This is a genomic window from Nocardioides zeae, assembly GCF_030818655.1.
Lineage (GTDB): Bacteria > Actinomycetota > Actinomycetes > Propionibacteriales > Nocardioidaceae > Nocardioides > Nocardioides zeae_A.
In genome coordinates this window covers 511,816-625,812 of sequence record NZ_JAUTAN010000001.1, presented here as the reverse complement: position 1 = coordinate 625,812, position 113,997 = coordinate 511,816, and the positions used below count along the sequence as shown (strand labels likewise).

The window sequence follows — 113,997 nt, the reverse complement described above, 5'->3', positions numbered from 1 at the left end:
CTCGCGGTCGTGGCCGCCCTGCTGGACTGGGTGGTCGACGCCAGCTCGAGCGAGGTCTTCCTCGCCCAGGTCATGGGCAGCTCCGTCCGCACCGCCCGGCGCACCGACGTCAGCGGACCCGGGCTCCTCGTCGTGCAGCTCGACGGCGTGGCCGAGCCCCTGGTGCGCCAGGCCGCGGCGGCGGGGGCGATCCCCTTCCTCAGCAGCCTGCTGCGGTCGGGCAGCCACCGCCTGCGGAGCTGGCACACCGGCGCGCCCTCCACGACACCCGCCGGCCAGGCCGTGCTGCTCCACGGCGTCGACACGGCCATCCCGGCGTTCCGGTGGTTCGACAAGGAGCAGGGACGGATGCTGGTCTGCAGCCGCCCCGCGGACGCGGCCGAGGCGCAGACGGCGCAGCACGGGCCGCGGTCTGCTCGCGGACGACGGCGCCAGCGTCGGCAACCTCTTCTCCGGAGACGCCGCCCTCCCGGCCCTCACGATGGCCCGCGCCCGCCCGCCCGGCTCCGAGCGCGGGGCCGCGGAGTTCGCCGTCACCCGGTCGGGGTTCGTGCGCTCGTTCGTGCTGTTCGTCGGCCAGATGCTGGCCGAGTGGTTCCAGGGTCGACGCCAACGGCGCCGCGGCGTGCTCCCCCGGGTCCACCGCGGGGGCTCCTTCGTCGTGCTGCGCGGCCTCACCACCGTGCTGCTCAAGGACCTCAGCGTCGCCGTCGTCGCCGACCAGATGGCGCGCGGCGCGCCGGTCGTCTACGTCGACCTGCTCGACTACGACGAGCTCGCCCACCACGCGGGGCCGACCCGCCCCGAGGCGATGCGCACCCTCGAGGGCCTCGACCGCGTGCTGCGCTTCCTCCACGACCTCGGCCGCGAGGTGGGGCGTGACTACGAGCTCGTCGTCGTCTCCGACCACGGCCAGACGCAGGGCACCACCTTCCTGCAGCGCACGGGCCGCACCCTCGCCGAGGCGGTCAGCGACCTCACGTCCGGCGCCGTCGACGGCGCCGCCGGGTCGGCCGAGACCGTCGGACCCGCCCACCTGCTCCACTCCACGGGCACCCGCGCGCCCGGGCTGCTGCGCCCGACCCTGAGCCGGATCGTGGCCGACCGGTCCGAGCACGTCGACCCGGCGGCCATCGCGGGCGACACCGCGACCGGCCTCCCCGCGGCCGCCCGGACCAGCGTCCGGGTCGCCGCGTCCGGCAGCCTCGCCCACCTCTACCTGCCCGAGCACCCCGGCCGGCTCGCCCGCGAGGACGTCGAGCGCCTGCTGCCGACCCTGCTCCCGGGCCTCCGGTCCCTCGACGGCGTCGGGCTCGTCCTGACCCGCCGCACGGACGGCGTCCTCGTCGTCGAGGGTGCGACCGGCTGGCGCGCCCTCGGCCCCCACGAGGTGGTCGACGGTGACGGCGAGGACCCGCTCGCGCCGTACGGGTCCCTCGCCGCCGACGACCTGCGCCACCTCGACCGCTGCGACCACGTCGGCGACGTCGTGGTGCTGGGCGCCTACGACCCCGTGCTCGGCGAGGTGACGGCGTTCGAGGAGCTGGTGGGCTCGCACGGCGGCCTCGGCGGGTGGCAGACCGAGGCGCTCCTCGTCCACCCCGACGGTTGGGCCGTGCCCGACCGGCTGCTGCGCGGCATCGACGTGCACCACCTCCTCGTGGACCGGCTCGTGCAGCACGGGCTCCGCGCCGCCGACCCGGTGCCCGCCGCGGAACCCGTCGCATGACCCACCTCGCCGTCACGTGGTGGGGCCACGCGAGCACGACCGTCGAGCTGGGTGGAGCCCGCGTGGCGACCGACCCCCTGCTGGGCCGGCGCCTGCTCCACCTGCGCCGTGCGTCCCCCACCCCGCCGCCGGCCGCTGCCGTCGCCGACCTCGTGCTCGTCTCCCACCTCCACCACGACCACCTGCACGTACCGTCGCTGCGACGCTTCGGTGCGCACGTCCCCGTCGTCGTGCCCCGCGGCGCGCCGCGAGCGGTGCCCGCGCTGCGGCGGCTGTCCTGCATCGAGGCCCTCCCCGGCGACTCGCTCGACGTGGCGGGTGTGCGCGTCGAGGTGCTGCGCGCCGAGCACGACGGCCACCGCGACGTGCGCCGGGGGCGCCTGCCCGGCGGCCACGCGGCCCCGGCGCTGGGCTTCCGCTTCGAGCACGACGGACGGTCGTGCTGGTACCCCGGCGACACCGGGCCGCAGCCCGGCCTCGCGGCCGTGGCCCCGGTCGACCTGGCCCTCGTGCCCATCGGCGGCTGGGGACCGAGCCTCGGCGAGCACCACCTCGACCCCGCCCAGGCAGCGGCAGCCGTCGCTGCCGTGGGAGCGGGGATCGTCGTCCCCGTGCACTACGGGACCTTCTGGCCCGTGGGCCTGCGCCGGCTGCACCCGCGCAGCCACCGCGAGCTGTTCGTGGACCCGCCCGCCCGCTTCCGCGCCGCGGCCCGGGAGGCGGGGCTCGGGGCCGAGGTCGTCGTGCCGGCTCCCGGCGAACGGGTCGAGCGATGACCGACCTGGGGATCGGCGGCCTGCTCGGCCTCTACGCGCTCGTCAGCCTCGGGGCGGTGGTGCCCGTCGTGCCCACCGGGGCCCTGGTGAGCGCGGCGGCCGTGCTCGCGGCCGTGGAGCGACCCTGGGAGATCGTGCTCGTCGTCGCGGTCGGCGCCGCGGGCGCCTACACCGGAGACCTCGTCACCTACGTCGTCCTCCGACGGGCCGGCACTCCGCTGGCCCAGCGGGTCGGCTGGTTGCACGCCGAGGACCCGGACGGAGCGCTCCGCCGCCTGCGCACCCGTCTCGAGCGCAACGAGGTGCGCTCGTTGCTGCTGTCCCGCCTCGTCCCCGGGGGCCGCATCCCGGTGCTGCTGGTCGCCGCCCTGGGCGGGTACCCGACCGCGCGGTTCGCCTCCGCCGACGTCGCGGCCGCCGCCCTGTGGTCGGTGGCGTACGCCGCCATCGGCGTGCTCGGCAACTGGCTCGTGCCCGACCCGACCGTGGCGTTGGCGCTCGTCGTCCTCGTCGTGCTGGCCGTGGGGGTGCTGCCCGGGCTGCTGCGCCGCCGGCGGCAGCGCTCCCCGGCGGCCCGGACGCACGGGTGACCAGCGGCTCGAGCGTGGTGAAGCCCGCCCGGAGTGGGTACCGCAGGAGTAGCGTGCCCCTGCGGCACAGCTGTGCCGCCCCGCACCAGCCGATCCGAGGTCCCGCGGTGAACGAACCCGAACGCCCGCGCCGGCGCTACGTGTCGCCGCTCCGCGCCGCCGCCCTCGAGGCGACCCACGGCCGCATCATCGCCAGTGCACGCGAGCTGTTCGCGACGCTCGGCTACCAGGCCACGACGCTCGCCGCGATCGCGGAGGCGGCCGGGGTCTCCGTGCCGCGCGTGAACCTCTCCGGCTCGAAGGCACACCTGCTCGTCGAGGCCTACCAGCGCACCATCAGCGACCAGGCGGACGTGCGACCGATCACCGACGAGCCCACCATCCAGCGGATCATGGCCCTCCCGACGGAGGAGGCGCTGACGACGTACGTCGCGTGGCTGGCCGACCACCACGCGCAGTCCGTCCGGCTCTGGTTCGCGCTGCGGGACGCCTCGAGCCTCGACCCCGAGGCGGCCGCCCTGTTCGAGACCATCTCCGCCCGCGACGACGACGCGTGCGCCGCGGGAGTGACCTGGGCGGCCGAGCGGGGGCTGCTCACCGGCGACGTACCGGCGGCGGACCGGGCGTGCACGTGGAGCGTCCTGGCGTCCGCGGAGGTCTACCACCGCTACGTCGAGCGCCACGGCTGGACGCCGGAGCAGTACGGCGCGTGGGTGCGCCAGGCGCTCGACCGCCTGGTCTTCGACCTGGCCTGAGGGCCTGCGAGGGTGGACCCCGGCACACCACCCGGGGGAAGGAGCCACCGACGATGACGTCGACCACCCGCACCACCCGCACCGCCAGCACCACCCTGTCGGCACCGACCATCGAGGTCGAGGGCCTGACCAAGGTCTACGGCGGCCTGCCCGCCGTCGACGGCCTCACCTTCACCGTGCGGCCCGGAGCGGTCACCGGCTTCCTCGGCCCCAACGGTGCCGGGAAGACCACCACGATCCGGATGCTGCTCGGGCTCGCCACGCCCACGGCGGGACGGGCCCTCATCGGTGGCCGCAGCTACCGCGACCACCGGCTGCCCGCCACGGTGGTGGGCAGCTCCCTGGAACCGGGCTTCCACCCGGGCCGCAGCGGCATCGACCACCTGCGCTCGTTCGCGGCGCCCAGCGGCGTCGGTCTCGCGCGCTGCCGGGAGCTGATCGCGCTCGTGGGCCTCGAGGGTGCCGAGCACCGGCGGGTCGGCGGCTACTCGATGGGCATGCGGCAACGCCTCGGGCTGGCGACCGCCCTCCTCGGCGACCCGCCCGTCCTCGTCCTCGACGAGCCGGCCAACGGTCTCGACCCCCAGGGCATCGTGTGGCTGCGCCACCTGCTCCGCCGGTTCGCAGCCGAGGGCCGCACCGTCCTCGTCTCGAGCCACGCGCTGCGGGAGGTGCAGCACACCGTGGACGACGTCGTCGTCGTGGCCCGGGGCCGCCTCGTGCACGCGTCCTCGCTGGCCGCCCTGGCCGACCGGGCCGCGGTCGCGACGTACGTCTCCTCCCCCGACGACGCCGCCCTCGGGCGGCTCGCCGCGCAGCACGGGTGGCGGGTGGAGCCGCAGGGGTCCGGGCTGCTGGTGCAGGACGTCGCGGCCGCGCTCGTCGGGGACGCCGCCTTCGCGGCCGGCGTGCCGCTGCACCGGCTCGAGCCGCGGGACGTCGACCTGGAGGACGTCTTCCTCCGCCTGACGTCACCGACCGCGTCTCCGGTGGGAGGCCGCTGATGGTCGCCGCGATCCGCTCGGAGCTCACCAAGCTGACGAGCACCCGGATGTGGTGGGTGCTGGCGCTGGCGATGTGCGGCTACCTCGCCTTCATCGGGGCCGTCATGGCGTTCGCCCTCACCGTCGCGGCGGGCGACGCGACGGGCGCGCTCGCTCCCGTCGAGGGCGAGGCGGCGGCGACGACCGTCTACGGGCTCGTCAACGCCGTCGGCTACGCGTTCCCGCTCCTCGCCGGCAGCCTGCTCGTGACGAGCGAGTTCCGCCACGGCACCATCACCCAGACGTTGCTGGTCGAGCCGCGCCGCACGGTCGTGCTCGTGGCGAAGCTGGCGGTCAGCGTGCCGCTGGGACTCGTCTACGGCGTGGCCGGCGCTGCCGGCATCGTCGGCGCGGCCGCCCCGGTGCTGGCCTGGCGGGGCGACGGCGCCCACCTCGGCAGCGGGGAGGTCTGGCGCGTGATCGCGCTGACGGTCGTCGTGACCGTGCTCTGGACCGTCATCGGCACCGGCTTCGGCGCCGTGCTCACCCAGCAGGTCGCGGCGATCGTCGTCATCCTCGTCTTCACCCAGTTCGTCGAGCCCGTCGCGCGGGTGGCGCTCGGCGCGATCGACGGCCTCGACCGGGTGGCGATGTTCCTGCCCGGTGCTGCGGCCGACGGTCTCATCGGCTCCGCCTTCTTCGCGGAGATGGGCGAGGGCGAGCTCCTGCCCCGGTGGGCCGCGGGCCTCGTGCTGCTGGCGTACGCCGCGGGTCTCGCCCTCGTGGGGCGGCTCACCACCCTGCGACGCGACCTCGGTTGACCACCCCTCGGCCCGCGGAACAGATCCACGGGCGCAGACATTAGATTCGGTGCTCGGACGTCGCCCGTCAGGGCTGCGTCCACCCCCCTGACCCCGACGACGGAAGACTGATGAAGGCGCTGCTGCTCGAAGACATCCACACCTCCTCGCAGGAGGTTTTCGACGATGCCGGGATCGAGGTGCTCCGTCGGCCGGGCTCGCTCGACGAGGACGACCTGATCGCCGCGCTCGACGGCGTGGAGCTGCTCGGGATCCGGTCCAACACCCGGGTCACCGAGCGCGTCCTCGACGCGGTGCCGCACCTGCAGGCCGTCGGCTGCTTCTGCATCGGCACCAACCAGGTTGCGCTGACCGCCGCGGCCGAGCGCGGCCTGCCGGTCTTCAACGCGCCGTACTCCAACTCCCGCAGCGTCGTCGAGCTCGTCATCGCCGAGATCCTCGCGCTGGCCCGGCGGCTGACGGAGAAGACGGAACGCCTCCACAACGGCATCTGGGACAAGTCCGCCAAGGGCAGCCACGAGGTGCGGGGGCGCACGCTCGGCATCATCGGCTACGGCAACATCGGCACCCAGCTGTCGAACGTCGCCGAGGCGCTCGGCATGCGGGTCGTGTTCTACGACATCGCCGACCGCCCCGCGCACGGCAACGCGCGCCGCATGCGCTCGATGGACGAGCTCCTGGCGCTCGCCGACGTCGTGAGCCTCCACGTCGACGGTCGGCCCGGCAACGCCGGTCTCTTCGGGGCCGAGCAGTTCTCGGCGATGAAGCCCCGGGCGCTGTTCATCAACGCCTCGCGCGGCATGGTCGTCGACGACCACGCGCTGCGCGACAACATCCTGTCCGGTCACATCGCGGGCGCGGCCATCGACGTCTTCCCGATCGAGCCGAAGGCGCAGGGGGACACGTTCGAGTCGGTGCTCCGGGGCCTCGACAACGTCATCCTCACGCCCCACGTGGGCGCCTCGACCCTGGAGGCGCAGGAGGAGATCGGCCGCTTCGTCGCGGGCAAGCTCACCGGCTTCGTGCGCCAGGGCAGCACGGCGCTGTCGGTGAACCTGCCCGGGGTCCAGCCGGCGCCGCTGACCGTCGGCACCCGGGTCGGCCTGCTGCACGAGAACGCCCCGGGCGTGCTCGCCCGGCTCAACCAGACGCTCGCGACGACCGGCAACATCACCGCGCAGGCGCTGGCGACCGCCGGGGAGCTGGGGTACGTCGTCACCGACGTCGACTCCACGACGCCCGAGGACACGCTCGACAAGCTGCGGGCCGACGCCAACACGCGCTGGGTGCGCACCTGGGTGCCGAACCAGGTCGTCTGACCCCAGCCCCCTGCCCTCCCGGGACGTCATGCGGAACGGTGGCCCCGGCCCGCGCTCCGCATGACGTCCGCGAGGGAGGGGGCCGGGTCCTCCTGGGACGTCATGCGTCCCGGCGGTCGGGGCCACCGCTCCGCATGACGTCCGCAGAGGTGGGGGCGCGCGCGGCGGGCTGCCCCGTCGGCGGCGGGCGCGATGTCCTAGAGTCGGCCGCGACCCGTCGCCCTTCGGAAGGACGCTCCTCATGACCGTGCCCGGTGCGGCGCCCACCTTCCCCACGGGCCGTGCGGACGTCGAGCTGCGGCTGCCGGCCGACGGAGCGTTCGTGTCGGTGCTGCGCACCACGGCGGCCGGCCTGGCCGCGCGCCTCGACTTCACGATCGACGACATCGAGGACCTGCGGATGGCGGTCGGCGAGGCCACCGCCCTCGTGCTCCCCGAGGCCGACCCGGAGAGCGACCTGCGCTGCGCGTTCCACCTCGGTGACCGTGCGCTGACCGTCGAGGTCAGCGTCACCACGTCGACCGCTCCCGAGCCCAACTACGAGAGCTTCGCCTGGCAGGTCCTCACCACGATCGCCACCTCGGCCGAGGAGGTCACCACGGCGGACTCGTTCACGGTGCGCCTCACGATCGTCTCCGGCACCGACCTCTGAGATGCCTCCCACCCCTCCCGGTCAGCCGGACCAGCCCAGCGAGACCGAACCCGGCCCGGACGCCCCGCAGGAGCCGTCCGCCGAGGACGCGGCGCTCGTCGCCGAGGTCGTCGCCTCGATGACCGAGGCCGACGGCGGCGCCGCCCCGGAGCCCGTCACCGGGCCCGAGCCGGACGCACGGGCCATCGGCATCGAGCAGACCCGGGCACGCAGCGCGGCGCTCTTCGTCGACCTGCGGCACGAGCTGTCGGGCGAGGCCACCCGCCAGGAGGCGCGCGACAACCTCGTGCACCTGCACCTGCCGCTCGTCGAGCACTGCGCCCGCCGGTTCCGCAACCGCGGCGAGCCGTTCGAGGACCTCGTGCAGGTCGGCACCATCGGCCTGCTCAAGTCGATCGACCGCTTCGACACCGAGCGTGGCGTCGAGTTCTCGACCTACGCGACGCCGACCATCATCGGCGAGATCAAGCGCTACTTCCGCGACAAGGGCTGGGCCATCCGCGTGCCCCGCCGGTTGCAGGAGCTGCGGATGCAGATCAGCGCCACGACCGCGGAGCTCACCCAGCGGCTCGGTCGCTCCCCCACCGTCAGCGAGCTGGCCGAGGCGATCGGCTGCAGCAGCGAGGAGATCGTCGAGGGCATCGAGTCCAGCAACGCCTACTCGACGCTCTCGCTCGACGCGACCGACAACAGCGACGACTCCACGATGACGATGCTCGACACCATCGGCGTGGACGACGAGGGCCTCGAGCACGTCGAGATCCGGGAGTCGCTCAAGCCGTTGCTCGACCAGCTGCCGGCGCGCGAGAAGAAGATCCTGCTGCTGCGCTTCTTCAAGAACATGACGCAGTCGCAGATCGCCGCCGAGATCGGTGTCTCGCAGATGCACGTGTCGCGCCTGCTGGCCCGCACCCTCGACCAGCTGCGCACCAACCTGCAGGCCGAGGACTGACCGGCGTCCGGATCCGGTCGGACCCCGCCGGGTCAGACCCGCTGGCTCGGCCCCGCGGCGTCGGGGTCCCCGTCGAGCAGCCACCGGTGGCTGCTGCGCCAGAAGAGCGCGACCAGGGCGAGCACGGCCGAGCCGGCCAGCGCGACGGCGGCGAGGGTCGTCGGCTCGTCCCGCATGTTCCACGCCAGCCCGAGGTGGAGCAGCTGCGCCAGCACGAGGGGCGACCGCGCGGACGAGCGGCACTGCAGCACGAGCCAGCCGGCCCACCCGATGCCCACGCCGTACGCCCCGAGGAACACCGCGACCGCTACCGCGGTGCCGGAGCGCTCGACCGCGCCGTACACCAGCTCGGTGAGCGCGTAGCCGACCACCACGAGCGCCTGCAGGCCGACGACCGCGATGCCCACGCGGAGCGCGGCGGGAACGGGGCCGGGCGAGGGCGCGGCGGTCGGGTCGACGGTGTCGGGGGACGTCACGGCGCCAGGCTACGGCCCCGGCCCGGACACGGAGAAGTCACACCGATGTCACACCTGTGACACACCAGACCCCCGAAAGGGCTTGTGCGGCAGTCCACTTCTTGTCAGTGTTGAGGTCATACGTGTTCGGGCGCCGGTCGGCGCGCTGCCCGACTGCGTCTCCAGCTCCGAGCAGACCCACGGGCCCGCTCATCACTTCCGATTGCAAAGGACCGCCCGATCATGGATTGGCGTCACCGCTCGGCCTGTCTCGACGAGGACCCCGAGCTCTTCTTCCCGATCGGCAACACCGGCCCGGCCATCCTCCAGATCGAGGAGGCCAAGCAGGTCTGCCGCCGCTGCGACGTGCGTGAGCAGTGCCTCGCGTGGGCCCTCGAGGCCGGCCAGGACCACGGGGTCTGGGGCGGTCTCAGCGAGGACGAGCGTCGCGCCCTCAAGCGCCGCACGGCCCGCGCGCGCGTCCGCACCGCCTGACCCACCGCACTCCCGAGCCCTCCGGCGTCGTGCCCCCTCCCGGGGCGACACCGGGGGGCTCACTGGTCCACCGGGACGTCGACGACGAAGCGCGAGCCCGGTCCGTCCTCACGGCGACCGTGCTCCAGCCGGCCCCCGAGCTCGGACTCGACGAGCGTCCGCACGATGGTGAGCCCGAGACCGCTGCCCCCGTCGAGGTCGAACCCCTCCGGAAGCCCGCGGCCGTCGTCCTCGACGACGACCCGCAGCCGGCCGTCCACCCGCCGCGCGTCCGCGACGACCGCTCCCCGACGCCTCGGGGTCGTCCAGCGCCCCGAAGCCGTGCTCGACCGCGTTCTGCAGGAGCTCGGTGACGACCATCGCCAAGGGGGTCGCGACCTCCGACGGGATGGTGCCGAAGGCACCCGTGGCCCGCACCGTGATCCGCTCCCCCGCCGCGCTGACGTCGATGACCATCCGCAGCAGCCGCTCCGCGACCTGGTCGAAGTCGACGTTCTCCTCGACGACCTGGCTCAGCGTCTCGTGCACGATCGCGATCGACCCGACACGGCGCACGGCCTCCCCGAGCGCCGCCCGCGCCGCGGGCTCGTCGATCCGCCGCGCCTGCAGCCGGAGCAGCGCCGCGACGGTCTGCAGGTTGTTCTTCACCCGGTGGTGGATCTCCCGGATGGTGGCGTCCTTGGTGACCAGCTCGCGGTCGCGGCGGCGCAGGTCGGTGACGTCGCGGAGCAGGATCAGCGCGCCGACGTGGTCGCCGTAGGGACGCAGCGGGATCGTGCGCAGGATGATTGCGACCGCGTCCGTCGCGACCTCGGCGTCGCGGTGGGCGCGGCCGCCCAGCACGGCCGACAGCGTCTCCTCGTCGGGCCGCCGCCGCGGGGGCACGAGGGCGCGGGTCAGGTCGGCCAGGTTCACGCCGACGAGGTCGCCGCGGTGACCGAGCCGCCGGAACACCGAGAGGGCGTTGGGGCTGGCGTAGCGCACCCGACCGTCGGCCTCGACCCGGACGAAGCCGTCGCCCACCCGCGGCGAGTCGGCGTTGGCGCTCCGCTGGCCCGCGACCGGGAACTGCCCACCGGCGATCATCCGGGTGAGGTCCGAGGCCGTCTCGAGGTAGGAGAGCTCGAGACGGGAGGGGGTGCGCACCCCGAGGAGGTTGGTGCTGCGGGCGATGACGCCGATGACCCGCCCACCGCGCTGCACCGGGATGCTCTCGACGCGGACCGGCACGTCGTCGCGCCACTCCGGGTCGCCCTCGCGGAGGAGCTTGCGGTGGCGCAGCGCCCCGTCGAGCAGCGGACGCTGCCCGGCCTCGACGAAGTCGCCGACGACGTCGTCCACGAGGGCGGTGGGCCCCGTCGTCGGCCGCATCTGGGCGACGGCCCAGAACCCGCGTCCGTCGCGGTCCGGCAGCCACATGACGAGGTCCGCGAACGACAGGTCGGCGACGATCTGCCAGTCCGCCATCAGCAGCTGGAGCCAGACGAGATCGTCGCCGTCGAGGTCGGTGTGGTCCCGCACCAGGTCGCTCATCCACGCCACGGCACCAGCCTAGGCCGGGCTGACCTGGGTCTTCGCGGAGGGCCGTCCGGAAGGTCGCGCAGGGGCCGACCACCCGAACGTCCGACCGTCCGCGGCTGGCAGGATGGGCCCCATGGTCGGCTCGTACTGGAGGCAGGTGATCGACTCCGGCCTCGGGGTTCCGACCGACCGCCCGCTCGGTGACCTGACGGCGGAGCTCACGCGGATGCTGGGGTCGAGCGACCCCGCCGAGCGGGACCACACGGCGTACCCGATGCTCGCGACCTGGATCGACCGCGGGGTCTACGACGAGCTGCTGGCGGGCCTCGGCGACGGCATCGCGACCGGCCTCCTGGTGGGCCTCGGCGAGGTCGGGACCGACTCGGTCTTCCGCCGCAGCTTCTCCGCGCTCCTGCTGGGCGAGTGCGTGGCCCGCGACAACCGCCGCGCCCTCGTGCGGAGCACGCAGGTGCTCGACTGGGGCGACCGGCTCGTGTCGTGGTACCTCCGCGAGCGCGACGACCGCGGCTTCGTGGAGGGCAAGGGCTGGGCCCACGCCGTCGCGCACGGCGCCGATGCGATCGGCACGCTCGCCGAGTCGCCCCACCTCGCCGCCCCCGAGCTGACGGTCCTGCTGGACGTGCTCGCCGACCGCGTGCTCGCCGAGGGCACCCGCCTCCTGGTCTCCGGAGAGCCGGACCGCATCGCGGAGGCGACGATGCGGGTGCTGCGCCGCAACGTGCTGCCGCTCACCGTCGTCGAGCCGTGGGTGCGGCGCATCGCTGCCCGCGCCACGGCGTACCCGAGCGAGCGGCAGGACCCCTACCTGGTCACCGGCAACCCGGAGGCCTTCCTCCGCGCCCTGCACCTGCAGCTCGCGCTGGCGCCGCAGCCGCCCCAGGTGCGCTCCGACCTGCTGCTGGTGCTCGTCGACGCGCTGCGGCAGACCAACCCGGGGCTCCGCACCCGCGCCTGACCCCACCCCCGGGGAGAGCTCGCGCGGCGCGGGGTCTCCCCCTCGAGGTGACCGGTGAGTAACGTGGGTCACATGACGACGACCGACCCCACGTCCGACGCCTCCGCCGTCGGCTCCACGTCCCCGACCGGTTCCGAGATCGAGGGGCACGCGGGCACGCTCGCGGTCGCGGCGGCTCGCGCGCACGGCGTCGAGACCATGTTCACGCTGTCCGGCGCCCACGTGTTCCCGATGTACGACGGCGCCGTGAAGGCGGACCCGCCGATGCGGCTCGTCGACGTGCGCCACGAGCAGACGGCGGCGTTCGCCGCAGAGGCGACGGGCAAGCTGACGCGGCGACCCGGCCTCGCCGTGCTCACCGCCGGTCCCGGCGTGACCAACGGCATCAGCGCGATCGCGCAGGCGACCTTCGCCGGTTCCCCCATGGTCGTCGTCGGCGGCCGCGCCCCGGCCAACCGCTGGGGCTCCGGCAGCCTGCAGGAGCTCGACCACCCGCCGATCGTCGCTCCGGTGGCGAAGGACGCGCGCACGCTCCACCTCGCCTCCGACGTGCTGGGCGGCATGGACGCCGCGTTCGCCACCGCGGGGGCGTCCCACCGCGGCCCGGTCTTCGTCGACGTGCCGATGGACGAGTTCTTCAACTCGGCGTCGGGCCCGCTCCCGACGGGCGCGCGGCCCGCCCCCGAGCAGCCCGACCCCGACGCGCTCCGCACGATCGGCCGCCTGCTCGCGGAGGCGAGCCGTCCGGTGCTCGTGCTCGGCACGGACGTGTGGGCCGACGGGGCCGAGGAGGCGGCCCTCCGCCTCGTCGAGGAGGCCGGCCTGCCCGCCATCACCAACGGCATGGGTCGGGGCGTCGTCCCCGGCGGCCACCCGCTGCTCGTCACCAAGGCCCGGAGCGCTGCTTTCGGGGGCGCCGACCTGGTCGTCGTCGTGGGCACGCCCCTGGACTTCCGGCTCGGGTACGGCGTGTTCGGCGGCAAGGACGGCGCCACCCCCGCCCGCGTCGTCCACGTCGCCGACTCCGCCGCCCAGGTCTCGGGGCACGCGGAGCTCGCCGCCTCGGCGTACGGCGACCTCACCCTCGCCCTCGACGGCGTCCTCGCCGCGCTCCAGGCCCAGCCCCGCAAGCCCGACCACGCGGCGTGGGTGAGCGACCTGCAGGCGAAGGTCGGCGCCGCGGCGGAGCGCGACGCGCAGCTCCTCGCGGCCGAGGCGGACCCCGTCCACCCGGCCCGCATCTACGGCGAGCTCGTGCCGCGCCTCGCCGACGACGCCGTCGTCATCGGCGACGGTGGCGACTTCGTGTCGTTCGCCGGCAAGTACGTCGAGCCCAAGCGCCCGGGCGGCTGGCTCGACCCCGGACCGTACGGCTGCCTCGGCGCCGGCCTCGGCGCCGCCATCGCCGCACGCATCGCCCGCCCGTCGGCGCAGGTGGTGCTCCTGCTCGGTGACGGTGCCGCGGGCTTCTCACTGATGGACGTCGACACCCTCGTGCGCCACGACCTGCCCGTCGTCATGGTCATGGGCAACAACTCGGCGTGGGGCCTGGAGAAGGGCCCGATGCAGATGCTCTACGGCTACGACGTGGCCGCCGACCTGGCCCCCCGCACGGCCTACCACGAGGTCGTCAAGGCCCTCGGGGGCGCGGGCGAGGTCGTGACCGACCCGCGGCAGATCGGCCCCGCGCTCGACCGGGCCTTCGCTGCGGGCGTGCCCTACCTCGTCAACATCATCACGGACGTCGACGCGGCGTACCCCCGCGCCACGTTCGGGATCTGACCCCGTGCTGGTCCGACGCCTCCGCCCCGAGGACGCGGAGGCCGTCGGCGCACTGACCGTCGCCGCCTACGAGCCCTTCCTCGACGGACCCGAGGACCCCTACGTCGCCCGCCTCCTCGACGTCGCCCGCCGCGACGTCGAGGCGGAGGTGTGGGTCGCCGTCGACGACGGGGGTACGCCGCTGGGCGCGGTGACGTACTGCCCCACCGGTTCGCCGTGGCGCGAGGTCGGTCGCGCGCACGAGGGCGAGTTCCGCATGCTGGCCGTCGCCCCCGACGCCCAGGGCCGGGGCGTCGGCCGGGCGCTGGTCACGACGTGCCTGGAGCGGTCGCGGGCGGCCGGGTTCACCGGGACGGCGCTCTCGTCCCTGCCGGAGCAGACCGGAGGGCACGCGCTGTACCGGTCGGTGGGGTTCGAGCGCGTTCCGGAGCGGGACTGGGCGCCGTACCCGGGCGTCGACCTGTGGGTGTTCGCGCGGGGGTTGTAGGGGCCTTCGGGGGCCGGGGCGGGCGGGGAGCCGGGGCCCGGCTCCGCCGAGCGCCGACGGGGCCTGGAAATGTGCGGATGGGGCGGGTCCGGGTCGATCCGACCGGCCCCATCGGCACAGTTGCGGGGCGCGGTCGGGGTCGACCAGCGCCGCCTGCCGCTCGTAAGGGGCACGGACGACCGGCCGGGCGCCCGCTGGCCCGTCGTTCGTGACCCTTTTCTGGCCCAGCCGGGCAGGGCTACTGCTCGGCGACCTCGAGCCGCACGGTCGCCCCGCGCGGCAGGATCGTGCTGACGGCCGGATCGACGGCGACGAAGCGGCCGGCGGCGGCGGGCAGGCGCCTCACCTCGACGACGTCGACCTCGAGACCCGCGGCCTCGAGGCGCTCGCGGTAGGCATCCGACGAGAAGTCGGCGAAGGCGCCCGGGCCGAACTCGGACGGAACGACGACCTCGTCGGCCTCCAGCAAGAAGACAGCGTCAGCCAGGGCAGCGACGGCGGCCACCGCACCGGCGCGATCTGCGATCGTGGACCGGACGGTGAGTGCCGAACCGGCGCCGTCGGTGACGACGGCCCGACACACCACCGCTCCACCCAGAGCGTCGTCGCACACCGTCGGCTCTCGGCTGAGTGAGACCGGCGGCGACGCAGCGACACCCGCCTCGTCCGCAGATGGACCCGACCCCCACGCCCGACCCAGCTCCACCGCTGTCACGTCGGGAGCTGCAGGCGTGGCCATCGCGCAGAAGACGTACATCGGGTTCACCACCGTGTCCGCCACGGGTTCTCCATTGCACTCGATCGCATCCGTCGGCCACTCCTCCGGCACCGCGAGCCCGAGCCGCCCGTGCCCGACGAGCCGATGGCCCTCGGGCACCCGGCGGTCGAGCGCCGGCTCGCCGACATCAGCCGCAGCGGCGACCGACGTCATCGGCCGGTGCGCCGGCTCGCTCGCGGCGACCATCCCGACCGTCCCGACCACCAGCGCGCCCGCGCCGACGGCGGCCAGGGTCGCGACGACGACCAGTCCTCGACGTACCTGCGGCACTGTTGCCCCTCCGCTCCTCACCCTGGCCACGCGGCGCGGCCCCTGACGCCTTCGGTTCCGTGCCGTTCCTGCGGACGGGAGACGCGGGCACGCACCGTCGGGGTTCCGCCGTCAGGCAGGAGATCACGACCCCACCACAACAGTGAGCGTGCGGACCGCGTAGGTGGTCCCGTCGACCACGACGGTCAGCGGGACCTCGATCCGTCCGGGCCGCTCCGCCACCCAGGCGAGGCGGACGTCGGGCTCGTCCGGCCCGATCGGGCTCGGCCGCAACACCCCGGTGAGTACCTCCGCGTCAAGAGTGCCCAGCGTGGTCGGGCCGAGCAGCTGGGCCATGTAGCCGGTGGCGATCCGGATCCGTTCGCCGACGCGGAGCCGCACGACGGGGTCGACGACGAGGTCGATCCGGCTCGACGCGGTAGGGCCCGGGCCGTGCAGCACCCGGAACTCGACTCGGTCCCCCGGCGACCGGGGCTCGGAGGCGATCCACACCTCGACCGGCGAGCCGGGCTCGAGCACGATGCCGGACTGAAGGGAGGTCCAGAGCGTGCCGCCCGGCCGCACGTGGCGGGACTCGAAGGGCACCGTCTGCACCCTCGGCCGGAGACCGAGGTCACGCAGCGCGGTGGCGATGCGTTCGGAGGCACCGTCGGCACCCTCCCCGGGTACCGACGGCGGGAGCGGCACGTGCGCCAGCCCGTCTCCCAGCTCACCGAAGGTGTCGACCACGGCGGCCACGCGGTCGCGGGCGGCCGACTCCGTGACGGCGCTCGCGTGCACGAGCGCCTGCAGCTGGGACCCGACCTCCGCGAGCGGTCGGGCGCAGTAGACCCCGCCGGTCACCCGACGGCACTGCACCGGCGCGGCCGCGAGCTCCCGCCCCGCGACCGTCAGGCGCTCGCCGGCCAGGTGCACGACCTCCCAGTGGTCGGTCAGCGCGACCCCCGTCGTCCCGTACGTCGCACCGTCTCCGGGCACGGTGCAAAGCACCGGAACGAAGCCGCTGGGGAGCGGCGGCGGCCCCTCGCCCTCGGGCCACTGCAGGAAGCCGGCGTCGATCTGGCCGGCGCCCTCGCACGTCGGCTCCCCGGGCAGCGCGACGGTCCACAGGCCGTTCGTGACGCGCCGCCAGCCCTCGGGCACGGCACCCGACGCGACGACCTCGTCGGCCTGCTGGACCCCGGTGTCGGCACGGTCGGCGCCGCCCTGCCGGTCGCCGTCGTCCGCGGGGCTACAGGCGCCCAAGAACCCGACGAGCAGGAGGGCGACCAGGGTCGCCGCCACCACCAGTCCTCGACGTACTCGACGCACCTGCGGCACCGTCCACTCCCCCCGTCACGATGGAACGGGCGGTGGCGCACCCCCGTGACGCCGCCCGACCGCTGTCGGGTTGAGACGCGCGAGGGGGGCGGTTCGGTTGCACGTTCCGGCGACGATTTCGGACGACGTGCTCAGAGGCGTGCCATGAACCTCTCGGCGTCGACGACGACCCGCGTGATCTCGCCGGTGGCGAGCACCTTGCCGAGCTGGTCGGTGTCGTCGCCCGACGCCGGCACGACCTCGCGGGCCGCGACGCTGAAGCGCACGAGGCGCCCGTCGAGGTAGGACTGGGTCGCGTGGACCTCCACCACCCCGCCGACGGGGGTGGCCCCGCGGTGCTCGAGCTCGACGCGGGTGCCGACGCTGGTCGCCCCCTGCGCCATCCCCGGCTCGAGCGCGGCGACCGTGGCCGCCTCGAGCCACGCGAGGAGCCGGGGCGTGCCGAGGACCGGGAGGCTGCCGGAGCCCACCGCCTCCGCAGTGTCGTCGTCGGTCACCTCGAACCGGAGACGTGCCTCGACGGTCGGGGTCCCTGCTGCGTCGGAAGGAGCCATGTGCCCATCTTGGCCTGCACACGCAATGCCCCGTGGAGGGCCCGAGATGCGACGCACCCCCGGAGCCGAGCGGCTACGGGGGTGGCGTTGAGTGCGACAGGCGCTCAGGCGTTGGGGCGCTTGCCGTGGTTCGCGCCCTTCTTCTTGCGAGCGCGGCGCTTGCGGCCGGTCTTGCCCATGGTGGGTCCTCCTCGAGTGGTGCGGCCCGAAGGTCGGTCTCCCACAGGCCAGCGGGCATCTTCTCAGATCGGGGTGGGCCGCGCCAAAGCGACCTCGGAGCGGCTATTCGCTGATCCGCACCTGCACGGCCCGGATCTGGAGCATCACCCGCTGCCGCAGGGCGTCGGGAGCGGACTCGCGGCACGAGCGCGCGACAACGGCCTTGACGGTGCGCTCGAGGTCGTACTTCCGCAGGCACGGACCGCACTCGTCGAGGTGGGCCTGCACGACGGAGCAGTCCGTCTCGTCGAGCTCGTTGTCGAGGAAGTAGATGATCTGCTCGAGGAAGTCGGCGCAGCTCTCCACCTCGCCCGCCGGGCTGGTGCCGTGGGAGTGGGCGTCGGTGCTCATCGGGCGCCACCCTTCTGCATCGCGGCGCCGACCGTCTCGGGCGAGACGAGGTCGTGGGTGCGCACGTAGTCGGCCAGCATGTCGCGGAGCTGGCGCCGCCCCCGGTGGAGCCGCGACATCACGGTGCCGATGGGGGTGTCCATGATCTCGGCGATCTCCTTGTAGGGGAAGCCCTCCACGTCGGCCAGGTAGACCGCCAGCCGGAACTCCTCGGGGAGGCGCTGCAGCGCGTCCTTCACCTCGCTGTCGGGGAGGTGCTCGAGCGCCTCGTGCTCCGCCGACTTCAGGCCCGACGACGTGTGCGACTCGGCGCGCGCGAGCTGCCAGTCCTCGACGTCCTCCGCCATCGACTGCTGCGGCTGCCGCTGCTTCTTGCGGTAGTTGTTGATGAAGGTGTTCGTGAGGATCCGGTAGAGCCACGCCTTGAGGTTGGTGCCCGGCCGGAACTGGTGGAACGAGGAGTACGCCTTCGCGAAGGTCTCCTGCACCAGGTCCTCGGCGTCGGCGGGGTTGCGCGTCATCCGCATCGCCGCGGAGTAGAGCTGGTCGAGGAACGGGAGCGCGTCGCGCTCGAAGCGCAGCGCTCGCTCGTCGTCCGTCTCGGTGGCACGGTCGACGGTGTCCGTCGGCTCGACGGTCTCGGGGGTGGCGGTGTCGTCGCTCATCGTCCACGAGCGTACTCCGCCGCGCGCGAGCGGTCGCTCGTCGCACACCAGCATGCGCTGCCTCCTCGGGGCGGGGGACCCGGGTCGCCCCGGGGTTCGGTACGACGAGCACAACCCCCGCCGCCGCAGGGCTATTCCGGCGTGGTGCGGCCGAGCGTCAGCCGACCGCCTCGCGCACGATCCACTCCAGCGCGGACTCCACGACGAGCGCCTGCACGTCGTCGAGCGTGAGCGGCGCCCGCTTCGGGACCTTCAACCCGTGGTCCGCGCCGGGCACGACGACGAGGTCGAGGCGGTCCGCCTCCTCGCCGGCGAACGCGGCGGCGAGCTCGTCGGCCCGTCCCATCGCGTCGTTCTCGCCCTGCACCACGAGCGCGGGCACGCCCGCCGCGAGCGCACCCGCGAGCTCCTCGCGGCGCGAGCGCTCCGGCTTCCCCGGCGGGTGCAGCGGGAAGGCGAGCAGCACGACCCCCGCCGCGCCCAGCTCGGCGGCGCACCGGGCCGCCGACCGCGCCCCGGCCGATCGTCCGCCGACCACGAGCGGTACGCCGCGGTCCGCCTCCGGCAGCGCGGCGACCGCGAGGCGCAGCGCCACGTCGAGCGTCGGTGGGGCGGAGGCGACCTTGCGCCCGGCCACCCGCCACGGCTGCTCGAGGCGCACGACCCCGACGCCCTGCGCGGGCAGACGGGCCGCCAGCGCCGCGATGTCGTGCGTGTCCACACCTCCGCCCGCACCGTGCCCGAGCACGAGGCTGGCCACGGGCGCCACCCCGGCGGGCACCGGGTTGCGGTGGAGGCGGGCCGCGCCGTACGGGGTCGGGACCTCGACGACCTCCTCGGCGGGCACGTCGAGCGTGCTCATGCGTCCTCGACCGGGATCGGGCGGACGAGCTCCGGGCCGTCGTTGCGGACGTTGGAGACGAGGGTGGAGACGGGGTACGCCGTGAGGCGGCCCGGGACGGCCGGCTCGAGCAGGTCGAGGAGGGCGTCGGAGGCGCCTGAGGTGGGGTCGAGCCACGTGTCCCAGTCGTCCCGCGCGACGGTGAGCGGCATGCGGTCGTGGATGCGGCCCAGGTCGTCGGTGGCCGAGGTCGTGATGACCGTGCAGCTCCACAGGAAGCGGTCGGGGTCGTCGTCGGCCCGGTCGGGGTCGCGCCAGATCTCGTAGAGCCCGGCCATCGCCAGCACGCTGCCGTCGGCCGGGTGGATGTAGTAGGGCTGCTTGACCGGCTTGCCCCGCGCGGTGGTGCGGTCGGTGACGTACCACTCGTAGTAGCCGTCCGCCGGCACCAGGCAGCGCCGGGCGGCGAAGGCGCGACGGAAGGACGGCTTCTCCGCCACCGTCTCGCGACGGGCGTTGATGAGCCGGGCCCCACCCTTCGCGTCCTTCGCCCACGACGGCACGAGGCCCCAGCGGAGCGCCCGCAACTGGCGGCGGGCGTGGTCGATGCCCTCCGCGGGCTTCGGCGGCCGCTCGAGGACCACGTGGACCGGGTCGGTGGGCGCGACGTTCCAGCTCGGGGGCAGCCGGTCGGCGAGGACCGTCTCGGCCACGTCGAACTCGTCGACGAGGTCGTCGGGCTCACGGCTGGAGGCGTAGCGACCGCACATGACGTCAGCCTAGGCCGATCCGCGCGCCAGGGTGCTGGGCCGCGTTGGCGTGATCGTGTATCAAGAGGGGCATGACCGTGACGCGACTGATCGCCCGTCCGCTGCTCGCCTCCATGTTCGTCGTGGGCGGCATCAATGCGTTCCGCAACGCGGACGCCATCGCCCCGCGGGCGGCGAAGGTGACCGACAAGATCGTGCCGCCGGTGCAGCGCGCCGGTGTGCCGCTGCCCTCGGACGCCGCCACCCTCGTGCGCGCCAACGCCGCCGTCCACCTCCTGGCCGCGGCCGGCCTGGCGACGGGCCGCGCGCCGCGCGTCTCCGCGGTCGTGCTCGCGGCGACGCTGGCGCCGACCACGGTCGCGGGCCACCCGTACTGGGAGGAGTCGGACGCGGGCGCCAAGGGCAACCAGAAGGTGCACTTCTTCAAGAACCTGTCGATCCTCGGCGGCCTCCTGCTCGCCGCGGTCGACACCGACGGCAAGCCCGGCCTGGCCTGGCGCGCACGCCGCGCCGCGAAGGACGCGAAGCGCGAGGCCAAGCACGTGACGGCCACCGCCAAGCGGGAGGCCAAGCTGGCCAAGGCGCAGCTGACCTGAGGACCGATACCCTGCGTCCGTGACGACCACGGCCGCTCCCGCTCCCGCCGACCTCTGGCCCGCGCCCCACGTGGCGGCGCCGGTGGACGTGATCGTCACGCTGCCCGGGAGCAAGTCGCTGACCAACCGCGCCCTGGTGCTGGCCGCCGTGGCGACGGGGCCGTCGGTCGTGCGGCGGGCGCTCCGCTCCCGCGACACGCTGCTCATGGCCTCCGCGCTCAGCGCCCTGGGCTCGGCGGTCGACACCAGCGGCGAGGACTGGACGGTCACGCCCGGCACCTTCGACCGGGACGCGGTCGTGGACTGCGGCCTCGCCGGCACCGTCATGCGCTTCGTCCCGCCGATCGCGGGCCTCGCGCGCGGCGCGGTCGCCTTCGACGGTGACGCCCACATGCGCACGCGGCCCATCGGCGAGGTGCTCACCGCCCTCCGCTCGCTGGGTGCGGACGTGCGCGACGACGGCCGCGGCACCCTCCCGTTCACCATCGCCGGTGCCGGTTCGGTACGGGGCGGCTCCGTCACCATCGACGCCTCGTCGTCGTCCCAGTTCGTCTCGGCGCTGCTGCTCGCCGGCGCCACCTACGACGAGGGCGTCGAGGTGCTCCACCGGGGCGCGCCGATCCCCTCCCTTCCCCACGTCGAGATGACGACCACGGTCCTGCGGGCCCACGGCGTCGAGGTCGACGACAGCGTGCCCGACCGCTGGCGCGTCGCCCCCGGCCCGATCGCGCCGGTGGACCACCTCATCGAGCCCGACCTGTCCAACGCCGGCCCGTTCGTGGCGCTGGCGGCGGCGACCGGCGGCAGCGTCACCGTGCGCGACTGGCCCGAGGTCACCACCCAGGCCGGTGACGCGCTCCGCGAGATCCTCGCCGCCATGGGGTGCACGGTCGAGCGCGTCGCCGACGGCGTCCGCGTCACCGGACCCGAGCGCCTCCAGGGCGTCGACCTCGACCTCCACGACGTCGGCGAGCTCACGCCGGTCGTCGCCGCCCTCTGCGCCCTGGCGGACGGTCCCTCGGTGCTGCGGGGCGTGGCCCACATCCGCCACCACGAGACCGACCGGCTGCGGGCGCTCGCGACGGAGCTCGCCGGTCTCGGCGCCGACGTCACCGAACGGCCCGACGGGCTCGAGCTGCGGCCCGCCGCCCTGCACGGAGGCGTGTTCCACACCTACGCCGACCACCGCATGGCCCACGCCGCCGTCGTCGTCGGCGCCGCCACCCCTGACGTGCTCGTCGAGGACGTGGCGACCACCGCCAAGACCTTCCCCGACTTCGCCGGCGCCTGGACGGGTGTCACCGGCGGCCCCGCGGCGAGCTGAGGCACCGGTGGCGGCACGGGGGTACGGCGAGCACGACCACGAGCACTACGAGCGACCCCGCCGGCGCACCCGCCCCCGCACGAAGGACCGCCCCACCTACGACGACGCCGAGGACGGGCGCGTGGTGCGGGTCGACCGGGGGCGCTACACCGTCCTCGTCGACGACCAGGACGAGCTCGTCACGGCCATGAAGGCGCGACCGCTGGGCCGCAAGGGCGTCGTGGTCGGCGACCACGTGCGGCTCGTCGGCGACACGACGGGCGACGAGGGGTCGCTGGCGCGCATCGTCGAGGTGCGCGAGCGCGCGACCGTGCTGCGGCGCACGGCCGACGACGACGACCCCGTCGAGCGCGTCATCGTCGCCAACGCCGACCAGCTCGTCATCGTCACCGCCCTGGCCAATCCCGAGCCACGTCCGGGACTGCTCGACCGGGCGCTCGTCGCGGCGTACGACGCCGGCATGGCCCCGCTGCTCGTCCTCACGAAGGCGGACCTCGCCGACCCGGAGACGCTGCTCGCGACGTACCGCTCCCTCGGCGTGCCGTGGGTCGTCACGCGCAAGGGCGCCGACATCGACGAGATCCGCGACCGGCTCGCCGGGCGCACCAGCGTGCTGATCGGCCACAGCGGCGTCGGCAAGTCGACCCTCGTCAACCGGCTCGTGCCGGGTGCCGACCGCGAGGTCGGTCGCGTCAACGACGTCACGGGACGCGGGCGCCACACCTCGACGTCGGCCATCATGCTGGCGCTGCCCGAGCACGAGGGCCGTCCCGGCTGGATCGTCGACACCCCCGGCATCCGCTCGTTCGGGCTGGCGCACGTGCGTCCGGAGCACCTCATCGAGGCGTTCCCCGACCTCGACGAGATGACCGAGGACTGCCCCCGCGGCTGCACCCACGGCGCCGGCGAGCCGGAGTGCGGGCTCGACGCGGCCATCGCCGCCGGGGAGGCCGACGTGGACCGCGTGACCTCGTTCCGCCGCGTGCTCGCCGCCCGCGAGAGCGCGGAGGTCTGGGACTAGGTCTCGGAGACCGGTGTCGTGACCGGGCGACGGTGCGATGCCCTAGCCTGAGCGCCATGGCCATCGCTGACGGTGCCGACCACACCGACGACCTGCGGCTCGCGCACCTCCTGGCCGACGACGCGGACTCCATCAGCCTCGACCGCTTCAAGGCGGTCGACCTGCACGTCATGAGCAAGCCCGACCTCACGCCCGTGACCGACGCCGACCAGGCGGTCGAGTCGACGATCCGCGCCAAGCTCGGTCGGGTGCGCTCGCGCGACGCGATCCTCGGCGAGGAGGAGGGCGTCACGCCCGGCCAGGGCACCGGCGGTCGCCGCTGGATCATCGACCCCATCGACGGCACGAAGAACTTCGTCCGCGGTGTGCCCGTCTGGGCCACCCTCATCGGGCTCGAGGTCGACGGCGAGATCGTCGCCGGCGTGGTCTCCGCCCCGGCGCTGCAGCGCCGCTGGTGGGCGGCCAAGGGCCAGGGCGCCTGGACGGGCCGCTCCCTGCTCAAGGCGACCCGGTGTGCGACGTCGGCGGTGCGGGACCTGGGCGATGCGTCGCTCTCCTACAGCTCGCTCTCGGGCTGGGACGAGCGTGGCCGGCTCGACGACTTCCTCGCCCTGACGCGGCGGGTGTGGCGCACGCGGGCGTACGGCGACTTCTGGTCCTACATGCTCGTCGCCGAGGGCGCCGTCGACGTCGCGGCCGAGCCGGAGCTCGAGGTCTACGACATGGCGGCGCTCGACGTCATCGTGCGCGAGGCCGGCGGCTCCTTCACGGGCCTCGACGGCGCGGACGGACCGTGGAGCGGCAACGCGATCGCCTCGAACGGCCACCTGCACGAGCCGGTGCTCGGCTTCCTCGGTACGGCGGGGGGCGACGACCCCGACGACCCCCCGTTCCTCGGCGGCGTGGTGCGCCAGCTGCGCCCCTGACCCTTCCGGAGTGACAGGCGTCACAGGTAGCGTGAGCCGCCAGCGACGCGACCCGGAGGTGGCCATGAGGATCCAGGACGTCATGCGGGGCGAGCCCGTGGTCACGATCGGACCCGATGCGACCGTCGGCGACCTGGTCCTGCTGCTCGAGCGTCACAACATCGGTGCCGTCGTGGTGAGCAGCGACGGCACGACGCTGGAGGGGATCGTCAGCGAGCGCGACGTCGTGCGGCGGCTGGCCTCAGACGGCCCGGCCGAGCTGCTGGGCGCGTCGGTGCGGGACGTGATGACGACGTCGGTGCGCACCTGCGGGGCGACCGAGGAGGTCGCCCACCTCATGCAGGAGATGACGACCTACCGCATCCGCCACCTGCCCGTGGTCGAGGACCGGACCCGCATCGTCGGGATCGTCAGCATCGGTGACGTCGTGAAGGCCCGCATCGACGAGCTGGCCTTCGAGCGGGACCAGCTCGACGCCTACGTGCACCAGGGCTGAGGCCGGTCGGGGGGCGGGCTCTAGGCTGGGCAGCATGGACAAGCCCGAGATCGACTTCTTCGACCCTGAGCCCCCGGCCGACCTGGTCATCACCGACGTCACCGTCGGCGACGGCGAGGAGGCCAAGGCGGGCCAGACCGTCTCCGTGCACTACGTGGGTGTGGCCCACTCGACCGGCGAGGAGTTCGACGCGTCGTACAACCGCGGCGCGCCCCTGCAGTTCCGCCTCGGCATCGGCCAGGTCATCTCCGGCTGGGACACCGGCGTGCAGGGCATGAAGGTCGGCGGCCGCCGTCAGCTCGTCATCCCGCCGCACCTGGGGTACGGCGACCGTGGCGCCGGCGGCGTCATCAAGCCCGGCGAGACGCTGATCTTCGTCGTCGACCTGCTGGGCGTCTCCTGACCCCGGTCCCTGGTTGGTGAGGGTCCCCCTCGCGAACGTCATGCGCCCCGCAGGCTCGAGCCTGCGGGGCGCATGACGTTGCGGGGGGCGCTACCAGGGAAGGCCGTCGTCGAAGCCCTCCGCGTCGACTGCACGGGCGCTCTGACCGTCGAGCGTCACGACGTCGCCGACGACCAGCTGGCGACCGCGCCGCGTGTCAACCTCGCCGTTGACGAGCACCCGGCCCTCAGCGATGACGGGCTTCGCCTGCGCGCCGGACTCCACCAGGTTCGCCAGCTTGAGGAACTGTCCGAGACGGATGGAGCCGTCGCGGACGGGGACGTCGAAGGGGTCGCTCACGCGTCCATCATCGCACCGCGGCTCAGGGCAGCAGCACGTCGACGGCGTGGATGAGCACGCCCACGAGGCCGCCCACGACGGTGCCGTTGATGCGGATGAACTGCAGGTCGCGCCCCACGTGGAGCTCGATGCGCTGCGCCGCCTCGTCGCCGTCCCACCGCTCGATCGTGGTGGTGATGACGCCGGTCAGCTCCGTGCCGTAACGGTCCACCACGAAGGCGACGGCGTCGGACAGCATCTGGTCGAGCCGACGGCGGAGCGCGGCGTCCGTCGTGAGGCGGCGCCCGAACTTCACGAGCTCGTGCTCGAGCCGGACGCGCAGCATGCTGGCCTCCTCCTCGAGCCCCGCCACGAGCGCACGCTGGAGGGCCTTCCACAGCGAGACGGCGGTGGCGAGCACCTGCGGGTGGTCGAGCACGCGGAGCTTCAGCCGCTCGGCGCGCTCGGCGGTGTCGCGGTCGTGGACGAGGTCGCGGGCGAGGTCGTGGAGCATGGAGTCGAAGGCCTGCCGGGCACGGTGCTGCGGATCGGCCTGGATGTCCTCGACCCACTTGATCGCCTCGGCGTGCACGCGCTGGGTGACGGCGTCGTTGAGCTTGGTCGGCGTCCACCACGGGGCGCGCTCGCCGAGCACCTCCGTGAACGTCTCCTCGTTGTTGCGCAGCCACCGCAACAGCTCGCCCAGGCCGAGGTCGACCACGCCGTGGTGGAGATTGTCGTCGACCATCTCGCCGAGCAGTGCCGCGGCGAGCGGCGCAATGGGCTCCTCGCGGAACCGCGGCAGCAGCACGGCCTCCGCCAGCTCGCTGACGTGCTCGTCCCGCACCTTCGCCAGCCCGATCACTGCGACGTCCGCCACCTCGTCGACCACGCGCCGTGCGTGCGCCGGGTCGACGAGCCACTCCCCCACCCGGCGGCTCGCCTCGGCCGCGTCGACACGCTCGCGCACGACGCCCTCGGCGAGGAAGTTCTCCTGCACGAACTCCTGCAGGCCCCGGCCGAGCTCGTTCTTCCGACGCGGGATGAGAGCCGTGTGCGGGATGGGCAGGTGCAGGGGGTGGCGGAAGAGGGCGGTCACCGCGAACCAGTCGGCGATCGCGCCCACCATCGACGCCTCCGCGCCGGCGTTGACGAAGCCGAGGAACCCATCCTGGCCGCGCGTCGCGACGTAGACGATGGCAGCGACCACCAGGAGCCCCGTGGCCACGGTGCGCATCTTGTTGAGGTCGCGGCGCCGCACCAGGTCGGCCTCCGCCGACCCGGGGACAGTGAACGCGCTCGAGCTCATCGTCAGCCTGCTCCTCGTCTCCGGTCCCGCGGCTCGGTCACTCTAGGGCGTGGCGCCAACAGCGTGGCGGCGGGCGTGGGGTGGGCGCGGGGGCGGGCGGGTTGACGGTCGTGAGACCTCGATGGTGTGGGTGCCGGTGGGCTCACCCGGGGTGCGAACTGGGACGTTGGTGTGAACTCGCCTCGGGCGGACCTGCCCTCCGCGCACAGTTCGCGTGGCCGGGGTCGAGGTCGTCCGGCTCACGGGTGCGTCAGCCTCGTTCGTCGGTCGGGCGGGTGCGGCCGCGGAGCTCGTGCCAAAGGGTCACGGACGACGGGCCGGGGGGCGGTTCCGGTGTCGTTGGTGACCCTTTGTCGACGGGTGTCGTGGCGGGTGTCGTGCCGGGTGTCGTGCCGGGTGTCATCCGGTGAGGACGGGGGTGGCTTCGCGGACCTGGAGGTCGAGGGTGGGGCTGGGCATGTCGACGGTGCCCTGGACGCGTTGCCAGTCGCGTCCGTCGACGCGGAAGTCGGCGGACCAGGTGGTGGTGAGGGTGGTGGGGTAGGTGCCGGTGCGGGTGTAGACGTGGGTGATGTCGAGGTCGGGGTAGGGCGCGCCGGGGGTGGTGGTGGTCGTGGTGGTGCCGTCGCCGAAGTCCCAGGTGTAGGTGGTGGGGGTGATGTCGAGCTCGACGGTGTAACCGAGGACGGTGACGGTGGTGGTGAAGGGTTGGGTGGTGGTGAAGAAGTTGGTCTCGAGGTTGACCAGGGTGGTGCCGTCGGGGGGTTGGATGTGCAGGACGGTCTGGGGCAGGGGTACCTCGCGGAACGCTTGGTAGACCGCGGCGTTGATGACGGCGGTGGGGTCCTGGCCGGGGGTCGGGGGTGCAGTTGCTGGGGCGTCCGGTGCCGGTGGCGAGGTAGGGGTTTTGCAGGTAGGTGTCGAGGGTGGTCTCGTCGCAGGCGACGCGTCCGGCGCAGATGTTGCCGAGGCCCAGGCCGATGACGGCGGTGGGCAGGCAGATCGAGTTGTCGACGTAGGCCTGACGCGCGGCCTGGATCTGCGCCTCGGTCGGTTGCCGACTTGCGACTTCGCGGTCCGAGGCGTCGTAGACCTCGGTCGTCTCCTCCTCGGATGCTCCGACCCGCACAGCGGACTCCGCGGCAGAAGTTGCGACATCCTCCTGGTCGCGGACCGTCACAAGATCGTCTGCGACCGGCAGCGCGTTCACTGGGGGGCCGACCACCATGGCACCTATGACGAGCACTGACGCCTCCACCATCCTGGTCTTCACGACGCTCATCGCTCGCGTACGTCGAGCCAGGAGATGACCCACGACCTGCTCTCAGACGATACGGCGCCAAAGGTGAGGTCGGCGCCGACTCGTGAGGCGGAACCATCGGTGCTGATGCCGCCGACGACAACCACGTCTGTCGACGCTGTGTCCTCTTCACGCGGCTCGAATGTCTCGGTCTGCAAGAGGATCCACCGGCCAGCCTCCTGCTGGCCGAAAGTCGACTCGATGTCGCTCAGCACGGCGTCACACGTCGAACAGTCCGGAGCCAGGTCTCGCGCCGGCCCCGTGTCCCCCGTCGCGAGCGCGTAGTTCACCAGCTCCACCCAGTGCTCCACGAACGCCACGGCGGCCGCGTCACCCTCGCCCCGCGCCTCCTCCGGCATCACCGGAACGGCCGGCGCCGAGGTCGCCGCTGACGAGGACGTCGCCGCAGCTGACTCCGACGACGCCGACGACGAGGGCCACGGCCCCGCCTCCTCCGTCTCGCCCCCGCCACCGGTGCACGCTGCGAGCAGCGACGTACCGACGACGAGTCCGACCAACCTGCCTCCACGGCACTGCATGCGACCCTCCGACGAGCCCGCGTCGACGCGCCCGATCGCGTCGACAACCACGGCAAATCTAGGACAGCCCGGACCTACCCGACCACCCCCGCGGGGCGATCCTGTGGACAAGCGGGACGGGTTCGGTCGGAGCCCAGCGCGCTGTCACCGCCGAGCCCTAGGGTGTCGCCTGTCCGCACCGGGCGGACGCTCGTCCTGGGGAGGATCCCTATGCGTTATCTCGCGCGGCCCGTCGGAGTGGCCGCTGTCGCCGTCATGCTGGGAGCGACGCTGCTCCCCGGTGGCGCTGCCCGCGCCGAGGTCCCTTCCTCGGCCGCGGTCGTCGCCCTCGACGAGCCGACCGACCCGCCGGCGCCGCTCGCGCTGCCCGCCGATCCCGACGACATCACGACCGCGCAGGCGGAGCAGGCCCTCGAGCGGGCCGAGATCCTCATCGCGGGCGAGGCGCCTGCAACCACGACCGAGGGTACCGCCGAGTCCCCGACCCTCGCGCTGCGCGACCTGATGATCGCCAAGCCCAAGCTCCGGGGCGCCGACCGCGAGGCCGCCGACCGCCTGTTGGCGCGACCGACTGACGGGGCGAACGATCCAGGGGAGGACGGCTACCCAGCCGGCTCGACCGTCAAGTCGGGGTGCACAGGTGGCATCTGCGTGCACTACGTCGACAAGGCGCAGAACGAGCGGATCGGCGCTACCGCCGAGTGGGCCTCGCAGACGGCGCAGGTGGCGAAGAACGCCTACGACTACCTCGTGAACAGCCGCGGGTACCGCGCCGCTCCCTCCGACGGCACGCGTGGGGGCAACGCAAAGCTCGACATCTATCTCACGGACCTCGGCAGCCAGAAGGTGTTCGGGTACTGCGCTCCTGAACAATTTGTACCGGGATCGAACTATCGCGCCACGTCCTACTGCGTGCTCGACAACGACTACGCCGAGTTCAAGCCGACGGCCCCGCTGAACTACCTTCGTGTCACCGCAATCCACGAGATCTTCCACGCCATCCAGTTCGGCTACGACGTGTTCGAAGACTCGTGGCTCTACGAGGCCACGGCCACCTGGATGGAGGAGGTCTGGGCCTCCGACGTGAACGACAACCGGCGGTACCTCAGCGACGGCCAGCTGGGCCGACCCCTGGTCGCGCTCGACGAGTTCGAGGACGACACCGCAAACTCCTACGGCAACTGGATCTTCTTCGAGTACCTGGAGGAGCGCTTCGGCGCCAACATCGCCCGCAGCGTCTGGGAGCGGGCGTCGGCCACCAGCAGCCCGGGCCAGCACTCGCTCTACGCGCTCCGCACCGTCCTCAACGGCCTGCGCGACGCCTCGGGCGCCCGCACCGAGTTCGGGCGGGAGCTCGCGGGCTTCGCGGCCGCCAACCAGCTGCCCGCGGCGTTCTACGACGAGGGCTCGGCCTACACGGCGGCGCCGGTCAACGCGGGCTACGCGGTCTCGAAGAGCACGACGCCCGTCTCCCGCCGCTTCAGCGTGCCGCAGCAGACGACGTACACGGTGCGGTTCCAGCCGAGCTTCTCGGCGCCGAGCCAGCGCTACCGCCTGCGCCTGCGCTTCTCGACGCCGGCCGCGGCGACGAACCCGGGCGCGTTCGTCGTGGTGCAGTACACGAACGGCACCGTCAAGCGCGGTGCGATCAGCCTGAAGTCGGGCACGACGACGCAGTACCTGGCGTTCCAGCCCGGCCAGGTGCGCAACGTCTACGTCTCGTTCGCCAACGCCTCGTCACGCCTCGACTGCAACCTGGACACGGCGCGGGCCTGCGGCGGCGAGCCGCTCGACGACGACGTGCGCTACACCCTCGACGCGGTGGCCCAGCGCTACTGACGTCGGCCGGCTCGACCGACGACGCCGCGTGCCCCCGGTCGGGGACACGCGGCGTCGTCGTCGGGGCGTCAGACCTGCGGGTCGTCCTCGATGGTGTGCATGGCCGCCTCCTCGGCGCTGGCGCCCGCACCGTCGATGCCGCCGTCCTCGGCGAAGCGGTCGTCCTCGCGCAGGTTGCCCGCCCCGTCGTCGCTTGCCACGAGACGACCGGTGCGCTCGGCGCCCACCTCGCCACCCACGGGGCCGTCGACCACGTCGGCGTCGAGCTCCTCCTGGAGGCCGTCCCAGACGTCGGGCTCCTCCTGGGCGACGCGCTCGTCGATGGTCTCGCCCTCGAGCTCGCCGGCGGCGGTGACGTCCTTCTGGTTCGACCCGCGCAGGCGCTCGGGCGGCGAGATGCCCTCGTCGAGGATGTCGTCGACACCGCGGTCGTCGAGCGTGTCCTGGGGCTGCAGCTGGTCCTCACTCATGGGGTGACCGTAGGCACGCGACACAACCTCACGTGTCGGCCGCCGCCCACAGCAGCAGTGCACCCAGCACCGCACCACCCGCGGTGACCAGCAGGAAGACCACCACCCAGAACCCGCCGGGCAACGGCGTCAGCCGTCCCAGCATGTCGGCGTCGGAGTGCGGCGCGCGACCCTGGCGGCGTTGCTGCTGCAGCTCGATGACGGGTCGCGGTGCACTCAGCAGCAGGAACCACGTGGCGACGTACGCCGACGCGACCTGCACCGGCCCGCTCGCCCACCAGGTGACGGCGAAGACCGCGAGCCCCGCGACGAGCACCGCCCACAGCCCGAAGAAGTTGCGGATCTGCAGGAGCAACAGCGCGAGCAGCAGGAGCGCCGTCCACAGCCCCGCCACGGCGTACCCGCGCGACACGACCACCGCGGCCACCAGCCCGAGCAGGGTGGGAGCGACGTACCCGCCGAAGGCGGTGACGATCATCCCCGGCCCCCGGGGCCGACCGCGCGAGACCGTGAGGCCGGAGGTGTCCGAGTGCAACCGGATCCCCGCCAGCCGTCGGCCGCTCAGCAGCGCGGCGACGCCGTGCCCGCCCTCGTGCACGATCGTGACGAGGTGCCGGGCGCGGCGCCAGAGCGGGCGGTAGGCGACGAGCACCACGGCGAGCCCGGCCGTGAGCGCGACGGCGCGGGGGTCGAGCGCCGGCTGACGCGTGACGACGTCACCCAGGACGCGGTCGAGGAGATCGGGCACGCCCCCAGCATGGCCCAGCCCGCGAGACGGGCGCCGCCCCGGGCACGGCAGCAGTCGTGTCCCCATCGTGACCACCCGGCCGCTGCCGACCGTCGGTGGGCGTGGCTAACGTGCGGAGCGTGACTTTCTCGGACCACGCTCAGGACGCCCACGCCTCCACCGCATCCACCGCCCCCACCGCACCCCCCGCACCGTCCCCGGCCGGCTCGCCGTTCGCGGACCTCGCCGACTACGTCGCGCTCCCCCGCGTCGAGTCGCTGACGCGGTCGGTCGACGGCTCCCGCGTCGTGCTGACGGTGGCGACGCTCGACGCGGATCGCACGGGCTACGAGCGCGCGCTCTGGGAGGTCGACGCCGCCGGCGGCGGGACGCCGCGGCGGCTCACCCGGAGCACGGCCGGGGAGTCCGGCGCGGCCTTCACCGCGGCCGGCACGCTCCTGTTCACCTCCTCCCGCACCGGCGGCGGGGGTCCGGAGCGGGACGGCAGACCGGTCACGCAGCTCTGGGTGATCGACCCGGCCGGCGGCGAGGCCCGGCCCGTCACCGCCCTCGCGGGCGGCGTCGGCGCCATCGCCGCGACGGCCCGCGAGGCCGAGACGGTCGTCCTCGCGGCCGACCTCCTGCCGTCGGCGACCACGTTCGAGGACGACGCCCGGCTGCGGGAAGAGCGCGCGAAGCGGAAGGTCGCGGCGATCCTCCACGAGCACTACCCCGTCCGGGTCTGGGACCACGACCTCGGCCCCGACGAGCCGCACCTGCTCGCGCTCGACCTCGCGGCCCTCGCGCCGGAGACCGTGACCCCCGCCGCCGCCGACGGGAGCACGCAGGACGCCGGGGACGCGCCCGCGCCGTACCCGGCGCACCTCCCCCGCCCCGCCGACCTGACGCCCCACCCGGGCCGCAGCGCCGACACCGGCGGCACGGCGCTCACGCCCGACGGCCGCACCCTCCTCGCCGCGCTCCGGCGCCGCCAGGGTCGGGGCGACCGCTTCGCGCTCGTGGCGATCGACGTCGCCACGGGTGCCCACACGACGCTGGTGGACGAGCTGTCGACCTACATCGAGGGCCCGGTCGTCAGCAACGACGGCGCCTGGGTGGCCTACGTGCGGGCGTCCTTCTCGACGCCGGCCGGTCCCGCCGACCAGCACCTGTGGATCTCGCGCACCGACGGCAGCGAGGCGCGCGAGCTGGCGGTCGGCTGGGATCGGTGGCCCACCGAGATCGCCTTCGCCCCCGACGACCGCTCGCTGGTGGTCGTCGCCGACGACGACGGTCGCGGCCGGATCTTCCGCGTGCCGCTCGAAGACGGACCCGTCACGGCGCTCACCACCGACGACCACGCCTACACGCAGGCCCACGTCGGTCCCGACGGATCCGTCGTCGCCCTGCGGTCGAGCTGGCAGGTCGCACCCCACCCCGTGCGCGTCGAGGTCGACGGCACGGTGACCGAGCTCGCCACCCCCGCGCCCCCGCCGGCCCCGGTCGGCACCATGGCCGACGTGGAGACCGTCGCCGAGGACGGCTCCCGGGTGCGCGGCTGGCTCCTCACCCCGCCCGGCGCCTCCGCGGACGCGCCGGCGCCGCTGCTCCTGTGGATCCACGGCGGTCCGCTGAACAGCTGGAACGCGTGGAGCTGGCGGTGGTGCGCCCAGCTGCTGGTGGCGCGCGGCTACGCGGTGCTCCTCCCCGACCCGGCGCTCTCCACGGGCTACGGCCTCGACTTCATCGCGCGCGGCTGGAACGCCTGGGGCGGCGCGCCCTACACGGACCTCATGGACATCACTGACGCCGTCGTCGCGCGGCCGGAGATCGACGAGGGGCGCACGGCGGCGATGGGCGGCTCGTTCGGGGGCTACATGGCGAACTGGGTGGCCGGCCACACCGACCGCTTCCGCGCGATCGTCACCCACGCCAGCCTCTGGGCGCTCGACCAGTTCCGCGGCACGACCGACGGCGCCTACTACTGGGACGAGATCTTCGACGAGGCCGGCCTCGTCGCGAACTCACCCCACCAGTTCGTCGACCGCATCTCGACCCCGCTGCTCGTCATCCACGGCGACCGCGACTACCGGGTGCCGATCGGCGAGGGCAACCGGCTCTGGGCCGAGCTCGCCCAGCACCACGCCGACGAGCACGGCGTCATGCCGCACCGCTACCTCTACTTCCCCGACGAGAACCACTGGGTGCTCAAGCCGCAGCACGCGACGGTCTGGTACGAGACGGTCATCGCCTTCCTGGCCCAGCACGTGCTCGGCGAGGGGTGGGAGCGCCCCGCCCACCTCGGCTGAGGCCGCACCCGCGAGGCCTCAGCCGGCGGCGCGGGCGGCGAGGTCGGCGACGTACGCCGCGTAGACCGCCCGCAGCCGCTCCCCCGGCCACCCGGCCGGGCGGAGCGGGGGCGGCAGGAGCGGGTCGGTGCCGATGTGGCGCACCAGGGCCGCGGCCCCGGCCAGGCGGTGGGCGGGCGTCGGCGCCTCGGCGACGTACGCCGCGAGCTCGTCCCCCTGCGCCGCCCACGCCGCGAGGTCCCACAGCCGCGCGACGAGCCGCTCGGGGTCGTCGGGCCGGCTGGTCAGGGTCTCCAGCAGGTCGGGCTCGGCGACCGGGCCCGGGCGCGTGAGGTTGGCCGGACGCATCCAGACGCCCTCCCGCAGCTCGGCGAGCCGCAACCCCTGGAGCTCGTCGCGCAGGGCGGACCGGGCCGGCCCGGGCCGACCCCCGCCCACGACGACCGCCGTCTCCCAGGCGCCGTCCCAGGCGCGCTCGCTGTCGACGACCGCCTCGTCCTGGCGCAGTCGCCGGGCGACGTGGCGTTCACCGAGCAGGTAGGCGCCGTCGTCGCGCACGAGGTCCCCGGCGGCGACGGCCCGGGTCAGGGCGACCCGCATCGTGGCCGCCGGGACCCCGACGTGCTCGCCGGTGGCGACGAGCTGCGCGGCGGTCAGGCGGGCGGGGTGCGCGCCGAGGAGCACGCTCACCGCCACCGAGCGAGCGCTGAGGAGGGGGAGGTCGACCACGGACGCCATCGTGCTGCATTACGTCTCTCGACACAATCGTCGCCGAATGCGTAACATCAAGAGCAGTCGCCGACCCCAGGAGCAGCCATGACCACGACGCACGAGGTGCTCAACCAGGCACCGCCCCTCGAGGGCCACGACACCGCCCACGACCCCGCCCTCCTCGCGGGCATCGAGCGCGAGGGCGCCGGCTGGGCCCTCGACGAGATCCACGAGCTCGGCCGCCTCGCCGGCACCGCCGAGGCCCGGGAGTGGGGCCGCCTCGCCGAGCGCGTCCCGCCGCGGCTCCACACGCACGACCGCTACGGCCATCGGGTCGACGAGGTGGAGTACGTGCCGGCGTACCACCGCCTCATGGAGACGGCCGTGACCCACGGGCTCCACGCGGCCCCGTGGTCGGACGACCGACCGGGCGCCCACGTGGCCCGCGCCGCCAAGTTCATGGTCTGGTCGGTCGACGCGGGCCACGGCTGCCCCGTGTCGATGACCTACGCCGCGGTGCCCGCGCTGCGGCACGCGCCCGCGCTCGCCGCACGGCTCGAGCCGCTGCTGACGAGCCGGGAGTACGACCCCGGCCTCCGCGACCCCGCGACCAAGCGCGGGCTCATCGCGGGCATGTCGATGACCGAGAAGCAGGGCGGCTCCGACGTGCGCGCGAACACGACGACGGCGACCCCGCGTCCCGACGGCACCTACGAGGTCGTCGGCCACAAGTGGTTCACCTCGGCCCCGATGTCCGACCTCTTCCTCACCCTGGCGCAGGCGCCCGGCGGCCTCTCCTGCTTCGCGCTCCCCCGCGTGCTCCCCGGCGGTGAGCGCAACCCGATCCGCTTCATGCGCCTCAAGGACAAGCTGGGCAACAAGTCGAACGCGTCGAGCGAGATCGAGTACGACCACGCCACCGGGTGGCTCGTCGGCGAGGAGGGCGCGGGCGTCCGCACCATCGTCGAGATGGTCAACATGACCCGGCTCGACTGCGTCATCGGCTCGGCGAGCGGCATGCGCACCGCCCTGGTGCTCGCGACCCACCACGCCCGGCACCGGCGCGCCTTCGGCAAGGCGCTCCTCGACCAGCCGCTCATGCGGAACGTCCTCGCCGACCTGACCATCGAGTCGGAGGCCGCGACCACGGCGATGCTGCGTCTCGCGGGGGCGAACGACCGCGCCGTACGGGGCGACGAGGGCGAGTCCGCCCTGCGGCGGCTGGCGCTGGCGGTGACGAAGTACGCCGTGTGCAAGCGCGCGCCGATGGCGGCGGGCGAGGCGCTGGAGTGCCTGGGCGGCAACGGGTACGTCGAGGACTTCGACCTCGCGCGCATCTACCGCGAGCTGCCGCTGCTCTCGATCTGGGAGGGCTCGGGCAACGTCGCGGCGCTCGACGCGCTGCGCGCCATGGCGCGGGAGCCGCACACGGTCGACGCGTTCTTCGCCGAGGCGGAGCTGGCGGTGGGGGCCGACCGGCGGTACGACGAGGCCCTGGCCCGCCTGAAGAAGGAGCTGACCTCGTTCGACGACATCGAGCTGCGGGCCCGCCGCATCGTGGAGCAGCTCGCGCTCGTGTTCCAGGGCGGCCAGCTGGTGCGGCACGCCCCGACCGCGGTCGCCGACGCGTTCTGCGCGACCCGCCTGGCCGGCGACTGGGGCCACGCCTTCGGCACCCTGCCCGCGGGGCTCGACCTCGACCCGATCCTGGAGCGCGCCGCCTCGGGGCTGTGAGTGGGCGGCCCTCGCCACCCTCCGGTCCTGAGGGGCTGCCCCGCGTCCCACCGAGGTGGGAGGATCGGCCCGTGACCTCGACCGGCGCAGCCCCGACGGACACCGCCACCGACTGGCCGCCCCACGGCACCGAGCGTCGTCCGTGGCGCTCGTCGTCGGGGCGCGGTCCGCGCGCCGACCGTGCCGTGCGGGCGATCGACGTGCGGCTGCCCCCGCGGATCGCGGAGGTGACCTACGAGCCGTCCCGCGCGCTGCGCACCCACCTGGCCCAGGCCGGGGACGGGCTCGTCCGGCTCGACCAGGTGCACGGCCGCAGCCTCGGCGCGCTCAACCAGCTGCTGCTGCGCACCGAGTCGATCGCATCGAGCAAGATCGAGAACATCGAGGCGAGCCTGTCCGACTACGGCCGGGCGCTGGCCGGCCAGCGCGCCAACGCCTCCGCCGTGTCGATGGCGGCGGCCACCGAGGCGCTCGCCGGGATCATCACCACGACGGGGGCGACCGGCGAGCTGACGCTCGCGGCGATCCTGCGGGGCCACCACGACCTCTTCCGCCAGCACCCCGACCTCGGACCCGGCGCCGGCCAGGTGCGCACCCGGCAGAACTGGATCGGCGGGTCCGACTACTCGCCCCGCAACGCCCTCTTCGTGCCGCCTCCCCCCGAGACGGTCGAGCCCTACCTCCAGGACCTCGTGGCCTTCGCCAACCGTGAGGACGTGCTGCCGCTGGCCCAGGCGGCGATCGTGCACGCGCAGTTCGAGTCCATCCACCCCTTCGTCGACGGCAACGGTCGCATCGGCCGCACGCTCATCCACGCCGTGCTGCGCCGCCGCGAGGTCACCCGCCGCCTGACCGTGCCGATCGCGTCGGGCCTGACGGCCCACCGCGAGCGCTACTTCGACGCGCTGGGCGACTACCGCACCGGCAACGCGGCCACCATCATCGGGCTGCTCGCCTCCGCGACCATGTGGGCCACCCACGAGGCGCGCCGCACGGTCACCAACCTGCAGCTGGTGCACGACGACTGGGCGGAGGCCCTCGGGCACCCCGAGCCCGGCACGCCCGACTCCGCCGCGCTGCGGGTCCTCATGGCCGAACCGATCATCACCACCCCCGCCCTCGGCGACCGCCTCGGCCTCGACGCCGCGGCGACCGAGGCGCTGCTCGACCGGCTGCGCCGCGGGGACGTGGTCGCACCCCTGACACCGAAGCGCGCCGACCGCGTCTGGGGTGCGCACCTCGTGCTCGACGAGGTGCGTGACCTCAGCTCGCGCATCGAGGCGCTGAGCCGCCGGGACGCCGGCGACCCGGGCAACGAGGGCGGGCCCGTGTGGGCGCGGCCCTGGCTCGGGCACTGACGACACGGGCGGGGTGACCGGCCCGCTGGCAGGATCGGGGCGAGCCCACCGGCAGGAGGAGACCCCATGGCCCGCACCATCGCCACGTCCGACCGCGTCGAGCGCGACGAGCTGCTCGACTTCGTGCGTCCCCGGCACCGCATGGTGCTGCTGACGGAGCGCTACGACGGTACGCCGCAGGCGTCACCCGTCACGGGCGGCCTCGGTGACGACGGCTCGATCCTCATCGCCACCTATCCCGAGCGCGCGAAGACGACGAACGTCCGTCGGCGCGCCCGCGCCAGCGTGGTCGTGCTCTCCGACGACTGGGACGGCCCCTGGGTGCAGGTCGACGGCGACGCCGAGGTGCTGGACGTGCCGGAGGCCCTCGACGCGTTCGTGGAGTACTTCCGCAACATCGCGGGCGAGCACCCCGACTGGGACGAGTACCGCCAGGCCATGCTCGACCAGGGCAAGTCCCTCATCCGGATCACACCGACCCGCTGGGGTCCCGTGGCCACGGGCGGGTTCCCGGCGCGCTTGGCCTGAGCCGGCCCGGCCGCGCGGCGCCCCCTCAGCCGTCGGCGGCCTCGAGCTGCGCGACGACGGCCGGCCACGTGTGGTGCCGTGCGGCGCTGCCCGCGACCAGGCCGAGGTGGCTGAAGCCGCTCACCTCGACGTACCGCATCGTCGCCGCCGACGGGAACGACCGCGTGCCGGCCTCGACCGCCGCGGCCGACGCGACGGCGTCGGTGGTGGAGCCGACGAGCGTCACCGGGGCGACCAGGCGGTCGAGCTCGACGACGACGCCGCGACCGAGGTGGACCGTGCCGGTCGCGAGCTCGCGCCGCACGATCAGCCGGGTGTGCATCTGGTGGTAGAGGCGCCCCGGGTAGCCCGGCATCGCCGCCATGAACTGGTCGATCGCCTCGCTGCGCGCCAGGGTCTCGGTGTCGGCGAGGTTCGACAGCAGGAACCAGGGCTTCTTGAGCTCCCGCGTGGGCGCGAGCCCGCGGTAGACCAGCTGCACCAGGGGCGCCGGCACGCCGCCGAGCAACGCCGTCGGGGCGGTCATCACCCGCGAGCCGAGCCGCTCGTCGAGCCACCGCAGCGGACGGGCCGACGCGTTGAGGCCGTAGTCGATCGGGGTGCCCAGCGCGGTGATCGACGCGATCGGCAGCTCGGGCTGGGCCGCCCCGGCCAGCAACGAGATCGTGCCGCCGAGCGACCAGCCCACGAGGTGCACCGGTCCCCCGCCGTGGAGGGCCGACACGCGCCATACGGCGTCGGGGACGATGCGGCACGCGAAGTCCTCGAACCCGAGCTGGCGGTCTGCGAACGTGACGTCGCCGTAGTCGACGACGTACGTGGGCCGCGCCGCGCGGTCCTGCTCCCCGTCCCCCTCCGCCAGGTACGTCGCCAGGCTCTGCCCCGGTCGGAGGTCCCAGCACGTCGCGGGCACGGCCAGCGGCGGCACGAGGAGCACGGGCCGCCCCGTCGTCGGGGTCGACGAGGTGAAGCGGCGCAGCTGCGCGTGGGGCGCGTCGTGGACGACCTCGGACGGGTGCGGTCGGGGCCGCTCGACCCCGGGGCCGAGCCACGACACGGCCCAGGCGTTGCAGGCCGCGGAGCGTACGACGCGGGAACGGGCGAGGAGGGCGTGGCCGTCGAGCATGCCGAGGATTATGACCCGCGGGTAACAAGTGGGGGCGGGAGTGTGACGCAGACGGCTGCCTCTCCCCCGGACGTCATGCGGTTCGGTCGCCGGGGCCACCGCGGCGCATGACGTCCGGCGCCTTGGGGCGTGCGGGGGCGGTGGCGGGCCCGCCGGGCCGAGAAATGTGCGGCTGGGGCCAATCCGCCACGATCAGCAGTGGCGCAGCCGCACTGTTCCCCGGCAAAGCGGGCCGGGGCGCACCGGTCACGACGAATTGTCGCGTCCCGGGTCGGATGAAGGCTCTGGCATGTCCCGCGTTCACGAGGTCCGGCCGCATCAACTCCGGGACCACCCGGGCGCACTCGTCCAGCGCGTCGCCCTCAAGCGAGAACGGGGGCGAAGGCGGTTAGCACGTCTCGCACCATCGGAGATGGCCCGCTGGCGAAGGACTCAATGGCCCCGGATCCTCCCCCGCGCGCGACGCAGCAGAAGAAGGTTGCCGACGATAAAGGCGGCCAGGTACACGGCCAAGGCGATCCAGAAGAACCAGCCCCGGGCGGCGATGGTCACGACGAGGACGAAGGCGAAAGTCAGAGCGGCGTTGTACCCGCCCAGCACGAAGCTCGCCCGCTCGGCCTCAGTGCCGTCGACTGCCATGCCAGCAACCTAGCGGTTGAGCAGCGGGACGTCGGCTGCTGGGTGGTGCCGGCGTCCCGGGCGGTCGACCATCGTGATGAGCATCCGAACGTCGGGGAGATGCTGACAACTCGGTTGAACATCGCCCGACGACCGTCTCGCTCTCGCGTCGATGTCGACACCCGATGCGGGGCGGACATCTGCAACAGCGCCTCGGCCTTGTCCCGGGCGATGCGGTGATAGTGGTCCACCGCCACCTTGGGGCACCCCGCACACGTTCCGCAAGACGATGGCGACGGTGATCAAGTCGGACGCACCCATCTTCGGACCGTCTGCATCGTGACGGCACTGACTGGCGCAGCGGTCGACGCGCTCCGGATCAACCGTGCCGCTTGTCGCCGCGGATCGCGTACGCACCCGCACCATTCCGCGGGGTCTCCGCGGGGGCTAGGTGCGGCCGGGAAAGACGAACGGCCCCCGATCCGTAGATCGAGGGCCGTTCCTTTGTAGCGGGGGCAGGATTTGAACCTGCGACCTCTGGGTTATGAGCCCAGCGAGCTACCGAGCTGCTCCACCCCGCGTCGGTGAACAGAACATTACGCGGATCGCCCCCAGACGCCAAATCGGGGCCGGGTGAACCAGGTCACCCGGCCCCGATCGAGGCGTTTCCGCAGATCAGCGACCTACTCGGTCGACTCCACCGGCGGCTCGTCGGTGGGCTCGTCCGTAACGTCGCCGGCACCCGGAAGGTCCTGCGCGAGCTGGAGTGCACGCTCGACCTTCGTCCGACCGGACTCGATCAGCTCCTGGTAGCCGGCGAGGTCCCCACCGGACAGGGCCTCGTCGGCCGCGGCGAAGTCCGCGTCGGCGTCCGCCAGCAAGGAGGCGACCTGATCCTCGAGCGGCTCGGTGCTCGGCGTCCCGCCAGTGTCGGGGTCCTCGCCACCCTGGCCCTCGTCGTCGGGGTCCTCGATGACCTCCTCGCTCGGCGGGTCGACACCGAGGACGCTCGACAGTGCCTCACCCAGCGTCGCACCCACGCCCACCGTGTCTCCTCCGAAGGAGACGCTGACGAACCGCAGGATCGGGTACGCGGCGTCACCGGAGGTGCGCAGGGAGTAGATGGGCTGGACGTACAGGAGGCTGTTGCCGACGGGCAGCGTCAGCAGGTTGCCGTAGACGACCTCGGTGTTGTTCTGGTTGTTGAGCGGGAGGACCGCTTGCGAGACGCCCTCGTCGGACTGGATCTGGTTGGAGATCTGTCCCGGACCGTCGACCTGGCTGGTCGAGCTGAGCCGCCGTACCCGGAACGTGCCGTAGCTGTCCGCCGACGCATCACCGTCGACGGACACGAACGCCGCGAGGTTCTGCCGGTTGTTGGGCGTGAAGACGCTGGTGATCGAGAAGGTGTCCGGCACCAGCGGGTCGTCCGACGGGACGGACAGCCGGTAGGGCGGCTGCAGGGACGACTGGTCGTTGGGGTCGACCGGAACGGCCCAACGGTCGCTGCCCTCGTAGAACTCGTTGGCGGTGTCGACGTGGTACGACGCCAGCTGGTAGCGCTGCACCTTGAACATGTCCTCGGGGTACCGCATGTGGTTGAGCAGGCCCTCGGAGATGTCGTCCTTGTCCTTGACCGTGCCGGGGAAGGCGCTCATCCACGCCTTGAGGATCGGGTCCTCCTCGTCCCACGCGTAGAGGGTGACCGTGCCGTCGTAGGCATCAACGGTCGCCTTCACCGCGTTGCGGATGTAGTTGATCTCGTCGGTCGGCACCGTCTGGAACGGGTTGTTGTCGGCGAGCGAGTCGTCGGTCATCTCGTCGAAGGACTCGCTGTTGGACAGCGGGAACTGGTCCGTCGTCGTGTAGCCGTCGATGATCCAGACGACCCGGCCGTCGACGACGGCCGGCAGCGCGTCGTTGTCGACGGTCAGCCACGGCGCCGCCTTCTCGACGCGGCGCTGCGGCTCGCGGTCGTAGAGGATCCTCGAGTTCTCGTTGACACGGCCGGAGAGCACGATGTTCGGCTCGCCGAACTTCACGGCGTAGAGCAGCTTGTTGAAGAGCCCACCGACCGGGACACCGTCGGCGCCGTCGTACGTGGTCGTCGTCTGGCCGCCCTCGCCCTGCGGGACGTCGAACTCCACGCTGTTCGCGTCCTCGTTGGCCTTGCCGACGATCGAGTACGACGGGCTGTTCTCACCGAAGTAGATCCGGCCCTCGTAGCCGTCCTCGTCGAGGTTGCTGAGGTCGCCCGACGGGGGCAGACCTTCCTCGGCCCAGGCCGGATCGCCGGCGACGATCTGCTCGTTGTCGGCGCGCTTCTGGTTGCCGTACGCCGCGATGACGCCGTAACCGTGGGTGTAGACCGTGTGGAGGTTGGCCCAGTTCTGGCTGCCGTCCGGGATGCCCTGCTGGTTGAGCTCGCGGACACCGAGCACGACGTCCCGCTCGATGCCGTCGATGTCGTAGGTGTCGACGTCGAGCACCTCCGGCACGGTGTAGTAGCCGCGGACCTGCTGCAGCTGGTTGAACGTTCGCGGGACGACCGCCGGGTCGACGAGGCGGACGCCGCCCGAGGCGGCCACGGTGTCGGCCAGTGCCGACCGGGTCGACTCGTCGGTGTTGCTCAGGTCCGTCTGCGCGGTGAACTCGCTGATCTCCACGTCCGCGATCCCGAACGCGTCCTTCGTCGCCGCGAGGTGCTTCTCGATGTAGGGCGCCTCCTTGTCGGCCTGCGTCGGCAGCACCTGGAAGCGCTCCATGATCGCCGGCCAGATCATGCCGAGGAGGATGGAGGAGAGCACGAGCAGGCCGAGGCCCACCGTCGGCAGCATCCACGTGCGCCGCCAGACGTTGAGGAAGAACAGCACGGCGCAGATCACGGCGATGCCCATGAGGATGTTCTTCGCCGGGAGCACCGCGTTCTCGTCGGTGTAGCCCATGCCGTCGATGTAGCCGCCGGTCGCCGACAGCAGGTCGTAGCGGTCGAGGAAGTAGTCGACGCCCTTCACCAGCACGAGCAGGCCGACGAGGATCGAGAGCTGGATCTGCGCGGGGCTCGAGAGCTTGTCGCGCGCCGCCTGCAGCCGGACCCCGCCGTACAGGTAGTGCACGACGACCGCACCCATGATCGCGACGACGAGGGCGGCCATGGTGAAGTCCACGAGGAAGTGGAGCCACGGGAGCTGGAAGACGTAGAACCCGAGGTCCTTGCCGAAGAACGGGTCGTCGCTGCCGAAGTCCTGCGCGTTGCGCCAGAGCTGGTAGTCACGCCACTGCCCCGACGCCGAGGTGCCGGCGAACACGCCCATGAGGGCGCCGATGATGGCGAGCAGCCACCGGCGGACCGGCGTCACGGCCTCGCGGTAGCGGTCGAGGCTGGTCTGCTCCCCCGACGGCGGCCGGAACGTCGGCCGGAACCGGTAGGCCAGGTACATGTTGAGCGAGACGATCCCGGCCATCAGCACGCCGAAGAGCGAGAACAGGCCGATCCTCGTCCACACGAGCGTCGAGAAGACGGACGAGTAGCCGATCGAGTCGTACCAGAGCCGCTCGGTCCAGAAGGTCGAGAAGCCGGCGAGGAGCACCAGCAGCGCGACGATGACGACGGCCGTGATGAGGAGGGCCCGGGAGCGCCCCGACGGGGCGGGCCGACCACCGGACCCGCGTCCTGGTCGTCGGGGTCCCGGGTCGAACAGCTCGCTCACGTGTCTTGCTCCTCGTCGTCGAAGGTGGAGTCGTCGAAGGTGGTGGACAACAGCTGGACGAGGCCCGGCACCAGGTCGGTGCCTCCGACCACGGAGTGCTCGTCGTCGTGCGACCGCATGCGGAGGGCGCAGTACGCCGCGCCGGCGCGCGTGACGCCGACGACCATGCGGACCTCCTGGCGGAGCGGGTGGGACCGCGCGAACTCCGCCGCCGCGGTCGGGTCGGCGGGGATCTCGGGGTCGACCTCCGGCGGCAGCACGAGCCGCTCGAGGGTGGCGGCGCACCCGGCGACCTGCGGCGGCCAGGCGATCTCGGCGACGGCCGACTCGAACGACACGTCGCCCGGCAGCTCGTCCTGCTCGACCGGCGTCAGCGACCCGGCGGCGTCGTCCTCGTCGAGGCCCATGGCGGCGGCGAGCCCGGGCGCCTGCGCGGCGAGCAGAGCCGTGTCGACGAGCGCGTAGAGCCGGGCAGGCTGGCCCCAGCCCTCGCTCGCCGCGTGGGTCTCGAGCTCGAGCACGGCGGCCGCGAGCGCGGGGTCGGTGTCGAGACCGGCGTCGAGGTCGGCGCTCCGCTCGCTGCCCACCACGGCGTCGAACGCCCGGGGGTCCACCGGGTCGGTCGGGTCGAAGCTGGTCATCCCACCACGTCCTCGCAGGTCAGCACATCGGCGTCGGGGTCCTGGGCGAGCGCCTCGACGGTGGAGACCGCCCGGTCGAAGGTGTCGATCGCGACGATGCGCATCGAGCCCCGGGCGGCCTGGAGCGCCTCGCCGCAGTTGGCGGAGGGCACGAGGAACACGTCGGCGCCCGCGTCCCGGGCGCCGGGGATCTTCTGCTGGATGCCACCGATCTGGCCGACCTCGCCCGCGGACGAGATGGTGCCGGTGCCCGCCACGTGCAGGCCCCCCGTCAGGTTCCCGGGCGTCAGGTAGTCGTAGACCGCCAGCGCGAACATCGTGCCGGCGCTCGAACCGCCGATCCCGGGCGGCGGCGTCAGCGTCACCGGGAACGGGAACACGAAGCCCTGGATCGGCGTGATGCCGATGCGGGCCACCGTCTCCCCCGAGACCTCGTCCTTGTCCGCGACCGACGCGATCTGCACCTCGCGCTCGGTGCCGTCCCGCTCGACGGTGACGTCGAACTGCGCGCCCACGCCGGCACGCCGGACGATCTCACCGAGCTGCGCAGGATCGGTCAGCTCCTCGCCGTCGACGGAGCGGAGGGTGTCACCGGGCTGCAGCACCCCGGCGGCCGGGAACCCGTCCTCGACCGCGCCCACCTGCACCGTGGAGGTCACGTCGATGTCGAGCGCCTCCAGCGCAACCGCGACTGAGACGTCCACCGAGCCCGTCATCTGCAGCGCCGCCTGCTGCGCCGAGGTCTCGTTGTCCTCGTCGTCGCTGTAGACCGTGTCGTAGGGACGCACCGACGCATCCGGGTCCCGCCACGCGAGGAGCGCCTCGGCGAGGGTGAGGTCGGTCTCCGGCCGCGTGATGCTCGCCGTCGTCATCCGCAGCTCACCGGCGGTGGGCGGGTAGACCTCGTGGTCCTCGATCGTGATGCTCGCGCCGTCCTCGTCACCGATCAGGTCGGCGGTCTGGCCCGGGTAGTAGGTCACGAACGGAGCGGGCAGGAAGAACGCCGCCGCCCAGAGCGCGACCACCAGCGGCACGGCGACGATGCCCGCCAGGGTCCGCTGGTTCATGCACCTAGCCTCTCAAATGGCCGCAAGGTGCGGACGGCCGGTCCGATCAGTCCGCACCCGGACGGCGGACGGCGACCCCGGTGCTGCGGTCGCGGCGCGACGGCGGCACGGCGTAGCCCGCGCGGGGCGGCTGCTCGAGGGCGCTCCCGATGCGGCGTACCTGCTCGAGGCGGTCGGGAGCCGTGCGCTCCCGCCCCAGCCACGAGACCCACACCATGGCGACGACGGTCACCACCGCCGGGGGCACGAGCCAGAGCAGGATCTCCACGCCGGGAGCGTACGCCGCGGCGCGGCCCCGTCCGGGGATCCGCGCCGTGCCGCCGGGAGGGTCGGCCCGACCGTCAGGGCGTGCCCACCCAGGAGTCCGAGCCGTCGGCGTACTTCTGGTGCTTCCAGATCGGCACCCGCGCCTTGAGGCGGTCGATGAGCGCGCGGGTGGCGTCGAACGCGGTCCCCCGGTGCGCCGCCGCGGTGCCGAGCACGACGGCGAGGTCCCCGACCGCCAGCGCACCTGTGCGGTGGACCACGGCGAGCGCCTTCACGTCGAACTCGGCGGCGACCTCGGCGCACACCTCGTGGAGGGCCGCGAGAGCCCCGGGGTGCGCCGTGTAGTCCAGCGCGCCGACCTCCTGGCCACCGTCGTGGTCGCGCACGCGGCCGATGAAGAGGTCGACCCCACCGGCGGCGGGGTGGTCGAGGGCGGCGAGCACCTCGTCGACCGACAACGCCGCGTCCCGCACGGCGACGAGGCGGACGACGTCGCCGGGGTCGCCGGGGTCGCCTGGGCCGCCCGGCTCGCCCGGCTCGCCGGGGTCGCCCGGGGACGCGTTGGTCGCGGCAGGAGTGGTCACCGACCCGATGCTAGCGATCCGGGCCGGAGCGGGGATCGGCTGTGCGGCGACGAGTACCGTGGGACCCATGAACGACAAGCCCGGAAACCCTCACGGCGACCAGCCCGGCGACGACCAGAACCCCTTCCGCGGCACCCCGTTCGAGCAGATCTTCTCCGCCGGCGGGCTGGGCGGGCTCCTCGGCGGCGCGGGCGGTGCCGGCGGCATCCCCGACCTGTCGGCGATCATGCAGCAGATGCAGGCCTTCATGCAGCCGCACGACGGGCCGCTGAACTGGAACCTCGCCACCGACATCGCCCGCAAGCAGGTGGCCGCGTCGCCGGACCCGTCGACGACCACGGCCCAGCAGGCCGCCGTCGACGACGCCGTCCGCCTCGCCGACCTGTGGCTCGACGCCACCACCGACTTCTCCAGCGGGGTCACCTCGACCGCCGCGTGGAGCCGCGCCGAGTGGGTCGTCGGCACGACCGACGTCTGGAAGGTGCTGGTCGAGCCGATGGCGGCACAGGCCGTCGGCTCCATCGGCGACGCGCTCCCCGAGCAGGCCAAGGCCATGGGCGGTCCTCTCATCGAGATGATGGGGCGTGCGACCGGCGCGATGCTGGCGTCGCAGATCGGACAGGGCATCGGCGCCCTGGCCGGCGAGGTGCTGAGCGCCTCCGACATCGGCCTCCCCCTCGGCCCGACGGGCAAGGCCGCCCTCGTGCCGGCCAACATCGCCGCGTTCGCCGAGGGCCTCGACGTGCCCGCCGGCGACGTGCTTCTCTACCTCGCGCTGCGCGAGGCCGCCCACCAGCGGCTCTTCGCCCACGTGCCGTGGCTGCGCGACCACCTGGTCGGCGCGGTGGCCGACTACGCGCGGGGCATCGACATCGACATGGGTGCCATCCAGGAGCGCCTGCAGGGCCAGCTCGGCAACATCGACCCCTCCAACCTGGCCGACCTCCAGCAGGCCATGGAGGGCGGGTTGTTCGAGATCGAGGCCTCGCCCGCGCAGAAGGCGGCGCTCGAGCGGCTCGAGGTGACCCTCGCCCTCGTCGAGGGCTGGGTCGACGAGGTCGTCGGCCAGGCGACCACCGATCGCATGCCGTCGGCGACGAAGCTCGCCGAGGCCGTCCGCCGCCGCCGTGCCAGCGGCGGCCCGGCGGAGCAGACCTTCGCGACCCTCGTCGGCCTCGAGCTGCGCCCGCGTCGCCTCCGGGACGCCTCCACCCTCTGGGGCTCGCTCCGGCAGCGCCAGGGTGCCGAGGGGCGCGACGGCGTCTGGATGCACCCGCACCTGCTCCCCACCGCCGCCGACCTCGACGACCCGCTGGGCTTCCGCGAGGACGCGCTCACCACCGACGAGCTCGGCACGAGCAACGACGAGGACTTCGACGCCGCACTCCGCGACCTGCTCGACGGCGGCACGAAGGGCGACGGCGCCCCCGACTCCCCCGACGACGAGGCGTGAGCCTCCACGCCGACGCGCGCGCCGCTCTCGCGGGCTGGCACGCGCCCGACGCGGAGCAGGAGCGGCTGCGCCGCCGGTACGTCGCGCACCTCGACGCCCACGCCGAGGGGGTGCTGCGGCGCAGCGTGCCCGACCACCTCACGGCGAGCGCCGTGGTGCTGGACGCCGCGGGTGAGCACGTGCTGCTGACGCTGCACGCCAAGGCCGGCCTGTGGTTCCAGCTGGGCGGACACTGCGAGGAGACCGACGCGACGCTCGCCGGCGCGGCGTACCGCGAGGCGGTGGAGGAGTCCGGCATCGCCGCCGGCCGCCTCCGCATCGATGTGTCGCCCGTGCAGCTGTCGCCCCACCCGGTGCCGTTCTGCCGGCCCGCCGGCCTCGGCGAGGACGAGGTCGTGCACCACCTCGACGTGCGCTACCTCGTCGTGGCCGACGCACGGGTCGATCCCGCGGTCAGCGAGGAGTCCCTCGACGTGCGCTGGTGGCCGGTCGACGCGCTGCCCGAGCCCGAGCCCGCGCTGGTCGAGGCCGTCGCGCTGGCCCGGGCCCGCCTGCGGGCCCGCCCGGCTCAGTCGACGGCCGACGCGGACCCGTCGGGATCGTCGTCGGGGTCGTCGTCGGGGTCGTCGTCGGGGTCGTCCGGCTCCTCCGGCGGCTCCACGTTGTTCGCCGCCGACCAGCCGAGCAGGTAGCCCCGCGCCCGCTCGGACTGCGGGTAGTGGGCCACCCAGGCCCAGAAGTCGGCGTCGTGCCCGGGCACGAGCAGGTGGGCGAGCTCGTGCACCAGCACGTAGTCGACCACCCACGCAGGCATGCCCCGCAGGCGCGTGGAGAGCCGGATGGTGCCGTCGCCGGGCGTGCAGGAGCCCCAGCGCGAGTTCTGGTTGTCGACCCACCGCACCGAGGTGGGCCGGGCGAGACCCCCCAGGTAGCGGTCGCTCAGCCGCATGGCCCGCGCCATGAGGGCGTCCTCCGTGGGGCGTCGACGCTCGTCGGCCCGGTCGAGCCGCCCGACCATCTCCACGACCCAGCGGTCGACCTCGCGGGCCGAGAGCGACGCGGGGACGAGCACGATGACGCGGCCGTCCTGCCGGTAGGCCGAGACGGTGCGCCGGCGGCGGCGCGAGCGCCGTACCTCCACCTCCGGGGCAGGACCCTTCGCGGCAGCCGTCTCCTCGGCCCCGCCGTCCCGCGCCCCGCGCTCCATGGGCCGACGCTAGCGCCTCAGCGGGGCCGCGCCCAGGAGATCAGCCGATCGCGCGACCACGTGTTGACGATGCGGTCGGGCTCGATCCCCGCGGCCTCGGCCCGCTCGCACCCGTGGACCTGCAGGTCGAGCTGTCCGGGGGCGTGCGCGTCGGAGTCGATCGAGAACAGGCAGCCGAGGTCGCGCGCGAGCTCGAGCAGCGCCGTCGGGGGGTCGCGCCGCTCGGGACGGGCGTTGATCTCGACCGCCACGTCGTTCTCGGCGCAGGCCGCGAAGACCTCCTCGGCGTCGAAGGTCGACGGGGGCCGCGTGCCCCGCCCTCCGCTGACGAGCCGCCCGGTGCAGTGGCCGAGCACGTTCACGAAGGGGTTGCGCACCGCGGCGACCATGCGGCGCGTCATCGGCCGGCTGTCCATCCGCAGCTTCGAGTGCACGCTCGCCACCCGCAGGTCGAGCTGCTCGAGCAGCTCGTCGCTCTGGTCGAGCCCGCCGTCGTCGAGGATGTCGACCTCGATCCCCTTGAGCAGGCGGAACCCGTCGGGGGACTCCGACGTGGCCCCGCCGAGGTGGTCGTTGACGGCATCGACGACCTCGAGCTGCCGGGCGAGGCGGGACGCGCTGAGCCCCCGGGCCACCTTGAGGCGCGGCGAGTGGTCGGTGAGCACCAGGTAGTCGTGGCCCAGCTCCATCGCGGTCATCGCCATCTCCTCGATCGGCGACCCGCCGTCCGACCAGTCGGAGTGGGAGTGCAGGTCCCCCCGCAGCGCCGCGCGCAGGGCGTGCCCGCCCGACGTCTGCGGGCCGCCCAGACGGCGCTCCAGGTCGCCGAGGCGCCGCGGGACCTGCCCGTGGGCTGCCTCCGTGACCACGGTCGCGGTGCTGGCCCCGATCCCCGGGAGCTCCGTGAGGGTGCCGTCGGCCACCCGACGGTCGAGCTCGTCGTCGCCCAGCTGGAGCACGGCGGCCGCGGCAGCGCGGTAGGCCTTCACCTTGTAGGTGTCCTCCCGGGCCCGCTCCAGGAGGAAGGCGATGCGGCGCAGCGCAGCGACCGGACCGGCGTCGTACGCCTCCGTCATGCTCGTCCCTCCCCAGCTCGTCCACCGATCCTGACGGATCTCCACACACCGTTCCACACGTCGTCCACAGGTTCATCCACAGCGGTGGAGAAGACCGTGGGCTCTCCCGTGGACGCGACGTTGACCCGGGCCCCCGCACCCCCTAGCGTTGCGGTCGACGAGGCCCCCGGGCGCTCGTGCCACAGGCAAGGGGAAGGCCGGTGGCGCGGGCACCGGGGGTCTCGCTCGTCCCGGGACGTCACCGGTCCCGGAACACCGGCGCCCGCCGCTCGCGCGCTGCGGAGAGACCTTCCTGCAGGTCCTCCGTCGCGAGCGTGACCGGCTGCGCCAGCGCCTCCCACTGCAGGGCCGCCTCGATGTCGCGGTGACCGGCCCGCAGCGCCAGCGTCGCGAGCCGGCTCGGCTGCGGCGCCGTGGCCGCGATGCCGTGGGCCGCCGCGCGCACCTCGTCGAGGAACACCTCCGGCTCGACCACCCGGGACGCCAGCCCGAGCGCGACCGCCTCCTCGTCGCGCACGAGGCGACCCGTCAGCACCAGGTCGCGCGCGTGGGCCGGACCGACGACGTCGGGCAGCAGGTAGGTCGTCGCCATGCCCGGATGCATCCCGAGGCCGACGAACGGCACGCCCAGCCGGGCGCCGCGCGCGGCGTACCGGATGTCGCAGGCCAGCGCGACGGCCAGTCCGGCGCCGATCGCGGGGCCGTTCAGCGCCGCGATGGTCGGCACCTCGAGCCGGCGCACGGAGAGCCACGTGCGGTAGAACGGCAGCATCCGCGCCCGCAGCCGGTCGACCGTCGCGTCGGGCTCGGAGGCCAGCCAGGACAGGTCGCCGCCCGAGCAGAACGCGGACCCCTCACCGCGGACCACGACGACCCGGACGGACCGGTCCCCCACCAGCGAGTCGACCGCCGTGCCCCACGAGGCCGTCATCTCGCCCGACATCGCGTTGCGCTGCTCGGGGTTGTCGAGGACCAGCTCGACCACCCCGTCGTCGTGACGCTCGATGCGGAGGTGGGGCAGCCGTTCGGTGGCGAGGTTCGTCATGGACGCAGGCTAGCGACGGCCACCGACGACCCCGGCTCACGCCACACCGGCGGGCCCGGACCTGTGGACGAGCGCCGACGCGGGCCCCCGGATCGTGCCAGGGTGCCGCGCATGGACCCCTCGCGACCGATGCTGCTGCGGCCCGGCGCGCACGTCGCGCGCCGCACCGACGGGCACCTGCACGTGGGGTTCCCCGGCGCGTCCGCGACGACGGTGCCGGACGCGGACGACGTACGGCGCCTGCTCACCGCCCGGCGCAGCGGGACCGACCCGGAGGAGGTGCTCGGGCCGGTGGCGTCCTGGTCGTCACGGGTCCGGCTGGCCGACGAGCGGCTGCGACGGCGGGACCTCGTGGTCGACGCGACCAGCGCGCTGGCGGCCGCCCGGGCGGCCGACCGCGTCGTCGCCGACGGGGCCGCCGGTGTGGCTGCCCTCCTCGCGACCGATCCGGGCGGGGGCGCGGCCCGCGCCGCGGCACGGCGCGGGCACGGTGTCGCGGTGCGTGGAGCGGCGCACGCAGGTCCGCTCGTCGACCTCCTGCGGCGGGCGATGCTGACGTGCACGACGGAGGAGGCGGACGCGGTCGCGACGGCGGACGGCATCCCGACCGTGGTGGCCACGGTCGGCGAGCCCGACCGCGCCGCGTCCGACACGCTCGTGCGGGAGGGGCGCGACCACCTCTGGCTCGCCGTCCTGCCCGACCGGGTGCGGGTCGGGCCGTTCGTGGCGGTGGGCGCGACCGCCTGCCTCCGCTGCCTCGACGCGGCGCACCGGGAGGAGGACCCCCAGCACCCCGTGGTGCTCGCCCAGTCGACGGGGTCGCCGCCGGGCGTGCTGCCGCCGCCGGTGGACCCGGTCGGCCTCGCGCTCGGGGCGGCGGTCGCGGCCCGGGACGTCGTGCGGTACGTCGACGGCGGTGTCCCGCTCACCTGGTCCACCACGGTCGAGGTGTTCCCCGGCGACGCCGACGCGGTGCGGGCGTGGCCGCGGCACCCGTGGTGCGGCTGCTCCTGGCAGGACGGGACGGGCCCGCCGGGCTGATGCCCGACGGGTCCGTCGTGGGATTCGAGCTCCGGCGCGCGGCCCCCTCGGTCCGGGGCCGACGCGTCAGAGCGAGCGCGCGAGCTTCAGGCGCACCTGCTGCGCGGCGGCCTCGGCCCGACGGCTGAGACGGCGCGCGGCGAGCAGGCGCTGCACCTGGTGGCGCTGCTCCGCCTCGCGGAGCAGCTCGGCTGACTGTGCGCGGGCCAATTCTTCGTTGAGAAGTTGCATCTCGGCGTTCCTGTTCTGGCTGGTGGTGACGGAAGTGGGGGTCGGGGTGGTCACGCGGTCACTGCTCCGAAGGCGGTGGCCACGGCGCGGGGCCGATCGATCAGCGGTCGGATGAGCTCCATCGGGTCCTCCTGGGACATCGGGTCGTGTCGTGCGGTCGGTGGTGCGGGGTGCTGCTGGACGGGTCGTGCTGGCGGGCTCACGCGGCCACCGGGTTCTTCCGGGGCCGTCCTCGGGGCCTCTTGCGGGGGATCACCACCCCCTGGGCGAAGAGCTCTCCTCCCCAGACGCCCCACGGCTCGCGGCGCTCGAGGGCGCCGTCGAGGCAGAGCGCGCGCACCGGGCAGTCCTGGCACAGCGTCTTGGCAGCCTCGACGTCGGTCGGGGACTCGGCGAACCAGAGCTCGGCGTCGCCGTTGCGGCACGGCAGCAAGCGCGGGTCCACCTGGTCCGCCGCGTCGTGGAGCGCGGTCAGCGCCACGTCCGGGTGCGGCATCAGCTCGTGGACGGTCATGTCGTCACCTCCTTCGTCGACCTTCGTGGGTGGGCGGGAAACAGAAAGGCCACGGTTCCCTGTGGGGGACCGTGGCCTGGAGGCGCCGACTGAGATGTCTCAGACCGGTGGTCTCCAGGCGTGGGTCCGCGTGGCGCGGGCGTCGAACGCCTCGAACGCCGCGGGCGCGTCGAACGCCTCGGGCGCGCCGAAGGCACGGGCCTCCGCGCCCATCGGCTTCGCCGCAGCCGCGATCGTCGCGATGCCGCGGTCGCCCGCACGCAGACGCACGTCACCCGCGGACGCGACGACGGCGCCGAGGGAACCCGGGGCGCGGTGGCCTCCGAGGACGCGCGCAACGTCGTTCGACTGCTGCCACGTGGTGCTGGTGTAGATCTCCATGGGTGCCACCTCCTCGGGTTGCGTCTCGTGCGCGGGCCGTGCCAGGGCCGGGATGCGCGGTGCGATCAGGACTGCGGGCGACGTTACCCCGCCGCTTCTGTCATGGGCAATTCATTTTCTGACTCATTTCACGATCATTCGTCCACCAGCCCGGGAGGGGTCTCCCCCGCGACCACGGCGAGGACGTCCTCGCCGTACTTCTCGAGCTTGGAACGCCCCACCCCGTTGACCTTGAGGAGCGCCTCGGGGGTGCGCGGCAGGTATTCCGCCACGAGCTGCAGGGACGCGTCGGTGAACAGCACGTAGGCCGGCACGCTCTCCGCCGCAGCGCGCTGCCGGCGCCAGTCGCGCAGCCGCTCGAAGATCTCCTCGTCGTAGGACGACGGGCAGTCGCTGCACCGCCCGATCTTCTTCTCGGCGGCGGTGTCGAGCGGCTTGCCGCACTCGCGGCAGTGGACCGCCTTGCGGGACGCCTTCTTGCTCCGCGCCCCGCCGGCGGGACCAGCCTGCTCGTCGAACGCGCTCGGGGCGATGGGGCGGAGGAACCGCGACGGCTTGCGGGACCCACGCCCGCCCGGCTGTCGGGCGCTCGCCCAGGAGATCAGCAGCTCGCGGCGGGCGCGCGTGATGCCCACGTAGAGCAGGCGGCGCTCCTCCTCGATGGCGGCCGGACCCTCGGCGTACGTGATCGGGAGCGCGCCGTCGTGGATGCCGCAGAGGAGCACGACGTCCCACTCGAGACCCTTCGCCGCGTGGAGGGTCGCCAGCGTGACCCCGTCGGCCACGGGCGCGTGCTGCTCCGCGGCGCGGCGCTCGAGGTCCTCGACGAACGCGGCGAGCGTGGTGGACGCGTCGGCGGCCCGGACCGACTCCGCGAGGTCGACGAGGGCCTGGAGCGACTCCCAGCGGTCGCGGGTCTGGCCGCGGGCCTCCGGCGGCGTCGGCGCCCACCCCATGCTGGCGAGGGCGCCACGGACGCCCTCGACGAGGCCGTCCTCCGCGCCCGAGCGCGCGGTGCCGCGCAGGAGGGTGACCGCCTGGCGGACCTCGGGACGGTCGAAGAAGCGCGCGGCGCCGCGGATGACGTAGGGCACCTGGCGGGCCGCGAGGGCCTCCTCGAAGACCTCCGACTGGGCGTTGATGCGGAAGAGGATCGCGATCTCCCCCAGCGGGGTGCCCGCGTCGCGCAGGCGCACCACCTCGGCTGCGGCGGCCTCCGCCTCCGCGACCTCGTCGGGGAGGAGACGCGTGCTGATCTCGGGCCCGGCCTCCCGCTGCGCGCGCAGCCGCACCCCGGCGCTCGACGTGCCCGACAGCAGGCTGTTGGCCGCGCCCACGATCTGGGGCGTCGAGCGGTAGTTGCGCACCAGCTCGACGGACGTCACGTCCTTGCGAGTGCGGTGGAAGTCGCGCAGGTAGGACGCGTCGGCGCCCGCGAAGCTGTAGATCGTCTGCGCGGGGTCGCCGACCACGCACACCTCGTCGCGGCCCCCGAGCCACAGCTCGAGCAGCGCGTGCTGCAGCGGCGAGACGTCCTGGAACTCGTCGACGACGAACCACCGGTACTGCCGGCGCACCTGCGCCGCGACCCGCTCGTCCTCCGCCAGCAGCCCGGCCGTCCAGAGCAGCACGTCCTCCATGTCCATGCGGCCCTGGGCGCGCTTGGTCTCCTCGTAGGACTCCAGCAGCCGGGCGACCGACGCGGCGTCGAGCCCGTTGACCGACCGGCCGCGCGCCGGGGCGATGCGCTCGTAGGTCTCCGGCGAGACGTTGCTGACCTTGGCCCACTCCACCTCGCCGGCGAGGTCGCGGAGCAGGGCCGCGTCGGTGCCGATCCGCAGCCGCCGCGCGGCCGGCCCGATGATGCCGAGCTTCGACTGCACCAGCTCCGGCAGCTCGGTGCCGTGGACGCGGGGCCAGAAGTACCGCAGCTGCCGCAGCGCCGCCGAGTGGAACGTGCGCGCCTGCACGCCCGGGGCGCCGAGGTCGCGCAGCCGCGTGCGCATCTCCCCCGCCGCGCGCGTCGTGAAGGTCACGGCGAGCACCTCGGTCGGCGCGTAGACCCCCGTCGCCACGCCGTACGCGATCCGGTGGGTGATCGCGCGGGTCTTGCCCGTGCCCGCGCCGGCCAGCACCCGCACGGGCCCGCGCAACGCCTCGGCGACCGCCCGCTGCTCCGGGTCGAGCGCGGCGAGCAGCGCGTCGGGCGACGGCGTGGCAGGCATGCGGGGTGGTCCTCCGGAGGTGACGGGATCGGGGCGTCGCCGACCTTAGACGCCGACGCCGACAGTCCTGCGTGCGCGGTGCCCGCTCCTCCTGCTCAGAGGTAGTCGCCGACCGGGACGGCCACCCGCCAGCGTCCCTCCCGCACCGCGGTGAGCAGGCTCGCCGTCGTCAGCTGCTCCCCGTCGCGCAGGGCGGCGCGCCGCACGACCTCCCGCAGGTCGGCCCCGGACACGTCGGCGGGCAGCGCATCGACGACCGCCGCGGCGTCGATGCGCTCCGCGCCGGGCACCTTCGCGACGTACCGGCGGAGGATCTGCGTGGCCGCGGCGCGGTCGGGGTAGCCGATCTCGACGAGCGCGTCGAAGCGGGCCGACCGGATGGCCGCGACGTCGAGGGAGCGGGGGTCGTTGGTGGTGGCGACCGTCAGGACGTCGTCCAGCTGCAGCGTGCCGTCGAGGACGGAGAGCAGGTCCGCCAGGGTGCCGGGGTTCCGGCTCGAGCCCCGGTGACCGGCGTAGAGGTCCAGGTCCTCGAGGACCACGAGCAGCGGGCCGAGGCGGCGCGACTCCGCGTAGACCTCCTCGAGCGCGTCGTCGGCGCTCCGCGCGTCGACGACGACGGTGGTGAACGCCCCCGTCAGCTCGTGGGCCACCTGGCGGGTGAGCGCGCTCTTGCCGGTGCCGGGCGGGCCGGCCAGCAGGATGCCGCGCCGGGAGGCGAGACCGAGGGCGCGCATCGTGGCGCGCCGCGTCGTGACGGCGGCGATGTTGAGGTCCACCTCGCGCCAGACCGCGTCGTCGAGCACGAGGTCCTCGCGCGAGGAGGCGGGCAGCGGCAGCACCTCGAAGGTCAGGCCCTCCGTCGTCACCACCGGTCGCAGCAGCCGGCCGCGGAACACCGACTCCTCGCCGTCCGCCCGCGTCCGCAGGTCGTCGACCACCCGGGCAGCGGCCTCGCGCCCACCCGCCGGGGCGTGGACGGTCAGCTGGCGCCGGTACCCGCCGTACAGCTCCCCCTCGAAGAGCCGCACCACGACCGGTACGTCGACGAGCGTGCCCGCCCGGAAGTGGACGCCCACGTTGTCGGGCACGGACAGCTCGCTGCCGTCGAGCCGGAGGCGGCGCCAGGCCGGGTCCTGCGTGTCGTCGCCGGGTCCGAGGTCGTGGGGGTGCGCGTCCATGGTCGTGCCCAGCACCGCGGCGACCGAGGGGGTGGCGAGGAAGGAGAGGTCGACGGTCACCGCGACCGGGTCGGGTCCGAGGTGCTGCTCGACGAAGGAGCGCGGGGTGGGCCGGTGCTCCGCCTCCCCGAGGAGGCGCCCGAGGAAGGCGACGGTCTCCCGCACGTGGGCGGGCTCGCCGTCGAGGAGGTCGGCGAGGGGGTGCGAGGGGCGGGGATCGGGCGGTTCGGAGTGCACCGGGCGAGGCTAGGGCGTCGTCACCGGCCGGGCACCGGGTTTTCCGCCGGGCACCGGCTCGCCTCCCCCGCCGGACGTCATGCGCTCCGGTCGCCCGGGCAGCCCCTGCGCATGACGTCCGCGACGGGGGACGGCGCCCGGATCCGACGTGGGTCGGAAATGTGCGGACGGGGCGTCGTCCGCTGCCCCGGACCTGCCTCAGCCGCACCATTGCTCAGCACCCCGGCCGGACGGTCCACCCGGACCTGCGGCGCGGCGTACGCCGTGTGCGGGGTGCCCGCCGGACGTCATGCGCTCCGGTCGGCCGGGCAGCCCCTTCGCATGACGTCCGCGACGGGGGCGGACGGTGATCGCGTCCTCAGGGCCCGTGCGGGATGATCGGCGTGGCGCCGGTTGTTGACGCCTGCACGACCATCCACCACCGACCGAGGGGCAAGTTTCATGAGCGCGACCTTCACGATGTACAGCACGCCGTGGTGCGGCTACTGCCACCGCCTGCGCGGGCAGCTCGACCGCGAGGGCATCACCTACGACGTGGTCGACATCGAGCAGCAGCCCGACGCCGCCCAGCTCGTCGAGAAGGTCAACAACGGCAACCAGACCGTGCCGACGCTCGTCTACTCCGACGGCTCCGCCCAGACCAACCCGAGCCTGGCCCAGGTCAAGGAGAAGCTCGCCGCCCTCGCCGGCTGAGCCCGCACGACCCCGGCTCCAGCGGAGCCCGACCGCCCCTCGTCACCAGCTGGTGGCGAGGGGCGCGCCGTACCAGCCCTGGATGAGCGCGTGGGAGATCGACACCGGGCCCGGCAGCAGCAGCGACCCGTCGGCGAGCCCGCGCGCGATGTCGTCGCGGGTGAACCACGCCGCGTGCGCGATCTCGGCACCGTCGACGTCGATCGCCGTCGTGGTCGCCCGTGCCCGGAAGCCGATCATGAGGCTCGCCGGCAGCGGCCAGGGCTGGTTGCCGACGTAGGACACCGCGCCGACCCCGACGCCCGTCTCCTCGTGCACCTCGCGCCGCACCGCGTCCTCGAACGTCTCGCCCGGCTCGACGAAGCCGGCCAGCGTGGAGTACCGGCCCGCGGGCCAGGCCTGGGCGTGCCCCAGCAGGCAGCGCTCGTCGGGGCTCCCCGGCTCCCCGTCGGTGACCAGCATGATCACGGCCGGGTCGGTGCGCGGGAAGTGCTGCCGACCGCAGCCCTTCTTCGACGAGCAGACCAGCACGTGGCCGGCGTGCGAAGCCGTGAGCGGGCCTCCGCAGCGCACGCAGAAACGGGTCGCCCAGTGCCACTCCGCCATGCCCATCGCGTGGAGCAGCAGGGGGCCGCGATCCGAGCCCAGCACCGCCTCCAGCACCTCGCGCGTGCCCTGCCACTGCTCCGCGGGATGCGGGGCGCGGGCCGGGTCGACCACGGCGGCGAAGTACGTCGCACCGTCGTGCTCCCCGACGAGGAGGCGCAGCGCGCCGTCCTCCTGCGCGACGGCCGGGAGCTCGGCGACCGGCAGCCACGCCGGCACGCCGTCCCGCACCAGCATGCGGTTGCCGGCGATGGCGAGGACGCGCGTCGTCGGGTCGGCCCAGGCCCGCGCCAACCAGTCGGCGTCGGTGCGCTCGAGGCCGTGCCGGTCGTGGGCGAAGGAGGAGAGGGCAACGTGCGGGAGCGGACGGGAGTCGTCGACGCGGTCATTCACCCCGCGAGCCTACGGCTGGCGGCCCGGGCGCTCACAGGTCGGTGACCAGTCGCTCGAGCGCGGCCCGGTCGGGCAGCGAGCGCGGCTCGACGAGCCGCCCCGTGCGCACCCAGCAGAACGCGGCCCGCACCCGTTCCGGGGGCAGCCCGTGGAGCTCCGCCCAGGCCAGGCGGTAGACCGCCAGCTGCATCGGGTCGGCGCGACCCGACCGCCCGGTCTTCCAGTCGACCACGAGGAAGTCGGTGTCGGAGCCCGCCGGCTCGGCGTAGACCGCGTCGATCCGGCCGCGCACCACCTGCCCGGCGAGCACCAGCGCGAAGGGCGCCTCCGTCGCGAAGGGCGGGCGGTCGGCGAACGGCCCCGCCTCGAAGGCGGCGACCACCTCGGCGAGGTCGTCGTCGCCGTCGATGTCGGCGTCGCCCTGGCCCCAGACCTCCTCCTCCGCGAAGAGGTCCTGCTGGCCGAAGCGCGCCTCGACCCAGCCGTGGAAGCGCGTGCCGAACCGCGCCGTCGGCGACGGGGGCCGCGGCATCGGCCGGGCCAGCTCCCCCGCCATGACCTCCGGGTCGTCGCGGAGCCGGGCGAGCGAGGTCGCCGACAGGCTTGAGGGCACGGGCACCTCGAGCACCGGCTGGCTGTCGCGACGGGCCTCGGCGAGGAGACGGTCGATCTCGTCGTCCCACTCGGCGACCTCGGCGATGCCGACGAGGTCGAGGTCCGCGTCGTCCTCGGGCCCGGCCTCGCCCTCGGCGAGGCGACGCTGCTCCGCCCGGACCAGCGCGGCGGTCGCGATGCGCCGCTCGGCCTCGGTGGTGTGCTCGGTGACCGGCCACGGCACGGGCGGGCGCTCGGCCTTGAGCGGGTTCGGCGTGCCCTTCTCCGGCCGCTCCACCCAGCGCTCCGGCGCGCGGCCCGCGTCCTCCAGGACCGCCACGAGGGGCTGGAGGTAGGGCGACGGCCCCACCGGGGACGCCCGGGTCTCCGTCCAGAGGTAGGCCGACGCGACCAGCTCGTGGCGGGCGCGGGTGAACGCGACGTATCCCAGCCGCAGCTCCTCCATCGCCTCGTGCGCCCGTGCGGCCTCGCGCAGCGCCTCGAGGTCCGCCTTCTCGTGGCCGGCGAGCTGCGGCACGTCCCGCGCGTCGCCCCGCAGCGGGGACGGCAGCACCGCCGGTCCGGTGATCCACTGGGTGCGCGTCTGCTTGGTGGGGAACTTGTCCTCCCCGACGCCGACGAGGAACACGACGTCCCACTCCAGGCCCTTGGCCCGGTGGACGGTCAGGAGCTTCACCGAGTCCGCCTCGGTGGGGGTCGCCACGTCGAGGCCCGTGCCCATCTCGTCCTCCGCCGTGAGGTAGGCCAGCAGTGCACCCAGGCTCACGTCGCCGTCGATCGCCTGGAAGTCGGCCACCGCTCGCACGAAGATGTCGAGGTTGTCCCGCCGCGCCGCCGCGGACGGCGACGTCGCGCTCGCCAGCTCGACGTCGATCCCGCAGGTGTCGATGATCCGCCGCACGAGGTCGAGCAGCGGCTCCCCCACGTGGGTGCGCAGCATCCGCAGCTCACCGGCCAGCAGGCCGATGCGGGTGCGTGCCGCCGCCGAGTAGGGGTAGTCCGGCGCCTCCCCCGGGGACTCCAGGGCGTCGCACAGCGACGACAGCTCGGTCGGGTCGGCACCCTCGACCGCGGCGGCCAGCGAGTCGGCGACCGCCGCGCGCGGCCCCGTGTCGTCGCCCGCCGCCAGGTCGTGGGCCCGTCGCCCGAGGATCGCGAGGTCCCGGGGACCGATCGCCCAGCGCGGCCCCATCAGCAGCGTGAGGGCCGCCGCGTTGGCGGTGAGGTCGTGGAGCAGCGTCAGCGTCGCGACCACCTCGGCCACCTCGGGCAGCCGCAGCAGGCCCGCCAGCCCGACGATCTCGACGGGCACCTCCCGCGCCGTGAGGGCGTCGAACACGTCGGCGGCGTGCTTGTTGTCGCGGGTCAGCACGCCGATCTCCGCCCAGGCCGTGCCCCGCCCGTGGACGGCGAGCACCTCGTCGGCGAGCCAGGCGAGCTCGTCGTCGTACGTGTCGTGGACCGCCACCCGCACCGTGCCGTCCGCCGCCCCGGGGGGCGGCTGCAGGGGCCGCACCCCGGCGTACGCCGCGTAGAGCGGCCCGGCGAGGAGGTTGGCCGACGCGAGGATCCGCCGGTCGGACCGGCGGTTGACCGTCAGCGTGTAGGTCGGTACGTCGGTGCGCCCGTCGGCCGCCGGGAAGTCGGCACCGAAGCCCAGGATGTTGGAGACCGAGGCCCCCCGCCAGCCGTAGATCGCCTGGTTGGGGTCGCCGACCGCGGTCACCGCGTGGCCGCGGCCGTCCGCCGCCGTCGGCCCCGAGAAGAGCCGGCTCAGCAGGAGGGCCTGGGCCACGGAGGTGTCCTGGTACTCGTCCAGCAGCACGACGGCGAACTTCTCCCGCTCGACCCGCCCCACGTCGGCGTGCTCGTCGGCGAGGCGCGCGGTCAGGGCGATCTGGTCGGAGAAGTCCATGAGCCCGAGGCGGGCCTTCAGCTCCTGGTACTCCTCCACGAGGTCGAGCAGCTCCTCGCGCCGACGGATCGCGTGGAGCACGTCCTCGATCGGCTTCTTCGCGCGCGACGTCTCCAGGCTCGCCTGGAACCGGGGCACCTCGCGCGAGTGGAAGGCCCGCACGTCGGCGACCGTCACGAGGTGCTCCGACAGCGCGCCCTCCAGGGCCACGATGTTGCCGACCACGGTCGCGGGGTGGTCGCTCAGCAGCTCGACGGGACGCCGGTGACGCAGCACGACCCGCTCGGCCAGCTGGTAGCGCGAGGCGTCCGCCATGACCCGGGTGTCGGGCTCGTGGCCGATCCGCAGCCCGTGCTCGGTCAGCAGCGCGGCCGCGTAGGCGTTGTAGGTCGCGACGGTCGGCTCGAGCACCTCGACCTCGTCGTCGTCCCCCCGGCCGTCACGGGCGGACGCACCGCGCGCGGCGTCGGAGCCCGCGCCGTACCCCGCCACCTCGAGCGCCTCCCGGACCCGCACCGACAGCTCGCGCGCCGCCTTGGTGGTGAAGGTGAGGCCCAGCACCTGCTCGGGACGGACCTGGCCGGTCGCCACGAGGTAGACCACCCGCGCGGCCATGAGGGTCGTCTTGCCCGAGCCCGCGCCGGCGACGACGACGGCCGGCTCCAGCGGGGCGCTGACCGCCTCCCACTGCTCGTCGCTGACCGGGAAGGCGGCCTTCATGACCCGCTGGAGCGCCCCCGGGTCGGGGATGGCGACCGGCTCGCGGGCGGTCACGAGAGCACCGTCCCCGCGCCACGCGCCGGGCAGACGGCGACGAACGCGCAGGTGTCGCAGTGGCCCCCGGGACGTGCCCCGAACTGCTCCGAGCGGAGGACCGTCGCCGCGTGCACCAGCTGGGCCTCGACCAGGCGCACCCCGTGCTCGTCGGGCTCCTGGGGCGGCTGGGCCTGCACCTTGACGCTCCCCCGGGCCTCCTTGCGGAGCTGCACGAGCTCGGCACCTCCCGCCCGCAGGGGCCGGTGCTCGGGCGGCACGAGGGCGTCGGCGGCCCCGGAGTCCACCGCCAGCTGGTAGAGCCCCAGCTGGGGGTGCTCGGCGACCTCGGCGCCGGTCGGCGGGTACTTCCCCGTCTTCAGGTCGACCACGACCACCCGGTGCTGGTCGTCGAGCTCGAGCCGGTCGGCGAAGCCGTGGACGACGATCCGCTCGCCGCCCAGCACCACCTCCGCCCGGAGGGCCTGCTCGACCCCGATGACCGCACGGGCGTCCGGTCGCGTGTGCCAGCGCAGGAAGCGGAGCAGCGCGGCCCGCGCCTCGGTGCGCTCCCGGGCGCCCGACCACGGCGTGCGGAACGAGAGCTGCGGCCACACCTCGTCGACGTGGGCCATGAGCTCGTCGACGCGCTCCGGGGACGCCGGCAGCTCGCCGCGCGCCACCTTCTCGGCGAGGGCGTGCAGCACGAGGCCGAAGCCCTGGGAGGCGCTGCTGACCTGGCTCCCGCCCGCCTCACGTTCCAGGAACCACCGCAGTGGGCACGTCAGCACCGATCCGAGCGTGCTGGCCGAGATGCGGAGCGGTTCGTCCGCGGGCCGCACGGGCTGCTCCGCGTGGGTCAGGCCGCGGGTGCCCCACCAGGTGCCGGGGTCGGCGCCCCGGACCAGCGGGCGGCCCTGCTCGTCCTGCACGGCCGCGAGCCGGGCGAGCCGGCGGGCGGCCGCCCGCCGGACGACCTCCGGTCGGTCGGGGTCCGCCGCGGTGCGGCGCAGGTGGGCCACCATTCCGGCCATCGAGAGCGGGCGGCCGGGACGGCCCGACCGGTGCTGCACCGGGACGCCGGTCTCGGCGAGGAACCGCGACGGCTGCTCGCCGTCGTCGTCGCCCGAGCGCACGGCCGTGACGACGAGCCGCTCCTTCGCACGCGTGCACGCCACGTAGAACAGCCGCCGCTCCTCCATGAGCGCCTCCCGGGCCCCCGGGGGCGGCAGGAGGCCGTCCTCCCGGCGGCCGATGCGGTCCGGCCCCAGCAGCGAGGCGCGGCGCCGCAGGTCGGGCCACCCCTCCTCCTGCACGTGGGCCACCACGACCACGCGCCACTCGAGCCCCTTGGAGCGGTGGGCGGTGAGCAGCCGCACGGCCTCGCCGCGCACGCCCCGGTCGGCGAGGGAGTCGCCGGGGATCTCCTGCGCCGACAGGGTGGCCACGAAGCCCGCGACCCCGCTGTGGCCGCGCTGCTCCTCCAGCTTCGCCGCGGCGTCGAACAGGGCGCACAGCGCGTCGAGGTCGCGGTGGGCCCGGCGGGCCGCCGGGCCGCCCCGGAGCGCGGCGCGACGCAGCCGCTCGGGCCACGACGTGCCGTCCCACAGCTCCCAGAGCACCTCCTCCGCCGTGCCCCCGTCGTCGAGCCGCGCGCGGGCGCGGCGCAGCAGGGCGCCGAGCACCGCGGCCTTCGCCGCGCCGGGCACGTCCGGGTCGGTGAGCGCGCCGTCGGCCAGCACCGCCTCGCGGAGCAGCTCCGCCGAGGAGCGCGGGGCACCTCCGGTCACCGCCGTCCGACGCTTCTCCACGGCGCGGACGTGGCGGGCCAGGCCGCGCACCTCGACCGCGTCGAGACCCGCGAGCGGCGACATGAGCAGCTGCTCCACCGTCGCGCCGTCGACGTGCCCGGCCTCGCCCGCCGGCGTCCCGAGGTGCACGACCGCGTCCACCGCGGCCAGCAGCGCCGCCACCGCGGGCTCGCGCACGAGGGGCAGCTCGTCGGCCGCCACCTCGACCGGCACCCCGGCCGCCGCCAGGGAGCGCCGCAACCCCGGCAGGGTGGCGCGCCCCGAGCGGGCCAGCACGGCCATCTCGCTCCACGGCACCCCGTCCTCGAGGTGCGCGCGCCGGAGGAGGTCGGCGACGTGCTCCGCCTCCGCGCGCTCGGTGTCGAAGGTGAGCACGTCGACCTGCCCGCGCGGCACCCCCGTGGCGGCCACGGGCGCGGCGAAGGCCCGCCGCGCGGCCGGGTCGATGCTGCCGGTGAGGCTGAGCCGGGAGGCGACGGCGCTCGCCGCGCGCAGGACCCGGGGGCCGAACCGACGGGTCGTGGACAGCACGGCCACGGGCGCCGGCGACCCGTCGGCCTGCGGGAAGGCGCGCGGGAAGTCGAGGATGCCGCGCACGTCGGCACCGCGGAACGCGTAGATCGACTGGTGGGGGTCGCCCACCGCCACCAGGTCGCGCCCGTCACCGGCGAGCGCGCGCAGCAGGTCGACCTGGCCGGGGTCGGTGTCCTGGTACTCGTCCACGAACACGCACGAGAAGCGCGCCCGCAGCTCGTCGCGGTGCATCTCGGCCTCGATGACAGCGCGGCGCACGAGGTCGGCGTAGTCGATCGCCCCGTGGGCGTCGAGGACGTTCAGGTACTCCTCCAGGAAGTGGCCCGCCGCGGAGAGCTCGCCGAGCCCGTTCGCCGCGCCGAGGGCGACGAGGTCGTCGGGCTCCAGGCCCTTCTCCCGCGCCCGCGCCAGCACGGCCTGCACCTCGCGCGCGAAGCCGCGCGTGCCGACCGCCCGCCGCAGCCCGTCGGGCCACCGGACGGCCTCGGGGGCGTCGTTGAGCAGCTCGGCCAGCACCACGTCCTGCTCCGGCGCGGACAGCAGGCGCAACGGCGCGGCGTACAGCTCCGGCGGCGCGTAGCGCCGCACCAGACCGTAGGCGAACGAGTGCACCGTCGAGCAGATGGCCGCCCCCGTCGTGCGCCCCAACCGCGCCGTCACGCGGTCGCGCAGCTGCTCGGCCGCCTTGCGCGAGAACGTCAGCGCGAGCACCTCGGACGGGTCGACGCCCCGGTTCTCGACGCGGTCGACGATCGCCTCGACGAGGGTCGTGGTCTTGCCCGTGCCCGGACCCGCCAGCACGAGGAGGGGGCCGCCCGGGTGGTCGACGACGCGCTGCTGGTGCTCGTCGAGCCGCGGCACCGTGACGGACGCGTCGACGCGCACCAGCCGCCGCGGGGCCTCCGCCCCGACCCGTCTCACTGCGTTCCCCACGTCCGCCACGTCCGGCATCCCAGCACGGGGCACCGACAGTCCTGGATCCGGGGCGCGTCAGGTGCCGCAGAAGGTGCGGTACCCCTCCAGACCGTCCGGCGAGGGCTCCGCGAACCGCTCCAGCCCCGGCCGCTCGTCGTACGGCGCGGCGAGCGCCTCCAGCAACCGCTCCGTCGGCGCGAGGTCACCGTCCTGCGCCGCGGCGAGCGCCTCCTCGACGAGGTGGTTCCGCGGGACGTAGACAGGGTTGGCCCGGTCCATCGCGGCGGGGTCGGGGCCCAGGGCGCGCCAGCGCTCCAGCCAGGCGTCCAGCTCGGGCAGGTCGAGCACCATCCCCCGGATCCGCTCCGGGTTGCCGCGCGCGGCCTCCGCCAGCGCCCGGAACGACGACGTCCAGTCGACGCGCCCCGACGCGAGGATGCCCTGCCACCCCTCGGCCAGCGCCAGCGTCTCCTCGTCGGTCGGCCCGCCCGCCGCCGGCTCCCGCCAGCCCGAGCTTCGCCCGCATGCCGGAGGCCCAGGCCGCGACGTACTCCCCCGGAAACGTCCCGAGGAGCTCCGTCGCCCGGGCGATCGCCCGCTCCTGGTCGTCGTCGAGGAGGGGCAGCAGCGCCTCGGCGAACCGGGCGAGGTTCCACTGCGCCACGGCCGGCTGGTTGCCCAGGGCGTAGCGACCGCCCGTGTCGATCGAGCTGAACACCGCCCCGGGGTCGTAGGCGTCGACGAAGGCGCAGGGTCCGTAGTCGATCGTCTCCCCCGAGATCGTCATGTTGTCGGTGTTCATGACGCCGTGCACGAAGCCGAGCAGCACCCACTGCGCGACCAGCCGCGCCTGGGCGGCGACGACCGCGCCGTACAGGCCCGCGTAGGGCTCGGGCGTGCCCGCCAGGTGGGGCTGGTGGCGGGCGATCGCGTGGTCGGCCAGGCGCCGCAGCAACGCGGGGTCGTCGCTGGTCCGCGCGTACTGGAAGCTGCCCACCCGGAGGTGGCTGGCCGCCACGCGCGCCAGCAGCCCGCCCGGCTCGACGGCGTCGCGCTGGACCGGACGGCCGGTCGCGACGACCGCCAGCGACCGGGTGGTCGGCACGCCGAGCGCGTGCATCCCCTCGCTCACCAGGTGCTCCCGCAGCATCGGCCCGAGGACGGCGAAACCGTCGCCGCCGCGCGAGAACGGTGTGCGTCCCGACCCCTTGAGGTGGAGGTCGCGCACCTCGCCGTCGGGCGTGGTCAGCTCGCCGAGCAGCAGGGCGCGGCCGTCGCCCAGCCGCGGCGAGAAGCCGCCGAACTGGTGGCCGGCGTAGCCCTGCGCGACCGGCCGCGCCCCCGCCGGCACGGCCGCGCCCACGAGGAGCCGCACGCCGTCCGGGGAGCGCAGCTCGTCGGGGTCGAGGCCCAGCTCGCGGGCGAGGGCGACGTTGAGCACGACGAGCCGCGGCTCCGGGGCCTCCGCGGCCCGCCAGGGCAGCGCGAGCTCCGGCACCGCGGTGGCGAAGTCGTGGTCGAGGGTGAGGTGCACCGCGCCGTCCGGCAGGACCGGCGTGGCGGGCACGGTCGGGGTCTCCGTCACCTGCTCGAGCGTACGCCGCGGCCGACCCTCGTCGGCCGCGGCGCCACCCGTCCGGGTGCGGGACCGCCGGGCGCTGCGGAGGTGCTCAGCCGATCGGCGCCGTGCCCGACTCGTTGGCGACGACGTCGCGCGCTAGGGACTCCCACCTCGCGTAGGCGTCCGGGTAGGCCGAGCGCTGGACCGCCTGCGCCGCCTGCGTGACGGACATCGACTGCCAGCCGGCGATGTCGAGCAGACCCGGGTTCGGCGTGTGCGACGCGACGCCGTAGAAGGCCTTCGAGGCCAGCACCGGGTCCTGCACCTGTGCCTCCGAGCCCCACCCCTGCGAGGGACGCTGCTGGAACAGGCCGAGCGAGTCGCGGTCGCCGTAGGCGACGTTGACCAACGTCGACTCCTGCATCGCCGTCGCGAGCGCGACGACCCAGCCGTACTCCGGCACCCCGGCACCCTTGCCGACCCCGATGATCGTGCGCGCGTTGGCCTTCTGCTCCTCGCTCAGCGAGGCGTAGGTGTCGCCCGGGGGCTGCGTCGACCCGGACCCGAACAGCGCCGACCAGCTCTGCGGCCCGGCGATGCCGTCCGACGCGAGCCCGCGCGACGACTGGAACGAGCGGAGCGCGGCGTCGGTCGCCGGGCCGAACGCACCGTCGGTGGTGAGGCCGGCCCCCCGTGCGTTGAGCAGCACCTGGAGCGCCTGCACGGCGGGCCCGGAATCGCCCTGGCGCACCGTGACGACGAGCGCTCCCAGCGTCGCCGGACCGGCCACGCCGTCGGCGGCGAGACCGTTCGCGGACTGGAAGTCGGTGACGGCGGCGGCGGTGCCCGAGCCGTACTGCCCGTCCGCCGCGGTCGCGCGACCGTGGTGGGTGAGCAGGTGCTGGACGGCCGTCACGTCGGGGCCGCTGGACCCGACGGAGAGGGTGGGGTACGCCGCGTGCGCGGCCGGCGAGGCGCCCGGCAGCACGAGCAGTGCGAGCGCCAGGAGCGGCGTGAGGAGGGCTCCGAGGAGCAGGCGGACAGGACGTGGTCGAGTTTCCCGAGATCGAACCATGCGTCCCAGTCGAGCACGGGCCGCCGCTGCTGTGAACCCGGAAGTTGCCGGTCTCACGCTCGGCCGTAGCGACCGCGCCGGTGCACGAGCAGCGCGTCCGCGTCCTCCTCGGGCCCCTCGGCCAGCTCGACGGCCTCGACCACGCAGGTCACGAGGCGGGACCAGCCGACGTCGACGGCGCTCTCGAGCCGCACCTCGACCCAGCCGGCGGCGTCCGCGAGCCGCGGCCCGGCGGGGCCGTCGGCGAAGTCGCCGTGGCGGAACACGCCGCCGGGCGCCGGGGCGACCCCGGCGAACATCTCCGCCAGGTCGCGGTGCCGCCAGCGCAGCAGCTGCACGACGCCCCGCTGCGTCTCCTCGAGCGCGAGGGTCAGGTCGGCGTCGGGGTCGAGCAGCCCGAGCACGCGGCCGGGCTCGCCGTTGACGACCATGAGGGAGGTGACCGTCAGACCCGCCCGGTCCTCGCCACCGCCCGCGGTCCACAGCGTCACGACCCCGCCCAGGCGTCCCCGCAGGGCCCGGAACGGGTCGCGGTGGGGGTCGGCGAAGGGATGCGTGCTGTGGATGGTCACGGGGCGGCTTCCTCGGGGGCGCGGGGGACGGTCAGCTCCCACTCGGTGCCGAACGCGCCCGTCGCGAGCTCGGCGGTGCCGCCCAGGTCGGTCAGGCGGCCACGGATCGATCCGGTCACGCCGAGCCGGCCGGCGTCGGCGGCCTCCTCGAGGCGCCCCGGCGGGATGCCCGGCCCCTCGTCGCGCACGGTGACGACGACCCGGTCCTCGAGGTCCTCCAGCAGCACCCAGGCCGGCGCGTCGTCGCCGACGTGCGCCGCGACGTTGTCGAGGCACGCCCCGGCGGCGGCCACGAGCTCGGCGACCTGCGCGGCCGGCAGCCGCACGGGCACGCCGGGGGTCACGACGGACACCCGCGGCCGGGTGCGCCGCCCCAGCTCCTCGACGGCGCTCGCGAGGTCGACGTCGCCCGTCGCGGTCGCCGGCGCGAGGGTGTCCTGCTGGCGGATGAGGGCCCGCAGCGCACCCTCCTGCTCCCCGGCCAGGCGGGCCAGCTCGACGCCCGCGGGTCCGAGCTCCGCCCCGCGTCGCTGGGTCAGGGCGAGCACCTGCAGCACGCCGTCGTGGACGGCGCGCGCGAGTCGGGCGCGCTCCCCCGCGGCCGCGGCCTCCCGCTCGGCGCGGTCCCGCTCGGCGGCCATCCGCTGCAGCGACTCGCAGAGGTAGCCGACGACCGGAGCGCCGACCCCGATGAGGAACAGGTGGCCGTAGTTGGTCTGCGTGAGCTCCTGGCGCATCGACACGTCGGTCACGATGAGGACGACGGCGGCGACCGCGCCGCCGCGCCAGCGCCAGTGCACCGCCCAGGCGAGCAGCGCACCCATGATCCAGAACCCGGGGATGCTCGCCCGGAAGCCGTCACCCTTGATGGGGACGGTCAGCAGCATCAGCGCGACCGCGACGGCCAGGTCGAGCAGGAGCAGCAGGGCGCGGCGGCGCCGGGGGGCCGCGTACCCCCACAGGGCCACGCCGGTCCACCCGACCATCGCGATGACGCAGAGCCAGAGCGCCCACGGCACCTGGGCGTTGTCGCGCCGCACCACGTTGAGTGCGACCGCGTTGACGAGCAGCACGACGCGCAGCAGCGCGAGCGCGCGGAACATGCGGTTCTCCACCGCCACGGCGGCGGCGTCCCGCCAGCCCGGCGGGAGGATGCGCAACGCCACGTCAGGAGGCCTTGCGGTCGCCTTCCCGCGGGGCCTCGTCGTCACCGGCGCGGGCGGCCTTCTTGGCGTCGGCCTTGGCGCGCGAGGCGTAGACGTCGACGTACTCCTGCTCGGAGAGCCGCATGATCGCGTACATGATCTCGTCGGTCACCGAACGCAGGATGTAGCGGTCGCCCGCCATGCCCTCGTAGCGCGAGAAGTCGAGCGGCTCGCCGAACCGCACCGTGGGCCGCGCCAGCCGGCCGAACTTCTTGCCGGGGGGCGCCACGGTGTCGGTGCCGATGACGGCGACCGGTACGACGGGGACCCCGGTCTCCAGGGCGAGTCGCGCCACGCCGGTCTTGCCGCGGTAGAGCCGACCGTCGTGGGAGCGGGTGCCCTCCGGGAAGATGCCGAAGAGCTCGCCGCGGCCGAGCACCCCCTTCGCCGAGATGAGCGCGCCCTCGGCGGCGTTGGCACCCGACCGGTCGATGGGGATCTGGCCGGAGCCGGAGAAGAACGTGCGCTGGAGCCGTCCCTTCACGCCGGTGCCCGTGAAGTACTCCGCCTTCGCGACGTAGCTGACGCGACGGCTGAGCACGAGCGGCATGAAGAGCCAGTCGGCGTAGGACAGGTGGTTGCTGGCGAGGATCGCGGCGCCCTCGGCGGGCACGTTGTCGAGCCCCTCGGCCCGCGGGCGGAACACGACCCGCAGCAACGGGCCCAGGGCGATGAACTTGAGGAACCAGTAGAACACCGCGCCACCTCTCTGTCGGCCGGCCCGAGCGGGCCCGTCGGGCCTCGGCGGGCCCCGTCCTGCGAACGCACCCTAGACCCTGCGGGTGCTGCGGCAGAATGCCCGTCATGACCGTTCACCCGCTGGCCCACCCCTACTCGGCCGAGGGTCGCCCCGAGGAGACCGGCGGGCGCCGCATCGGTGTCCTGCTGAGCCACGGCTTCACGGGCTCGCCCGCGTCGATGCGCCCGTGGGGCGAGGCGCTGGCGGAGGCGGGCTACGCGGTCGAGGTGCCGCGCCTGCCGGGTCACGGCACGTCGTGGCAGGAGATGAACACGACGACGTGGGCGGACTGGTCGGGGCACCTCGACCGGGTGCTCACCGACCTCGCGGCCCGCTGCGACGCCGTCGTGGTCGGGGGCCTCTCGATGGGCGGCGGCCTCGCGCTCTCCCTGGCCGCCCGTCACCCCGAGCTGGTGCGCGGCGTCCTGCTGGTGAACCCGGCGGTGACGAGCACCAACAAGCAGCTGCTCGCCGCGCCGCTGCTGCAGCGCCTGGTGGCCTCCGTCCCCGCCATCGGCAACGACATCAAGAAGCCCGGGGTCGACGAGCACGCCTACCCCCGCACGCCGCTGCGGGCGCTGGTCTCGATGACCCGGGGCTGGGCGCAGGTGCGCGAGCAGCTAGCGGCGGTCCGGGCGCCGGTGCTGCTCTTCCGCTCCGCGGAGGACCACGTCGTGGACCCGTCGTCCGCCACGCTCGTCCGCGACCGGGTGCCCGACGTGATGGAGCGGATCCTGACCGACAGCTACCACGTCGCCACCCTGGACAACGACGCCGACCGGATCATCGAGGAGTCGCTCGACTTCATCTCCCGGGTCACGGCCTGACCCGCCGGACGAGGCCGACCTAGACTCGTCGGCGTGAACCGCGGCGCCGACGACGAGGCCTGGCGCGCGATCGTCGAGAACTACGGCGACCGCGCCGAGCTCGACGACACCTGGGACACCGCGGACGCCGCGGGTCCCCCGGAATCCCCGGAGTCACCCGAGGACGCCGGGACGCCGGGGGGCGACGAGCCCGACGCGGCCCGGTCGCGACGCCCGGAGCCGGAGGAGCGCTACGTGCCCCCGCCCCCGCCGCCGCTGCCCCGCCCGGCGCCGCCCCGCCTCGCGGCGTGGACGGGCGTGCTGGGCATGCCGGTGCTGGTGCTCGTGCTCATCGTGCTCCAGATCGCCGTGCCCCCGTGGGCGACGACCGGGATGGTGCTGTGGTTCCTCAGCGGGTTCGCCTACCTGGTGGCGTCGATGCCGGCCCAGCGACCCGACGACGGCGACGACGGCGCGCGGGTCTGAGCCCGTCCGCCGGCACGATCAGCCGGGTCAGCTCGTCGGCGTGCGGCCGGTGACCTCGGTGGTCCACCGCTCGTCGCTGAGGGCCGTGCCGCGGGCGGGGCGCAGCCGCAGCTCGTAGGAGTGTCCCGGGGCGAACCCCTCGAGCAGCTGCTCCTCCGCGCCCCACCCCGAGGTGGCCAACGGCGTCCAGCGGCCCCCGGTGGTGAGGTCGCGACCCTCGATGTGGACCTCGGTGATGCCGCGCGGCAGCGACCAGGCGAGCCGCAGGCTCGTGGGGCTCCGGTCGACGACGCGCGCGCCCTCGACCGACCGGTCCGGTCCCGGCGCGGGGAGGTCGTGCACGGTGGGCGGCTTCTCGGCGTACCCCAGCTCCGACAACGCCGCGACCACCTCGTGGGCGATCGCGATCTCGCCGACGGCGTTGGGGTGGATCCCGTCCCAGGTGTCGTCGTCCGCGTCGTACCCCTCCGGCACCCGGGCGAGCGCCACCCGCGACCGCTCCGTGGTCAGCTCGGCGGCGAGCGCCCGGATCTGCTCGTTGATGGCGGGCACGCCCGCCAGCCAGGTGGTGGTCTGCTCGGCGAGCACGAGGTCGGCGTACGGCGCGACCGAGCGCACGTCGTCCACGATGGCGCGCAGCCCCGCGGCGACGACGTCCGGGTCGTGGCCCTGGAGGGCGTCGTTGACGCCGAGGGAGACGACCACCAGGTCGGGCCGGGTCGCCGCGGTGAGACCCACCACGTCGTACTCGGGGTCCGTGGCGGTCATGCCGGCGACGCCGGCGTGGTCGCGGTCGAAGTCGGGATCCGCGTAGTCCTCGAGCCGCTCCTTGGTGACCGGGTCGACCGTGTCCGTGCGGTAGCCCACGAAGTCGGGCACGACGCCCTGGGCGACCAGCGTCTCGTAGGCGCGGTAGCGCCACGTGTGGTCGCCCGTCATGCCCTGCGTGATGGAGTCGCCGACGAGCAGGATCCGCGGCTGGCGGGCCACCGCGTCGCCGCGGGTCGTGCCGGCGGCGCCGGAGGCGTCGGTGCGGGGGGTCTCGCCGGTGCGGTGCAGCGCCGCGTCGATCGCGCCGGCGGCGCCGTCCTCGGCGGAGGCGTGGGCGATCCCGACCGCGGCCACCAGGGCGGCGACCGACGCGACGACGAGGACGCGGAACCCGCGCTCGTGCCACATCGCCATGCTCGCTCCGTCCCCGTCCGGCTCGTGTCGCGCCCGCCGATCGGCTCCGGTCGACGCCGGTCCACGCCGGGCGGGCGCCGGTGGAGTCTAACGAGCGGCCGGAGAGCCTCCGAATCGCGCAGCGGCGAGCGCGGCCGCGCCGACGATCGCCGCCTCCGGCCCCAGCGCGGCCGGCCGCAGCGGGGGTACGACGCGGTGCGGCGCCCCCACGAGCGAGCGCCCGAGGGCGGCGCGCGCCGGGTCGAGCAGCAGGTCGCCGACCGCGCTCACCCCGCCGCCGACGACGACGATCTCGGGGTCGAGCGCGGCGACCAGGTTGGCGATGCCGACCCCCAGCCAGTCCCCGACGTGGCCGAACGCCTGCAGGGCGACGAGGTCGCCCGCCGCGGCGGCGTCGGTGACCATCGGACCCGTCAGCCGGTCGGGGACACCGCCGCACCAGTCGTCGAGCACCGTCGGCTCCCGCCCCACGCGGGCGCGGGCGAAGGCGACGAGGGCGTTGCCCGAGGCGTACTGCTCCCAGCAGCCCCGGCCGCCGCACTCGCAGGCCACGCCGTCGGGCACGACCTGCTGGTGGCCGAACTCGCCCGCCATGCCGTTGCGGCCGCGGAGCAGGCGGGGCTCGCCACCGCCCGACCCGGCGCCCGAACCGGCGCTGGATCCGGTCTCGGGGCCGAGCACGACGGCGCCGCCGATCCCCGTCCCGACGGTGACCGTGAGGGACAGGGAGGCGCCGCGGGCCGCGCCGTACCGGTGCTCGGCCCAGCCGGCGGCGTTCGCGTCGTTGTCGAGCAGCACGGGAGCACCGAGAGTGGCCTCGAGCCGGCGCCGTACGGCCTCACCGCGCCACGGCAGGTGCGGGGCGAACATGACCCGCTCCCCCGCCCCGTCGACGAAGCCCGCGGCGGCCAGTCCCACGGCCGCCACCGGGCGACCGTCGACGACCTCCTCGACCGCCTCCGCCACGGTGCTCTCCAGGAGCAGCACCGAGCTGGTGCGGCCGGGGGTGCGGCGCACGGCGACGTCCTGCACGGCCCCCGCGGCGTCGACGACCCCGGCCAGGATCTTCGTGCCCCCGACGTCGACCCCGACGTGGACGGGACCGGGCTCGCTCACGGTGCGGTCACCGCCGGGCCAGGTCGGCGGCGCCGATCATCCCGGCGTCGTTGCCCAGCTCCGCGAGGCGGATCTCCGGCGCGGGCCGGTGCCCCCGGCCGCTGAGGGTGCGGAGGAAGGTCTCGCGCAGGCTGCCCATGAGCAGGTCACCCGCCGCGGAGACGCCGCCGCCGACCACCACGACGCCCGGGTCCAGCACGGCGACGAGGGACGAGATGCCCTCGCCCAGCCACCGGCCGAGGTCGGAGAGCTGCTCGACGCAGAACGGGTCGCCCGCGGCGGCCAGCTCGGTGATCATCGGGCCGGTGATCGCGTCGACGTCGCCACCGGCGCGGTCGACCAGCGCGCGGGCGAGCAGGGAGCCCCGGGCCTCCTCGCGGGCGCAGCGGACGAGGGCGGACCCGCTCGCGTACTGCTCCCAGCAGCCGTGGTTGCCGCAGCCGCACAGGCGGCCGCCGTGCACGACGCGGAGGTGACCGATCTCGGCCGCGATGCCGAAGGCGCCACGGCGGAGCGCACCGTCGGCGACGATCCCGCCGCCCACGCCCGTCCCGACGGTGACGAGCAGCAGGTCCGAGGCGTGGTGACGGCCGGCACCGAACGCGAACTCGCCCCACGCCGCCGCGTTGGCGTCGTTCTCGATGACGACGGGCAGACGCAGGCGCGTGGACAGCTCGGCGCCGAGGGGCTCGTCGCGCCACGCCAGGTTGGGGGCGAACAGCACGGTCGAGCGTCCGGCGTCGATGAAGCCCGCCGCCCCGACCCCGACCCGGTCGACGGGGTGGTGACGGGACAGCTCGCGCACGAGCCCCACCACCGTGTCGGCGATGGCGGCGCTGCTCGTGGCCGGCGACTCCGCGCGCAGCCGCGCCAGGACGTTGCCGTCGTCGTCGACGACGCCGCCGGCGATCTTGGTGCCGCCGATGTCGATGCCGCACGCCAGGCTCATGAGGGGCCTCCCTGCGGGAACCCGAAGGGCTCCCCGTCGTCGAGGTCGTCGAGGTCGATCCGCTCCACCCCGTCCGCGCGCTGCGACGGGGAGGTCCGCTCCCCGCGCGGCGGGGTGCTGGCGGCGGCGAGCAGCCCGGCGGCGGCCTGCATCAGCGACGCGGCCGCCGAGGCGAGGTGGTCGCGCACCTCCGGCGCGCACTCGCGGAGCAGGTGGACACCGCGGCAGATCGGGCAGTAGGTGCACTCGGGCGCACCCGTCGCGAGGTGCTCGTCGACCGCCGACGCCGCACCGGCGGCACCCGCGGCCGCGGCCGACGCCGCACCGGCGGCCGCGTCGGCGACGCCGTGCCCCAGGTCGCCGCCGTGCTCCCTCGCCCAGTCGGCGAGCGCGCCGATCAGCTTGGCGGCCTCCTCGCCCACCGAGCCGACCTGCTCCTGCTCGCCCGTGCCGTCCGCACTGCTCACGTGACTCTCTCTCCCGACCGTTCTCCCGATCGCTCTCCCGGCTGCTGGGCCGGCCGCTCCTCGAAGCGGACGCGCAACCGGCCGTCCTCCACGCGGGCGCCCGCGATCCGCATCCGCGCCAGGCCCGCCGGCAGCGTCAGGAGGCGACGATACGACCCGACGGTCACGACGAGCTCGTCGCCGTTGCGGGCGAGGGCGACGTCCTTCCGCGCGACCAGCGGCAGCGCGAGGCCGATCTCCGCACGGCCCTCGGCGAGCTCGACCGTGTAGGGCCCGGAGCCGCTCGGCGGCGCGACGGGGTCGTCCGCGCCGTACACCTCCGCCGCGAGGCCGGCGAGCTCCTCGGGGCCGACGGGCTCGGCGGTGCGGTACTCCGAGCGCCACAGCGGCAGTCCCTCGAACGACGCCGCGGCCTCGGCGAGCACCTCGCGCTGCGCCGCGACCCATCCGGCGCGCCAGGGATCGGCGCCGTCGCCGGGGAAGACGCGGTTGGCCACGACGCCGTCGACGCGGTAGCCGAAGAGCGAGAGCATCGTGTAGGCCCGCCGGGCCTCCGCGAGCACGACCCGCTCGGGGGTGAGCACCACCCGCACCGAGGCGGTCGGCCCGGTCAGCAGGTCCCGCACGTCCCGCAGGTCGGCGTGCAGCCGCTCGACGGCGTCGAGCACGGAGTCCCCGGGCATGGGTACGCCGGCGGCGCGGCCCAGCACGGGCTTGAACGCCCGCAGGAGGGTGCGCTGGGTCGGGAAGATGCGCTGCATGTACCACCCGAGGGCCTCCGGCAGCGCGAGCAGGCGGAGCGTCTCGGCGGTGGGGGCGCAGTCGACGACGAGCAGGTCCCAGCGACCCGACCGGGCCTGGTGGTGCAGCTCGAGCAGGGCGAGCACCTCCTCGGCGCCGGGCAGCACGGTGAGCTCCTCGGCGGCCACGCGGTCGACGCCGACCACGTCGAGCACCGAGAGCAGGTAGCGCTGGACCTCGGCCCACGACTGCTCGAAGCGGAGCTGGGCGTCGACCTGCTGCACCCACAGCCCGTCGGCCACCGCCGTCGGCTCCGCCGCGACGGGCACGCCGTAGGCGTCCGCGAGGGAGTGGGCCGCGTCGGTGGAGAGCACGAGGGTGCGCAGGCCGCGCTGCGCGGCGAGTGCGGCGGTGCCCGCCGCCAGGGTCGACTTGCCCACGCCCCCCTTGCCCGTGAGGAGGAGGACGCGAGGGTCAGGCAAGACCCTCGACGCGCTTCTTGAGGCCCTTCAGCGCCGTGTCGATGAGGATCTTCTCGCCCCGCCGGCGCAGCATCCCGATGAGCGGGATGGTGACCTCGAGCGCGAGGCGGTAGGTGACCTCGGTGGAACCGGTGCCGAGGTCGCGCAGCGTGTAGGCACCGTCGAGGGCGCGCAGGATCCCGCCCTGGTCCAGCACCCAGGTGACCTCGGTGTCGCCGTGCCACGTGTAGGCCAGCGTGTACTCGTCCTTGATGGGGGCCACGTCGAGGACGAACCGCACCTTGCGGGGACGCTCCCCCGCCGCGCCGGGCTCGACGACCTCGACGCTCTTCATGCCGGTGGCCCACTGCGGGTAGGCCGGGAAGTCCGCGATGACGGCCATGACCTCGGCGGGAGGGGCGTCGATCACGATCGTGGACGACGTCTGCTCTGCCACTGCGACCTCCGCGCGCTCGGGGACTGCCCCTGGGTGTCTCGACCGGGCCGGCCGACGCTCGGCGAGCGTACCGGATCGACCTCCGCCCGCCCGCGGGCCGGTAACGTGCGGCTCGTGCGCGAGTACTCCACCCCGTTGACCATCGAGATCCCCAGCACGGGCAACCTGACGGACGACGTCGTCCGCAACGCCGCCGAGGCGCCGGACGCCCCCGTGCTCAGCCGCCCCGACGGGCGCGGGGGGTGGGTCGACACGACCGCCAGCGGCTTCCTCGCCGAGGTGCGGGCCGTCGCGAAGGGGCTCGTGGCCGCCGGGGTCGCCCCCGGCGACCGGGTGGCCCTCCTGTCGAAGACCCGCTACGAGTGGACGCTCCTCGACTACGCGATCTGGTTCGCGGGCGCCGTCGGCGTGCCCGTCTACGAGACCTCGTCGGCCGACCAGATCTCCTGGATCCTCACGGACTCCGGCGCCGTCGCCGTGCTCGCGGAGACCGCGGAGCACCTCGAGCGCGTCGCCGCCGCCCGGTCGGGGGCGACCGCGCTCCAGCACGTCTGGGGCATCGACGACGGGGCCGTCGCCACGCTCGAGGCGCTGGGGGCCGACGTCCCCGACGCCGAGCTGGAGGCCCGCCGCACGGCGGCGACCCCCGGCGACCTGGCCACGCTGATCTACACGTCCGGCACGACCGGGCGCCCCAAGGGCTGCGAGCTCACCCACGGCAACTTCATGTTCGAGCTGGGCGTGGCGGTCGACGAGCTGGACGAGCTCTTCGCCGAGGGCGCCTCCACCCTGCTGTTCCTCCCGCTGGCCCACGTCTTCGCCCGCATCATCCAGGTCGGCGCCGTGAAGCGGCGGGCGCGGATGGGCCACTCCGCCGACATCAAGAACCTCGTGCGGGACTTCGGGGTCTTCAAGCCGACCTTCATCCTCGCGGTGCCGCGGGTGTTCGAGAAGGTCTACAACACCGCCTCGCAGAACGCCGCCGCGGACGGGAAGGGCCGCATCTTCGACCGTGCGGTGGACGTCGCCATCGCCTACTCGCGCGGCCTCGACAACGGCCGCCCCTCGCTCGCGGTGCGGCTCCAGCACGCCGTCTTCGACAAGCTGGTCTACGCGAAGCTGCGCACCGCGCTCGGCGGCCGCTGCGGGTACGCCGTCTCCGGGGGCGCGCCGCTCGGGGACCGCCTGGGCCACTTCTACCGCGGGATCGGGCTCGTCGTGCTGGAGGGCTACGGCCTCACGGAGACCACGGGAGCCGTCACCGTGAACCTGTCCGACGCGGTCAAGATCGGCACCGTCGGCCGGCCCCTGCCCGGCACGGGCGTGCGCGTCGCCGACGACGGCGAGCTGCACTTCCGCGGCGGCCAGGTGTTCCGCGGCTACTGGGGCAACCCCGACGCGACCGCCGAGGCGCTGGACGCCGACGGCTGGTTCCGCACGGGCGACGTCGGCGAGGTCGACGACGAGGGCTTCGTGCGCATCACGGGCCGCAAGAAGGAGATCATCGTGACCGCAGGCGGCAAGAACGTCGCCCCCGCCGTGCTCGAGGACCGCCTGCGCGCCCACCACCTCGTCTCGCAGTGCATGGTCGTCGGCGACGGCCAGCCCTTCATCGGCGCCCTCGTCACCATCGACCCCGAGTCCTTCCCGGCCTGGGCCGCCGCCCACGGCAAGACCGGCACGGTCGCGGACCTCGTCGACGACCCCGACCTCGTGGCCGCCATCGAGTCCGCCGTCGACGACGCCAACCAGGCGGTGTCGAAGGCGGAGTCGATCCGCAAGTTCACGATCCTGCCCGTGGACTGGACCGAGGAGGCCGGTCAGCTGACCCCCAGCCTCAAGCTGAAGCGGAACGTGGTCATGCGCGAGTTCCGCGCGGAGGTCGACGCCCTGTACGGCGCCTGACCGCGCCCGCCGACCTCAAGGCCACCGCAAGATTGGCCGGAGGCTGCCGCAATGGCCTCAGAGTCGCCCCAGGTCAGCGAACTGGTCTAGACCAATAGGTGCACTTAGGGCGAATCGTCGAGATTGCGCCGCTCCCGGTCCGCGGATCGTGCAGGGTGCTGCATCGGGAGGGACGGTCGACGCTGCCTGGCTGCGCTGGGTACCGGAGGCGCGTCGTTCCCCGAAGGACGTCCCGCCTGAAAGGTGCAGCAGCGATGGATCGACGCAGGGTCCTCCTCATCGTGGCGGCCGTGGTCGCCGCCCTCGGCCTCGTGCTCGTCTTCGTGTGGGCCCGCGGCGCGGACGCCCGTGCGGACGCCCGCTACGACACCGTGGAGGTCTACAAGGCCGCCGAGCCGATCCAGCTCGGCGAGACCTTCGACGACGCGCTCAACACCGGCAAGATCGTCCGGGCCAACGTGCCCGAGGGCCAGCTCCTCGAGGGCTACGTCACCGTGGATACGGCCGGCCAGCTCGAGGGGCAGCTCGCGGCGATGGACATCGCGCCCGGCGAGCAGGTCACCACGGCGAAGTTCGCCGAGGAGGTGCGCACCGGCGTGGTGCTGCCGGTGCCCGAGGGGCGCGTCGCCCAGGCCGTCGAGCTCGACGACGCCGGCCGCGTCGCCGGCTTCGCCAACCCGGGCGACGACGTGGCGTTGCTCGCGGTGCTCGAGACCGGCGCGGGCATCGTGCTCATCCCCGACACCCAGGTGCTCGGCGTGGGCAGCTCCGGCGGCCTCGACGAGACCGACACCGGGGAGGGCACCGCCGAGGGCTCGACCGACCAGGTGGAGAACACGATCGTCACGCTCGCGCTCACCCCGGACGAGGCGCTCGACCTGACCAGCGCGATCGGCCAGGACGCCGTCATGTCCCTCGTGCTGCGCGGCGACGGCGTCGAGCTGACGCGCGGCCAGACCGTGTCGCTCGGCAGCATCACCACGCCCTGAGCGCCACCTCCCCATCCCCCCGACCCCAGCGAGGAGACCATGCCCGTCGTCGTCGACCCCGACAGCTCGGTCCTCGGTGACCTCCTGACCGCCCTGCCCCCGGGCGGCCACGGGATGGACACCACCGAGAAGCTCGCCGCCTGGCTGGACAACCGCCCCGACGAGTACGTCGCGGTCCTCGGCCCCGGCGTCGACTTCGCGGTCGCGCTCGAGGTGTGCGAGACCCTCCGCTTCACCCGGCCGACCGTGAGCGTCGTCGTCGTGCGCGACCATGTCGACACCGACGTGCTGACGAAGGCGATGCACGCCGGTGTCCGCGACGTCGTGCCGACGCGGGACCTCGCGGCGGTCAGCGGCGCCGTCGAGCGCGCCTACCAGCTGTGGATCGCCCTGCGTGGACCCGGCGGCGCCGCCCGCCAGGGCCGGATCGTCGCCTGCTTCTCCCCCAAGGGCGGGGTCGGCAAGACGACGGCCGCCGTGAACCTGGCCCTGGCGCTCGCCGACCGCGGTGCGCGCCAGGTCTGCCTGGTCGACCTCGACCTGGCGTTCGGCGACGTGGCCATCACGCTGCAGCTCTTCCCGTCGCACTCCATCGAGCACGCGATCGGCAGCGAGGACGTGCTCGACTTCCACCTGCTCGAGCCGATCCTCACGCGCCACGAGGACTCCCTCATGGTGCTCGCCGCGCCGAGCACGCCCGACGCGCGGGACCGGATCACGCCCACGCTCGTGGCCCGGACGCTCCGGGTGCTGGCCGAGAACTTCGACTTCGTCGTCATCGACACGGCGCCGGCCTTCGACGAGCTGACCCTGACGGCGCTCGACGAGGTCGACGAGTGCGTGATGGTCGCGACCCTCGACGTACCCACCCTGAAGAACGTCAAGGTCGCCCTCGAGACGATGGACGCGCTCGGGATCGCCCAGGGCCACCGCCACCTGCTCCTCAACCGCGCCGACGACGAGGTCGGGATCGGGGCGGAGAAGGTCGAGGCGATCCTCGGCCTGCGGATCGCCGCGCAGGTGGCGACGTCGGTGGAGATCGCCGCGGCGACCAACGCCGGCCGCCCCATCGTCGCCGCGAAGCCCGACCACGCCTCGAGCGCGGAGTTCCAGCAGCTCGCCACCCGGTTGTCCGGGACCCCGGCGGCACCCACCCCGGTGTCGACGATGAAAGCAACGACCCCGCAGAACCCGCGCGAGGAGCGTGGGGGCTTCTTCCGTCGCCGGAGGTGACCTTGATGAGCACGCTCGCCGAACGACTCGCCGCTGCCGCCGCCCGCCGCCAGGCGGAGGAGACCGCTGCCGCTCCGGTGCCCCCGCCGGCGCCGGAGCCCACCCCGGAGCCCGAGCCCGCGCCCGAGCCCGCGCCCGAGCCCGCGCCCGAGCCGGCGCCCGCGGCGGCTTCTGGCCCCGCACCGGAGCCCGCACCGCCGGCACCCGAGGCCATCCTCGATGCGACGATCGCCCGCTCGGTCGGCACGCTGGGCGCGACGCCCGAGCCGGCGGCCCCGTCGCTCGCGAAGCCCGTGCCGTCCGCGGGCCGGGCCGGCGAGACCGTCGGGCGGCACCGCCCCCTGCCCCCCAAGGCGGAGGTCGCGTCGACGTCGGGTCCCCGCAAGGTGCTCGCGGCCCAGCAGGCCGACCGGATCGAGGAGATCAAGGCCAGCGTCCACGGCCAGCTCCTGCAGCAGCTCGGTCCCCAGCTCTACGACGCGAAGATGGACCAGGCCGACCTGGAGGGTCGCGTCAAGGTGGTGCTCCAGGAGGTCCTGTCCGCGCAGGAGCGGCCGCTCAGCAGCGCCGACCGCCTGCGGGTGACCCAGGAGATCAGCGACGAGATCCTGGGCTACGGGCCCATCGAGGCCTACCTGCGCGACCCCGAGGTCTCGGAGGTCATGGTCAACGGTCCCCACCAGGTGTGGGTCGAGCGCGGCGGTCGGCTCGAGTCGGTCGACACCGTGTTCACCGACGAGGCGCACCTGCGCCGCATCATCGACAAGATCGTGTCCCGCATCGGCCGTCGCGTCGACGAGTCGAGCCCGATGGTCGACGCCCGCCTGCCCGACGGCAGCCGCGTCAACGCGGTCGTGCCGCCGCTGGCGATCGACGGCTCGGCGCTGACGATCCGGAAGTTCGCCGCCGACCCGTTCACCGTCGACGACCTGATCTCGTTCGGCTCGTTGACGCCCCGCACCGCGGACTTCCTCGAGGCCTGCGTGCGCGGCCGTCTCAACATCATCGTCTCGGGCTCCACCGGCGCCGGGAAGACGACGACCCTCAACGTGCTCTCGTCGTTCATCCCGTCCGACGAGCGCATCGTGACGATCGAGGACGCCGCCGAGCTCCAGCTCAAGCAGGACCACGTGGTGCGGCTCGAGTCGCGGCCGCCCAACATCGAGGGCAAGGGCGAGGTGCACATCCGCGACCTCGTCAAGAACAGCCTCCGCATGCGCCCCGACCGCATCATCGTCGGCGAGGTGCGCGACGCCTCGGCGCTCGACATGCTGCAGGCGATGAGCACGGGCCACGACGGCTCGATCGCGACGGCCCACTCGAACGGTCCGCGCGACACGCTCTCGCGCATCGAGACGATGGTGCTCATGGCGGGCATGGACCTGCCGATCCGCGCCATCCGCGAGCAGATGGCGTCGGCGATCGACCTGATCGTCCACCAGACCCGCTTCAAGGACGGCTCGCGCCACATCACGCACATCACCGAGGTGGAGCGGATGGAGGGCGAGGTCGTGACGCTGCAGGACGTCTTCGTCTACGACCACGGCGCGGGCTTCGACGCGGCCGGGCGCTCCCTGGGCCGCCTGCGCTCGACGGGCCTGCGCCCCAAGTTCCTGGAGAAGATGGCCTACCACAACGTCACCGTCGACCCGATGGTGTTCGCGCTGGACCGGCCGTGATGCGTCGCCGGACCGGGACTCCCCGAGCCGCACGGGCGGGTGCGCTGCTGGGCGCGCTCCTCCTGGGCGGGTACGCCGCGGCCCCCGCCCTCGCTGCCGAGCCGGGCGAGGTGTCGATCGACCTCATGGAGCCGGGCGAGTCGTCGTTGCGGGTGCTCGTGTCCCTCCCGGACGGGGTGCAGGCCGACCTCGACGACGTGCGGGTCACGCTCGACGGGCAGGACGCGCCGACGACGGCCGCGGTCGCGGGGAACCAGGTGCGCCGTACCGCCGTCCTCGCCATCGACACCAGCCTCTCCATGCAGGAGGACGACCGGATCGGCGCGGCGGAGACCGCCGCCCTCGCGTTCCTGGCGGCCGTCCCGGACGACGTCTTCGTCGGCGTCGTCACCTTCGACGACGACGCGCAGACGGTGCTCGAGCCGACCCAGGACCGCGCCGCCGCCGAGGCCGCCGTCAGCGACCTCGAGATGAACGCCGACACGGCGCTGTACGGCGGGGTCCAGGCCGCGGTGACGCTCACCGGCTCCGAGGGGGCGCGGCAGGTGCTGCTCCTCTCCGACGGCGAGGACAGCGTGGGCGGTGACCTGGCCGCGACCGTGCAGGTGCTGCAGGACGCAGGGGTGCGGCTCGACGCGGTCGCCCTCGACGAGGACTCCCCCGCCACCGCGCTCGGCCAGCTCGCGGCGGCGGGCAGCGGCGAGGTGGTCGCCGCCGATCCCGAGAGCCTCACCGCCGTGTTCTCGGAGCAGGCGCAGGCGATCGCGGCCCAGCTGGTGCTCGACGTCGAGGTGCCCGCCGGGGTCGACGGCGCCACGGCGCCCATCGCCGTCACGATCGGGTCCGCCGCCGGCCCGCTCGCGGCCTCGGCCGAGGCACCCCTGGGCGACCTCGGCAGCGCCACGACCGCGGACTCCGCGCCGCTCGTGGCCGCCCCCAGCACGGAGACCCTCGCGATCCCCGCCTGGGGCCTCTACGTCGGCGTCGCCGTCTGTGCCCTCGGGCTCGTCGCGGTGCTCGTGCTGGCGGTGCCCCGCCGGCCGGCGGCGCTGACCCCCGCCGAGCGCGTCACGACGTACGCCGAGACCGTGTCCGCGCGGCCGTCACGCCCCGCGCAGACGAAGGGCGCGGAGGACCCCTTCGCCACCACGAAGGCGGCCGCGACCAACGTCCTCAAGCGCAACCAGGGCCTCGAGGCCCGCATCGCGGCCCGCCTCGAGGGCGCCGGCAGCGCGCTGAAGCCGGCCGAGTGGCTGCTCGTGCACCTCGGCGTCTTCTTCGTGGTGGGGCTGCTCGGGCTGCTGCTCGGCGGCGGGAACGTGCTCATCGAGCTGCTGTTCCTCGTGCTGGGTGCGGTCGGTCCTTGGTTCTATCTCGGGCGGCAGCGGTCTAAGCGCCGAAAGGCCTTCAACGCGGCGCTGCCGGACACGCTGCAGCTGCTGTCCAGCTCGCTGGCCGCAGGCCTCTCCCTCGCCCAGGGGTGCGACACCGTCTCGCGGGAGGGCCGCGACCCCGTGGCGGGCGAGTTCAAGCGCGTGCTCGTCGAGACGCGGCTGGGCGTGGACCTCGACGTGGCGCTCGCCGACGTCGCCGAGCGCTACGAGAGCAAGGACTTCGGCTGGGTCGTCATGGCGATCCGCATCCAGCGCGAGGTCGGCGGCAACCTGGCCGAGCTGCTCGACACCGTCGCGGCGACGATGCGGGAGCGGGAGTACCTCCGGCGCCAGGTCGACTCGCTCGCGGCCGAGGGCAAGCTCTCCGCGTGGATCATCGGCGGCCTGCCCCCCGCCTTCGTGCTCTACCTCGTGCTGACCCAGCGGGACTACGTGATGCCCATGTTCACCGACCCCCGCGGGTGGGTGATGCTCGGCCTCGCCGGGGTGCTGCTGGGTACTGGCGTGTTCTGGATGAGCCGGCTCGTCAAGGTGGAGGTGTGACGCCGTGGTCGTGATCGCCGTGTTCGGGGCGCTGCTGCTCGTCGGCGCGTTCGTCATCGCGTGGATGGCGCTCAGCCGCACCGAGGCCACGGGCGGTCTCAACCGGTCGTTGGCCTACCTCGAGGCGCTGGGCAACGCGCCGGAGGAGCTCCGCCAGGACGCCGACCGGTCGTTCGAGGAGCGGGTCGTCACCCCGTTGCTCAACCGGTTCTCGCGGCTCGGGCGGCGCCTCACCGGCGGGGACTCGGCGCAGCGCTGGCAGCGCAAGCTCGAGCAGGCCGGCAGCCCGGCCGGGTGGACCGTCGACCGCGTCGCCTCCGCGAAGGTGGTGGGCGGCATCGTCGGTTTCATCGCGGCCCTCCTTCTCGTTCTGTTGGCCACGCCCGGGCTCCCCATCTTGGTGCTGCTCCTCGGTGGACTGACGGCCGCGGGCTTCTTCGCCCCCAACATGTGGCTCTACCAGCGCGCCTACGACCGCGCCGAGTCCACACGACGTGACCTGGCCGATGCCATCGACCTGCTCACCATCAGCGTCGAGTCGGGCCTCGGGTTCGACGCGGCCGTGCAGCAGGTGGCCCGCAACACGACCGGGCCGGTCGCCGAGGAGTTCTCCCGGGTGCTGCGGGAGATGCAGCTCGGCTTCAGTCGGGCCGAGGCGCTGCGCGGCATGGCGAACCGCAGCAAGGTGGACGACCTGCAGTCCTTCGTCGGCGCCCTCGTGCAGGCGGACTCCTTCGGCGTGCCCATCGGCCAGGTGCTGCGCACCCAGTCCAAGGAGATGCGGGTCAAGCGGCGTCAGCACGCCGAGAAGCGGGCGCAGCAGGTGCCCGTGAAGATCACGGTGCCGCTGATCCTGCTCATCCTCCCGTGCCTCTTCATCGCGGTGATGGGCCCGGCGGTGATCGGCATCATGGACTCTGGCTTCGGGGGCTGACGCCCTGAGGCTCCAAGTGGTCCGACCCTTCGAGATCGGGGCAGTCGCCCGGATCCTGGGCCTGTGCGCCGTCGCCGGCCCCGCCCTGTGGCTGCGCGACACGAGAAGCCTGGCCGTCGTGCTGCTTTTCGCCATCGTCTGGCTGGTGGCGACATCGTTGTCGGCGCTCCGGTGGGTGCCGAAACTCGCTCTCGCTGTCGCCGAGGCGGTCGCGGTGGCCGCAATCTGCGGTTACGCGGTCGTCGAGGCGGATGCGGTCCCTGTCCTCGCGCTCGCCATCCCCCCGTTCCTCGGCGGGCTCAGCCTCGGCATACGCGGGGCAGCCGGGCTCATCCTCGTCGAGATCGCGGTGCTGGGCCTTGTCCTGGTCCAGCTCGAAACCCGGCCTCCGGTGGACGCATCGGGACAGCTTCTCGCCACCCTCGCCTTCGGGCTGGGCGTTGGCCTCGTTGGCGCTTACCTGCGGTTCAACCAGAGTCGTCAGGCCGAGCTGACTCCCTACCGTGACGCGATCGACTTGTTGCAGCAGCTCCTGGCCCTGACGGACGTGCTCGACGCCGGCCTCGACCCCCAGTCGATCGGGGCGCGCCTGCTCAGCACCCTCCAGGACGACATCCCCGCCATCCGTGCCTCCCTGTGGCTGCGGGACGAGCGCGGCCTGACCCCGGTGCCGACCGGCTCCCTGCTCGAGAGCGCCGGGCACGGGACGCAGACCGGCACCGACGTCCCGGACACGCTGGTCGCGGCACTGGACGACGGGAGGCCGGTGCTGAGCGGCGGCGACTTCGCCCTGCCGCTGGCCTCGATCGGCGGGCGCTTGCTGCTGATCGAGGGCGAGCTCTCGCCCTCACCGGCCGGGGGCCGGCGGGGGCTGGTGCAACGCCTCGAGGCGGCGAGCGCCCGCCTGGTCGGCCTGACCACCCAGCTCGACACGGCACTGGTCTTCGCCGAGGTGAACGCGGCCGCCACCCGCAACGAGCGTCACCGCCTGGCCCGCGAGATGCACGACGGCGTCGCCCAGGACATCGCGTCGATGGGCTACCTCGTCGACGCGATGGCGGACGGCCCGCTGCCCGACGACCTGCGCCCCCAGGTCGAGCTGCTGCGCGGCACCATCTCGCGCGTCGTCGGGGAGGTGCGGGCCTCGGTCACCGCCCTGCGCATGGACGTGGACGCCAACCAGAGCCTGGGCGAGGCCATCTCGGGGCTCGCGCGTCGTCTCAGCGACTCGTCGGGGCTGTCCATCCGCTGCACGGTGGACGAGCGCGCCATCCGGCTGCGGCCCGACGTCGAGGCGGAGCTGCTGCGCATCGCGCAGGAGGCGATGACCAACGCCGTCAAGCACGCGGGCGCGAGCGAGATCGACGTCGAGTGCCTCGTCGACGCGCCCCGGGCCCGGATCGTCGTGCGCGACAACGGCACCGGTCTGGGACCGGCCCGCGAGGACTCGCACGGGATGACCATCATGCGCGAGCGGGCCCAGCTCGTCGGCGCATCGCTCTCGGTGGACAGCTCGGCGATGGGCACCGTGGTATACGTCGCCCTGGGCGCCCGGCGTCCCGGCAACCGACCCCAACCCCACGGAGGACGACGGTGACGGACGACCCCACCACCATCCTGCTGGTCGACGACCACGAGCTGATCCGGGCGGGTCTCGCCGCCGCCTTCACCCGCGACCCGGGCATGCGGGTGCTCGGGCAGGCGGAGAACGTCGCGGGCGCTGTCGCGGCCTACGACGGGCTGCAGCCGGACGTGGTCGTCACCGACCTGCACCTGCCGGACGGCACCGGGCTCGACATCGTCCGGCGGCTGCGGGCGCAGTCCGAGACGGTGGGGCTCGTCATCCTCACCATGCACTCCGGCGACGACCAGATCTTCGCCGCCATGGAGGCGGGCGCCTCCGGCTTCGTCGGCAAGGACGCGCCGGCCGCCGAGGTCGTGCGCACCGCCGCGCACGCCGCCCGGTCGCCCCGCACCTTCATCTGCGCCGGGCTCGCCCAGGCGATGGTGCGGCGCATGTCGGGGGAGTCCACCCGGCTGTCGGAGCGCGAGCACGAGATCCTCCTCCACCTCGCCGACGGACTCGGCACCCAGCAGATCGCGCAGCGGCTGCACATCAGCGAGTCGACGACGAAGTCCCACATCGCCCGCATCTACCAGAAGCTGGGCGCCACCAACCGGGCGCAGGCCGTCGTCACCGCCATGCGGGTCGGGCTGCTCTCGAGCGTGCAGCGCCGCGCCGACTGAGCATCTCTCGGCGCGCCCCGAACGGGTGGGGGATCTTCGGGTCCCGGTCCCACCGAGCGTCCTAGTCCGAAAGGACTACCCGAGTGCGGACGATCACACGATGTGCGCGGGGGTCGAGCTGGCGGAGGATCAGGGCATCGCCCGGGGGAACCCGGACCGACCTCCCCGAGAAACCCGAACGGCGACTCGTTCAACCCCGAAAGGTGATCACCATGATCCAGTTCCTCGCCATCCTGCTGGGCGCGCAGAAGGCCAAGGCCGACCAGCGCGGCGCCTCCGCCGTGGAGTACGGCCTGCTCGTCGCGGCGCTCGCGGCCCTCATCATCGGCGCCGTCTTCCTCTTCTACCAGGACCTGGCCGGCATCTTCTCCGACACCAGCAGCAAGCTCGGTACCGACGGCACCGGTGGCACCGGCACCGACGGCTGATCCTCGGAGTCTGCGCTGACCCAGCGCCGACGATCGACCCCGCTCCCTCCGGAGCGGGGTCGATCTGCATTTCGGGCAGACTCCTACTCCCCCGCCACCCGCCGCGCGGTGGCGACGCGCTCGAGCATGGTCGGGTGGCTGCCGAACCACAGCTGCCCCCACGCGTTCGGCGTCGGATCCGCGACGGACCGCACCGCCAGCTCGCGCTGCAACCCGATGAACGCGTCGGGATCGTCGGTCGTCCGCAGCGCGACGACGTCGGCGCGGCGCTCGATCTGCCGGCTGATCCCGTTCTCGATCGGTGACGCCAGGAACGAGCCGACCGCGAAGAGCGCCAGCACCAGGGGCACGACGGCCGGGTCGGCCAGCCCGCCGACACCGGGCCGCCTCCGCAGCGGTCCCGCACCGACGACCACGGCGAGCAGCCCGACCCCGACGAGGGCGCCCGCGGCGCCGAGGGCGGTGCCCACCGCCACGTCGTGGTTCTTCGCGTGTCCCAGCTCGTGGGCGACCACCGAGAGCAGCTCGTCCTGGTCGAGGCCGCCGACCGCCGTGTCGTAGAGGACGACCCGGTGCGTGCTGCCGAAGCCCGAGACGTAGGCGTTGAGCGCGGTGGTGCGTCGCGAGGCGTCGGCGACGAGCACGTCGTCGACGGACACGCCCTCCGCGTCCGCGACGGCCAGGATCTCGGTGCGCAGCTGCCCGTCCGGCAGGGACGTGAAGTCGTTGAAGAGGGGTTCGACGACGACCGGGTAGACGAAGGAACCGAGGACGACCAGCGCCGCCGCGATCCCGCCCGCGATCGCCGGCCACCACGTGCGCCACCGGCGGGCGCACCCGATCACCACGAGCAGCGCGATCGCCGTCCCGACCACGCCCACGACGAGGTCGAGCAGGAGGTCGGCGAACCAGTCGCTCCAGCCCTGGGTCGACAGCCCCTCGCTCACCCGGCGCCGCCACAGGGCGAGCGCGAACGGGAGCGTGACGAACCGCCCGATGGCGAGCACCGCGAGGGCCCCGAGGGGCACCTGCACCCACCAGGGGCCGGGGACGCGGCGTACGAGGGCAGCGCCCCGCGCGCCGAGACCCAGCCAGAGCGCGACCGCCAACGAGACCGCCAGCGAGCTCCAGCTGACCCAGCGCGCGTAGGTCCCGAAGGCCTCGCCCCGCGCGATCTCCTGCGCGGTGAGCACCGAGGAGGCGGGGGCGGGGTCGGGCACGCCGCCCGGCACGGGGTGCCACGGCACGAGGACGGCCGCGAGCGCCACGAGGACGAGCGCCCCACCGCCGGCGACCAGCAACCCGACACGGCGAGACCCCCGCTCCGGGTGCGGAGCGGGGGTCTCGTGGTCCTGCGTGTCGTGCGGCACGACCGGCACGGTAGCGGTCGTGGCTGAGAGGAGCCTCAGCCCGGGCGGACGGCGCCCGAGTAGGGCATCGATCCGACGGAGGCGATGGCGACACCCGACCGGGGGTTGGCCGCGTGCACGATCTGGCCGTTGCCGATGTAGATGCCGACGTGGCTAATGGGGCTGTAGTAGAACACCAGGTCGCCGGGCTGCAGCTCGCTGCGCGACACCTTGCGGCCGGAGCTGAACTGCGCCTTCGACGAGTGCGGCAGCGAGACGCCGGCCTGCGCCCACGCCATCGAGGTGAGGCCGGAGCAGTCGAAGGAGTCCGGGCCGGAGGCGCCGTAGACGTAGCTGTCGCCGACCTGGGCCAGCGCGTACTGCACCGCGGCACCCGCACGGCCGGAGACGGGGACGTCGGCCGCGATCTCGGCGGCCTGGGAGGTGTCGGCGGTGCCCTCGTCGGCGAAGAGCGTCGCAGCCTCCTCGGCCGCCTCCTCCTCGAGCTCGGCGAGCAGCGCCTCGGCCTCGTCGACCTTCTGGTCGATGGTGGCGCTCTCCTCGGCGGCCTGCTCCTCCACCGCGGCGATCTGCGCGACCCGCTCCTCGGTGGCCGACCGGCGCACCTCGAGGGCCTGCAGCTCGGTCGAGTAGGCGTCGACGAGGCGGCCCTGGATGTTGCTGTAGGTCGACGCCGTCGAGAGCTGCGCGAGGAAGGCGGCCGTGTCGTCCGAGAGCGCGGCCTCGGCCACGGGCGAGATGCTGCTGCCCTGCGACTGGGCCACGACGGAGTCCGCCACCTGGGAGCGCACGGAGTCGAAGCCGTCGCTCTGCGCGGCCTCGTCCTGCTGCAGCAGCTCGAGCTCCGACTGCAGGCGCTCGAGCTCCAGCTCAGCGTCGTTGCGGCGCTCGGCCGCCTGCTCCGACTCGTGGTAGAGTTGCTCGATCTGAGCCTTCACGTCCTCGATGTCCGGCTCCGCCGCCGCGGGGGCGCTCGGGAGCAGGGACACACCGATCACTGCGGCCGCGGCCAGTCCAGCACCGATCCGCTTTCGTCCGTCCAGCACGAGCCGGCGTTCTCCTCACACGTGTCGTACGCCTACCGGGTGAGCTGACGGGTTCGGGCACGACATTGCCCTACGCACGCTCCTCGCGGACCGATCGGTCCGCACCTCACGTGCGATTCACCCCAGGGGAATTGGTTCCCCGGCTCCGGACCACCCGCCGGCACTGCTGCGACGGCACGCGCTCCGAACTCGGCGCGACCTCCGCGCGAACCGGTCGGTCCACTTCCACGGAGGCCTCGCCCGAGGGTAGTCGCGCGGCTCCACGGCGGCAAACCTCCGGTCCGGGTGTCGGCCGGAGACGCACGCCACGTCCGCGCGTCTCAGGCCGTGCCTGCCTCCGGCCCGCGGACGGGCTGGACGAGACGCAGCGGCGGCACGAGACCGCCGGCCGCGAGCACGTCGAGCGCCCGCCTGCTCCTCGTTGTCGAACCCCTGCTCGGGGGGCGGGCCGAGGAGGGCCGTCACCACGCAGTCGTGGCAGTGCAGCCCCCGCACGAGACAGCTGTCACAGTCGATCGTCGTCATGGCCCGGGACGGTGCCAGCCGGCACCGACAGTTCTGCATCGACGGGCCCGGCGGTCGCCACGGCACCGCCCGCGGCCACCCGCTCCGGACGCCACGCGACCGCCGCCAGCACCACGTCGGCCACGGTGTGCACGAGGCGCGCGAGCAGCGCGATCGCGGTGGCGACCGGGAGCCCCGTGACCGGCGAGAGCACCGCCACGAAGGTGGCCTCCCGCGCCCCGAGACCGGCCGGGGCGACGACGACGAGCACACCGGCGACGTACCCCAGCGCGAACGCCCCGGCGAGCGCCCCCAGGATCGCCGGCGAGCGGTCCTCGACGAGCAGCAGCAGCGCCGCCGCGTAGCAGGACCACGCGACCGCCATCAGCCCCACCACCGCGAGCGGCTCGCGCCACCCCACCACGAGGTCGGTCCCGGCGGCCCGCCGCAGCAGGCGACGGGTCACGGCCGGCACGAAGCCGCCGATGCAGGCGAGGGCGGCGAGCCCGCCGAGCCACCGCGGTCCCGGCGCCGGCGCCACGCCCGCCGCGACCAGCGCGCCCCCGAGCATCCCCGCCGTCAGCAGGTGGATGCCCGTGAACATGAGAGCCGTCGTGACCGTCACGCGCACCGGGACGGCGTGCCGCGCGGCCAGCCGGGCCTGCACGCCGATCGCCCAGACGGCGCCGGGCACGTACTTGCCGAGCTGGCTCACGAAGAACACCGAGCGTGCCTCCCGGCGCGGCACGTCGTGCCCGAAGGCGGCCAGCGTCCGCCGCCACACGACCGACGTCGCGAGCAGGCCGGCACCGGTGAGGAGGACCGCCGCCGCGAGGGCGACGGGATGCACCCGGCGCACGGCCCGGGCCACCTCGTCCCACCGCCCGTCGAGGCTCCAGGCCATGCACCCCACCACGACGACGAGGAAGACCGCCCGCACCCCCCAGGTGCGCACCTGCCCCCGGCTCACGGGCTCGACTCGAGCAGCGCGGTGCGCGTCGGGTAGGGCAGCGTGGGCGTGCGTCCCCGCGTCCACGTCACGCGGGCCCGGCCCCCGAGCCGACGCTCGACCCGGGCGATGGCGTCGCGGTAGCGGGCCCGGTCGACGTTGTCGACCACCACGAGCCCGCCCGGCGCGACCCGCCCCACGGCCCGCTCGAGGCAGGCCTCCCGCGCGCGGCCGTCGACGACCACGAGGTCGAAGTCGCCGGGCACCCGGTCCACCTCGGCCACGTAGTCCGCGAAGTCGAGGTCGGCGAACCCCGCCTTGGCGGAGGGCACGACCTCCCGGGTGAGCCGCGTGCGCGCGTCCTGGGGCGGTACGACGCGGAGCTCGGCGTTCGCCGGCAGCACCGGCCGCATGGACGCCGCCCAGTCGACGTCGTGCTCGATGGAGACGACCTCGGCGCAGCGGGCCGCCAGCCAGACCGTCGACGCCCCCGAGCCCCACTCGAGCGCCCGAGATGCCGGTCGCTCGCGCAGGAACGCCTCGACCCGGTCGGCCGCGTCGAAGGTCCACCACGGCACGTCGTGCCGCACGAGCTCGTCGAGGTCGTAGATCGACAGCCAGGACCGCACCCACAGGCCGGTGCGCGAGCGCGCCGCCCACCGGTCGAGCAGCCGCAGCAGCCCGGTCGTCCGCAGCACGCCCCGCAGCGCCCGCAGGAGCCGCACGTAGAGACCCTTCACCTCATCCGTTCCCTTCTCCAGCCCGGGACCCCGCCGCGTCGGCGAGCTCCAGGGTCAGCAGGCGCGGCGCGTCACCCGCGACGCGTTCCAGCGCGATGACGACGCGACCCCCGCCGTACGCGGCCAGCACGTCGGCGGGCACCGCGGCGGTCAGCCGCGTCCCGCTCCCCCGCAGCGCGACCTCGGTGCCGTTCACGCGCACCCGGACGGCGTCCGGTCCGACCGGGGCGACCAGCCCGACGCGTAGCTCCGCGCCCGCGGCCCACGACCCCGCCGTGGTGAACCCGACCTCGCCGCGGTCGCCGGTCAGCCGGATGCCCGCGGCCGTGGCGTGCGCGGTCCACCCGCCCAGCTCCAGCTCGCCCCCGTCGCCGCCCGGGCCGAAGGTGAGCACGCCCCCGTCGTGCGCGGGGAGCACCAGCTCGCACCGGGCGAGGCGGCTCATGACGTCGCGGGCGGGCAGGCCGAGGAGCGTGCCGATCCCCGGCAGGGGGCCGGGCCGGTCGACGCGGGCCACCTCGACGCAGTTGGTTCCGGGGCGGCGCGGGCCCGCCGTGATCGCCCAGAACTCGGTCGGCCCGAGCGGTGCCGCGGCGACGGGATCCGTGCCCCGCACGTCGGCCCAGGCCGACAGCGGCCCGATGAGGTCGCGTGCGCAGTCCTCGTCACCGTCGAGGGAACGGCGCAGCGAGCGGCGCTCGCCGTCGAGCGCCGGGGAGCAGGTCACCCAGCCCGCCGGCACCGACGGCGCCAGCTCGCGGGCGCTCGTGCGCCAGTAGTCGGTGTCCGCCGCCTCGGCGACGGCGTAGGACGGCAGGGTCGCGAACGCGTAGCCGTAGGGGTGCAGCCGCACCTGGTCGAGCGTCGGCCCGAGGAGACCCAGCGCGACGACACCGAGCAGGGGGACGGGCGCGACGCCCACCGACCGCGCGCGCCACCGGACCACGACACCGGCGATCGCCGCGACGGCGAGCGTCGCCAGCAGAGCCATCGCCGGCACCATGAAGAGCAGCTGCCGCAGCCCGTTGTAGAGGTTCGACTCGCGCACCACCGCCAGGAGCGGCAGCGTCCACGCCTGGACCCCGACGAGCAGCCAGGCGGTGGCCGCCGTGCCGACGGACGGCACCCGCACCTCGCCGACCACGCGGCGCAGGGCGAGGACCGAGCCGACGAGCACGAGCCCGAGGAGCACGAGCGGCACCTCGCCCACCAGCAGGGCCGGCACGTAGAACCACTGGCCGCTTCGCTCGTCGAAGCGCGACGACGACAGCGCCGACTCCCGCAGGGTCGTCAGCGGCGTCGCGAAGACCGCCGGGTAGATCGCCAGCAGCACCAGCCACGCCACGACAGGCACGAGTCCGACGAGCGGTCCCGCCGCGCGCACGGCGGGCGTCCCGGCCCGCAGCCGCGGGTGGAGCAGCGCCGCCGCGACCACGTGGCTGGCCACCAGCGTCGGCCAGATGCCCGGACGCGTGCCCATCGCCAGCACCCAGCCGAGGAGCACGACGAGGGCCGCCCCCGCGACGTACGCCGCGGAGCGCGGCCCGCCCGGCCGCCGGGTCAGCAGCACCACGAGGCCGGCGGTCACCAGGGTGCAGCCCGTCGCGACGGGCACGTCCTTGACGTTGAACATGGTGTGGCCGGTCCACATCGGGATCGCCCCCAGCACGGCGGCCGCGACGACCGCCCAGCCCCACGACCGCAGCAGCACGCGGGCGGGTGGCGGCCACGGCGAGCGTGCCGACGAGCCCGATGGTGACGACGACGAGGTGGCGCACGGCGTAGGCGTCGCCGGTGGCCACGACCTCCCGCGGACCCTCGAGGCCCGCGAGCACGACCGCGGCGTGCATGAGGAGGGCCGTCACCGGCGCGTAGACGTAGGCCTGGTCCTCCCACGCACCCGGCCGGTCGCCGTCGAGGTCGCCCTCGAGCAGGTACCAGCCGTGCTCGAGGAAGCTCCGCATCCGACCCACGTGGTAGGTCTCGTCCCACGACACCCCGGTCGTCCACGCGCCGTGGACCGCCAGGGCCACCGTCGTGAGCAGCACGGCCGCCGCCACGGCGAGCAGCGGCCGCGGCACCTGCGGAGGGGGTCCGCTCACGCGTCGGTACGCCGCACGTCCGCCACCAGGCGGCCGGCGTCGTAGGTCGGTCGCACGTCCCGGCCCGGTCGCGCCTGCTGCCGCGCGTGCACCACGAGCTCGGCGAGCAGGCCGAACAGCAGCAGCTGGAGGCCGACGAGCACGAGCAGCACGCCCGCGAGCAGCAGCGGACGGTCGCCGATGGTCGCGCCGGTCACGACCTTGAGGACCGTGAGGTAGGCGAGCACCAGGCCGCCGAGGACGAAGCAGGCGGAGCCGATGCCGCCGAAGAGGTGGGAGGGCCGGTTCTCGTAGGACAGCAGGAACCGCACCGTCACGAGGTCGGCGAAGCCGCGCCAGAACCGCGCGAGGCCGTACTTGCTCGACCCCGACATGCGCGGGTGGTGCTCGACGGGCACCTCGGCCACGCGGTGGCCCAGGTCGTGGGCGACGACCGTGAGGTAGCGGTGCATCTCGCCGTAGAGCATCGGCACGACGTCCGCCGCCACCTCGGCGCGCATCATCTTGAACCCCGAGTTGAAGTCGTTGCCGGGCGCGCCCGAGAGCAGGGCCGTCGTGCGGTTGTAGACCCGCGAGGTCGTGCGCTTCACGAACCGGTCGCGGCGCGTGAGGCGCGCCCCGGTCACCAGGTCGGCCCCCTCGGCGAGGGCGGCCGCCAGGGCCGGCAGCTCCGCGGGGTCGTCCTGGCCGTCGGCGTCCATCATCACGACGACGTCGGCCCCGCCCTCGAGCGCGCGCTCGAAGCCGATCCGGAGGGCGGCGGCCTTGCCCCGGTTGTGCCGCAGCATCTCGAGCTCGACGGAGGGGTGGGCCGCGGCGAGCGTCCGCATCACCTCCGCGGTGTCGTCCGTCGAGCCGTCGTTGACGAGCAGCACGCGGGCGTCCGGGTGGAGCGCGACGGCGTGCTCGACCACGCGCGGCACCAGCACGCGGAGGTTGTCCGCCTCGTTGAGGGCGGGGATGACGACCCAGGGCAGCACGGGGACTCCTCGGTGACGCTCGGCGACGCACGGCGGCGCGACCGGGGACACGAGACGGCCGCTCGAGCCGTTGTCGCCGGTCGAGGAGAACGCCAGCCCAACCCGAGCCGACTCCTGCGTGCCGGGTGGCCTGCTAGCGGGTGAGCAGTCCGGCCAGCGCCACGGCGTCCATGACGGTGGCCCCCGCGCGCCGTACGTCGCGGGCGAGCGCCTGGTCGCTCGTCACGACCACGACCATCCGGCCCGTGGGCTCGAGGTTGACGAGGTCGCGGATGACGTCGTCGGCGATGACGTGCTCGGGGCTGAACGCCACGCGCACGCCCCGCGGTGCCGTGATGACGGGCCGCGTCGGGGAGGAGGCGGCGTCGAAGACGACGGTGGTCTCGGCGCCCGAGCGCGCCACGACGGGGGCGATCCCGTTGACGAGGCGCAGCCGCTGCACCTCGAGCGACGAACCGCCCCACGTCTGCTTCGTGACGTTGTAGCCGTCGACGATGAGCCGGGCGCGGGGCATGGCGATCAGCTGCTCCAGCAGCGCCGGGCTGCCGGTGCCCAGCGCGCCGGCTGCGGAGGTCGTGCGGGTCCCGGTCGCCACGAGCGAGGCCTCGTGCCGCTCCCCCGGCGTCGCGGTCTCCGGGGCGGCGGGCAGCCCGAGCTCGCGCTGCAGGCCCTGCGCCGAGGCGACGAGGGTGTCGAGGAGCAGCCGCGTCCGCATCGTCGCGTCCTCCCGCTCGGCGCGCGCGCCGCCGCGACGGGTGGCGACCTGGGCCTGCAGCTCCTCGACCTGGCGGCGGAGCCGACGCACCTCGCCCTCGGCGGCGGAGGCGGCAGCGGTCGCCCGCTCCTGGGCCTGGCGCTGCTCCTCGAGCGCCCGCTCGCGGGCCTCGTCGGCACCCCGCCCGGCGGCACGCGCCTCGCCCACCTTCCGCCGCAGGGAGGTGTTCTCGGCACGCAGCGCGTCGTGCTGCTCCCGCGCCTCGACCCGCTGGCGGGCGAGCTCGTCCTCGAGGACCGCGACCCGCCGCTCGAGGGCCCGCCGCGCCTCGGCGTCCTCCGCGGCAACCGCCGCGTCGCGCACCTCGTCGAGGCGCGCCAGGGCCGCGTCGTACGCCGCCTCCCAGCCCGGGGGGCGCACCAGCCACAGGAGCGCGGCGACGTCGACGGGGTCGTGCAGGGGGAGGTCGCGGACCTCGCGCTCCTGCTCGTCGTCCCCCGTGGCCGGGCCCAGCAGCTCCGTCGCGAGCCCACCCAGGTCGGAACGCGCCACGACCTGCGTCGCGACCCGGTCGCGGAGGTCGTCGTCGCCCAGCGCGGCGGCGATCTGCCCTCCCCCGAGCCGGGCACGGCGCTGGGGCGCGAACGTGGCGACCTTGCGCAGCGGGGGCGGCAGCACCCCGACGTCGGGCAGCACCTGGGCGCTCAGCTGCACCACCCGGGCCCGCAGGGGCTCGGGCAGCGCGGCGGGGTCGGTGCTCGTGGTGGTCACAGTTCCTCCAGCCTAGTGGCGCGGAGCAGGACTGTCGGTGCCGTTGCCTAGCGTCCCGCGGCATGAGGCACCAGCACTCCCGCCCCACCACGCCGCGGCCCGCGCCGGGCCCCGGGCCGAGGCCCGCTCCCGGGCCGGGTCCGCGTCCCACGGGACGACCCCGCGGCGAGGCCTCGCGCTGGGAGGAGCAGCGCGGGTTCGACGAGATGGGGCGCCTGCTGCGCGACGTCACCTTCTGCGTCGTCGACCTCGAGACGACCGGCGGCTCACCGGCGGCGGGCTCGAAGATCACGGAGGTCGGGGCCGTGAAGGTCCGCGGCGGCGAGATCCTCGGCGAGTTCCAGACGCTGGTGAACCCCCACGAGGAGATCCCGGCCTTCATCACCGTGCTGACCGGCATCACGACGGCGATGGTCGTCGACGCCCCGACGATCGACACGGTGCTGCCCTCGTTCCTCGAGTTCGCGCAGGGGTGCGTGCTCGTCGCCCACAACGCGCCCTTCGACGTGGGGTTCCTCCAGCACTTCGCGCGTGAGCAGCAGCGGCCGTGGCCGGCGTTCGAGGTGCTCGACACCGCCCGCCTCGCCCGTCGTGTGGTGACGCGCGACGAGACGCCGAACTGCAAGCTGGGCTCGCTCGCGCAGCTCTTCGGCGCCACGACGACCCCCGACCACCGGGCCCTGCACGATGCGCGGGCGACCGTGGACGTGCTGCACGGCCTCATCGGTCGCCTCGGTGGTCTGGGGGTCCACACGCTCGAGGAGCTGCAGGCCTTCAGCTCGAAGGTGACGACCGCGCAGCGGCGCAAGCGACACCTGGCGGAGGGCCTCCCCCACGCGCCGGGGGTCTACCTCTTCGTCGATGCGTCCGACCGGGTGCTCTACGTGGGCACGTCGAAGGACCTGCGCACACGGGTGCGGTCCTACTTCACGGCCTCCGAGACCCGGTCGAGGATGGGCGAGATGATCCAGGTCGCCGAACGGGTGCGCACCATCGAGTGCGCGACCCCGCTGGAGGCGCGGGTCCGTGAGCTGCGGCTCATCGCGGAGCACAAGCCGCGCTACAACCGCCGGTCGCGGTTCCCCGAGAAGACCCACTTCGTCAAGCTCACGGACGAGCCCTGGCCGCGCCTCTCGCTCGTGACCCGGGTGCTCGACGACGGGGCGACCTACCTGGGTCCCTTCGGCTCGCGTCGCGGCGCCGAGGCCACCGTGGTCGCGCTCCACGACACCTATCCCCTGCGCCAGTGCGCCGGCCGGATGGCCCGCACCCCGAACGGCACGCCCTGCGTCCTCGCCGAGATGGGCCGGTGCCTGTCGCCGTGCGACGGGAGCGTGACCTGGGAGGACTACGACGCGGTCGTCGGCGCCACCCGCGCCGCCCTCGTCGCCGACCCCACGGAGGTGGTCGAGCGGCTGGGCGCCCGCATGACGACGTTCGCGGAGCAGGAGCGCTTCGAGGAGGCCGGTCTCCACCGCGACCGGCTCGTGGCGCTCGTCCGCGCCGCCGCCCGCACCCAGCGCCTGGTCGCGCTCACCCGGCTGCCCGAGCTCGTGGCCGTGCACCGGGGCGACGACGCCCGCTGGGCCGTCCACGTCGTCCGCCACGGGCGGCTGGCGGCGGCGGGCGTGATCCCGCCGGGCCACGACGCGCAGGCGTACGTCGCCACCCTCCGGGCCGGCGCCGAGACCGTGCGCCCCGCGCCCGGCCCGGTGCCGGCGGCGAGCGCGGAGGAGACCGAGGCCGTCCTGACCTGGCTCGAGCAACCGGGCGTGCGGCTCGTCGACGTGGACGGCGCCTGGACCTGCCCCGTCGGCGGTGCAGCCCGCCACCTCTGGATCGGTGAGGCGCAGCACCAGGCCCGCACGGCCGCGGCCCCCTTCGACGACCGCCGCCCCCTCAGCACCCACCACCGCCCCGTCCGCTGACCGCGACGTACCCCCGGTCGCCCGCCGGCCCGCCGCTCCCCCGCAGCAGCCCGACCCGCCGGTCGTGGTGCCAGACCTGCGGAAAGCGGTGGCCTCGCACCACGACCCGGGGTGGCCGGTGCAGGCGGTGGCTCCACCCCACCCTCGGGACTGTGCGCTCGGTGCGGCCCGGGGCGTGGCGGCGGCGTACCAAGGTCCCAGTTCCAGCGCCAGGGGCGCCCGCAGCAGCCCGACCCGCCGGTCGTGGTGCCAGACCTTCAGAAAGCGGTGGCCTCGCACCACGACCGGGGTGGGTAGGCCGCGGCGCGCGCCCCGCGACCGTCGCCCCCCACGGCGCCACGGCCTAGGCTTCGACCGTGATCACCGCCATCGTGTTCGTCAACGCCGAGGTCGACCGCATCCCGGAGGTCGCCCAGTCGATCGCCGCGCTCGACGGGGTCAGCGAGGTCTACTCGGTCACCGGCCAGATCGACCTCATCGCCCTCGTGCGGGTGCGCCAGCACGACGACATCGCCTCCGTCGTCGCCGACCGGCTCAACAAGGTGGAGGGCGTCCTGGCGACCGAGACCCACATCGCCTTCCGCACCTACTCGCGGCACGACCTCGAGTCCGCGTTCTCGCTCGGCCTCGACTGACACCTCACCTGAAGTGATGTACCTCACGTCACGCTTCGGTTAAGGGAGCCGGTCGCCGATCGGGGCCTTCGTACGATCGCGACTGTGACCCCGAGCATCGACCCCTGGCCGGCCCTCCTGGTGCTGCTGGTGGTCGTGGCGGCGGTCGTCGGGCTGTGGGTCGGCCGGTCCCGTCGCTCGGCGACCGCGGCGACGCCGACGGCCACGGCCCGGGTCCGCAGCTTCACGGTGCTCGCGGTGGGCTCGGACGACGCCTACCTCAACCACGTGCTCCGCACGCACGACGTCGACATCCACGAGCACCAGCCCGACTTCGTGTGGTACCCCACCCGCACCGACCTGCAGGCCTACCTCGTGCAGGAGGGCGACCAGACCGTGGGCGTCGTGGTGCTGCGCACGAGCGGCGACGTCGCGCACGTCGAGCTGGACTGGGTCACGCCCGGGTTCCGCGACTGCGCCGCGGGCGAGTACGTCTGGCTGCGCAGCGACATCCTCCGCAACCGCGGCATCCGCCGGGTGATCACCCCGGCGAACATGAAGGACCCCTACTACGCGCGGCTCGGCTTCCGCCGCCTCGGGGAGTCCTACGCCCTCGACCTGCCGGGGACCCTCGCGCCACCGGCCACGCCGACGCCGCCGGCCGCCGAGCCCGCCGCCTGAGCGGACCCCAGGCCGACCCCAGGCCGGCCTCAGGCCGCCGAGGCCTCCACCCACTTGGCCAGGGTCGCCTCCGCAGCACCGGAGTCGATGGCGTCCGCCGCCCGCCGTACGCCGCGGGCCAGCTGCTCCGCGACGGGCAGGGCGGCCGCGGCCGGGTCGTCGAGCCCGTGGACGGCGAGAGCCGCACCGGCGTTGAGGAGCACCGCGTCACGCACGGGCCCACGGTCGCCGGCCAGCAGACGACGCACGACGGCGGCGTTGTAGGACACGTCCCCGCCCCTCAGGTCCTCCGTGGTGGCGCGGGCGAACCCGAGGTCGGCGGGCTCGACCCGCTCCTCGCGGACCTCTCCCCCGTGCACGACCCAGAGGGAGGACGTCGTGGTGGTGGTCAGCTCGTCGAGACCGTCGTCGCCGCGGAACACCCAGGCGTCCACGCCGCGCCGGGCGAAGACGCCGGCCATGACGGGCGCCATCGCGGGGTCGGCACACCCGATCGCCTGCGCACCCGGCCGGGCCGGGTTGGTGAGGGGGCCCAGGAAGTTGAAGGTCGTGCCGATGCCGAGCTCGCGCCGCGCGACGGCGGCGTGACGCATCGCGGGGTGGAAGGCCGCCGCGAAGCAGAAGGTGATGCCGACCTCCTCGGCCAGCTCGCCGACCCGGCTCGCCGGCAGGTCCAGGCGCACGCCGAGGGCCTCGAGCACGTCGGCGCTGCCCGACTTGGACGACGCGGAGCGGTTGCCGTGCTTGACGACCCGCGCACCGGCACCGGCGGCGACGATCGCGGACATCGACGAGATGTTGACCGACATCGAGCGGTCACCCCCGGTGCCGACGACGTCGAGGAGCCGCCCGGGGACGGACAGCGGCGTACCGGCCGCGATCATCGCGTCCGCGAGGCCCGAGACCTCGTCGATGGACTCGCCCTTCGCGCGCAGGGCGACGGCGAAGCCCGCCACCTGCGCCGGCGTGGCCTCGCCGGCGAGGACCTCGCTCATCGCCCAGCCCGCCTGGGCGGGCGACAGGTCGTGACGAGCGACGAGGGCGGACAGCACCTCGGGCCACGACGAGGAGACCGACGACACCGGCGCGCTCACCGTGCCGACACCGCGAGGCGGGCGCGCAGCAGCGACACGACCGTCTCCGCGAGCAGCACGGGGTCGACGGGGTGCGGCACGGCGGCCTCGGCGCGCGACCACGTGGCGAGCCACGCGTCCTGCGGACGTCCGGTGAGGACGAGCACGGGCGGGCAGCCGTAGACCTCGTCCTTCAGCTGCTTGGCGATGCCCATGCCACCGGCGGGCACGGCCTCGCCGTCGAGGACCGCCAGGGCGATGCCACCGCCGGCCACCTGCTCCCGCACGACCGGCTCGGTCGCCACCTCGACGTACCGCACCTCCGGGAGGTCGGGGTGGGGCCGGCGGCCGAGCGCCAGCACCACCTGCTCCCGCGTGCGGACGTCGTCGCTGTAGACGAGGATCGTCAGCGGCTCCTCGGAGGTCGTCGCGGCGGCGGGCCGGTGCTCAGGGATCGCGCTCACCCGCGCGATGCTACCCGTCCCTGTGGGGAGCCTGATTTCACCGTAAATTCCGCGCCGCTACGCGGTCTACGACACTGCGTCGGACTTTGTGGGGGGCCAGTGGTCACAACCCACCCGTCCTCGGGCCATAATGGCGCTCGTGGCGACAGCAACTGCAGCGATCCCGGCCTCCCGTCTGCGCGGGCAGCACGGCCGCCCCGACATGGTCAGCGTGGGAACGATCATCTGGCTCTCCAGCGAGCTGATGTTCTTCGCGGCGCTGTTCGCGGCCTATTTCACGATCCGTGCGGCGGAGGTGGACCTCTGGGCCACCGACACGCAGCACCTCAACGTCCCGTTCGCGCTCGCGAACACGACGATCCTCGTGCTCTCCTCGGTCACCTGCCAGATGGGTGTCTTCGCCATCGAGCGACCGGCCGCCAAGGGCGGCCCGCGCGTCGCCCGCATCGGCAAGCTCCACCAGGTCGGCCTGTGGGGCATGCGCGAGTGGTTCATCCTCACCTACGCCATGGGCGCCGTCTTCATGGCCGGCCAGGCGCTGGAGTACACGGAGCTCGTGCACGCCGGCCTCACGATGCAGAGCTCGGCCTACGGCTCGATGTTCTACCTGACGACCGGCTTCCACGGCCTCCACGTCACGGGTGGACTCATCGCGTTCCTGCTGGTCCTGGGGCGCACCTACATCGCGCGGCGGTTCACGCACGAGCAGGCCGTGTCCGCCATCGTGGTGTCCTACTACTGGCACTTCGTCGACGTCGTGTGGATCGGTCTGTTCGCGACCATCTACCTGATCATGTGACCCCCGGGTCGCCCCTCTTGCCCCCGACCTACCGCACGAGCACTTTCGTCCGGACCTGAACAAGGGACATCACGTTGCGTTTCCTGAACCGATCTGCGGGCCGGCTCTCCCGCCACCGCCGCGGCCGCTTCGCCGGCCTCGCGGTCCTCCTGGTCGCCCTGCTCGTGACGGGTGGTGCCTACGCCGCCCTCGCGCCCGCCGGCCAGGCGGAGCAGTCGCAAGACAACGCCGAGCTCGTCGAGCAGGGCCGCGAGCTCTTCCTCGTCGGCTGCTCGACGTGCCACGGCCAGAACGGCGAGGGCGTCCTCGACGTCAACGGCAACCAGCTCGGCCCCTCGCTGCAGGGCGTCGGCGGCGCGGCCGTGGACTTCCAGGTCGGCACCGGCCGCATGCCGATGGTGCAGCCGGGTCAGCAGAACCCCCGGAAGAACGTCGCCTACAGCGACGACGAGACCGCGGCCCTCGCCGCGTTCGTGCAGTCGCTCGCGCCCGGCCCGGACGTGCCGGACGAGTCGGACTACGACCCGAGCTACATCTACGACCTCCCCGAGGACGAGCGCGACGCCGCGATCAACCGTGGTCAGCAGATCTTCCTCACGAACTGCACCGCGTGCCACAACTTCAACGGCCGCGGCGGCGCCATGCCCCGCGGTGGCTACGCGCCCTCGCTGCGCGGCGTGAGCGACAAGCACATCTACGAGGCCATGCTGACCGGCCCGTCGCAGATGGACGTGTTCTCGGACGGCAACATCCCGCCGGAGAACAAGCGCGAGGTCATCGCCTTCCTGGAGACGCTGCAGGAGCAGCCCCAGCAGGGTGGCTTCAGCCTCGGCGGCCTCGGCCCCGTGGGTGAGGGCCTCTACGTCTTCGTCGTCGGCATCGGCGGCCTCGTCGGATTCGCCGTGTGGATCGCGGCGCACACGACCCGCACCAAGAAGGGCAAGGAAACGGCGTGAGCGACCAGAGCAACCTCCCCGCCGCCGGCGACGGAGCGGGACACTCGCGGGTCCCGGAGCCCCTGGAGGACCAGGACGTCGCGCCCGGTCTCCCGGCCCACGTCTGGCGTCCGACGGACGTCGACCCCAAGGCGGAGAAGCGCGCCGAGCGCCAGGTCGCCGGACTCTTCGTCTTCTCGATGATCTGCGCCGTCCTCTTCGTGGTGGCCTACTTCAGCTTCGAGATCGGTCGCGAGATCGACACGTTCCTCGGCTTCGGCGCGTCGAACCTGTTCCTCGGCCTCACGCTCGGGCTCGGCATGCTGGCCATCGGTGTCGGCGTCATCCAGTGGGCCCGCAAGCTCATGACCGACGTCGAGATCGCCGAGCTCCGCCACCCGGCCGCGTCGAGCGAGGAGGACCGGGAGACGACCCTCAAGGCCCTCACCGCGGGCCTCGACGAGTCCGGCATCGGCCGCCGCCCGCTCATCCGCAACACGCTCCTCGGCGCGCTCGCCTTCGCGGGCGTCCCGCTGATCGTGGCGCTGCGCGACCTCGGCCCCCGCAACATGAGCGCGAGCCGCCTCGAGAAGACCTTCTGGATGGAGGGCATGTACATCGTCCGCGATGTGCTGGGCACGCGGATCAACCGTGCCGACCTCGAGATCGGCGACCTGCTCAACGGCGAGCCCGAGGGTCTCGTCCCCAACTCCGAGGGTCACCTCCCGGCGCCGATCGGCCCGGACGGCGAGGAGCTCCGTCCCGCCCTCGACCACGAGCAGCTGCTCATCGAGAAGGTCAAGTCCGCCGTCATCGTCCTCCGCATGTCGCCCGGCGACATCGTCCGCAACCCGGACCGTGAGAACTGGGACGTCGACGGGATCGTCTGCTACTCCAAGATCTGCACGCACGTCGGTTGCCCCATCGCGCTGAACGAGCAGCAGACCCACCACCTGCTGTGCCCCTGCCACCAGTCCACCTTCGACCTCGCCGACTCCGGCAAGGTCGTCTTCGGGCCGGCGGGGCACCCCCTCCCGCAGATGCACCTCGCTGCTGACGACGAGGGTTACCTCTACGCGATGGGCGACTTCGACGAGCCCGTCGGTCCGAGCTACTGGGAGCGTGGCTGACCATGAGCACGACGTCCAAGGTTGCCGACACCAACGGAGGCACCGCTGCCCGCAGCGGCAAGCCGTCGAAGGTGGGCGCAGCCGCCAACTGGGCCGACGAGCGTCTCGGCCTGGCCGGCCTGGCCAAGAAGAACCTGCGCAAGGTCTTCCCCGACCACTGGTCCTTCATGCTGGGCGAGATCGCCCTGTGGAGCTTCGTGGTCCTCCTCATCACGGGCATCTTCCTGACGTTCTGGTTCAACCCGAGCATGACCGAGATCGAGTACCAGGGCTCCTACGCCCCGCTGCGCGGCTCGTACATCTCGGAGGCCTTCAACTCCTCGCTGCACATCTCGTTCGACGTGCGCGGCGGCCTGCTGCTCCGCCAGATGCACCACTGGGCGGCGCACCTGTTCATCGGCTCGATGCTCATCCACATGATGCGCGTCTTCCTGACGGGCGCCTACCGCAAGCCCCGCGAGATCAACTGGGTCATCGGCGTCCTGCTGCTGACGCTCGGCACGCTCGAGGGCTTCACCGGCTACTCGCTCCCCGACGACCTGCTCTCCGGCACCGGCGTCCGCGCGGCCGACGGCTTCGTGAAGTCGATCCCCGTGGTCGGCACCTACGGCTCGTTCCTGCTCTTCGGTGACGAGTTCCCGGGCCACTCGATCATCCCGCGGCTCTACATCATCCACGTGCTGCTGATCCCCGGCCTGATCCTCGGCCTGATCGCCGCCCACATGCTGCTGCTCGTCTACCACAAGCACACGCAGTGGCCCGGCCCCGGCCGCACGGAGCAGAACGTCGTCGGTTTCCCGATGCTGCCGGTGTACGCCGCGAAGGCGGGTGGCTTCTTCTTCATCGTCTTCGGCGCGACCGCGCTGATGGGCGGCCTGATGACGATCAACCCGATCTGGATGTACGGGCCCTACGACCCGACGAAGGTGACCGCAGGATCCCAGCCCGACTGGTACATGGGCTGGCCCGACGGCCTCCTCCGCATCATCCCGGGCTGGACCGAGGTCAGCTTCTGGGGCGTCACGCTCGCGCTGCCGGTGTTCCTCACCGTCATCATGGTGCCGACGCTGATCATCATCTTCCTGATCCTGTACCCGTTCATCGACAACTGGATCTCGGGCGACAAGCGGGAGCACCACCTGCTCCAGCGTCCGCGCGACACCCCTGCCCGCACCGGCCTCATGGCGGCGCTCGTGACGTTCTACGTCCTGGCGCTGTTCGCCGGCGGCAACGACATCATCGCGATCAGGTTGGACCTCTCGATCAACCAGATCACCTACTTCCTGCGTGCCGCGATCTTCCTCGGGCCGATCCTGGCCTTCTGGATCACGAAGCGCTGGTGCATCTCGCTCCAGCGTCACGCGAAGGAGCAGGCGCTGCACGGCTACGAGACGGGCATCATCGAGCGGTCGCCGGACGGCGCCTACTCGGAGCGGCACCTGCCGCTGCCCGACGCCAAGCAGGCGCTGATCGTCGAGCGCGAGCGCGACCAGCTCCTGGAGCTGGAGCCCGCTGTCGACAAGAACGGTGTGGAGCGTCCCCACAACCGCAAGGAGCGGCTGCGCCTGGCCCTCAACCGGTTCTGGTTCGCCGACAACCTGCAGCCCCCCACGGCTGCGGAGCTCGAGGCGGCGCACCACCACCACGACGGGCACGACGGCCACGAGCTCGAGGCCGGCTCGCACGACGACGACCGCGACGCGCTGGTCAAGGGACACTGAGGGCGGCCGGCCTCCGGGCCGGCTGACCTCCACCCCATGGTGACGTCCACCTCCGCACGGGCGCCCGGATCCGACGAGGATCCGGGCGCCCGTCGGCGTTCCCCGGCGGCGCTGCTCGACAGCCTCCCGTGGTGGTTCCCGCCGCTCGCGCTCGTGCTCCTGACGCGCCTGGCCGACGCCTGGATGCTGGTGCGGCTCGGGGCCGACCAGGTCGCCCTCGACGTGGGTCAGGGCTTCTACCTCGTGGAACCCGTGCCCGCCGACCCCGGCTACTTCGACCTCGTCACCAACTGGGACGGGCAGTGGTACCGCACCATCGCGGAGCAGGGCTACCCCACCGAGCTCCCCCGGTACGACGGCGAGGTCCAGCAGAACCCCTGGGCGTTCTTCCCCGCGCTACCCGCTCTCGCCCGCCTGGTCATGACGCTCACCGGCGCCTCGTTCGGGCTCGCGGCCTCCACCGTGAGCCTCGTGGCGTCGACGGTGGCCCTCGTGCTGCTGTACCGGCTGCTCGCCCGCCACGGTGGCCGCTACGTGGCCCTCGTGACCACGACGGCGATCAGCGCCGCACCCGCCGGGGCGATCCTCCAGACGTCGTACACGGAGGGTCTGAGCCTCCTCCTCATCGTGCTGGTCCTCGACGCGCTCTCCCGGCGGAGGTACGGCGCGGTCGCCGCCTGGGTCGTGCTCCTCGCGCTCACGCGACCGGTGGTCCTCGCCCTGGTGCCGGTGCTGCTCGTCCACGCCTGGTGGCGCTGGCGCGCGGAGGGTCCCCTCCCCCACCGCGAGCTCCTCCGCCTCGGCGGTCTCGTGGTGCTGACGGGCCTGTCGTTCGGGCTCTGGCCGCTCGTGGCCGCCGTGGTCACGGGAGAGCCGAACGCGTACCTCCTCACCCAGGGCGCCTGGGTGCTGACCGAGGAGCGCAGCTGGCAGACCTGGCTGGGGCAGCTCCTCGGCGTCACGGGGGCCACGCTCGCGGCGGACGTCGCCGTCGTCGTGCTCCTCGTGCTCGCGATCGTCCTGCAGCCGGCGGCGCGGGCCTGGACGCCCGAGCTGCGCGCCTGGGCCGTCTCCTACGGCGCGTTTCTCCTCGTGACGGCCCGGCCCACGCCGAGCATCACGCGCTACGCGCTCCTGCTGCTCGTCGTCTGGTGGCCGTTCCCGACGCTCGGCCGCCGCTGGCCCCGAGCCGGCCAGGCGGTCGTGCTCGGCGGGGTGCTCGTGGTGGGGCTCCTGCTCCAGCACGCGTGGCTGGAGTCGTCGTTCCTGCTGACGATGCGTCGTACGGCCTATCCCTGACGGGCTGGTCCGCAGCGCCGCGCGGGCCTAGAGGGCGGAACCCTCGGCGTACGCCTCCGGGGTGGCGTTCCAGTCGCCCCACCCGTTCTCGAGGGTCATCTGCCGGTCCGTCCCGGTGACCTCGACGACGTCGCCGCGGCGGGAGTTCTCGAAGACCCAGCGCGCGTCGTCCGTCGCCATGCCCACGCAGCCGTGGCTGACGTTGGCGACGCCCTGCGAGCCGGCGGACCACGGGGCGGCGTGCAGGAACTCGCCGGAGGTGGTGACGCGCAGCGCGTACTGCACGTCCTCGATGTTGTAGTAGTCCGGGTCCCCCGGTTCGATGCCCGTGGTCGCGGCGTCCATGGTCTTCTCGCGGAACTTCTCCATGATGACCTTGATGCCCGACCGGGTCTCGAAACCCGGCTTGCCCGCGCTGATGGGCATGGTGCGTGCCGTCGCTCCGTCGACCACCGAGGTCAGCGTGTGCGTCGTGGCGTCCACGCGGTGGATCACCGAGCGTCCGATCGTGAACGCGACCGTCCGGCTCTCCTGACCGTAGATCCCGCCGCCGGCGGGCAGGCTCTTCACGTCGACGTCGACGGTCACGGCCGTGCCGGGCTGCCAGTACTCCCGGGGCCGCCACCGCACCTCGTGGTCGTCGAACCAGTGCCAGGACCCCTCCTGCGCCGGTTCGCTGGTGACCCGCATGTGCTGCTCGTACGTCGCGTGGTCGGTCACCGCCAGGTCGAAGCGCACGACGACGGGCATGCCGACCCCGACCTCCTCGTCGGCCAGGGGGGCGATCGAGGGGTAGGTCAGCTCGTCGAGGGAGAGGTCGACCGTGGTGAAGGAGCGCTCGGTGGAGGTGTCGCCGCCGTCCCCGGTCGCCTGCACGGTCAGCGTGTACGACGCGCCCGGGTCGAGGAGGCTGCCGGCGGCCCAGCTGATGCCGCCCTCGCGCATCTCGCCCGCGACCTCGGCGCCGTCGGCCGTCGTGAGCGCGACGCCGGACAGGGTGCCGTTCTGCGCCTCGACCTGCACCTGGGTGTCGACGGCGACCGGCTCGTCACCCTCCGGCAGGTTGGTGACGATCGCGACCGGGTCGGCCGCGTCCCCGCCGGCTCCGCCGCTGGCCCCGGAGCCCGAGTCGCCCGAGCCGCCCCCGTCACCGCTGCACGCCGCGACGGCACCGCCGAGCGCGGCCGCCACGCCGCCGGCGCCGACGATGCGCACCAACCCGCGGCGGGTGAACCGCCAGCTGCTCGTGCCGGTCGACAGGTCGTCCGAGGCCATGCGTTGCGTCCTTCCCGAGTGCCCCTGGGTGCCGCTGGGTCCCCTCCGGAACCGCGAAAGCGCCCGTCGGAACGAGTCCGACGAGCGCTTCCAGCGTAACCCCGCCACCTGTGCGGGACCTGATCAGTGGGCGTGCACCCCGCGGTAGTACTCGAACACCCAGCCGGACAGCGCCAGGATGCCGAAGGCGCAGCCGATCATGAAGAGCCACCAGCCGAAGATGACACCGAGCACCAGCACGCCGAACACGATCGCGTTCCAGAGCGGCCACCACGAGTACGGCGGGAAGAACCCGAGCTCACCCGCGCCGTCGGCGATCTCACCGTCCTTGCGGTCCTCGGGACGCTCGTCGAGCTTGCGGGCCTGGAAGCCCAGGTACCACGTCACCATCGCCGCGAGCAGCGTCGTCATGACGAGCGCCGAGGTGCCCGTCCAGTCGCCGCCCTCGTCGCTGGCGTCCGTGACGAACCAGTACGCCGGCGTGACCAGCACGAGGAAGACGGTCGTGATCAGGAAGATCCAGACCTCGGAGCGGAGCGCCTTCACTTGTCCTTGCCCTTCGTGTCGTCGGCGTGGTCGACGTCGGCGCCGCGCGAGCGCAGGTGCTCCTCGCGACCCTCCATGTCGGGGGCGTCGGCCACGCGGCCGTCGCGCTCCGCCGAGTTCTGTGCCAGCTCCAGGGCGGCGATCTCCGGGTGGTGGAGGTCGAACGCCGGCGACTCCGAGCGGATGCGCGGGATCGAGTGGAAGTTGTGCCGCGGCGGCGGCGAGGAGGTGGCCCACTCCAGCGAGCGGCCCCAGCCCCACGGGTCGTCGACCTCGACCTTCGGACCCTTCGCCGAGACGTAGACGTTGTAGAAGAACGGCAGCATCGAGGCGGACAGGATGAAGGCGCCGACCGTCGAGATCTGGTTGAGCAGGGTGAAGCCGTCACCCTCGAGGTAGTCCGCGTAACGACGCGGCATGCCCTCGACGCCCAGCCAGTGCTGCACGAGGAACGTCGTGTGGAAGCCGACGAACAGCAGCCAGAAGTGCACCTTGCCGAGACGCTCGTCGAGCATCTTGCCGGTCATCTTCGGCCACCAGAAGTAGAAGCCGGCGAACATCGCGAACACCACGGTGCCGAACACCACGTAGTGGAAGTGCGCCACCACGAAGTAGGAGTCGGAGACGTGGAAGTCGAGCGGCGGGCTGGCCAGCAGGACGCCCGTCAGACCACCGAAGAGGAAGGTCGTGAGGAAGCCGATCGACCACAGCATGGGGTTGTCGAACGAGATCGACCCGCCCCACATCGTGCCGATCCAGTTGAAGAACTTCACACCTGTCGGCACGGCGATGAGGAACGTCATGCCGGAGAAGAAGGGCAGGTTCACCGCACCCGTCACGAACATGTGGTGGGCCCACACGGCGACGGAGAGGATCGCGATGCCGAGCGTGGCGCCGACGAGGCCGACGTAGCCGAAGATCGGCTTGCGGCTGAACACCGGGAGGATCTCCGTCACGATGCCGAAGAACGGCAGCGCGATGATGTAGACCTCCGGGTGGCCGAAGAACCAGAACAGGTGCTGCCACAGGATCGGCCCGCCGTGGGACGCGTCGAACACGTGGGTGCCGATCGACCTGTCGGCCTCGAGCATCAGCAGCGCGCCGGCCAGGATCGGGAACGCGATGAGCACGAGCAGGCTCGTGATGAGCGTGTTCCACACGAACAGCGGCATCCGGAACATCGTCATGCCGGGCGCGCGCATGCAGATGATCGTGGTGATGAAGTTGACCGCGCCGAGGATCGTGCCGAGACCGGCCATGTAGAGACCCATGATCCACAGGTCGCCACCGACACCGGGGCTGCGCACCTCGTTGGAGAGCGGGGTGTAGGCGAACCAGCCGAAGCTGGCCGCGCCCTCACGGGTGAAGAAGCCGCTCGCGGCGATGATGCCGCCGAACAGGAACAACCAGTAGCTGAACATGTTGAGACGCGGGAACGCCACGTCCGGCGCACCGATCTGCAGCGGCATGATCACGTTCGAGAACCCGAAGAACAGCGGGGTCGCGAACAGCAGCAGCATGATCGTGCCGTGCATCGTGAACATCTGGTTGTAGACCTCGTCGTTCACGACCTGCTGGCCGGGGAACGCGAGCTCGGACCGGATGACGAGCGCCATGATGCCGCCGATGCAGAACCAGGCGAACGACGTGACGAGGTACATCTTGCCGATGAGCTTGTGGTCGGTCGTCGTGAGGAGCTTGACGACCATCTCGCCGAGCGGCTTGCGTCCGGGGACGAGCGTCTCGGACGGCTCCGACGGCTGGCTCGCCGCCGGGGCAGGAACAGTGGCGGTCACTCGGAGCCTCCGTTGTCGTCGTTGTGCAGGCCGCGCGTCGTGCGGGCGTCCTCGCCGCCGACCAGCGGGCCGTTCGCGGAGACGTCGCCGTTCTCCGCCAGCTCCTCGACGTACGCGTCGTACTCCTCCGGGGAGACGACCTCGACGTTGAACAGCATGCGGGAGTGGTAGACGCCGCAGAGCTCGGTGCACTTGCCGGCGAACGTGCCCTCCTCGGTGGGCGTCACCTGGAAGTGGTTGAGCCGCCCGGGGACGACGTCCATCTTCATGAGGAAGCCGGGGATCCAGAAGCCGTGGATCACGTCGGGCGAGTGCAGGTTGAACCGGACGGTCTCGCCGAGGGGCAGCACGAGGGTCGGGATCTGCGAGGCGGTGCCGACGTTGTAGGCGTACTCCGAGCTCTCGACCTCCTCGCGGTCGCCGCCGCCGACGCCGTCGGTGGGGTAGTTGAAGGTCCACGACCACTGCTGGCCGACGATCTCCAGCGTCAGGTCGGGCTCGGAGTCGTCCAGCACGGTGTTCTGCACCTGCACCGTGTGGAAGAAGAAGACGATCACCATCATGACCGGGGCGATCGTGTAGAAGATCTCCAGCGGCAGGTTGTAGCGCGTCTGCACCGGGACCTCGTCCGCGCTGCGGCGGCGGTAGCGCACGACGACCCAGAAGATCAGGCCCCACACGAGGATGCCGGTGGCCAGGGCGGCGACCCACGACCAGATCCAGAGGTCGGCGATGTGAGGCGCCTCCTCCGTGGCCTGACCAGGCAGGCCGAAGTGCTTCAGCTGGTACTGCGTCTCCTCCGAGCAACCGCTCAGGAGGATCAGGGCAGCGCCCAGGGAGGCGGCCAGCGCGACGCGTCGGGGCGCGCTCGCGGCGCTACGCCGAACGGCACCGGCGCCGGACCGGGAGAGTTGCAGACCCACGAACGAGCCTCTCTTTCGAGATGATCACACGACGGACGTGACTTTATCTGAATCCTGCCCTCAGGTCGCGCACAGGGTCGCCTCATCTACTACGCGATGTCGTCGATCCCGCGCCCTGCCTGAGGATACGGTCCTCAGGTGATTCCAGGACCCCCCGCCGCGTCCGTCCCACCGCCGTGGACCGACCTCGACAGCGCGTCGGCGCGGCCCCTCCACCCGGCCGCTCGGGAGGCGCTCCTCCTGGCCCACGAGCACGGCTACGCCGACCCCCGTCGGCTGCACCACGCGGGCCGTCGGGCGCGCCAGCTGCTCGACAACGCCCGGGAGGTCGTGGCCGGCTGCCTCGGCGCCCGGACCGACGAGATCACCTTCACGGGGTCCGGCACCGAGGCGGTGCACCGCGGCCTGCTCGGACTGGCCCGGGGCCGCCGCCGGGCCGGCGGCGTCGTCGCCCACACCGCCGTCGAGCACTCCGCCGTGCTGCACGCGGCGGACTTCTCGGCCGCCGAGCACGGCACCACGACCCGCGTCGTCGACGTCGACCCGCGCGGCCGCGTGGACCTCGACGCCCTGGCCGCGGCCCTGGATCCCCGCGACGTCGCCCTGCTGGCGATGCAGAGCGCCAACCACGAGGTCGGCACCCGCCAGCCGCTCGCCGACGTCGCGCGGCTCGCCGCGGCGTACGGCGACGTCCCCCTGCTCGTCGACGCCTGCGCGTCCGTCGGCTGGGAGCCGCTGCCGAGCCCGTGGGCGGTCGCCGCGGCGTCGGCCCACAAGTGGGGCGGTCCGCCGGGCGTGGGGGTGCTGGCCGTCCGGAAGGGCGCCCGCTGGCGCGACCCCTCCCCCGCCGACGACCGCGGCGACCGGCGCGCCCTCGGCTTCGAGGACGTGCCCGGCGCCTTCGCCGCCGCCGCCGCCCTCCAGGCCGTGCTCGGCGAGGCCGAGGAGGCCGGACGGCGGGTGGCCGCCCTCGTCGACCGGCTCCGCGCCGAGGTGCCGCGCCTCGTCCCGGACGTCGACGTGGTCGGCGACCCCGTCGAGCGGCTGCCGCACCTGCTGACGTTCTCCTGCCTGTACGTCGAGGGCGAGGCCCTCGTGACGGCTCTCGACCGCGCCGGGTTCGGGATCGGGAGCGGGTCGGCCTGCACCGCCAGCACCCACGAGCCGTCCCACGTGCTCGCCGCGATGGGCGCGCTGACGCACGGGAACGTGCGCCTCTCGCTGCACCCGGGCACGAGCGCGGACGACGTGGACCGCTTCCTCGGCGTGCTGCCCGGGGTCGTCGCCCGGCTGCGCGCGGAGGTCGGGCTGTGAGCGCCGCGCCCTTCGGAGCAGCGCCCGGCGTGGCCGTCGAGGAGGAGCTGGACTGCCGGGGGCTCCCCTGCCCGGCGCCCGTGCTGGCCCTCGCGAAGGCGGCCCGCGCGCGGGGCGACCGGGCCGCCGGCACGGTCCTCGCGGTGGTCGCCGAGGACCCCGCGGCCCGCATCGACGTGCCGGCGTGGTGCCGGATGCGCCGCCACGACTACCTGGGGGCGGACACCGCCGCCGACGGGGTGGCGCGCCACGTGGTGCGCCTCGGCGACGCCGTCTGATCCCTCGTCAGGACGGCGTCAGTCGCGGAAGGTCCGCAGGTGCTGCGCGACGTCGGCGACGGCG

At 73.9% G+C, this 113,997-nt stretch carries 109 protein-coding genes, 1 tRNA gene, 2 pseudogenes and 1 riboswitch (1 of these 113 only partly in view); of the genes and pseudogenes, 49 read left to right on the top strand and 63 right to left on the bottom strand.

The window, feature by feature from the left end; all coding sequences use genetic code 11:
- The first annotated feature begins 481 nt into the window (after positions 1–481).
- The 9 genes from QE405_RS02930 to QE405_RS02890 all read left to right on the top strand — a co-directional run bounded on the left by QE405_RS02930 (position 482) and on the right by QE405_RS02890 (position 8,577).
- Positions 482–1,729 (top strand): alkaline phosphatase family protein, encoded by a 1,248-nt coding sequence (locus tag QE405_RS02930; protein ID WP_307198721.1) that lies wholly within the window; start codon positions 482–484, stop codon positions 1,727–1,729.
- Positions 1,726–2,505 carry an MBL fold metallo-hydrolase gene (locus QE405_RS02925; RefSeq protein WP_307198720.1) on the top strand — a complete coding sequence of 260 codons (780 nt, stop codon included), beginning with the start codon at positions 1,726–1,728 and terminating at the stop codon, positions 2,503–2,505. The genes QE405_RS02930 and QE405_RS02925 overlap by 4 nt, the downstream gene beginning before the upstream one ends.
- Entirely contained in the window at positions 2,502–3,095 is a 594-nt protein-coding gene (locus tag QE405_RS02920) for a DedA family protein (RefSeq protein WP_307198719.1), read from the top strand. Before QE405_RS02925 ends, QE405_RS02920 begins: the two co-directional genes overlap by 4 nt.
- 107 nt (positions 3,096–3,202) lie before the next feature.
- Positions 3,203–3,850 (top strand): TetR/AcrR family transcriptional regulator, encoded by a 648-nt coding sequence (locus tag QE405_RS02915; protein ID WP_307198718.1) that lies wholly within the window; start codon positions 3,203–3,205, stop codon positions 3,848–3,850.
- Positions 3,851–3,903: 53 nt separating this feature from the next.
- Positions 3,904–4,854: an ABC transporter ATP-binding protein gene (locus tag QE405_RS02910; protein WP_307198717.1), complete on the top strand. Its 951-nt coding sequence runs from the start codon at positions 3,904–3,906 to the stop codon at positions 4,852–4,854.
- Positions 4,854–5,654 carry an ABC transporter permease gene (locus tag QE405_RS02905; protein WP_307198716.1) on the top strand — a complete coding sequence of 267 codons (801 nt, stop codon included), beginning with the start codon at positions 4,854–4,856 and terminating at the stop codon, positions 5,652–5,654. The genes QE405_RS02910 and QE405_RS02905 overlap by 1 nt, the downstream gene beginning before the upstream one ends.
- 110 nt (positions 5,655–5,764) lie before the next feature.
- Positions 5,765–6,973 (top strand): phosphoglycerate dehydrogenase, encoded by a 1,209-nt coding sequence (gene serA / locus QE405_RS02900; protein WP_307198715.1) that lies wholly within the window; start codon positions 5,765–5,767, stop codon positions 6,971–6,973.
- 241 nt (positions 6,974–7,214) lie between these two features.
- Complete coding sequence (locus tag QE405_RS02895) at positions 7,215–7,625, top strand: anti-sigma factor (RefSeq protein WP_307198714.1); 411 nt, start codon at positions 7,215–7,217, stop codon at positions 7,623–7,625.
- A gap of 1 nt (position 7,626) precedes the next feature.
- Complete coding sequence (locus tag QE405_RS02890; protein ID WP_307198713.1) at positions 7,627–8,577, top strand: RNA polymerase sigma factor SigF; 951 nt, start codon at positions 7,627–7,629, stop codon at positions 8,575–8,577.
- A 32-nt stretch (positions 8,578–8,609) separates the two neighbouring features.
- On the opposite strand, the gene QE405_RS02885 is transcribed toward QE405_RS02890, so the two are convergent.
- A complete protein-coding gene (locus QE405_RS02885; protein ID WP_307198712.1) occupies positions 8,610–9,053 on the bottom strand; it encodes a hypothetical protein in 444 nt (147 codons plus the stop codon).
- 222 nt (positions 9,054–9,275) lie between these two features.
- Here QE405_RS02885 and QE405_RS02880 point away from each other — a divergent pair, with 222 nt between their 5' ends.
- Positions 9,276–9,527: a WhiB family transcriptional regulator gene (locus tag QE405_RS02880; RefSeq protein WP_163770002.1), complete on the top strand. Its 252-nt coding sequence runs from the start codon at positions 9,276–9,278 to the stop codon at positions 9,525–9,527.
- Positions 9,528–9,586: 59 nt separating this feature from the next.
- Here the strand turns inward: QE405_RS02880 and QE405_RS02875 are convergent, their stop codons facing one another.
- Together QE405_RS02875 and QE405_RS02870 are read right to left on the bottom strand one after the other, a co-directional pair.
- Complete coding sequence (locus QE405_RS02875; RefSeq protein WP_307198711.1) at positions 9,587–9,787, bottom strand: ATP-binding protein; 201 nt, start codon at positions 9,785–9,787, stop codon at positions 9,587–9,589.
- Positions 9,788–10,031: 244 nt separating this feature from the next.
- Positions 10,032–11,060: pseudogene (locus tag QE405_RS02870) on the bottom strand (histidine kinase N-terminal domain-containing protein); the annotation flags it as partial.
- Between the two features lie 121 nt (positions 11,061–11,181).
- Here QE405_RS02870 and QE405_RS02865 point away from each other — a divergent pair.
- The 3 genes from QE405_RS02865 (at position 11,182) to QE405_RS02855 (ending at position 14,293) form a co-directional block, all read left to right on the top strand.
- Positions 11,182–12,024 (top strand): DUF2785 domain-containing protein, encoded by an 843-nt coding sequence (locus tag QE405_RS02865; RefSeq protein ID WP_307198710.1) that lies wholly within the window; start codon positions 11,182–11,184, stop codon positions 12,022–12,024.
- 72 nt (positions 12,025–12,096) lie between these two features.
- Positions 12,097–13,806 carry an acetolactate synthase gene (locus tag QE405_RS02860; protein ID WP_307198709.1) on the top strand — a complete coding sequence of 570 codons (1,710 nt, stop codon included), beginning with the start codon at positions 12,097–12,099 and terminating at the stop codon, positions 13,804–13,806.
- A 4-nt stretch (positions 13,807–13,810) separates the two neighbouring features.
- Positions 13,811–14,293 (top strand): GNAT family N-acetyltransferase, encoded by a 483-nt coding sequence (locus QE405_RS02855; protein ID WP_307198708.1) that lies wholly within the window; start codon positions 13,811–13,813, stop codon positions 14,291–14,293.
- Between the two features lie 238 nt (positions 14,294–14,531).
- Here QE405_RS02855 and QE405_RS02850 read toward each other — a convergent pair whose 3' ends face one another.
- The 8 genes from QE405_RS02850 to QE405_RS02820 form a co-directional block, all read right to left on the bottom strand.
- Positions 14,532–15,341, bottom strand: a complete 810-nt coding sequence (locus QE405_RS02850; protein ID WP_307198707.1) for a PASTA domain-containing protein — start codon at positions 15,339–15,341, stop codon at positions 14,532–14,534.
- A gap of 123 nt (positions 15,342–15,464) precedes the next feature.
- Entirely contained in the window at positions 15,465–16,625 is a 1,161-nt protein-coding gene (locus QE405_RS02845; protein WP_307198706.1) for a hypothetical protein, read from the bottom strand.
- A gap of 167 nt (positions 16,626–16,792) precedes the next feature.
- Positions 16,793–17,215, bottom strand: a complete 423-nt coding sequence (locus QE405_RS02840) for a thioesterase family protein (protein ID WP_307198705.1) — start codon at positions 17,213–17,215, stop codon at positions 16,793–16,795.
- 104 nt (positions 17,216–17,319) lie between these two features.
- Positions 17,320–17,394 (bottom strand): 50S ribosomal protein bL37, encoded by a 75-nt coding sequence (locus QE405_RS20875; protein ID WP_369759046.1) that lies wholly within the window; start codon positions 17,392–17,394, stop codon positions 17,320–17,322.
- A 103-nt stretch (positions 17,395–17,497) separates the two neighbouring features.
- Positions 17,498–17,785, bottom strand: coding sequence for a mycothiol system anti-sigma-R factor (rsrA, locus tag QE405_RS02835; RefSeq protein WP_307198704.1), 288 nt, complete (start codon positions 17,783–17,785; stop codon positions 17,498–17,500).
- The gene (locus QE405_RS02830) at positions 17,782–18,450 is read right to left on the bottom strand and encodes a sigma-70 family RNA polymerase sigma factor (protein ID WP_307198703.1); all 669 of its coding nucleotides are present in this window, start codon (positions 18,448–18,450) and stop codon (positions 17,782–17,784) included. Before QE405_RS02830 ends, rsrA begins: the two co-directional genes overlap by 4 nt.
- Before the next feature lie 157 nt (positions 18,451–18,607).
- Positions 18,608–19,312: an alpha/beta hydrolase family protein gene (locus QE405_RS02825; protein ID WP_307198702.1), complete on the bottom strand. Its 705-nt coding sequence runs from the start codon at positions 19,310–19,312 to the stop codon at positions 18,608–18,610.
- Positions 19,309–20,061, bottom strand: a complete 753-nt coding sequence (locus tag QE405_RS02820; RefSeq protein ID WP_307198701.1) for an SOS response-associated peptidase — start codon at positions 20,059–20,061, stop codon at positions 19,309–19,311. The genes QE405_RS02825 and QE405_RS02820 overlap by 4 nt, the downstream gene beginning before the upstream one ends.
- A gap of 71 nt (positions 20,062–20,132) precedes the next feature.
- On the opposite strand from QE405_RS02820, the gene QE405_RS02815 reads away from it, so the two are divergent.
- The 6 genes from QE405_RS02815 to QE405_RS02790 all read left to right on the top strand — a co-directional run bounded on the left by QE405_RS02815 (position 20,133) and on the right by QE405_RS02790 (position 24,827).
- Complete coding sequence (locus tag QE405_RS02815) at positions 20,133–20,657, top strand: DoxX family protein (protein ID WP_163769983.1); 525 nt, start codon at positions 20,133–20,135, stop codon at positions 20,655–20,657.
- Positions 20,658–20,676: 19 nt separating this feature from the next.
- On the top strand, positions 20,677–21,981 hold the full coding sequence (gene aroA, locus QE405_RS02810) for a 3-phosphoshikimate 1-carboxyvinyltransferase (protein ID WP_307198700.1): 1,305 nt from the start codon (positions 20,677–20,679) through the stop codon (positions 21,979–21,981).
- A gap of 7 nt (positions 21,982–21,988) precedes the next feature.
- Entirely contained in the window at positions 21,989–23,002 is a 1,014-nt protein-coding gene (gene rsgA / locus QE405_RS02805) for a ribosome small subunit-dependent GTPase A (protein WP_307198699.1), read from the top strand.
- Between the two features lie 56 nt (positions 23,003–23,058).
- The gene (locus QE405_RS02800) at positions 23,059–23,928 is read left to right on the top strand and encodes an inositol monophosphatase family protein (protein WP_307198698.1); all 870 of its coding nucleotides are present in this window, start codon (positions 23,059–23,061) and stop codon (positions 23,926–23,928) included.
- 64 nt (positions 23,929–23,992) lie between these two features.
- Positions 23,993–24,424 carry a CBS domain-containing protein gene (locus QE405_RS02795; RefSeq protein ID WP_307198697.1) on the top strand — a complete coding sequence of 144 codons (432 nt, stop codon included), beginning with the start codon at positions 23,993–23,995 and terminating at the stop codon, positions 24,422–24,424.
- Positions 24,425–24,458: 34 nt separating this feature from the next.
- The gene (locus tag QE405_RS02790) at positions 24,459–24,827 is read left to right on the top strand and encodes an FKBP-type peptidyl-prolyl cis-trans isomerase (RefSeq protein WP_163769962.1); all 369 of its coding nucleotides are present in this window, start codon (positions 24,459–24,461) and stop codon (positions 24,825–24,827) included.
- A gap of 90 nt (positions 24,828–24,917) precedes the next feature.
- On the opposite strand, the gene QE405_RS02785 is transcribed toward QE405_RS02790, so the two are convergent.
- From QE405_RS02785 to QE405_RS02770, 4 genes are all read right to left on the bottom strand, one after another.
- Positions 24,918–25,166: an RNA-binding S4 domain-containing protein gene (locus QE405_RS02785; RefSeq protein WP_163769960.1), complete on the bottom strand. Its 249-nt coding sequence runs from the start codon at positions 25,164–25,166 to the stop codon at positions 24,918–24,920.
- A gap of 22 nt (positions 25,167–25,188) precedes the next feature.
- Positions 25,189–26,454, bottom strand: a complete 1,266-nt coding sequence (locus tag QE405_RS02780; RefSeq protein WP_307198696.1) for a DUF445 domain-containing protein — start codon at positions 26,452–26,454, stop codon at positions 25,189–25,191.
- Positions 26,455–26,853: 399 nt separating this feature from the next.
- On the bottom strand, positions 26,854–27,612 hold the full coding sequence (locus QE405_RS02775) for a PKD domain-containing protein (protein ID WP_307198695.1): 759 nt from the start codon (positions 27,610–27,612) through the stop codon (positions 26,854–26,856).
- A gap of 120 nt (positions 27,613–27,732) precedes the next feature.
- Positions 27,733–28,344: a DUF6318 family protein gene (locus QE405_RS02770; protein WP_307198694.1), complete on the bottom strand. Its 612-nt coding sequence runs from the start codon at positions 28,342–28,344 to the stop codon at positions 27,733–27,735.
- 159 nt (positions 28,345–28,503) lie between these two features.
- Here QE405_RS02770 and QE405_RS02765 point away from each other — a divergent pair, with 159 nt between their 5' ends.
- Positions 28,504–30,132, top strand: coding sequence for an MXAN_6640 family putative metalloprotease (locus tag QE405_RS02765; RefSeq protein ID WP_307198693.1), 1,629 nt, complete (start codon positions 28,504–28,506; stop codon positions 30,130–30,132).
- A 68-nt stretch (positions 30,133–30,200) separates the two neighbouring features.
- Here the strand turns inward: QE405_RS02765 and QE405_RS02760 are convergent, their stop codons facing one another.
- Positions 30,201–30,602: a DUF5709 domain-containing protein gene (locus QE405_RS02760; protein ID WP_307198692.1), complete on the bottom strand. Its 402-nt coding sequence runs from the start codon at positions 30,600–30,602 to the stop codon at positions 30,201–30,203.
- 28 nt (positions 30,603–30,630) lie between these two features.
- Complete coding sequence (locus QE405_RS02755) at positions 30,631–31,350, bottom strand: M50 family metallopeptidase (protein WP_307198691.1); 720 nt, start codon at positions 31,348–31,350, stop codon at positions 30,631–30,633.
- Between the two features lie 119 nt (positions 31,351–31,469).
- Here QE405_RS02755 and QE405_RS02750 point away from each other — a divergent pair, with 119 nt between their 5' ends.
- Entirely contained in the window at positions 31,470–33,638 is a 2,169-nt protein-coding gene (locus QE405_RS02750; RefSeq protein ID WP_307198690.1) for a S9 family peptidase, read from the top strand.
- 18 nt (positions 33,639–33,656) lie between these two features.
- On the opposite strand, the gene QE405_RS02745 is transcribed toward QE405_RS02750, so the two are convergent.
- Entirely contained in the window at positions 33,657–34,376 is a 720-nt protein-coding gene (locus QE405_RS02745; RefSeq protein ID WP_307198689.1) for a PaaX domain-containing protein, C- domain protein, read from the bottom strand.
- Between the two features lie 78 nt (positions 34,377–34,454).
- On the opposite strand from QE405_RS02745, the gene QE405_RS02740 reads away from it, so the two are divergent.
- The 3 genes from QE405_RS02740 (at position 34,455) to QE405_RS02730 (ending at position 37,969) form a co-directional block, all read left to right on the top strand.
- Positions 34,455–36,083: an acyl-CoA dehydrogenase family protein gene (locus tag QE405_RS02740; RefSeq protein WP_307198688.1), complete on the top strand. Its 1,629-nt coding sequence runs from the start codon at positions 34,455–34,457 to the stop codon at positions 36,081–36,083.
- Positions 36,084–36,154: 71 nt separating this feature from the next.
- On the top strand, positions 36,155–37,441 hold the full coding sequence (locus QE405_RS02735) for a Fic family protein (RefSeq protein ID WP_307198687.1): 1,287 nt from the start codon (positions 36,155–36,157) through the stop codon (positions 37,439–37,441).
- A gap of 66 nt (positions 37,442–37,507) precedes the next feature.
- Positions 37,508–37,969: a PPOX class F420-dependent oxidoreductase gene (locus QE405_RS02730; RefSeq protein WP_307198686.1), complete on the top strand. Its 462-nt coding sequence runs from the start codon at positions 37,508–37,510 to the stop codon at positions 37,967–37,969.
- A gap of 25 nt (positions 37,970–37,994) precedes the next feature.
- Here the strand turns inward: QE405_RS02730 and QE405_RS02725 are convergent, their stop codons facing one another.
- The 8 genes from QE405_RS02725 to QE405_RS02690 all read right to left on the bottom strand — a co-directional run bounded on the left by QE405_RS02725 (position 37,995) and on the right by QE405_RS02690 (position 45,982).
- Positions 37,995–39,095, bottom strand: a complete 1,101-nt coding sequence (locus QE405_RS02725; protein ID WP_307198685.1) for an alpha/beta fold hydrolase — start codon at positions 39,093–39,095, stop codon at positions 37,995–37,997.
- Between the two features lie 432 nt (positions 39,096–39,527).
- Positions 39,528–39,734: a hypothetical protein gene (locus tag QE405_RS02720; RefSeq protein WP_307198684.1), complete on the bottom strand. Its 207-nt coding sequence runs from the start codon at positions 39,732–39,734 to the stop codon at positions 39,528–39,530.
- A gap of 486 nt (positions 39,735–40,220) precedes the next feature.
- Positions 40,221–40,294, bottom strand: a tRNA-Met gene (locus QE405_RS02715).
- A gap of 102 nt (positions 40,295–40,396) precedes the next feature.
- On the bottom strand, positions 40,397–43,423 hold the full coding sequence (locus tag QE405_RS02710; RefSeq protein WP_307198683.1) for a UPF0182 family membrane protein: 3,027 nt from the start codon (positions 43,421–43,423) through the stop codon (positions 40,397–40,399).
- Positions 43,420–44,064 carry a PPA1309 family protein gene (locus tag QE405_RS02705; RefSeq protein ID WP_307198682.1) on the bottom strand — a complete coding sequence of 215 codons (645 nt, stop codon included), beginning with the start codon at positions 44,062–44,064 and terminating at the stop codon, positions 43,420–43,422. Before QE405_RS02705 ends, QE405_RS02710 begins: the two co-directional genes overlap by 4 nt.
- Positions 44,061–45,131, bottom strand: coding sequence for a YlbL family protein (locus QE405_RS02700; protein ID WP_307198681.1), 1,071 nt, complete (start codon positions 45,129–45,131; stop codon positions 44,061–44,063). Before QE405_RS02700 ends, QE405_RS02705 begins: the two co-directional genes overlap by 4 nt.
- A 46-nt stretch (positions 45,132–45,177) precedes the next feature.
- The gene (locus QE405_RS02695; RefSeq protein WP_307198680.1) at positions 45,178–45,399 is read right to left on the bottom strand and encodes a hypothetical protein; all 222 of its coding nucleotides are present in this window, start codon (positions 45,397–45,399) and stop codon (positions 45,178–45,180) included.
- A 73-nt stretch (positions 45,400–45,472) separates the two neighbouring features.
- Positions 45,473–45,982 carry a molybdenum cofactor biosynthesis protein MoaE gene (locus tag QE405_RS02690; RefSeq protein ID WP_307198679.1) on the bottom strand — a complete coding sequence of 170 codons (510 nt, stop codon included), beginning with the start codon at positions 45,980–45,982 and terminating at the stop codon, positions 45,473–45,475.
- A 67-nt stretch (positions 45,983–46,049) separates the two neighbouring features.
- Between QE405_RS02690 and QE405_RS02685 the strand changes: the two genes are divergently transcribed.
- Positions 46,050–47,435, top strand: coding sequence for a zinc-dependent metalloprotease (locus tag QE405_RS02685; protein WP_307198678.1), 1,386 nt, complete (start codon positions 46,050–46,052; stop codon positions 47,433–47,435).
- A pseudogene (locus QE405_RS02680) lies at positions 47,432–47,932 on the top strand (NUDIX hydrolase); the annotation flags it as partial. The gene QE405_RS02685 and the pseudogene QE405_RS02680, both read left to right, overlap by 4 nt.
- 71 nt (positions 47,933–48,003) lie before the next feature.
- Here the strand turns inward: QE405_RS02680 and QE405_RS02675 are convergent.
- The 3 genes from QE405_RS02675 to QE405_RS02665 form a co-directional block, all read right to left on the bottom strand.
- Positions 48,004–48,642: a M48 metallopeptidase family protein gene (locus tag QE405_RS02675; RefSeq protein WP_307198677.1), complete on the bottom strand. Its 639-nt coding sequence runs from the start codon at positions 48,640–48,642 to the stop codon at positions 48,004–48,006.
- 17 nt (positions 48,643–48,659) lie between these two features.
- Positions 48,660–49,718: a PHP domain-containing protein gene (locus tag QE405_RS02670; RefSeq protein WP_307198676.1), complete on the bottom strand. Its 1,059-nt coding sequence runs from the start codon at positions 49,716–49,718 to the stop codon at positions 48,660–48,662.
- A gap of 238 nt (positions 49,719–49,956) precedes the next feature.
- Entirely contained in the window at positions 49,957–50,763 is an 807-nt protein-coding gene (locus QE405_RS02665; protein WP_307198675.1) for an enoyl-CoA hydratase/isomerase family protein, read from the bottom strand.
- 111 nt (positions 50,764–50,874) lie between these two features.
- Here QE405_RS02665 and QE405_RS02660 point away from each other — a divergent pair, with 111 nt between their 5' ends.
- Entirely contained in the window at positions 50,875–51,804 is a 930-nt protein-coding gene (locus QE405_RS02660) for a hypothetical protein (protein WP_307198674.1), read from the top strand.
- Between the two features lie 66 nt (positions 51,805–51,870).
- Here the strand turns inward: QE405_RS02660 and QE405_RS02655 are convergent, their stop codons facing one another.
- From QE405_RS02655 to QE405_RS02635, 5 genes are all read right to left on the bottom strand, one after another.
- A complete protein-coding gene (locus tag QE405_RS02655) occupies positions 51,871–52,089 on the bottom strand; it encodes a hypothetical protein (protein WP_307198673.1) in 219 nt (72 codons plus the stop codon).
- Positions 52,090–52,234: 145 nt separating this feature from the next.
- Positions 52,235–52,549, bottom strand: coding sequence for a WhiB family transcriptional regulator (locus QE405_RS02650; protein ID WP_307198672.1), 315 nt, complete (start codon positions 52,547–52,549; stop codon positions 52,235–52,237).
- 99 nt (positions 52,550–52,648) lie between these two features.
- Entirely contained in the window at positions 52,649–52,930 is a 282-nt protein-coding gene (locus QE405_RS02645) for a hypothetical protein (RefSeq protein WP_307198671.1), read from the bottom strand.
- A 134-nt stretch (positions 52,931–53,064) separates the two neighbouring features.
- On the bottom strand, positions 53,065–55,155 hold the full coding sequence (locus QE405_RS02640; RefSeq protein ID WP_307198670.1) for an ATP-dependent DNA helicase UvrD2: 2,091 nt from the start codon (positions 55,153–55,155) through the stop codon (positions 53,065–53,067).
- Between the two features lie 95 nt (positions 55,156–55,250).
- Positions 55,251–56,573: an AAA family ATPase gene (locus QE405_RS02635; RefSeq protein WP_307198669.1), complete on the bottom strand. Its 1,323-nt coding sequence runs from the start codon at positions 56,571–56,573 to the stop codon at positions 55,251–55,253.
- A gap of 441 nt (positions 56,574–57,014) precedes the next feature.
- Between QE405_RS02635 and QE405_RS02630 the strand changes: the two genes are divergently transcribed.
- A complete protein-coding gene (locus QE405_RS02630) occupies positions 57,015–57,266 on the top strand; it encodes a mycoredoxin (RefSeq protein WP_307198668.1) in 252 nt (83 codons plus the stop codon).
- A gap of 42 nt (positions 57,267–57,308) precedes the next feature.
- Here the strand turns inward: QE405_RS02630 and nudC are convergent, their stop codons facing one another.
- The 9 genes from nudC to QE405_RS02585 all read right to left on the bottom strand — a co-directional run bounded on the left by nudC (position 57,309) and on the right by QE405_RS02585 (position 69,918).
- Positions 57,309–58,265, bottom strand: a complete 957-nt coding sequence (nudC, locus tag QE405_RS02625; protein WP_307198667.1) for an NAD(+) diphosphatase — start codon at positions 58,263–58,265, stop codon at positions 57,309–57,311.
- Between the two features lie 31 nt (positions 58,266–58,296).
- Complete coding sequence (locus tag QE405_RS02620; protein ID WP_307198666.1) at positions 58,297–61,569, bottom strand: ATP-dependent DNA helicase; 3,273 nt, start codon at positions 61,567–61,569, stop codon at positions 58,297–58,299.
- Complete coding sequence (locus QE405_RS02615) at positions 61,566–64,814, bottom strand: ATP-dependent helicase (protein WP_307198665.1); 3,249 nt, start codon at positions 64,812–64,814, stop codon at positions 61,566–61,568. The genes QE405_RS02620 and QE405_RS02615 overlap by 4 nt, the downstream gene beginning before the upstream one ends.
- Before the next feature lie 69 nt (positions 64,815–64,883).
- Positions 64,884–65,087: a hypothetical protein gene (locus QE405_RS02610; protein ID WP_307198664.1), complete on the bottom strand. Its 204-nt coding sequence runs from the start codon at positions 65,085–65,087 to the stop codon at positions 64,884–64,886.
- Positions 65,011–66,393, bottom strand: a complete 1,383-nt coding sequence (locus QE405_RS02605; RefSeq protein WP_307198663.1) for a protein adenylyltransferase SelO — start codon at positions 66,391–66,393, stop codon at positions 65,011–65,013. Before QE405_RS02605 ends, QE405_RS02610 begins: the two co-directional genes overlap by 77 nt.
- Positions 66,394–66,478: 85 nt before the next feature.
- The gene (locus tag QE405_RS02600) at positions 66,479–67,444 is read right to left on the bottom strand and encodes a peptidoglycan-binding domain-containing protein (RefSeq protein WP_307198662.1); all 966 of its coding nucleotides are present in this window, start codon (positions 67,442–67,444) and stop codon (positions 66,479–66,481) included.
- 53 nt (positions 67,445–67,497) lie between these two features.
- Entirely contained in the window at positions 67,498–68,016 is a 519-nt protein-coding gene (locus QE405_RS02595; RefSeq protein ID WP_307198661.1) for a flavin reductase family protein, read from the bottom strand.
- Entirely contained in the window at positions 68,013–69,182 is a 1,170-nt protein-coding gene (gene macS, locus QE405_RS02590) for a MacS family sensor histidine kinase (RefSeq protein ID WP_307198660.1), read from the bottom strand. Before macS ends, QE405_RS02595 begins: the two co-directional genes overlap by 4 nt.
- A 1-nt stretch (position 69,183) precedes the next feature.
- A complete protein-coding gene (locus tag QE405_RS02585) occupies positions 69,184–69,918 on the bottom strand; it encodes a lysophospholipid acyltransferase family protein (protein ID WP_307198659.1) in 735 nt (244 codons plus the stop codon).
- A 107-nt stretch (positions 69,919–70,025) separates the two neighbouring features.
- Here QE405_RS02585 and QE405_RS02580 point away from each other — a divergent pair, with 107 nt between their 5' ends.
- The gene (locus QE405_RS02580; RefSeq protein ID WP_307198658.1) at positions 70,026–70,787 is read left to right on the top strand and encodes an alpha/beta hydrolase; all 762 of its coding nucleotides are present in this window, start codon (positions 70,026–70,028) and stop codon (positions 70,785–70,787) included.
- A 33-nt stretch (positions 70,788–70,820) separates the two neighbouring features.
- Positions 70,821–71,252: a hypothetical protein gene (locus QE405_RS02575; RefSeq protein WP_307198657.1), complete on the top strand. Its 432-nt coding sequence runs from the start codon at positions 70,821–70,823 to the stop codon at positions 71,250–71,252.
- Between the two features lie 27 nt (positions 71,253–71,279).
- On the opposite strand, the gene QE405_RS02570 is transcribed toward QE405_RS02575, so the two are convergent.
- From QE405_RS02570 to QE405_RS02545, 6 genes are all read right to left on the bottom strand, one after another.
- Complete coding sequence (locus QE405_RS02570; protein WP_307198656.1) at positions 71,280–72,437, bottom strand: GDSL-type esterase/lipase family protein; 1,158 nt, start codon at positions 72,435–72,437, stop codon at positions 71,280–71,282.
- An 87-nt stretch (positions 72,438–72,524) separates the two neighbouring features.
- Complete coding sequence (locus QE405_RS02565; protein WP_307198655.1) at positions 72,525–73,553, bottom strand: ROK family protein; 1,029 nt, start codon at positions 73,551–73,553, stop codon at positions 72,525–72,527.
- Positions 73,554–73,560: 7 nt separating this feature from the next.
- Positions 73,561–74,502 carry an ROK family glucokinase gene (locus tag QE405_RS02560; protein WP_307198654.1) on the bottom strand — a complete coding sequence of 314 codons (942 nt, stop codon included), beginning with the start codon at positions 74,500–74,502 and terminating at the stop codon, positions 73,561–73,563.
- A complete protein-coding gene (locus QE405_RS02555; protein ID WP_307198653.1) occupies positions 74,499–74,969 on the bottom strand; it encodes a hypothetical protein in 471 nt (156 codons plus the stop codon). Before QE405_RS02555 ends, QE405_RS02560 begins: the two co-directional genes overlap by 4 nt.
- Positions 74,966–76,192, bottom strand: coding sequence for an ArsA family ATPase (locus QE405_RS02550; protein ID WP_307198652.1), 1,227 nt, complete (start codon positions 76,190–76,192; stop codon positions 74,966–74,968). Before QE405_RS02550 ends, QE405_RS02555 begins: the two co-directional genes overlap by 4 nt.
- A complete protein-coding gene (locus QE405_RS02545; RefSeq protein ID WP_307198651.1) occupies positions 76,185–76,628 on the bottom strand; it encodes an SRPBCC family protein in 444 nt (147 codons plus the stop codon). Before QE405_RS02545 ends, QE405_RS02550 begins: the two co-directional genes overlap by 8 nt.
- Before the next feature lie 114 nt (positions 76,629–76,742).
- Between QE405_RS02545 and QE405_RS02540 the strand changes: the two genes are divergently transcribed.
- The 9 genes from QE405_RS02540 to QE405_RS02500 all read left to right on the top strand — a co-directional run bounded on the left by QE405_RS02540 (position 76,743) and on the right by QE405_RS02500 (position 87,980).
- Complete coding sequence (locus QE405_RS02540) at positions 76,743–78,533, top strand: AMP-dependent synthetase/ligase (protein WP_307198650.1); 1,791 nt, start codon at positions 76,743–76,745, stop codon at positions 78,531–78,533.
- Between the two features lie 254 nt (positions 78,534–78,787).
- Positions 78,788–79,522, top strand: coding sequence for a Flp pilus assembly protein CpaB (gene cpaB / locus QE405_RS02535; protein WP_307198649.1), 735 nt, complete (start codon positions 78,788–78,790; stop codon positions 79,520–79,522).
- 39 nt (positions 79,523–79,561) lie between these two features.
- Positions 79,562–80,755: an AAA family ATPase gene (locus QE405_RS02530; protein ID WP_307198648.1), complete on the top strand. Its 1,194-nt coding sequence runs from the start codon at positions 79,562–79,564 to the stop codon at positions 80,753–80,755.
- Positions 80,756–80,760: 5 nt separating this feature from the next.
- Positions 80,761–82,434: a CpaF family protein gene (locus tag QE405_RS02525; protein WP_307198647.1), complete on the top strand. Its 1,674-nt coding sequence runs from the start codon at positions 80,761–80,763 to the stop codon at positions 82,432–82,434.
- Positions 82,434–84,371, top strand: coding sequence for a type II secretion system F family protein (locus tag QE405_RS02520; protein ID WP_307198646.1), 1,938 nt, complete (start codon positions 82,434–82,436; stop codon positions 84,369–84,371). The genes QE405_RS02525 and QE405_RS02520 overlap by 1 nt, the downstream gene beginning before the upstream one ends.
- Before the next feature lie 4 nt (positions 84,372–84,375).
- Positions 84,376–85,305 carry a type II secretion system F family protein gene (locus tag QE405_RS02515; RefSeq protein WP_307198645.1) on the top strand — a complete coding sequence of 310 codons (930 nt, stop codon included), beginning with the start codon at positions 84,376–84,378 and terminating at the stop codon, positions 85,303–85,305.
- Positions 85,306–85,321: 16 nt separating this feature from the next.
- Entirely contained in the window at positions 85,322–86,902 is a 1,581-nt protein-coding gene (locus QE405_RS02510; RefSeq protein ID WP_307198644.1) for a sensor histidine kinase, read from the top strand.
- A complete protein-coding gene (locus QE405_RS02505) occupies positions 86,899–87,552 on the top strand; it encodes a response regulator transcription factor (protein ID WP_307198643.1) in 654 nt (217 codons plus the stop codon). Before QE405_RS02510 ends, QE405_RS02505 begins: the two co-directional genes overlap by 4 nt.
- Before the next feature lie 212 nt (positions 87,553–87,764).
- Positions 87,765–87,980: a Flp family type IVb pilin gene (locus QE405_RS02500; RefSeq protein WP_307198642.1), complete on the top strand. Its 216-nt coding sequence runs from the start codon at positions 87,765–87,767 to the stop codon at positions 87,978–87,980.
- 83 nt (positions 87,981–88,063) lie between these two features.
- Here the strand turns inward: QE405_RS02500 and QE405_RS02495 are convergent, their stop codons facing one another.
- The 7 genes from QE405_RS02495 to QE405_RS02465 form a co-directional block, all read right to left on the bottom strand.
- Complete coding sequence (locus QE405_RS02495; protein WP_307198641.1) at positions 88,064–89,350, bottom strand: M48 family metallopeptidase; 1,287 nt, start codon at positions 89,348–89,350, stop codon at positions 88,064–88,066.
- Between the two features lie 35 nt (positions 89,351–89,385).
- Positions 89,386–90,396, bottom strand: coding sequence for a C40 family peptidase (locus tag QE405_RS02490; protein WP_307198640.1), 1,011 nt, complete (start codon positions 90,394–90,396; stop codon positions 89,386–89,388).
- A gap of 14 nt (positions 90,397–90,410) precedes the next feature.
- Positions 90,411–90,569: riboswitch (cyclic di-AMP (ydaO/yuaA leader) on the bottom strand.
- Between the two features lie 332 nt (positions 90,570–90,901).
- Positions 90,902–91,870 carry a lysylphosphatidylglycerol synthase transmembrane domain-containing protein gene (locus tag QE405_RS02485; protein WP_307198639.1) on the bottom strand — a complete coding sequence of 323 codons (969 nt, stop codon included), beginning with the start codon at positions 91,868–91,870 and terminating at the stop codon, positions 90,902–90,904.
- A complete protein-coding gene (locus tag QE405_RS02480; protein ID WP_307198638.1) occupies positions 91,867–92,589 on the bottom strand; it encodes a class I SAM-dependent methyltransferase in 723 nt (240 codons plus the stop codon). The genes QE405_RS02485 and QE405_RS02480 overlap by 4 nt, the downstream gene beginning before the upstream one ends.
- A gap of 1 nt (position 92,590) precedes the next feature.
- Positions 92,591–94,300 (bottom strand): hypothetical protein, encoded by a 1,710-nt coding sequence (locus QE405_RS02475; protein WP_307198637.1) that lies wholly within the window; start codon positions 94,298–94,300, stop codon positions 92,591–92,593.
- Between the two features lie 387 nt (positions 94,301–94,687).
- On the bottom strand, positions 94,688–95,671 hold the full coding sequence (locus QE405_RS02470; RefSeq protein ID WP_307198636.1) for a glycosyltransferase family 2 protein: 984 nt from the start codon (positions 95,669–95,671) through the stop codon (positions 94,688–94,690).
- Positions 95,672–95,804: 133 nt separating this feature from the next.
- Entirely contained in the window at positions 95,805–97,157 is a 1,353-nt protein-coding gene (locus QE405_RS02465; RefSeq protein ID WP_307198635.1) for an NYN domain-containing protein, read from the bottom strand.
- Between the two features lie 62 nt (positions 97,158–97,219).
- On the opposite strand from QE405_RS02465, the gene QE405_RS02460 reads away from it, so the two are divergent.
- The 3 genes from QE405_RS02460 (at position 97,220) to QE405_RS02450 (ending at position 100,380) form a co-directional block, all read left to right on the top strand.
- Positions 97,220–99,085, top strand: a complete 1,866-nt coding sequence (locus tag QE405_RS02460; protein WP_307198634.1) for a DEDD exonuclease domain-containing protein — start codon at positions 97,220–97,222, stop codon at positions 99,083–99,085.
- A 356-nt stretch (positions 99,086–99,441) separates the two neighbouring features.
- Positions 99,442–99,720 carry an Lrp/AsnC family transcriptional regulator gene (locus QE405_RS02455; RefSeq protein WP_307198633.1) on the top strand — a complete coding sequence of 93 codons (279 nt, stop codon included), beginning with the start codon at positions 99,442–99,444 and terminating at the stop codon, positions 99,718–99,720.
- Between the two features lie 84 nt (positions 99,721–99,804).
- Positions 99,805–100,380, top strand: coding sequence for a hypothetical protein (locus QE405_RS02450; RefSeq protein WP_307198632.1), 576 nt, complete (start codon positions 99,805–99,807; stop codon positions 100,378–100,380).
- A gap of 29 nt (positions 100,381–100,409) precedes the next feature.
- Here the strand turns inward: QE405_RS02450 and trpD are convergent, their stop codons facing one another.
- Together trpD and QE405_RS02440 are read right to left on the bottom strand one after the other, a co-directional pair.
- A complete protein-coding gene (gene trpD, locus QE405_RS02445) occupies positions 100,410–101,474 on the bottom strand; it encodes an anthranilate phosphoribosyltransferase (RefSeq protein ID WP_307198631.1) in 1,065 nt (354 codons plus the stop codon).
- Complete coding sequence (locus QE405_RS02440; RefSeq protein ID WP_307198630.1) at positions 101,471–101,917, bottom strand: Rv3143 family two-component system response regulator; 447 nt, start codon at positions 101,915–101,917, stop codon at positions 101,471–101,473. The genes trpD and QE405_RS02440 overlap by 4 nt, the downstream gene beginning before the upstream one ends.
- 130 nt (positions 101,918–102,047) lie before the next feature.
- On the opposite strand from QE405_RS02440, the gene ctaE reads away from it, so the two are divergent.
- From ctaE to QE405_RS02415, 5 genes are all read left to right on the top strand, one after another.
- Positions 102,048–102,716, top strand: a complete 669-nt coding sequence (ctaE, locus tag QE405_RS02435; protein ID WP_444939676.1) for an aa3-type cytochrome oxidase subunit III — start codon at positions 102,048–102,050, stop codon at positions 102,714–102,716.
- A 74-nt stretch (positions 102,717–102,790) separates the two neighbouring features.
- Positions 102,791–103,672, top strand: coding sequence for a cytochrome bc1 complex diheme cytochrome c subunit (qcrC, locus tag QE405_RS02430; RefSeq protein WP_373459436.1), 882 nt, complete (start codon positions 102,791–102,793; stop codon positions 103,670–103,672).
- Entirely contained in the window at positions 103,669–104,781 is a 1,113-nt protein-coding gene (gene qcrA / locus QE405_RS02425) for a cytochrome bc1 complex Rieske iron-sulfur subunit (RefSeq protein ID WP_307198629.1), read from the top strand. Before qcrC ends, qcrA begins: the two co-directional genes overlap by 4 nt.
- Positions 104,782–104,783: 2 nt before the next feature.
- Positions 104,784–106,502 (top strand): cytochrome bc1 complex cytochrome b subunit, encoded by a 1,719-nt coding sequence (gene qcrB / locus QE405_RS02420; RefSeq protein WP_307198628.1) that lies wholly within the window; start codon positions 104,784–104,786, stop codon positions 106,500–106,502.
- 36 nt (positions 106,503–106,538) lie between these two features.
- On the top strand, positions 106,539–107,801 hold the full coding sequence (locus tag QE405_RS02415; RefSeq protein ID WP_307198627.1) for a hypothetical protein: 1,263 nt from the start codon (positions 106,539–106,541) through the stop codon (positions 107,799–107,801).
- A 27-nt stretch (positions 107,802–107,828) separates the two neighbouring features.
- Here the strand turns inward: QE405_RS02415 and QE405_RS02410 are convergent, their stop codons facing one another.
- The 4 genes from QE405_RS02410 to ctaC all read right to left on the bottom strand — a co-directional run bounded on the left by QE405_RS02410 (position 107,829) and on the right by ctaC (position 112,341).
- Entirely contained in the window at positions 107,829–109,076 is a 1,248-nt protein-coding gene (locus QE405_RS02410; protein WP_307198626.1) for a L,D-transpeptidase, read from the bottom strand.
- Between the two features lie 123 nt (positions 109,077–109,199).
- Positions 109,200–109,622 (bottom strand): cytochrome c oxidase subunit 4, encoded by a 423-nt coding sequence (locus QE405_RS02405; protein ID WP_307198625.1) that lies wholly within the window; start codon positions 109,620–109,622, stop codon positions 109,200–109,202.
- A complete protein-coding gene (gene ctaD, locus QE405_RS02400) occupies positions 109,619–111,331 on the bottom strand; it encodes an aa3-type cytochrome oxidase subunit I (RefSeq protein ID WP_307205478.1) in 1,713 nt (570 codons plus the stop codon). The genes QE405_RS02405 and ctaD overlap by 4 nt, the downstream gene beginning before the upstream one ends.
- Positions 111,332–111,414: 83 nt before the next feature.
- Positions 111,415–112,341 (bottom strand): aa3-type cytochrome oxidase subunit II, encoded by a 927-nt coding sequence (gene ctaC / locus QE405_RS02395; RefSeq protein WP_307198624.1) that lies wholly within the window; start codon positions 112,339–112,341, stop codon positions 111,415–111,417.
- Positions 112,342–112,479: 138 nt separating this feature from the next.
- On the opposite strand from ctaC, the gene QE405_RS02390 reads away from it, so the two are divergent.
- Both QE405_RS02390 and QE405_RS02385 read left to right on the top strand, forming a co-directional pair.
- Positions 112,480–113,655, top strand: a complete 1,176-nt coding sequence (locus tag QE405_RS02390; protein ID WP_307198623.1) for a cysteine desulfurase family protein — start codon at positions 112,480–112,482, stop codon at positions 113,653–113,655.
- Positions 113,652–113,933, top strand: a complete 282-nt coding sequence (locus QE405_RS02385) for a sulfurtransferase TusA family protein (protein WP_307198622.1) — start codon at positions 113,652–113,654, stop codon at positions 113,931–113,933. Before QE405_RS02390 ends, QE405_RS02385 begins: the two co-directional genes overlap by 4 nt.
- A gap of 18 nt (positions 113,934–113,951) precedes the next feature.
- Here QE405_RS02385 and QE405_RS02380 read toward each other — a convergent pair whose 3' ends face one another.
- Positions 113,952–113,997 carry the 3' end of a carbohydrate kinase family protein gene (locus tag QE405_RS02380; protein WP_307198621.1) on the bottom strand. It continues 941 nt past the right edge of the window, so 46 of the gene's 987 nt are visible here — the last part of the coding sequence; its start codon lies off the right edge, out of view; its stop codon occupies positions 113,952–113,954.

Excerpts from the sequence above, each read along its gene's own strand:
- QE405_RS02930 (WP_307198721.1), top strand. The coding sequence starts at position 482 with ATGGCCCGCGCCCGCCCGCCCGGCTCCGAGCGCGGGGCCGCGGAGTTC.
- QE405_RS02925 (WP_307198720.1), top strand. The coding sequence starts at position 1,726 with ATGACCCACCTCGCCGTCACGTGGTGGGGCCACGCGAGCACGACCGTC.
- QE405_RS02920 (WP_307198719.1), top strand. The coding sequence starts at position 2,502 with ATGACCGACCTGGGGATCGGCGGCCTGCTCGGCCTCTACGCGCTCGTC.
- QE405_RS02910 (WP_307198717.1), top strand. The coding sequence starts at position 3,904 with ATGACGTCGACCACCCGCACCACCCGCACCGCCAGCACCACCCTGTCG.
- QE405_RS02905 (WP_307198716.1), top strand. The coding sequence starts at position 4,854 with ATGGTCGCCGCGATCCGCTCGGAGCTCACCAAGCTGACGAGCACCCGG.
- serA (WP_307198715.1), top strand. The coding sequence starts at position 5,765 with ATGAAGGCGCTGCTGCTCGAAGACATCCACACCTCCTCGCAGGAGGTT.
- QE405_RS02895 (WP_307198714.1), top strand. The coding sequence starts at position 7,215 with ATGACCGTGCCCGGTGCGGCGCCCACCTTCCCCACGGGCCGTGCGGAC.
- QE405_RS02890 (WP_307198713.1), top strand. The coding sequence starts at position 7,627 with ATGCCTCCCACCCCTCCCGGTCAGCCGGACCAGCCCAGCGAGACCGAA.
- QE405_RS02880 (WP_163770002.1), top strand. The coding sequence starts at position 9,276 with ATGGATTGGCGTCACCGCTCGGCCTGTCTCGACGAGGACCCCGAGCTC.
- QE405_RS02865 (WP_307198710.1), top strand. The coding sequence starts at position 11,182 with ATGGTCGGCTCGTACTGGAGGCAGGTGATCGACTCCGGCCTCGGGGTT.
- QE405_RS02860 (WP_307198709.1), top strand. The coding sequence starts at position 12,097 with ATGACGACGACCGACCCCACGTCCGACGCCTCCGCCGTCGGCTCCACG.
- QE405_RS02840 (WP_307198705.1), bottom strand. The coding sequence starts at position 17,215 with ATGGCTCCTTCCGACGCAGCAGGGACCCCGACCGTCGAGGCACGTCTC.
- rsrA (WP_307198704.1), bottom strand. The coding sequence starts at position 17,785 with ATGAGCACCGACGCCCACTCCCACGGCACCAGCCCGGCGGGCGAGGTG.
- QE405_RS02830 (WP_307198703.1), bottom strand. The coding sequence starts at position 18,450 with ATGAGCGACGACACCGCCACCCCCGAGACCGTCGAGCCGACGGACACC.
- QE405_RS02825 (WP_307198702.1), bottom strand. The coding sequence starts at position 19,312 with ATGAGCACGCTCGACGTGCCCGCCGAGGAGGTCGTCGAGGTCCCGACC.
- QE405_RS02820 (WP_307198701.1), bottom strand. The coding sequence starts at position 20,061 with ATGTGCGGTCGCTACGCCTCCAGCCGTGAGCCCGACGACCTCGTCGAC.
- QE405_RS02815 (WP_163769983.1), top strand. The coding sequence starts at position 20,133 with ATGACCGTGACGCGACTGATCGCCCGTCCGCTGCTCGCCTCCATGTTC.
- QE405_RS02800 (WP_307198698.1), top strand. The coding sequence starts at position 23,059 with ATGGCCATCGCTGACGGTGCCGACCACACCGACGACCTGCGGCTCGCG.
- QE405_RS02795 (WP_307198697.1), top strand. The coding sequence starts at position 23,993 with ATGAGGATCCAGGACGTCATGCGGGGCGAGCCCGTGGTCACGATCGGA.
- QE405_RS02790 (WP_163769962.1), top strand. The coding sequence starts at position 24,459 with ATGGACAAGCCCGAGATCGACTTCTTCGACCCTGAGCCCCCGGCCGAC.
- QE405_RS02780 (WP_307198696.1), bottom strand. The coding sequence starts at position 26,454 with ATGAGCTCGAGCGCGTTCACTGTCCCCGGGTCGGCGGAGGCCGACCTG.
- QE405_RS02775 (WP_307198695.1), bottom strand. The coding sequence starts at position 27,612 with ATGTCGCAACTTCTGCCGCGGAGTCCGCTGTGCGGGTCGGAGCATCCG.
- QE405_RS02765 (WP_307198693.1), top strand. The coding sequence starts at position 28,504 with ATGCGTTATCTCGCGCGGCCCGTCGGAGTGGCCGCTGTCGCCGTCATG.
- QE405_RS02760 (WP_307198692.1), bottom strand. The coding sequence starts at position 30,602 with ATGAGTGAGGACCAGCTGCAGCCCCAGGACACGCTCGACGACCGCGGT.
- QE405_RS02745 (WP_307198689.1), bottom strand. The coding sequence starts at position 34,376 with ATGGCGTCCGTGGTCGACCTCCCCCTCCTCAGCGCTCGCTCGGTGGCG.
- QE405_RS02740 (WP_307198688.1), top strand. The coding sequence starts at position 34,455 with ATGACCACGACGCACGAGGTGCTCAACCAGGCACCGCCCCTCGAGGGC.
- QE405_RS02730 (WP_307198686.1), top strand. The coding sequence starts at position 37,508 with ATGGCCCGCACCATCGCCACGTCCGACCGCGTCGAGCGCGACGAGCTG.
- QE405_RS02725 (WP_307198685.1), bottom strand. The coding sequence starts at position 39,095 with ATGCTCGACGGCCACGCCCTCCTCGCCCGTTCCCGCGTCGTACGCTCC.
- QE405_RS02720 (WP_307198684.1), bottom strand. The coding sequence starts at position 39,734 with ATGGCAGTCGACGGCACTGAGGCCGAGCGGGCGAGCTTCGTGCTGGGC.
- QE405_RS02705 (WP_307198682.1), bottom strand. The coding sequence starts at position 44,064 with ATGACCAGCTTCGACCCGACCGACCCGGTGGACCCCCGGGCGTTCGAC.
- QE405_RS02700 (WP_307198681.1), bottom strand. The coding sequence starts at position 45,131 with ATGAACCAGCGGACCCTGGCGGGCATCGTCGCCGTGCCGCTGGTGGTC.
- QE405_RS02685 (WP_307198678.1), top strand. The coding sequence starts at position 46,050 with ATGAACGACAAGCCCGGAAACCCTCACGGCGACCAGCCCGGCGACGAC.
- QE405_RS02675 (WP_307198677.1), bottom strand. The coding sequence starts at position 48,642 with ATGGAGCGCGGGGCGCGGGACGGCGGGGCCGAGGAGACGGCTGCCGCG.
- QE405_RS02670 (WP_307198676.1), bottom strand. The coding sequence starts at position 49,718 with ATGACGGAGGCGTACGACGCCGGTCCGGTCGCTGCGCTGCGCCGCATC.
- QE405_RS02665 (WP_307198675.1), bottom strand. The coding sequence starts at position 50,763 with ATGACGAACCTCGCCACCGAACGGCTGCCCCACCTCCGCATCGAGCGT.
- QE405_RS02660 (WP_307198674.1), top strand. The coding sequence starts at position 50,875 with ATGGACCCCTCGCGACCGATGCTGCTGCGGCCCGGCGCGCACGTCGCG.
- QE405_RS02650 (WP_307198672.1), bottom strand. The coding sequence starts at position 52,549 with ATGACCGTCCACGAGCTGATGCCGCACCCGGACGTGGCGCTGACCGCG.
- QE405_RS02645 (WP_307198671.1), bottom strand. The coding sequence starts at position 52,930 with ATGGAGATCTACACCAGCACCACGTGGCAGCAGTCGAACGACGTTGCG.
- QE405_RS02640 (WP_307198670.1), bottom strand. The coding sequence starts at position 55,155 with ATGCCTGCCACGCCGTCGCCCGACGCGCTGCTCGCCGCGCTCGACCCG.
- QE405_RS02630 (WP_307198668.1), top strand. The coding sequence starts at position 57,015 with ATGAGCGCGACCTTCACGATGTACAGCACGCCGTGGTGCGGCTACTGC.
- QE405_RS02610 (WP_307198664.1), bottom strand. The coding sequence starts at position 65,087 with ATGGACCGGGCCAACCCTGTCTACGTCCCGCGGAACCACCTCGTCGAG.
- QE405_RS02600 (WP_307198662.1), bottom strand. The coding sequence starts at position 67,444 with ATGGTTCGATCTCGGGAAACTCGACCACGTCCTGTCCGCCTGCTCCTC.
- QE405_RS02580 (WP_307198658.1), top strand. The coding sequence starts at position 70,026 with ATGACCGTTCACCCGCTGGCCCACCCCTACTCGGCCGAGGGTCGCCCC.
- QE405_RS02570 (WP_307198656.1), bottom strand. The coding sequence starts at position 72,437 with ATGGCGATGTGGCACGAGCGCGGGTTCCGCGTCCTCGTCGTCGCGTCG.
- QE405_RS02560 (WP_307198654.1), bottom strand. The coding sequence starts at position 74,502 with ATGAGCCTGGCGTGCGGCATCGACATCGGCGGCACCAAGATCGCCGGC.
- cpaB (WP_307198649.1), top strand. The coding sequence starts at position 78,788 with ATGGATCGACGCAGGGTCCTCCTCATCGTGGCGGCCGTGGTCGCCGCC.
- QE405_RS02530 (WP_307198648.1), top strand. The coding sequence starts at position 79,562 with ATGCCCGTCGTCGTCGACCCCGACAGCTCGGTCCTCGGTGACCTCCTG.
- QE405_RS02525 (WP_307198647.1), top strand. The coding sequence starts at position 80,761 with ATGAGCACGCTCGCCGAACGACTCGCCGCTGCCGCCGCCCGCCGCCAG.
- QE405_RS02520 (WP_307198646.1), top strand. The coding sequence starts at position 82,434 with ATGCGTCGCCGGACCGGGACTCCCCGAGCCGCACGGGCGGGTGCGCTG.
- QE405_RS02500 (WP_307198642.1), top strand. The coding sequence starts at position 87,765 with ATGATCCAGTTCCTCGCCATCCTGCTGGGCGCGCAGAAGGCCAAGGCC.
- QE405_RS02460 (WP_307198634.1), top strand. The coding sequence starts at position 97,220 with ATGAGGCACCAGCACTCCCGCCCCACCACGCCGCGGCCCGCGCCGGGC.
- ctaE (WP_444939676.1), top strand. The coding sequence starts at position 102,048 with ATGGCGCTCGTGGCGACAGCAACTGCAGCGATCCCGGCCTCCCGTCTG.
- qcrB (WP_307198628.1), top strand. The coding sequence starts at position 104,784 with ATGAGCACGACGTCCAAGGTTGCCGACACCAACGGAGGCACCGCTGCC.
- QE405_RS02415 (WP_307198627.1), top strand. The coding sequence starts at position 106,539 with ATGGTGACGTCCACCTCCGCACGGGCGCCCGGATCCGACGAGGATCCG.
- QE405_RS02410 (WP_307198626.1), bottom strand. The coding sequence starts at position 109,076 with ATGGCCTCGGACGACCTGTCGACCGGCACGAGCAGCTGGCGGTTCACC.
- ctaD (WP_307205478.1), bottom strand. The coding sequence starts at position 111,331 with ATGGTCGTCAAGCTCCTCACGACGACCGACCACAAGCTCATCGGCAAG.